This is a genomic window from Streptomyces sp. NPDC005195 (genome assembly GCF_040608315.1).
Taxonomy (GTDB): domain Bacteria; phylum Actinomycetota; class Actinomycetes; order Streptomycetales; family Streptomycetaceae; genus Streptomyces; species Streptomyces kaempferi.
Genome location: NZ_JBEXHZ010000020.1, coordinates 1 through 115,343 on the forward strand (window position 1 = coordinate 1; position 115,343 = coordinate 115,343).

General features: G+C 71.3%; 92 protein-coding genes, 1 pseudogene and 1 riboswitch (1 of these 94 running past the window's edge). Of the genes and pseudogenes, 58 read left to right on the top strand and 35 right to left on the bottom strand.

From position 1 onward, the window contains the following. Positions 1-325: 325 nt before the first annotated feature. Positions 326-988 carry a M23 family metallopeptidase gene (locus tag ABZV34_RS21140; RefSeq protein ID WP_356278650.1) on the bottom strand — a complete coding sequence of 221 codons (663 nt, stop codon included), beginning with the start codon at positions 986-988 and terminating at the stop codon, positions 326-328. A 270-nt stretch (positions 989-1,258) separates the two neighbouring features. Between ABZV34_RS21140 and rpsB the strand changes: the two genes are divergently transcribed. The 6 genes from rpsB (at position 1,259) to ABZV34_RS21170 (ending at position 8,804) form a co-directional block, all read left to right on the top strand. Further along, positions 1,259-2,206, top strand: coding sequence for a 30S ribosomal protein S2 (gene rpsB, locus ABZV34_RS21145; RefSeq protein ID WP_356278653.1), 948 nt, complete (start codon positions 1,259-1,261; stop codon positions 2,204-2,206). Between the two features lie 95 nt (positions 2,207-2,301). Continuing rightward, a complete protein-coding gene (gene tsf / locus ABZV34_RS21150; RefSeq protein ID WP_356278656.1) occupies positions 2,302-3,138 on the top strand; it encodes a translation elongation factor Ts in 837 nt (278 codons plus the stop codon). A 179-nt stretch (positions 3,139-3,317) separates the two neighbouring features. Further along, a complete protein-coding gene (pyrH, locus tag ABZV34_RS21155; RefSeq protein ID WP_356278659.1) occupies positions 3,318-4,088 on the top strand; it encodes a UMP kinase in 771 nt (256 codons plus the stop codon). Positions 4,089-4,225: 137 nt separating this feature from the next. Next, positions 4,226-4,783 carry a ribosome recycling factor gene (frr, locus tag ABZV34_RS21160; protein ID WP_356278662.1) on the top strand — a complete coding sequence of 186 codons (558 nt, stop codon included), beginning with the start codon at positions 4,226-4,228 and terminating at the stop codon, positions 4,781-4,783. Further along, positions 4,783-5,910, top strand: coding sequence for a phosphatidate cytidylyltransferase (locus ABZV34_RS21165; protein WP_356278665.1), 1,128 nt, complete (start codon positions 4,783-4,785; stop codon positions 5,908-5,910). The genes frr and ABZV34_RS21165 overlap by 1 nt, the downstream gene beginning before the upstream one ends. A 464-nt stretch (positions 5,911-6,374) precedes the next feature. Continuing rightward, a complete protein-coding gene (locus ABZV34_RS21170; RefSeq protein ID WP_356278666.1) occupies positions 6,375-8,804 on the top strand; it encodes a SpoIIE family protein phosphatase in 2,430 nt (809 codons plus the stop codon). Positions 8,805-9,065: 261 nt separating this feature from the next. Here ABZV34_RS21170 and ABZV34_RS21175 read toward each other — a convergent pair whose 3' ends face one another. Continuing rightward, entirely contained in the window at positions 9,066-9,590 is a 525-nt protein-coding gene (locus ABZV34_RS21175) for an SMI1/KNR4 family protein (RefSeq protein WP_356278668.1), read from the bottom strand. Positions 9,591-9,940: 350 nt separating this feature from the next. Here ABZV34_RS21175 and ABZV34_RS21180 point away from each other — a divergent pair, with 350 nt between their 5' ends. Together ABZV34_RS21180 and ABZV34_RS21185 are read left to right on the top strand one after the other, a co-directional pair. Then, positions 9,941-10,519 (top strand): TetR/AcrR family transcriptional regulator, encoded by a 579-nt coding sequence (locus tag ABZV34_RS21180; protein ID WP_356278671.1) that lies wholly within the window; start codon positions 9,941-9,943, stop codon positions 10,517-10,519. A gap of 109 nt (positions 10,520-10,628) precedes the next feature. Further along, on the top strand, positions 10,629-11,909 hold the full coding sequence (locus tag ABZV34_RS21185; protein ID WP_356278674.1) for an MFS transporter: 1,281 nt from the start codon (positions 10,629-10,631) through the stop codon (positions 11,907-11,909). Positions 11,910-13,160: 1,251 nt separating this feature from the next. Here ABZV34_RS21185 and ABZV34_RS21190 read toward each other — a convergent pair. Together ABZV34_RS21190 and ABZV34_RS21195 are read right to left on the bottom strand one after the other, a co-directional pair. Beyond that, positions 13,161-13,841 (bottom strand): PP2C family protein-serine/threonine phosphatase, encoded by a 681-nt coding sequence (locus ABZV34_RS21190; protein ID WP_356278677.1) that lies wholly within the window; start codon positions 13,839-13,841, stop codon positions 13,161-13,163. Next, on the bottom strand, positions 13,733-15,130 hold the full coding sequence (locus ABZV34_RS21195; RefSeq protein WP_356278680.1) for a PAS domain-containing protein: 1,398 nt from the start codon (positions 15,128-15,130) through the stop codon (positions 13,733-13,735). The genes ABZV34_RS21190 and ABZV34_RS21195 overlap by 109 nt, the downstream gene beginning before the upstream one ends. Before the next feature lie 374 nt (positions 15,131-15,504). On the opposite strand from ABZV34_RS21195, the gene rlmN reads away from it, so the two are divergent. From rlmN to ABZV34_RS21215, 4 genes are all read left to right on the top strand, one after another. Continuing rightward, positions 15,505-16,611 (top strand): 23S rRNA (adenine(2503)-C(2))-methyltransferase RlmN, encoded by a 1,107-nt coding sequence (rlmN, locus tag ABZV34_RS21200; RefSeq protein WP_356278683.1) that lies wholly within the window; start codon positions 15,505-15,507, stop codon positions 16,609-16,611. A gap of 39 nt (positions 16,612-16,650) precedes the next feature. Next, positions 16,651-16,769: riboswitch (TPP riboswitch) on the top strand. Positions 16,770-16,846: 77 nt separating this feature from the next. After that, a complete protein-coding gene (locus ABZV34_RS21205) occupies positions 16,847-17,929 on the top strand; it encodes a thiamine ABC transporter substrate-binding protein (protein ID WP_356278686.1) in 1,083 nt (360 codons plus the stop codon). Further along, positions 17,905-19,584: an iron ABC transporter permease gene (locus ABZV34_RS21210; RefSeq protein ID WP_356278899.1), complete on the top strand. Its 1,680-nt coding sequence runs from the start codon at positions 17,905-17,907 to the stop codon at positions 19,582-19,584. The genes ABZV34_RS21205 and ABZV34_RS21210 overlap by 25 nt, the downstream gene beginning before the upstream one ends. Positions 19,585-19,664: 80 nt before the next feature. Beyond that, positions 19,665-20,699 carry an ABC transporter ATP-binding protein gene (locus ABZV34_RS21215; protein WP_356278902.1) on the top strand — a complete coding sequence of 345 codons (1,035 nt, stop codon included), beginning with the start codon at positions 19,665-19,667 and terminating at the stop codon, positions 20,697-20,699. Positions 20,700-20,943: 244 nt separating this feature from the next. Here ABZV34_RS21215 and ABZV34_RS21220 read toward each other — a convergent pair whose 3' ends face one another. The 7 genes from ABZV34_RS21220 to ABZV34_RS21250 all read right to left on the bottom strand — a co-directional run bounded on the left by ABZV34_RS21220 (position 20,944) and on the right by ABZV34_RS21250 (position 27,595). Beyond that, positions 20,944-21,627, bottom strand: coding sequence for an LAETG motif-containing sortase-dependent surface protein (locus ABZV34_RS21220; protein WP_356278688.1), 684 nt, complete (start codon positions 21,625-21,627; stop codon positions 20,944-20,946). Between the two features lie 149 nt (positions 21,628-21,776). After that, a complete protein-coding gene (locus ABZV34_RS21225) occupies positions 21,777-22,892 on the bottom strand; it encodes a Rossmann fold nucleotide-binding protein (RefSeq protein ID WP_356278691.1) in 1,116 nt (371 codons plus the stop codon). Positions 22,893-22,994: 102 nt separating this feature from the next. Next, a complete protein-coding gene (locus tag ABZV34_RS21230; RefSeq protein ID WP_356278694.1) occupies positions 22,995-23,402 on the bottom strand; it encodes a VOC family protein in 408 nt (135 codons plus the stop codon). A gap of 105 nt (positions 23,403-23,507) precedes the next feature. Further along, complete coding sequence (locus tag ABZV34_RS21235; RefSeq protein ID WP_356278697.1) at positions 23,508-24,806, bottom strand: hypothetical protein; 1,299 nt, start codon at positions 24,804-24,806, stop codon at positions 23,508-23,510. Continuing rightward, positions 24,788-25,525, bottom strand: a complete 738-nt coding sequence (locus ABZV34_RS21240; RefSeq protein WP_356278700.1) for an ATP-binding cassette domain-containing protein — start codon at positions 25,523-25,525, stop codon at positions 24,788-24,790. The genes ABZV34_RS21235 and ABZV34_RS21240 overlap by 19 nt, the downstream gene beginning before the upstream one ends. Positions 25,526-25,712: 187 nt before the next feature. Continuing rightward, positions 25,713-27,092, bottom strand: coding sequence for an aspartate aminotransferase family protein (locus ABZV34_RS21245; protein ID WP_356278703.1), 1,380 nt, complete (start codon positions 27,090-27,092; stop codon positions 25,713-25,715). Next, positions 27,077-27,595, bottom strand: coding sequence for an Lrp/AsnC family transcriptional regulator (locus ABZV34_RS21250; RefSeq protein ID WP_356278706.1), 519 nt, complete (start codon positions 27,593-27,595; stop codon positions 27,077-27,079). The genes ABZV34_RS21245 and ABZV34_RS21250 overlap by 16 nt, the downstream gene beginning before the upstream one ends. Positions 27,596-27,760: 165 nt before the next feature. Between ABZV34_RS21250 and ABZV34_RS21255 the strand changes: the two genes are divergently transcribed. Then, complete coding sequence (locus tag ABZV34_RS21255) at positions 27,761-29,200, top strand: gamma-aminobutyraldehyde dehydrogenase (protein ID WP_356278709.1); 1,440 nt, start codon at positions 27,761-27,763, stop codon at positions 29,198-29,200. Positions 29,201-29,778: 578 nt separating this feature from the next. Then, positions 29,779-30,960: a spermidine/putrescine ABC transporter substrate-binding protein gene (locus ABZV34_RS21260; RefSeq protein ID WP_356278904.1), complete on the top strand. Its 1,182-nt coding sequence runs from the start codon at positions 29,779-29,781 to the stop codon at positions 30,958-30,960. A 20-nt stretch (positions 30,961-30,980) separates the two neighbouring features. Here ABZV34_RS21260 and ABZV34_RS21265 read toward each other — a convergent pair whose 3' ends face one another. Both ABZV34_RS21265 and ABZV34_RS21270 read right to left on the bottom strand, forming a co-directional pair. Further along, a complete protein-coding gene (locus ABZV34_RS21265; protein ID WP_356278712.1) occupies positions 30,981-32,114 on the bottom strand; it encodes a hypothetical protein in 1,134 nt (377 codons plus the stop codon). A 477-nt stretch (positions 32,115-32,591) separates the two neighbouring features. Next, positions 32,592-33,545 (bottom strand): 5'-nucleotidase, encoded by a 954-nt coding sequence (locus ABZV34_RS21270; protein ID WP_356278906.1) that lies wholly within the window; start codon positions 33,543-33,545, stop codon positions 32,592-32,594. A gap of 364 nt (positions 33,546-33,909) precedes the next feature. On the opposite strand from ABZV34_RS21270, the gene ABZV34_RS21275 reads away from it, so the two are divergent. The 7 genes from ABZV34_RS21275 to sigJ all read left to right on the top strand — a co-directional run bounded on the left by ABZV34_RS21275 (position 33,910) and on the right by sigJ (position 38,442). Beyond that, positions 33,910-34,278, top strand: a complete 369-nt coding sequence (locus ABZV34_RS21275; RefSeq protein WP_356278715.1) for an LPXTG cell wall anchor domain-containing protein — start codon at positions 33,910-33,912, stop codon at positions 34,276-34,278. Beyond that, positions 34,275-34,913, top strand: a complete 639-nt coding sequence (locus ABZV34_RS21280; RefSeq protein WP_356278718.1) for a class F sortase — start codon at positions 34,275-34,277, stop codon at positions 34,911-34,913. Before ABZV34_RS21275 ends, ABZV34_RS21280 begins: the two co-directional genes overlap by 4 nt. Positions 34,914-35,094: 181 nt before the next feature. Then, the gene (locus tag ABZV34_RS21285; protein WP_356278721.1) at positions 35,095-35,586 is read left to right on the top strand and encodes an RNA polymerase sigma factor; all 492 of its coding nucleotides are present in this window, start codon (positions 35,095-35,097) and stop codon (positions 35,584-35,586) included. Next, entirely contained in the window at positions 35,570-36,073 is a 504-nt protein-coding gene (locus tag ABZV34_RS21290; RefSeq protein ID WP_356278723.1) for a hypothetical protein, read from the top strand. The genes ABZV34_RS21285 and ABZV34_RS21290 overlap by 17 nt, the downstream gene beginning before the upstream one ends. Positions 36,074-36,175: 102 nt before the next feature. Beyond that, positions 36,176-36,625, top strand: a complete 450-nt coding sequence (locus ABZV34_RS21295) for a hypothetical protein (protein ID WP_356278726.1) — start codon at positions 36,176-36,178, stop codon at positions 36,623-36,625. 67 nt (positions 36,626-36,692) lie between these two features. Beyond that, positions 36,693-37,457 carry an NAD(P)H-binding protein gene (locus ABZV34_RS21300; RefSeq protein ID WP_356278728.1) on the top strand — a complete coding sequence of 255 codons (765 nt, stop codon included), beginning with the start codon at positions 36,693-36,695 and terminating at the stop codon, positions 37,455-37,457. 61 nt (positions 37,458-37,518) lie between these two features. After that, positions 37,519-38,442: an RNA polymerase sigma factor SigJ gene (gene sigJ, locus ABZV34_RS21305; RefSeq protein WP_356278908.1), complete on the top strand. Its 924-nt coding sequence runs from the start codon at positions 37,519-37,521 to the stop codon at positions 38,440-38,442. 24 nt (positions 38,443-38,466) lie between these two features. On the opposite strand, the gene ABZV34_RS21310 is transcribed toward sigJ, so the two are convergent. Both ABZV34_RS21310 and ABZV34_RS21315 read right to left on the bottom strand, forming a co-directional pair. Then, entirely contained in the window at positions 38,467-39,165 is a 699-nt protein-coding gene (locus tag ABZV34_RS21310; RefSeq protein ID WP_356278730.1) for a glycerophosphodiester phosphodiesterase, read from the bottom strand. An 87-nt stretch (positions 39,166-39,252) separates the two neighbouring features. Further along, positions 39,253-40,426 (bottom strand): annotated as a pseudogene (locus ABZV34_RS21315) (adenosine deaminase). Between the two features lie 27 nt (positions 40,427-40,453). On the opposite strand from ABZV34_RS21315, the gene ABZV34_RS21320 reads away from it, so the two are divergent. Continuing rightward, positions 40,454-41,434: a DUF4190 domain-containing protein gene (locus ABZV34_RS21320; protein WP_356278733.1), complete on the top strand. Its 981-nt coding sequence runs from the start codon at positions 40,454-40,456 to the stop codon at positions 41,432-41,434. A gap of 52 nt (positions 41,435-41,486) precedes the next feature. On the opposite strand, the gene ABZV34_RS21325 is transcribed toward ABZV34_RS21320, so the two are convergent. After that, positions 41,487-42,050: an NADAR family protein gene (locus tag ABZV34_RS21325; protein ID WP_356278736.1), complete on the bottom strand. Its 564-nt coding sequence runs from the start codon at positions 42,048-42,050 to the stop codon at positions 41,487-41,489. A gap of 207 nt (positions 42,051-42,257) precedes the next feature. Between ABZV34_RS21325 and ABZV34_RS21330 the strand changes: the two genes are divergently transcribed. The 8 genes from ABZV34_RS21330 to ABZV34_RS21365 all read left to right on the top strand — a co-directional run bounded on the left by ABZV34_RS21330 (position 42,258) and on the right by ABZV34_RS21365 (position 52,052). After that, entirely contained in the window at positions 42,258-43,778 is a 1,521-nt protein-coding gene (locus tag ABZV34_RS21330) for a gamma-aminobutyraldehyde dehydrogenase (protein WP_356278739.1), read from the top strand. Between the two features lie 53 nt (positions 43,779-43,831). Continuing rightward, positions 43,832-45,079 carry a spermidine/putrescine ABC transporter substrate-binding protein gene (locus ABZV34_RS21335; RefSeq protein ID WP_356278741.1) on the top strand — a complete coding sequence of 416 codons (1,248 nt, stop codon included), beginning with the start codon at positions 43,832-43,834 and terminating at the stop codon, positions 45,077-45,079. Continuing rightward, positions 45,076-46,239, top strand: coding sequence for an ABC transporter ATP-binding protein (locus ABZV34_RS21340; protein WP_356278744.1), 1,164 nt, complete (start codon positions 45,076-45,078; stop codon positions 46,237-46,239). Before ABZV34_RS21335 ends, ABZV34_RS21340 begins: the two co-directional genes overlap by 4 nt. Continuing rightward, a complete protein-coding gene (locus ABZV34_RS21345; protein WP_356278747.1) occupies positions 46,239-47,162 on the top strand; it encodes an ABC transporter permease in 924 nt (307 codons plus the stop codon). Before ABZV34_RS21340 ends, ABZV34_RS21345 begins: the two co-directional genes overlap by 1 nt. Continuing rightward, entirely contained in the window at positions 47,163-47,963 is an 801-nt protein-coding gene (locus ABZV34_RS21350; RefSeq protein ID WP_153288298.1) for an ABC transporter permease, read from the top strand. It abuts the gene before it with no gap. Positions 47,964-47,992: 29 nt separating this feature from the next. Further along, the gene (locus ABZV34_RS21355; RefSeq protein WP_356278750.1) at positions 47,993-49,411 is read left to right on the top strand and encodes an FAD-dependent oxidoreductase; all 1,419 of its coding nucleotides are present in this window, start codon (positions 47,993-47,995) and stop codon (positions 49,409-49,411) included. A 199-nt stretch (positions 49,412-49,610) separates the two neighbouring features. Next, complete coding sequence (locus ABZV34_RS21360; RefSeq protein ID WP_356278753.1) at positions 49,611-50,063, top strand: hypothetical protein; 453 nt, start codon at positions 49,611-49,613, stop codon at positions 50,061-50,063. A 156-nt stretch (positions 50,064-50,219) separates the two neighbouring features. Then, on the top strand, positions 50,220-52,052 hold the full coding sequence (locus tag ABZV34_RS21365; protein WP_356278756.1) for a glycoside hydrolase family 18 protein: 1,833 nt from the start codon (positions 50,220-50,222) through the stop codon (positions 52,050-52,052). Here ABZV34_RS21365 and ABZV34_RS21370 read toward each other — a convergent pair. Then, on the bottom strand, positions 51,991-52,863 hold the full coding sequence (locus ABZV34_RS21370; protein WP_356278759.1) for a phosphatase PAP2 family protein: 873 nt from the start codon (positions 52,861-52,863) through the stop codon (positions 51,991-51,993). The genes ABZV34_RS21365 and ABZV34_RS21370 overlap by 62 nt on opposite strands. A gap of 200 nt (positions 52,864-53,063) precedes the next feature. Then, on the bottom strand, positions 53,064-54,398 hold the full coding sequence (gabT, locus tag ABZV34_RS21375; protein ID WP_356278762.1) for a 4-aminobutyrate--2-oxoglutarate transaminase: 1,335 nt from the start codon (positions 54,396-54,398) through the stop codon (positions 53,064-53,066). Between the two features lie 328 nt (positions 54,399-54,726). Between gabT and ABZV34_RS21380 the strand changes: the two genes are divergently transcribed. The 3 genes from ABZV34_RS21380 (at position 54,727) to ABZV34_RS21390 (ending at position 60,960) form a co-directional block, all read left to right on the top strand. Beyond that, positions 54,727-57,147 carry an ATP/GTP-binding protein gene (locus ABZV34_RS21380; RefSeq protein WP_356278765.1) on the top strand — a complete coding sequence of 807 codons (2,421 nt, stop codon included), beginning with the start codon at positions 54,727-54,729 and terminating at the stop codon, positions 57,145-57,147. A 177-nt stretch (positions 57,148-57,324) separates the two neighbouring features. Then, entirely contained in the window at positions 57,325-58,983 is a 1,659-nt protein-coding gene (locus ABZV34_RS21385) for a PucR family transcriptional regulator (RefSeq protein WP_356278767.1), read from the top strand. Positions 58,984-59,514: 531 nt separating this feature from the next. After that, on the top strand, positions 59,515-60,960 hold the full coding sequence (locus tag ABZV34_RS21390; RefSeq protein WP_356278770.1) for an aldehyde dehydrogenase family protein: 1,446 nt from the start codon (positions 59,515-59,517) through the stop codon (positions 60,958-60,960). A gap of 103 nt (positions 60,961-61,063) precedes the next feature. Here ABZV34_RS21390 and ABZV34_RS21395 read toward each other — a convergent pair whose 3' ends face one another. Further along, complete coding sequence (locus tag ABZV34_RS21395; RefSeq protein ID WP_356278773.1) at positions 61,064-61,237, bottom strand: hypothetical protein; 174 nt, start codon at positions 61,235-61,237, stop codon at positions 61,064-61,066. 129 nt (positions 61,238-61,366) lie between these two features. After that, a complete protein-coding gene (locus ABZV34_RS21400; RefSeq protein ID WP_356278776.1) occupies positions 61,367-61,816 on the bottom strand; it encodes a hypothetical protein in 450 nt (149 codons plus the stop codon). A 170-nt stretch (positions 61,817-61,986) separates the two neighbouring features. On the opposite strand from ABZV34_RS21400, the gene ABZV34_RS21405 reads away from it, so the two are divergent. After that, on the top strand, positions 61,987-62,211 hold the full coding sequence (locus tag ABZV34_RS21405; protein ID WP_356278779.1) for a hypothetical protein: 225 nt from the start codon (positions 61,987-61,989) through the stop codon (positions 62,209-62,211). A gap of 52 nt (positions 62,212-62,263) precedes the next feature. On the opposite strand, the gene ABZV34_RS21410 is transcribed toward ABZV34_RS21405, so the two are convergent. Continuing rightward, positions 62,264-62,746 carry a hypothetical protein gene (locus ABZV34_RS21410; RefSeq protein WP_356278782.1) on the bottom strand — a complete coding sequence of 161 codons (483 nt, stop codon included), beginning with the start codon at positions 62,744-62,746 and terminating at the stop codon, positions 62,264-62,266. Positions 62,747-62,900: 154 nt separating this feature from the next. Further along, entirely contained in the window at positions 62,901-63,914 is a 1,014-nt protein-coding gene (locus ABZV34_RS21415; protein WP_356278785.1) for a LacI family DNA-binding transcriptional regulator, read from the bottom strand. A gap of 470 nt (positions 63,915-64,384) precedes the next feature. On the opposite strand from ABZV34_RS21415, the gene ABZV34_RS21420 reads away from it, so the two are divergent. Beyond that, complete coding sequence (locus ABZV34_RS21420) at positions 64,385-66,316, top strand: acyl-CoA dehydrogenase family protein (RefSeq protein ID WP_356278788.1); 1,932 nt, start codon at positions 64,385-64,387, stop codon at positions 66,314-66,316. A 106-nt stretch (positions 66,317-66,422) separates the two neighbouring features. On the opposite strand, the gene ABZV34_RS21425 is transcribed toward ABZV34_RS21420, so the two are convergent. Beyond that, positions 66,423-66,875, bottom strand: a complete 453-nt coding sequence (locus ABZV34_RS21425) for a lamin tail domain-containing protein (protein WP_356278791.1) — start codon at positions 66,873-66,875, stop codon at positions 66,423-66,425. A 192-nt stretch (positions 66,876-67,067) separates the two neighbouring features. Between ABZV34_RS21425 and dxr the strand changes: the two genes are divergently transcribed. The 6 genes from dxr to ABZV34_RS21455 all read left to right on the top strand — a co-directional run bounded on the left by dxr (position 67,068) and on the right by ABZV34_RS21455 (position 74,574). After that, on the top strand, positions 67,068-68,324 hold the full coding sequence (gene dxr / locus ABZV34_RS21430; RefSeq protein WP_356278794.1) for a 1-deoxy-D-xylulose-5-phosphate reductoisomerase: 1,257 nt from the start codon (positions 67,068-67,070) through the stop codon (positions 68,322-68,324). Beyond that, positions 68,321-69,625 carry a site-2 protease family protein gene (locus ABZV34_RS21435; protein WP_356278797.1) on the top strand — a complete coding sequence of 435 codons (1,305 nt, stop codon included), beginning with the start codon at positions 68,321-68,323 and terminating at the stop codon, positions 69,623-69,625. Before dxr ends, ABZV34_RS21435 begins: the two co-directional genes overlap by 4 nt. A 163-nt stretch (positions 69,626-69,788) precedes the next feature. Continuing rightward, on the top strand, positions 69,789-70,946 hold the full coding sequence (gene ispG / locus ABZV34_RS21440) for a flavodoxin-dependent (E)-4-hydroxy-3-methylbut-2-enyl-diphosphate synthase (RefSeq protein WP_168530480.1): 1,158 nt from the start codon (positions 69,789-69,791) through the stop codon (positions 70,944-70,946). 346 nt (positions 70,947-71,292) lie between these two features. Next, entirely contained in the window at positions 71,293-72,141 is an 849-nt protein-coding gene (locus tag ABZV34_RS21445; RefSeq protein ID WP_356278800.1) for a GNAT family N-acetyltransferase, read from the top strand. Positions 72,142-72,220: 79 nt separating this feature from the next. Continuing rightward, positions 72,221-72,790 carry a GNAT family N-acetyltransferase gene (locus ABZV34_RS21450; protein ID WP_356278803.1) on the top strand — a complete coding sequence of 190 codons (570 nt, stop codon included), beginning with the start codon at positions 72,221-72,223 and terminating at the stop codon, positions 72,788-72,790. A gap of 92 nt (positions 72,791-72,882) precedes the next feature. Then, on the top strand, positions 72,883-74,574 hold the full coding sequence (locus ABZV34_RS21455) for a proline--tRNA ligase (protein WP_356278806.1): 1,692 nt from the start codon (positions 72,883-72,885) through the stop codon (positions 74,572-74,574). Between the two features lie 157 nt (positions 74,575-74,731). Here ABZV34_RS21455 and ABZV34_RS21460 read toward each other — a convergent pair whose 3' ends face one another. The 3 genes from ABZV34_RS21460 to ABZV34_RS21470 all read right to left on the bottom strand — a co-directional run bounded on the left by ABZV34_RS21460 (position 74,732) and on the right by ABZV34_RS21470 (position 76,888). Further along, on the bottom strand, positions 74,732-75,679 hold the full coding sequence (locus ABZV34_RS21460) for an aminoglycoside phosphotransferase family protein (RefSeq protein ID WP_356278809.1): 948 nt from the start codon (positions 75,677-75,679) through the stop codon (positions 74,732-74,734). A gap of 40 nt (positions 75,680-75,719) precedes the next feature. Then, positions 75,720-76,160 carry a ferritin-like domain-containing protein gene (locus tag ABZV34_RS21465; protein WP_356278911.1) on the bottom strand — a complete coding sequence of 147 codons (441 nt, stop codon included), beginning with the start codon at positions 76,158-76,160 and terminating at the stop codon, positions 75,720-75,722. Positions 76,161-76,255: 95 nt separating this feature from the next. Further along, positions 76,256-76,888 carry a hypothetical protein gene (locus ABZV34_RS21470; RefSeq protein ID WP_356278812.1) on the bottom strand — a complete coding sequence of 211 codons (633 nt, stop codon included), beginning with the start codon at positions 76,886-76,888 and terminating at the stop codon, positions 76,256-76,258. Positions 76,889-77,129: 241 nt separating this feature from the next. Between ABZV34_RS21470 and rimP the strand changes: the two genes are divergently transcribed. From rimP to ABZV34_RS21515, 9 genes are all read left to right on the top strand, one after another. Further along, complete coding sequence (rimP, locus tag ABZV34_RS21475) at positions 77,130-77,672, top strand: ribosome maturation factor RimP (protein ID WP_356278814.1); 543 nt, start codon at positions 77,130-77,132, stop codon at positions 77,670-77,672. A gap of 2 nt (positions 77,673-77,674) precedes the next feature. Then, positions 77,675-78,721 (top strand): transcription termination factor NusA, encoded by a 1,047-nt coding sequence (gene nusA / locus ABZV34_RS21480; protein ID WP_356278816.1) that lies wholly within the window; start codon positions 77,675-77,677, stop codon positions 78,719-78,721. Between the two features lie 102 nt (positions 78,722-78,823). After that, a complete protein-coding gene (locus ABZV34_RS21485; protein WP_356278818.1) occupies positions 78,824-79,102 on the top strand; it encodes a YlxR family protein in 279 nt (92 codons plus the stop codon). A gap of 147 nt (positions 79,103-79,249) precedes the next feature. Further along, complete coding sequence (infB, locus tag ABZV34_RS21490) at positions 79,250-82,432, top strand: translation initiation factor IF-2 (RefSeq protein ID WP_356278820.1); 3,183 nt, start codon at positions 79,250-79,252, stop codon at positions 82,430-82,432. Positions 82,433-82,719: 287 nt separating this feature from the next. Then, positions 82,720-83,013: a DUF503 domain-containing protein gene (locus tag ABZV34_RS21495; RefSeq protein ID WP_356278822.1), complete on the top strand. Its 294-nt coding sequence runs from the start codon at positions 82,720-82,722 to the stop codon at positions 83,011-83,013. Positions 83,014-83,046: 33 nt separating this feature from the next. Beyond that, the gene (rbfA, locus tag ABZV34_RS21500) at positions 83,047-83,496 is read left to right on the top strand and encodes a 30S ribosome-binding factor RbfA (RefSeq protein WP_356278825.1); all 450 of its coding nucleotides are present in this window, start codon (positions 83,047-83,049) and stop codon (positions 83,494-83,496) included. Next, positions 83,493-84,398, top strand: coding sequence for a tRNA pseudouridine(55) synthase TruB (truB, locus tag ABZV34_RS21505; RefSeq protein WP_356278828.1), 906 nt, complete (start codon positions 83,493-83,495; stop codon positions 84,396-84,398). The genes rbfA and truB overlap by 4 nt, the downstream gene beginning before the upstream one ends. A gap of 317 nt (positions 84,399-84,715) precedes the next feature. Next, positions 84,716-88,699 carry a trypsin-like peptidase domain-containing protein gene (locus ABZV34_RS21510; protein WP_356278830.1) on the top strand — a complete coding sequence of 1,328 codons (3,984 nt, stop codon included), beginning with the start codon at positions 84,716-84,718 and terminating at the stop codon, positions 88,697-88,699. Between the two features lie 133 nt (positions 88,700-88,832). Further along, positions 88,833-89,786 (top strand): bifunctional riboflavin kinase/FAD synthetase, encoded by a 954-nt coding sequence (locus ABZV34_RS21515; RefSeq protein WP_356278833.1) that lies wholly within the window; start codon positions 88,833-88,835, stop codon positions 89,784-89,786. Positions 89,787-90,048: 262 nt separating this feature from the next. On the opposite strand, the gene ABZV34_RS21520 is transcribed toward ABZV34_RS21515, so the two are convergent. The 8 genes from ABZV34_RS21520 to eccE all read right to left on the bottom strand — a co-directional run bounded on the left by ABZV34_RS21520 (position 90,049) and on the right by eccE (position 102,381). Continuing rightward, positions 90,049-91,089: an ABC transporter ATP-binding protein gene (locus ABZV34_RS21520; protein ID WP_356278836.1), complete on the bottom strand. Its 1,041-nt coding sequence runs from the start codon at positions 91,087-91,089 to the stop codon at positions 90,049-90,051. Next, on the bottom strand, positions 91,086-92,102 hold the full coding sequence (locus ABZV34_RS21525; protein WP_356278839.1) for an ABC transporter ATP-binding protein: 1,017 nt from the start codon (positions 92,100-92,102) through the stop codon (positions 91,086-91,088). The genes ABZV34_RS21520 and ABZV34_RS21525 overlap by 4 nt, the downstream gene beginning before the upstream one ends. Beyond that, positions 92,099-93,037, bottom strand: coding sequence for an ABC transporter permease (locus tag ABZV34_RS21530; protein WP_356278914.1), 939 nt, complete (start codon positions 93,035-93,037; stop codon positions 92,099-92,101). Before ABZV34_RS21530 ends, ABZV34_RS21525 begins: the two co-directional genes overlap by 4 nt. A gap of 23 nt (positions 93,038-93,060) precedes the next feature. Further along, a complete protein-coding gene (locus ABZV34_RS21535) occupies positions 93,061-94,128 on the bottom strand; it encodes an ABC transporter permease (RefSeq protein WP_211118083.1) in 1,068 nt (355 codons plus the stop codon). Between the two features lie 53 nt (positions 94,129-94,181). After that, the gene (locus ABZV34_RS21540) at positions 94,182-96,026 is read right to left on the bottom strand and encodes an ABC transporter substrate-binding protein (RefSeq protein ID WP_356278842.1); all 1,845 of its coding nucleotides are present in this window, start codon (positions 96,024-96,026) and stop codon (positions 94,182-94,184) included. Positions 96,027-96,356: 330 nt separating this feature from the next. Beyond that, positions 96,357-99,806 (bottom strand): SCO5717 family growth-regulating ATPase, encoded by a 3,450-nt coding sequence (locus ABZV34_RS21545; protein WP_356278845.1) that lies wholly within the window; start codon positions 99,804-99,806, stop codon positions 96,357-96,359. A gap of 413 nt (positions 99,807-100,219) precedes the next feature. Further along, on the bottom strand, positions 100,220-101,038 hold the full coding sequence (locus ABZV34_RS21550) for a hypothetical protein (RefSeq protein ID WP_356278848.1): 819 nt from the start codon (positions 101,036-101,038) through the stop codon (positions 100,220-100,222). Between the two features lie 5 nt (positions 101,039-101,043). Next, positions 101,044-102,381, bottom strand: coding sequence for a type VII secretion protein EccE (gene eccE / locus ABZV34_RS21555; RefSeq protein WP_356278851.1), 1,338 nt, complete (start codon positions 102,379-102,381; stop codon positions 101,044-101,046). 195 nt (positions 102,382-102,576) lie between these two features. Here eccE and eccB point away from each other — a divergent pair, with 195 nt between their 5' ends. The 7 genes from eccB to ABZV34_RS21590 all read left to right on the top strand — a co-directional run bounded on the left by eccB (position 102,577) and on the right by ABZV34_RS21590 (position 109,900). Beyond that, positions 102,577-104,103, top strand: coding sequence for a type VII secretion protein EccB (eccB, locus tag ABZV34_RS21560; protein WP_356278854.1), 1,527 nt, complete (start codon positions 102,577-102,579; stop codon positions 104,101-104,103). 18 nt (positions 104,104-104,121) lie between these two features. Then, positions 104,122-105,381: a type VII secretion-associated serine protease mycosin gene (gene mycP / locus ABZV34_RS21565; protein ID WP_356278857.1), complete on the top strand. Its 1,260-nt coding sequence runs from the start codon at positions 104,122-104,124 to the stop codon at positions 105,379-105,381. Positions 105,382-105,615: 234 nt separating this feature from the next. Next, the gene (locus tag ABZV34_RS21570; protein WP_356278860.1) at positions 105,616-106,089 is read left to right on the top strand and encodes a hypothetical protein; all 474 of its coding nucleotides are present in this window, start codon (positions 105,616-105,618) and stop codon (positions 106,087-106,089) included. Then, entirely contained in the window at positions 106,089-107,819 is a 1,731-nt protein-coding gene (locus tag ABZV34_RS21575) for a WXG100 family type VII secretion target (RefSeq protein ID WP_356278863.1), read from the top strand. Before ABZV34_RS21570 ends, ABZV34_RS21575 begins: the two co-directional genes overlap by 1 nt. A 206-nt stretch (positions 107,820-108,025) precedes the next feature. Next, positions 108,026-109,114, top strand: a complete 1,089-nt coding sequence (locus ABZV34_RS21580) for a S8 family serine peptidase (RefSeq protein WP_356278917.1) — start codon at positions 108,026-108,028, stop codon at positions 109,112-109,114. 77 nt (positions 109,115-109,191) lie between these two features. Then, positions 109,192-109,530, top strand: coding sequence for a WXG100 family type VII secretion target (locus tag ABZV34_RS21585; RefSeq protein WP_153288260.1), 339 nt, complete (start codon positions 109,192-109,194; stop codon positions 109,528-109,530). Positions 109,531-109,597: 67 nt separating this feature from the next. Next, positions 109,598-109,900, top strand: coding sequence for a WXG100 family type VII secretion target (locus tag ABZV34_RS21590; protein WP_148010778.1), 303 nt, complete (start codon positions 109,598-109,600; stop codon positions 109,898-109,900). A 157-nt stretch (positions 109,901-110,057) separates the two neighbouring features. Here ABZV34_RS21590 and eccCa read toward each other — a convergent pair whose 3' ends face one another. Next, on the bottom strand, positions 110,058-114,023 hold the full coding sequence (eccCa, locus tag ABZV34_RS21595) for a type VII secretion protein EccCa (RefSeq protein WP_356278866.1): 3,966 nt from the start codon (positions 114,021-114,023) through the stop codon (positions 110,058-110,060). A 434-nt stretch (positions 114,024-114,457) separates the two neighbouring features. Between eccCa and eccD the strand changes: the two genes are divergently transcribed. Further along, positions 114,458-115,343, top strand: the 5' portion of a protein-coding gene (gene eccD, locus ABZV34_RS21600) for a type VII secretion integral membrane protein EccD (RefSeq protein ID WP_356278869.1). Its footprint extends 629 nt past the window's final position; the window shows 886 of its 1,515 coding nt (coding positions 1-886); the start codon lies at positions 114,458-114,460; its stop codon lies off the right edge, out of view.

Sequence of the window (115,343 nt, forward strand, 5' to 3'; positions counted from 1 at the left end):
GTTTTGGGGGGCGGCGGTCACGATGGCCCTTGGTGGCTTGCGAGGCTGAACCCCCTCGCCCCTGCTCCGTCTCCCCCCCGCACTCCCCCTACCCATCCCGCCCCCCTCCCCTCGGCCCCCGCCCCTCCGTGCGCGCACCCGCCCTCTGGCACCCCCGTCGCGTCCCACGGCCTCGCCCACCCCCACCGCGCGCCCCACGCCCTGCTACGCCTCCGCGCGCCTGCCGGGTTTCACGAGCCCACCGGTGCCGTCCTGACGGCAAGCGTGCCTGTGCCCGTGCCGCCCCCGCGCCCACCCCCGTGCCCGGTAGCGGAGGCGGAGGCGGTCATGGCTGTCTCAGTGCTGTCGGTACCGGCAGCAGCCGGGACGGCGCGGGGTGCAGCAGCCATGCGGGGAGCAGGGAGAGCGGGTCAAGGTAGGTCCGGTCTCTGAGAAGGCCCCAGTGGAGGCAGCTCGTGGGGCAGTGGGAGCCGTCCGTTTCGAGCGTTCCCAGGACCTCGCCCGCGGCCACCTCGTCGCCCTTCTTCACCGTGGCCCGTACTGGGGTGAAGGTGGTGCGCAGGGGTGGGTCGCCGGTGTCCGCCAACTCGACGGCGACCGCTCCGCGGCCCGCGACGCGGCCGGCGAAGGAGACCCGGCCCGGGGCGACGGACCGGACCGGGTCGCCCGGGGCCGCCGCGAGGTCCACGCCCCGGTGGCCGCGACCATAGGGCGTCGCCGGGGGCTGCCAGGCCCGCAGGACCGAGGGGCGCGTGCCCACCGGCCAGAGGCGGGCGACCGCCCGGACCTTCGCGTCGGCGTCCGGCGGCTCCACGGGGACCGGAGGCGCGGGACCGTTCGTCCGGGACAAGGGCGTCCGGACGGCCAGGGCGACCGGCGACGGCCCCGGCGCGGGGGGCATGGCCGACACCGCCGGCACGGCGAGTGCGGCCGCCGTGATTCCCGGCAGCAACTCCAGCCACGTACGCACACATCGTTTCGCTCGCATGCGAGAACGGTCCCGCATCGGGCGGATCCTGGCGGGGGCCTGTGGACCACCGGCCGGTTGTGGACAGCGGCGTCACCCCGCACCTCGCGGGTCCCGTACACTTCTCGTGGCGATCCGGGTCACCGGGTCGACTTCGCACGCCCCGACACGCGGTCATCAAAAGCCGGTGTCAGCGCCCCTCGGTCCCTCGTGGCAAGGCGCAATGCGGGCGTCAGGCGCGAGTGCCGCCCGGCACACGCGGCACAACCGAGAACACCAAGGAGAACGGCCATGGCCGTCGTCACGATGCGGGAGCTGCTGGAAAGCGGCGTCCACTTCGGTCACCAGACCCGTCGTTGGAACCCGAAGATGAAGCGCTTCATCTTCACGGAGCGCAACGGCATCTACATCATCGACCTGCTCCAGTCGCTGTCGTACATCGACCGCGCCTACGAGTTCGTCAAGGAGACCGTCGCCCACGGCGGCACGGTCATGTTCGTCGGCACGAAGAAGCAGGCGCAGGAGGCCATCGCCGAGCAGGCCACCCGCGTCGGCATGCCCTACGTCAACCAGCGCTGGCTGGGCGGCATGCTCACCAACTTCTCGACCGTCTACAAGCGTCTGCAGCGCCTCAAGGAGCTCGAGCAGATCGACTTCGAGGACGTCGCGGCCTCGGGTCTCACCAAGAAGGAGCTTCTCGTGCTCTCGCGCGAGAAGGCCAAGCTGGAGAAGACCCTCGGTGGTATCCGCGAGATGCAGAAGGTGCCCAGCGCCGTCTGGATCGTGGACACCAAGAAGGAGCACATCGCGGTCGGCGAGGCCCGGAAGCTCAACATCCCGGTCGTCGCCATCCTCGACACCAACTGTGACCCCGACGAGGTCGACTACAAGATCCCGGGCAACGACGACGCGATCCGCTCCGTCACCCTGCTCACCCGAGTGATCGCCGACGCCGTCGCCGAGGGCCTCATCTCCCGCTCCGGTGCCGGCAAGGCCGAGGGTGACAAGGCCGCGGGCGAGCCGCTCGCCGCCTGGGAGCGTGACCTCCTCGAGGGCGAGAAGAAGGCCGACGACGCCGAGGTCCAGACCTCCGCCGAGACGGAGAAGGTCGCCGACGCCGAGCAGGCCGAGGCTCCCGCCGCCGAGGCCGAGGCCGTCGAGGCTGCTGCCGAGACCCCCGTCGAGGCCCCCGTCGAGGCTGCTGCCGAGACCCCCGCCGCGGACGCCGAGCAGGCCTGACCCCTCACCCCTTCGGGTCACGGACGGCGGGGGCACACCAAGCCCCCGCCGTCCGGCCCGTAGATCTTCAGACTTCGAGAGAGATTCCGGGAATCATGGCGAACTACACCGCCGCCGACGTCAAGAAGCTCCGTGAGCTCACCGGCGCAGGCATGATGGACTGCAAGAAGGCACTGGACGAGGCCGACGGCAACGTCGACAAGGCCGTCGAGGAACTGCGCATCAAGGGCCAGAAGGGCGTCGCCAAGCGCGAGGGCCGCTCCGCCGAGAACGGCGCCGTGGTCTCCGTCATCGCCGACGACAACACCTCCGGTGTCCTGGTCGAGCTGAAGTGCGAGACGGACTTCGTCGCCAAGGGCGAGAAGTTCCAGGCCGTCGCCGCCCAGATCGCCGACCACGTCACCAAGACCTCCCCGGCCGACCTCGCGGCCCTCCTGGGCTCCGAGATCGAGTCCGGCAAGACGGTTCAGGCGTTCGTCGACGAGGCCAACGCCAACCTGGGCGAGAAGATCGTCCTGGACCGCTTCGCCCAGTTCTCCGGTGCCTACGTGACCGCGTACATGCACCGCACCATGCCTGACCTGCCCCCGCAGATCGGTGTCCTGGTCGAGCTGGACAAGGCCGACGCCGTGCTCGCCAAGGGCATCGCGCAGCACATCGCCGCCTTCGCCCCGAAGTACCTCTCCCGTGAGGACGTCCCGGCCGAGATCGTCGAGTCCGAGCGCCGCGTGGCGGAGGAGACGACCCGCGCCGAGGGCAAGCCCGAGGCCGCCCTCCCGAAGATCGTCGAGGGTCGCGTCAACGCCTTCTTCAAGGAGGCCACCCTGCTGGGCCAGCCCTACGCGCTGGACCAGAAGAAGTCCGTCCAGCAGGTGCTGGACGACGCCGGTGTCGCCCTGAAGCGCTTCGCGCGCATCAAGGTCGGCATCTGAGTCCGTACAGCGATCGACGCGCGGTCCCTATAGGGTCGACAGCAGTCGTCCGCGTACGTCGGCACGCGCGTGTGCGTGCCGGACGACAGCAGATCTGACGAGGAGGCCATTGCCGAGCATGGGAGCCAACACCCCACCGGCAATGGCCTTCTTCGTATGTGCACCATGAGGAGATCTCCATGACCAGCACCCAGGCCGACAAGGGCGAGAAGACCGACGACGGCAAAGGCACCGGACGCTTCATGCTGAAGCTTTCCGGTGAGGCGTTCGCCGGTGGCGGCGGACTGGGCGTCGATCCCGACGTGGTGCACAAGATCGCCCGCGAGATCGCGGCCGTCGTGCGCGGGGGCGCCCAGATCGCCGTCGTCATCGGCGGCGGCAACTTCTTCCGCGGCGCCGAACTCCAGCAGCGCGGCATGGACCGGGCACGCTCCGACTACATGGGCATGCTCGGCACGGTGATGAACTGCCTCGCCCTCCAGGACTTCCTGGAGAAGGAGGGCATCGACAGCCGTGTACAGACCGCCATCACCATGGGACAGGTCGCCGAGCCGTACATCCCGCTGCGCGCCGTACGGCACCTGGAGAAGGGCCGTGTGGTCATTTTCGGCGCCGGTATGGGCATGCCCTACTTCTCCACCGACACCACGGCCGCCCAGCGTGCCCTGGAGATCGACGCCGAGGCCCTGCTGATGGGCAAGAACGGGGTGGACGGGGTCTACGACTCCGACCCCAAGACCAACCCCGAGGCCGTCAAGTTCGACTCGCTCGGCTACGGCGAGGTCATCACCCGCGACCTCAAGGTCGCCGACATGACCGCCATCACGCTGTGCCGTGACAACAAGCTGCCGATCCTGGTCTTCGAACTCTTGGCGGAGGGCAATATCGCGCGGGCCGTCAAGGGTGAGAAGATCGGCACACTCGTGGGTGACCCAGGCGGCCGGGCCTGACCCGGGACGGACCCTGACCGGGGGATGGACAATGTCCTGCCGGTCCGGAACCGTGCAGGAACAAGACGCGACGCAGCCGGCTGCCGCCCCGACGAGGAACAGCTGCCGGGCCTACTCAAGACACGCAGGAGCAAGTGGTGATCGAAGAGACCCTCCTCGAGGCCGAGGAGAAGATGGAGAAGGCCGTCGTGGTCGCCAAGGAGGACTTCGGCGCGATCCGTACCGGCCGTGCGCACCCGGCGATGTTCAACAAGATCGTGGCCGACTACTACGGCGCGCTGACGCCGATCAACCAGCTGGCCTCGTTCGCGGTCCCCGAACCGCGCATGGCCGTGGTCACCCCGTTCGACAAGACCGCGCTGCGCAACATCGAACAGGCGATCCGGGACTCCGACCTGGGCGTCAACCCGAGCAATGACGGCAGCATCATCCGCGTGGTGTTCCCGGAGCTGACCCAGGAGCGCCGCAAGGAGTTCATCAAGGTCGCCAAGACCAAGGGTGAGGACGCCAAGATCTCGATCCGCTCCGTGCGCCGCAAGGCGAAGGAGACCATCGACAAGCTGGTCAAGGACGGCGAGGTCGGCGAGGACGAGGGCCGCCGTGCGGAGAAGGAGCTCGACGACACCACCGCGAAGTACGTCGCGCAGGTGGACGAGCTCCTGAAGCACAAGGAAGCGGAGCTGCTCGAGGTCTGATGAACGACTCTTCCTGGGGGGCGCCGCCGCAAGCCGGGTACTGGGGGCCCTCCGACCAGGGGTCTGCCCAGGGGGCAGGCCCGGCGGGTCCCGCGTACGATGCGCATGACGCGCAGCACACTCGCCCCATGCCCATCGTGCCCGAGGGACCCGCTCACGGCGGTGACCAGGATGACGACCGGGGGGCCGCTCGGCTGAGCGGCCCCCCCGTTCGCGACGACACACCGGCGGCGCGGTCCTACGGGAACCCGTCGCAGAAGCCGCAGGAGTCCATGCCCAGCGCCGCCCCGCAGCCCGCCCCCGCACCCAAGAAGAGTGCAGGTCGCGACCTCGGTGCTGCGATAGGGGTGGGCGTCGGGCTCGGTGCGGTGATCGTCGCGTCGTTGTTCGTCGTCAAGGCCGTCTTCGTCGGTGTGGTCGCCGTCGCCGTGGTGGTGGGGCTGTGGGAGCTCACCTCGCGGCTCGAGGAACGCAAGGGCATCAAGGCGCCGCTCGTGCCACTGGCGGTCGGCGGTGCGGCCATGGTCGTCGCCGGCTACGTACGAGGTGCCGAGGGCGCGTGGGTGGCGATGGCACTCACGGCGCTGGCGGTACTGGTCTGGCGGATGACGGAACCGCCCGAGGGATACCTCAAGGACGTCACGGCGGGGGTCTTCGCGGCCTTCTACGTACCGTTCCTGGCGACCTTCGTGGCGATGATGCTGACCGCGGACGACGGCCCGCGCCGCGTTCTGACGTTCCTGCTCCTGACGGTCGTCAGCGACACCGGCGCGTACGCGATCGGCTGGCGCTTCGGCAAGCACAAGCTCGCGCCCCGCATCAGCCCCGGCAAGACCCGCGAGGGCCTGGTCGGAGCGGTCGTCTTCGCCATGGTCGGGGGCGCGCTGTGCCTGCAGTTCCTGATCGAGGACGGCACGTGGTGGCAGGGCCTGATCATCGGCCTCGCGGTCGCGGCCACCGCCACGCTCGGCGACCTCGGCGAGTCCATGATCAAGCGGGACCTGGGCATCAAGGACATGGGCACACTGCTGCCGGGGCACGGCGGCATCATGGACCGCCTGGACTCGCTCCTGCCGACGGCACCCGTGGTCTGGCTCCTGTTGGTGATCTTCGTGGGGTCGGGCTGACCTGCGCTCTCGTCCCTTGTCGGTGAGGGGTCCGTCGTCCACAGGGGCGGCGGGCCCCTCTTCGCGTGCGAGGCCGGCCGAAGCCGACGGATGCCGCCCACAGGTGACCACCCCCACCCCGCTCCACCCCGCTTCGGGCCGGGCCGGTAGAGCTGATCGGCGACCCTGGAAGGGTTGTGCCGAAGCCCGGAACTGATGTGGCCCGGTCTGTTGCCTGATCCCTGGGCGCCGTTCCCAGGCTGTCGCACGGCTGTCGTCCACTTGCTGCGCCCGCCTCCCGGCCCCTCGGCGGGCTTGCGCGACCGAAGTGGTATCAGCCGCGGCTGCCACGTTGTCACACGGTGGAGCACTGTCCTGTCATTGCACCGTGCGAGGCAAATTTACTTCTATGTCTCATATGACTCATTCTCAAGCCATTCGAGGACGACAGGTCGATGACCAGGACCGCGATCAGCACCGATCACGTGAGACACGCGTCTGACATATCCGACACGGCGTTTGCGCTGCTCGACGAGCAGGGGACGGTGGTCGCGTGGACGCAGGCCGCCGAGCACCTTGTCGGATACTCCGCCGGCGAGGTGGTCGGCCGGTCCGCCGCACTCGTCCTGCCGCGCTTCGAGGCAGCGCCGACGATGTCGGCGTACGTCGGGCAGTGCCGTGCCCAGAACGGCTGGTCGGGCGCGACGACGGTACGCCACCGGGACGGCCGCATGCTCGCCGTCGGCATGCGGATCTCGATGCTGGGGGGGCAGGACGGAGCAGTGCGGTGGCTCGCGTCCGCGACCGACATCGGCGCACCGTCCGGGGACGTGGTGAACGTATGGGTGCAGGGGTCGATTCTTGACCACGCGCCGATCGGCGTCTGTGTTCGTGACCTCGAGCTGTGTTGCACCTGGGTCAACGACGTGATGGAGAGCCACGACGGTATCTCCCGTGACCGGCGGCTTGGATTCGGGATCACCGACGCGTGGCCCAGTGTCGAGACCGACGCCGCGGAGGCGATGATGCGGCGGGTGCTGAGGAGCGGGAGCACCAAGGTCCACGAATACCGGACGTGGCTGCCGACACCTCTGATCGACGAGTGCCCGATGGCGGTTTCGTTCTCCTGTCTCCTGGGCGCCGACGGCAAGCCGCTGGGGGGGTGCACCATCAGTGTCGATGTCGCCGAGAGCCGGCGGGAGCGCGAGCGCCTCACCGTCCTCAGCCAGGCCGGCACGCGCCTCGGCAGCACCCTGGATGTGATGCAGACCGGTCAAGAACTGGCCGATCTCGCCGTGCCCCTGTTCGCCGACGGCGTCGCCGTGGATCTGGAGCAGTCGGTCCCGTTCGGCGAGGGGACGCCGGTCCGCATCGGCTCGATCGGCGAGCGCCTCCCCGTCCTCCGACGTGTCGGCGTGACCTCGATCCACCAAGGGGCGCCGGAGTCCCCGTGGGTGCGCGGTGAGCGGACACTCATTCCGCCCGTCTCGCCCGTCGCCATGGTCCTGCGCACCGGCAAGTCCTACCTGGAACCGACGGTGGACACCACCCCGGGCGGGTGGATCGACGCGTCGCCGGCACTGGCGCAGAGGATTCGTGACCATGGCATGCACTCCGTGATGGTCGTACCCATCCGCGCACGGCGTGTCCTGCTGGGCATGGCGGTGTTCATCCGCACCGAGAATCCGCTGCCTTTCCAGGAGACCGATCTGCTGCTGGCCGAAGAGCTCGTCAGCCGCGCCGCGGTGTCGTTGGACAAGGCCCGCCAGTACCGCCGCGAGCACACCGCGGCCCTCGCGCTTCAACGCAATCTGCGCCCTCACCGTCTGCGTGGCGGTGCGGCCGTCGAGGCCGCCTCCCGCTACCTGCCCGCCGACATCGACCGCGGTGTCGGGGGCGACTGGTTCGATGTGATCCCGCTGTCCGGCGCCCGGGTGGCCCTCGTCGTCGGCGATGTGGTCGGACACGGCATCAACGCCGCCGCGACCATGGGCAGGCTCCGCACCGCCGTCCACACGCTCGCCGACATGGAGGTACCCCCCGACGAACTGCTGGCCGGCCTGGATGACACGGTCCTGCGGCTGGCGGAAGCGGACGCCGACGCCGACGCTCAGGACTGGAATCCCGCGGTGGTGGGCGCCACCTGTCTGTATGCCGTCTACGACCCGGCCACCCGCCGGTGCACCATGGCAGCGGCCGGGCACCCACCGCCCGCGATCATCGACCCGCGGGGCAAGGTGACCTTCCCCGATCTCCCCACCGGCACCCCGCTCGGCATCGGGTTGGGAGCCGTCTTCGAGACCATGGAGCTGGAGCTGCCCGAGGGAACCCTCCTCGCCCTGTACACCGACGGCATGATCGAGACCCGCGAGGGCGACATCGACGAGGGAATGCACCGCCTGGGCGCCGCCCTCTCCCCACCGGAACTGTCCCTGGAAGAGCTCTGCACCCGCGCGATGGCACCCGTCGAGGATCAGGTGGCGTGCGACGACGCCAGCCTGCTCCTGGTCCGCACCCGCACGCTCAGCCCGGACCAGGTCGCCTCCTGGACGTTGCCCCGCGACAGCACCGTCGTCCAACGCGCCCTGAACCTGACAGCCGGTCAGCTGGCCGCGTGGGGACTGGAAGGGCTCCAGGGCTCCATGAAGCTGATCGTCAGCCACCTGGTGACCAACGCCGTCCGCCACAGCGCCGGTCCGATCGGTCTGCGTCTGATCCGACACGATGTCCTGACCGTCGAGGTGTCCGGTGCCGACTTCTCCTCCCCGGGCATGCGCAGCACGCGCAACGTCGACGAGCACGGCCGCGGCCTCGCCATGATCGCCCAGCTGTCCCGCAGATGGGGCACCCGTCCGGCTCGGGGCGGCAAGGTCCTCTGGGCCGAAGTGGACCTCGCCCACATATCCCGCCGCTGATCGATCGCCCGCCGGGACGCCGACGTCACACACGCGAGGTGACCGATCCCGGCACCGCCGGACACCGGGGCGGCCGTCTCATCGCGCAGGACCGTGTCAATCCCTGAGCCCGCGTGCCGGATTCGGGCCGGATTGGTGCCAGATCCGGCGGTCAGCCCCGGTCAGCCCCGGTCAGCCCCGGTCAGTCGAGGGCGGCCAAGGGGCCCATTCGCTCGCCACGGCAGTCCGGCGTGGCCCACTGGATGACGGTATGCGAGCGAGTCAGCGGCAGAGCTCCATGATGGTGTCATCGAAGTCGGGGAATTCCCGGGTCGCCTGTTCAATGACGGCAGCTGGCGGCTGTTGCCGGTCGGCCGCGAATTGTTCCGCGACGGCCACCAGTTCGTGATCGAGGGACGGGGTCCAGTCGGGTTCGTACGAGGTGGCTGCTTCCCAAGGGCCGAAACCGCCGGCCAGCAGCCACAAGAAGGCACCCAGATCACGCGCTACGACACCGGTCTCGCCCTCGGAACCGAGGAAGACCACAGGCTGATCGACGAGTGGGCGGCTCGGGCGGATCAGCCAGAACCCCGCGTATCCGCCCGAGCCGTCCTGGCCGAACACGCGGAAGCTGTCGCCGCTCAGCTCCGCGTTGCCAGTCCAGGCCCGGAACCAGTCGGTGGTCTCCTCCGCAGACAGGAAGGCTTGGAAGGGTTCGAAGTCGACCCCCTCGCCGTCGTTGTAGTCGAACGGAGTCGCCAACGCGGCGGCGAGGGCAGCAGGGAACTGCCGATCGGTAGGAATCACGCGGACAGGCTAGCGACCACTGATGTCTCAGGATCACTGCTGCCCATGGACAGCCGCGCGCTTTGCTCGCCAACCGTCCGGCGCCAAGCATCAACTGAGACATGACCGGCGGCTCCTCATCCCAGCGGGATGGAACGTTCCCAACTTCATCAAGGCCCGCGCACGGCGCGGGCGCGCGCCGCCTCAACGGCGCGGCCTGCCTCCTGTCTGCGCCCCGGCTGGCCGCGCCCGGCGGCGCGCTGCCTGTGGTTGCGGCGTCCGCTGGTTCAGTCGCATCAGAGAATCAGGCACCCGTCACGTGCGGATTCTTTTTTGACCTAGAGGTCCAATTGCATGTTAGGGTCACCCGTATGACAAGGCCCAAGCAGTTCGACCCGGACGTCGCGGTGGAACAGGCCATGGAGGTGTTCTGGCGGAAGGGGTATGCGTCCACCACGCCCCAGGACCTGGTGGACGCCCTCGGGATCGGAAAAGGCAGCCTCTACAACGCCTTCGGCAGCAAGCGCCGGCTGTTCGAGCAGGCGCTCCGGCGCTATCGCGACCGGCAGGCGAGCGTGATGCTGCAGGCGCTCGAGGAATCCGGACCGGCGAAGGTGCGCCTGCGTAACGCTCTTGAGGCCCTCGTACGGACGGATCTCGCCGACCCGGACCGCCGCGGCTGCATGGCGGTGAACGCGGCGGCGGAGGTGGTGCGGACCGACGAGGTGGCGACCGATCTCGTCCGCCGCGCCTTCGGCCGCATCGAGAGCGCCTTCCGTGCCGTGATCGAGGAGGGGCAGCGTTCGGGGGAGATCTCGCCCGGACGCGACTCCGCCGGCCTGGCCGCCATGCTGCAGAACACCGCCGTGGGGCTGCGGCTCGCGGTGCGCGTCGCCGAGGGGCCGGAGCGGCCGGCCCGCATCATCGACGCGGTGATGGAATCCCTCTGACCGTCAGCCCCCTTCCGGGCTTTTGACCCCTGGCGGTCCCCTGGCGTCCCCGCGCCTCGGGGCCCCGTCTGCCCTTATTTTGTACCTTCAGTTCAAGAAAGGTGATTTCGTGCAACCCTTCCTCCATACCCGTGCAGCCTTCTGGACCGCAGGCGCCGTCGTCGCCCTCGCGCTCTGGACCAGCGCGTGCCCCACGATGACCTATCCGCTCTACCAGTCCGACTGGCACGTCTCGACGACCACGGTGACCTGGATCTTCGCCGCCTATCCGATCGCGCTGATCCCCGTTCTGATCGTGTTCAGTGACCTGTCCGACCACATCGGGCGGCGGTCCGCCATGCTGCTCGGCCTGCTGGCCGAGCTCGTCGGGGTGCTCCTCTTCGCGTTCGCCGACGGCGTCCCCTGGCTCCTGGCCGGACGGGCGTTCATGGGCCTCGGAGTCGGCCTGTCCCTGAGCCCGGCGAGCGTGGCCATGGCGGAGTTGAGCGCCCCGGGCAAGGGAGGGCGCGCCGGATCCATCGGCACGGCCATCTCCTCGTCCGGTATCGCCCTGGCCATGCTGGTCGGCGGCGCCCTGACCCAGTACGCCCCCTTTCCGCTGCACCTGAACTTCTTCGTCCTCGCCGCCGTGATCGCGGTCGTCATCTGCTTCGTCGCCGGCATGCCGCACCACACCGCGAACGAGACGCGCACCCGGTGGCGGGTCCGTGCGATCGTCATCCCCCGTGGCAACCGCGGGGTCTTCGCCGCCGGCGCGGTCGCGTTCGCGTCGTCCTTCCTGCTCGGCGCCATCGTGCTGCCGCTCGGCGCGAAGATCGCCCACCAGTTGGCGGGATCGACCAACGCCCTGGTCACCGGCGCGCTGCTGTCGGTGTTCGCGGCGTTCATCGCAGTCAGCGCCCTGCTGGCACGGCGTCTGGGACCGTGGACCCTGGTGACGGTCGGCGCGATCGGATCGGTCGCCGCGGTGTGGCTTCTCGTGGTCACCAGCGCCACCCACTCGATGGCGGTCTTCCTCCTCGCCTCGGCGTGCGCGGGCGCGGCCTACGCCTTCGACTTCGCCGGCGGGCTGACCGTCCTCAACTCCTACGCCGCGCCGCACCACCGCGCGAGCATGGTGTCCGGCGGCTACCTCGCGGGATACCTCGCCCAGGGTATCGGGGCGCCCGTGCTCGGCTGGGTCGTCACCGCGCACGGACTGCCGGCGGGTCTGCTCACCGGCGCCGTGTCCTTCAGCGTCTTCTTCGGCGCGGCGCTCGTCATGGGTCTGCTCATGTTGTCGCGCACGCGGCGTCCCGGATTCCTCACGGCAGACGGCGCCGCCGCCCCCTCGGCCCCGGCTACGCAGCCTGTCGCGGACGGCATCCCGGAAACCGTTGACCAGACCTGAGCGTTTTGCACGATCGGAATCGCCCCGGACCGGTGTCCAAGACGTCCCGAAGTCGCGAACGTGAACGGCAACGGTCTCGGGAACACACCATCCCGTTCCGCCCCGACTTCCCCAAGTCGTTTGCCCAGCTCCTCGGCGAGCACGTCCAGCTCGCCTCGGCGAGCCGTGATCCGCTCCAGCCCGGACAACCCCGCTCCCTCCCCGCGATCCGGTGGCGCTATCCGCAGGGCGACGGATCGTAGGCGGACGCTCGCGGCGGACGCAGCAGAACCCCAGAAACCGCCCCGACCGCCCAGTCGGACGATCTTCACCGTAGCCACCGGCCACCGGCCACCGGCCGCCGACCAGCCCAGTATCCCGAAGCCCGCGCACACCAGCCCCATGACCTGCAACTTCACGATGCACACCACTCAGTGCTGCTGCCCCTGCGTGACACGCCCGGGAAGTGCCAAGAATCCTCTGGTCACGCCCCTGGACGCCCTACCTCACTCCTCGAGCGGTGGCTGTTCGCCTGCTACTCCTGGACGGGAAGATCGGGATGGTTGGCCAGAAAGATCATGTAGGTGATCGCCGCTGCTGCCCCCAGGAGAGACAGCACGGCACCCACTACAGCTCGCGTCCTACTCGCTCGACCCGACTTCGACGCGTGGTACTCCACGCAGGCCCGCACGAGCCCGACGAGTGCCATGGGGAGCGAGACGAAGCTGACCAGTATCCAGAACGGGCAGCAGAACAAGCATGCCAAGGAGGCCCCGCCGAACCAGACCGCGAGCTCTGCTCTCTCTCGTGTCTCGTCCGGTGTGCCAGCTGAAATCATCGACTGATCCAAGCAGAACCCTTCCTGCCGCACAGCAGGGAGGTACAGCAACCGTCGCGACCGGAATCGATCGCCGGCAGTCGCGCGCGACTGTCTCACCAGCCAAGCGACCCTCGGCAACCGTGCCGCCCATAGTTCGCTTTGAGGGGGCAGTGAGTACGTAGGACCTTCGGTCGCGGCGGACCAGGCATTGCGGCTCAGCGGCGGAGTCGTTCACCGTGCTGCAGCGCCGTACACCAGCATGGCCAGTCCGACAGCGATCACACCAAGGCCCTGCACCACCAGGCCCCCTCGAACGGACCGTCGGCCCTTCTTCAAGAGCACCTTCCACCCCGCACGATGCGGTAAAGAACGCGTAGACGAGCAAAGTATGAGCACCAGGTCTTGCAGTGGGGCCCGCATAAAGGGGTGGCAGGACGCGGACGCGGGCGTCGTCATGCGCGTCGTATGACCAGCACGGCCACGTCGTCGAGGTGGTCGACCGCGATCGCGGCGTCGAGGACGCGGTCGGCGGTCTCCTCGGCGTTCAGTCCGTCGTGGACGGCTTGGGCGGCCAGTGTTCCGGCTCGTTCCAGTCCGGCTTCCAGCGTCAGGCCTGGTCCTTCGACCGCGCCGTCGGTGACCATGATCAGCGTGCTGTCGTCGTCCAGGGTGAAGGTCCCCTCGCGGTATTCGGTGCCGGGCAGGACGCCCAGGACCGGCCCGCCCGGCAGCTCGCGGACCTCGTGGCTGCCGTCTCTGCGTGCGCACAGCAGCGGCACATGGCCGGCGCTGGTGCCGGTGACCTGTCCATCGTGCGGGTCGATGTGCAGCAGGGTGCAGCTGGCGAATCGTGCGGGAGCGGTCGTGAGGAGTAGGTCGTTGGTGCGGGTCAGCACGGTTCCAGGATCCGGTTCCTGGGCAGCGATCGCGCGCAGGGACAAGCGGACCTGTCCCATGAAGGCGGCGGCGTCCACGTCGTGCCCCTGGACGTCGCCGATCTCCAGGGCGATCGCACCGTCGGGCATCACGAAGGCGTCGTACCAGTCCCCGCCGATGTCCAGCCCGTCCCGGCTGGGTCGGTAGCGGGCGGCGACCTCCAGGCCCGGGAGGTGCTCGGGCAGCGTGGGGAGCATGGTCTGCTGCAGCGCCGTGGCCAGCTCGACGTGTGCCTGTTGCAACCTGATCCGCTTGAGTGCCTGGCCGGCCAGACGGGCCAGCGTGCCCACGAGGGTCTGCTCATCCAGGGACGACAGGTATCCGCGCGGGTAGAGCATCGACCAGGCGCCGAGTGGCTGATCGCCGGGCTCGCCGAGGGGGGTGATATCGAGATGGCGTAGTCGGAGCCGAGCTGGAGGAACCGCAGAAGCGGGGCGTGCGGCCAGCGGCGGGTGAAGTCCTTCCGGTCGGTGATGAACTGCGGCTTGCCGGTACGGATGACCTCTGACAGCGGGATCGGCTGGTCCAGCCGCAGGCCGTGCAGGGCCTCGACCTCGCGCATGTCTCTCCTGGCATCGGTGGAGATGCACAGGCGGTTGTCGTCGACGAGTGCGAGCACGGTGCCGAAGGCGTCGAAGGTCGCGGCGAGCCGGGTCAGGACGACCTGCTGCAGTTCCTGCTCCGTGGCTGCGGTGATCAAAGCGGAGGAGAAGTCGGCGGTGTCCTTGGCGCGCTGTCGCTCGGCAGTCAGCGCGGCCTGCGCCTTCTGCTTGCGCTTCTCCTGCTTGGTGTCGTCGCGGATCACCACGAAGACCCGTTCGGGGCCGTCGAAGCCCAGCTGGAGCCGACTGACCTGAACGGCCAGTCGGTGCCAGCCGTCATGCGCGGTGTGGTAGCGCTGCCTCACCCAGGGGGACCGCTGGATGGAGGCCGAGCGCAGGAGCTGCTGGAAGGCCTCCCTGTCGTCGGGGTGTATTGCCGAGATTATTTTGGACATCGGCGCAGTTGGATCCGGGACGAGCCCGACCAGGCTGGGTAGGCCACCGAGCCACTCCAGCTGGTCTCTCTCGGGTGAGTACATCCACAGGCCGAGGCCGGCGGCCGCGGTGGCCAGCCGGAACGGGATCAGCAGGCTGGCCAGGTCGTTTCGTGCATCCAGGACGCGCACCCGTATCAGCCGCTTGTCACCGGCGGGATCCTTCACCGGTCGCGCCTCGAACAAACAGGTAACGGGTATTCCGTGTTGCCCGGGAAAGTGCAGCTCCCGCATGGCGACCGCATCCGCCCTGGCGGCGTGGGCCACCAGACTTTCGGCCGACATCCGCTGGCTGGCAGGCCACAGGTCCACGAAGTCACGTCCCAGGCACTGCTCCGCCGGCCTGCCCAGCGCCGTGGCCATGGCAGCGTTGAGGTCGCGCAGGGCACCGTCCAGCGTCAGAAGAGCCGACGGGCAAGCCCTTCGATGAAGTTCGTCCGAGGCGTCCATCCGTGGCTCCCTGGTGCATACCAAAACAGCCTCTTCAGCCATGTTCGCGCATTTTGCTGTGATGTCTCAATGAAGGGGGTGTCCGACCGCCTGCGTCGAAGGGCGACGGCAGGAACTTGGTTCGGTGACACGGTCGCTGAGTGCCAGTGCCAGTGCCAGTGCCAGTGCCAGTGCCCGTAGCGGCGACCTCGCTCTCGCGGTGACGGCCCTGGGCGGACGCGATCTGGATCATGTCGGCGACGCGCGGGCAGTCTTCTGGGCCGTCCCTGGGCCGTGCGAGGCCGACCCACGCTGACAGCCGACGCCCACGGGTGACCACCCCCACCCCGCTCCGGCCTGGGCCAGTCGAGTTGATCTGCGACACTGGAAGGGTTATGCCGAAGCCCGGAGAACTCACATTCGTCGCCCCCCGCGGAGCCAAGAAGCCGCCGCGGCACCTCGCCGATCTCACGCCCGCCGAGCGTAAAGAGGCGGTTGCCGAGATCGGGGAGAAGCCGTTTCGCGCCAAGCAGCTCTCGCAGCACTACTTCGCGCGGTACGCGCACGACCCCGCGGAGTGGACGGACATCCCGGCCGCCGCGCGCGGCAAGCTCCAGGAAGCGCTGCTTCCCGAGCTGATGACCGTCGTACGGCATCTGTCGACCGACCAGGACACCACGCGCAAGACCCTGTGGCGGCTCTTCGACGGCACGCTCGTCGAGTCCGTGCTGATGCGCTACCCGGACCGGGTGACCATGTGCATCAGCTCCCAGGCGGGCTGCGGGATGAACTGCCCGTTCTGTGCCACGGGCCAGGCCGGACTCGACCGGAACCTGTCGACCGGCGAGATCGTGCACCAGATCGTGGACGGCATGCGGGCGCTGCGGGACGGGGAGATCCCCGGCGGCCCGGCGCGGCTGAGCAACATCGTCTTCATGGGGATGGGCGAGCCGCTCGCCAACTACAAGCGGGTCGTGGGCGCCATCCGCGCGCTCACCGACCCCGAGCCGGACGGCGTGGGACTCTCCCAGCGCGGCATCACCGTGTCGACGGTCGGACTGGTCCCGGCCATCCACCGGTTCTCCGACGAGGGCTTCAAGTGCCGCCTCGCCATCTCCCTGCACGCACCGGACGACGAGCTGCGCGACACCCTCGTCCCCGTGAACACGCGGTGGAAGGTGCGGGAGGTGCTCGACGCGGGCTGGGAGTACGCGGCCAGGTCGGGGCGCCGGCTCTCCATCGAGTACGCCCTCATCCGGGACATCAACGACCAGGCCTGGCGCGGTGACCGGCTCGGCCGGCTGCTCAGGGGCAAGCCCGTGCACGTCAACCTCATCCCCCTGAACCCCACCCCGGGCTCCAAGTGGACCGCCTCGCGGCCCGAGGACGAGAAGGCGTTCGTCGAGGCCATCGCGGCCCACGGCGTACCCGTCACCGTCCGGGACACCCGGGGCCAGGAGATCGACGGGGCGTGCGGCCAGCTCGCGGCGACCGAGCGATAGTCTGACCTGGCACGTACATTTTCATATTCCGACATCTTCATATTCCGACAGGGGAGCGCCACAGCGCTGAGAGTGCGGCAGCCGGGACACCGGTGGGCCGCAGACCCTCTGAACCTCGCCCAGGTCATTCTGGGTAGGAAGTTCGGGCATCACTCAAGCTGTTGCGCCCTGCCCGGGAACCGCCGAGTTCCCGGGCAGGGCCGCGTCTCTTCCTGGTCACCCCAGGAGGAATTCAGTGAGCACCAAGAAGAGGACGACCGCGGCCGTGTTCGCCGCACTGGGCCTCGTCACGCTGTCCGCGTGCGGCTCGTCCGGCTCCGGCGACAAGGCCGCCGACGCCGGGACCGTGACCCTCGTCAGCCACGACTCCTTCGCCTACTCCAAGAGCGTGCTGCACGCCTTCGAGCAGGAGTCGGGCTACAAGGTCAGGGTCCTCGAGGACGGCGACGCCGGCCAGGCCGTCAACAAGGCCATCCTGACCAAGGACAACCCGCAGGGCGACGTCTTCTTCGGCGTCGACAACACCCTGCTCTCCCGCGCGCTCGACAACGGGCTGTTCCAGCCGTACGAGCCCAAGGGCTCCGGCCAGATCGCCCAGGAGTACCGGGTCGACGAGGAGAAGCACCGGGTCACGCCCATCGACTCCGGCGACATCTGCGTCAACTACGACAAGGCCTACTTCAGCAAGCGCGAACTGGCCCCGCCCACTTCCTTCGACGACCTCGTCAAGCCCGCGTACAAAAACCTGCTCGTCACCGAGAACGCGTCCACGTCCTCGCCCGGCCTCGGTTTCCTGCTCGGGACCGCCGCGAAGTACGGGGACGCCGGGTGGCAGGGCTACTGGAAGAAGCTCAAGGCCAACGGCGTGAAGGTGGTCGACGGCTGGGAGCAGGCCTACAACGACGAGTTCTCGGGGTCCGCGGGCGGCAAGAAGGCGAAGGCCGACCGGCCGCTGGTCGTCTCGTACGCCTCCTCCCCGCCGGCCGAGGTGATCTACGCCGACCCGAAGCCGAAGACCGCGCCGACCGGGGTCGCGAGCGGCACCTGCTTCCGCCAGGTCGAGTACGCGGGGCTGCTGAGCAACGCGAGGAACACGAAGGGCGGCAAGGCGCTCCTCGACTTCCTGATCAGCTTCAGGTTCCAGGAGGACATGCCGCTGAACATGTTCGTGTACCCGGTCCGTGAGACCGCCAAGGTGCCCGAGGTGTTCGTGAAGTTCGGCCCGCAGGCCGAGCACCCCGAGACCCTGGCTCCGGCCGAGATCGCCAAGAACCGTGACCAGTGGGTCAAGTCGTGGACCTCGCTCGTACTGAAGTAGCCGAGGCGGCGCCCAGGAGGCGGGGGAGCGCGACGCGGCTGTGGCTCATGGCCCTGCCGGTCGTGTTCTTCGGCGTCTTCTTCGCCTACCCCGTCGCGGCGATCGTGGCCCGCGGTCTCAGGATCGACGGGGTCTGGCGGCTCGGGCGGATCGGGGAGGTGCTCGGCCGGTCCGACATCCGGCACGTGCTCTGGTTCACCACCTGGCAGGCGCTCGCCTCGACAGCGCTCACGCTGCTGATCGCGCTCCCCGGCGCGTATGTCTTCGCGCGCTTCGACTTCCGGGGCAAGCAGGTGCTGCGCGCGGTGGTGACCGTTCCCTTCGTGCTGCCCACCGTCGTCGTCGGTACGGCCTTCCTGGCGCTGATCGGCCGCGGCGGACTCCTGGACGGTCTGTGGGGCGTACGGCTCGACACCACGGTCTGGGCGATCCTGCTCGCGCACGTCTTCTTCAACTACGCGGTGGTCGTCCGCACGGTCGGCGGGCTCTGGTCGCAGCTCGACCCGCGTCAGGAGGAGGCCGCGCGCATGCTCGGCGCCTCCCGGTTCGCGGCCTGGCGCAGGGTGACGCTCCCTGCCCTGAGCCCGGCCGTCGCCGCCGCGGCGCTCATGGTCTTCCTCTTCACCTTCACCTCGTTCGGGGTGGTCCAGATCCTCGGTGGGCCGACCTTCTCCACCCTCGAGGTCGAGATCTACCGGCAGACCTCGGAGATCTTCGACCTCGCGACGGCGGCGGTGCTGACGATCATCCAGTTCGTGGCCGTCGGCGCGATCCTCGCCGTCCACGCGGGGACCGTACGCCGCCGGGAGACCGCCCTGCGTCTGGTGGCCCCGGAGACGACAGCCCGCCGGCCGCGCGGGGCCGGGCAGTGGGCGCTGCTCACGGGAGTGCTCGCGAGCATCGCGGTCCTGCTCGTGCTGCCGCTCGGAGTCCTGGTCCAGCGGTCCCTGGACACCCCGGGCGGCTTCGGATTCGGCTACTACAGGGCGCTGGCCTCCGATGACGGCGGCATCTTCCTGGTGGCCCCGATCGAGGCGATCGGCAACTCCCTGGAGTACGCGTTCGCCGCCACCGCGATCGCCGTGGTCATCGGAGGTCTGGCGGCCGCCGCTCTGACCGGCCGCGCCGGTCGTCTCGTGCGGGGGTTCGACGCACTGCTGATGCTGCCGCTCGGTGTGTCCGCCGTGACCGTCGGTTTCGGGTTCCTGATCGCGCTGGACGAGCCGCCGCTCGATCTCAGGAGCAGCTGGATCCTGGTGCCGCTCGCGCAGGCGCTGGTGGGTGTCCCCTTCGTCGTACGGACGATGCTGCCCGTGCTGCGGGCGGTGGACGGACGGCTGCGGGAGGCGGCGTCGGTGCTCGGTGCCTCGCCGTGGCGGGTGTGGCGGGAGGTCGACCTGCCGATGGTGCGGCGGGCGCTGCTGATCGCGGCGGGGTTCGCCTTCGCCGTGTCGCTCGGGGAGTTCGGAGCGACGGTCTTCATCGCGCGCCCCGACAACCCGACGCTGCCGGTCGCGGTCGCGCGGCTGCTCGGGCGCGCCGGTGACCTCAACTACGGGCAGGCGATGGCACTTTCGACGATCTTGATGGTGGTGTGCGCGGTGGCGCTGCTGCTGTTGGAGCGTATGCGGACCGACCGGACAGGGGAGTTCTGATGGCGAGGCTCGTCATGAAGGCGACGTCTGGGACGACGGGTGCGGGTACGGCTACGGGTACGGGTACGGGGGCACCGGAGATCCTGCTCGGTGTCGAGGCGGCGACCGTGCGCTTCGGTGGCCGGCCCGTGCTGGACGCCGTCGATCTGGAGGTCGCCGAGCGCGAGATCGTGTGCGTGCTCGGACCGAGCGGCAGCGGCAAGTCCACGCTGCTGCGGGCGGTGGCCGGACTGCAGCCGCTCGACGCGGGACGTGTGCTCCTGACCGGCCACGACCAGGCGGGGGTGCCCGCGCACCGCCGGGGCGTCGGGCTGATGTTCCAGGACCACCAGCTCTTCCCGCAGCGCGACGTGGGCGGCAATGTCGCCTTCGGGCTCCGGATGCACGGCGTGCCGAAGGAACAACAGGCGCTGCGGGTCGGCGAGTTGCTGGACCTCGTCGGGCTGCCCGGCGCCGCCTCCCGGGCCGTCGCGGCCCTGTCCGGAGGCGAGCAGCAGCGGGTCGCGCTGGCCCGCGCCCTCGCTCCCCGGCCCCGGCTGCTGATGCTCGACGAACCGCTCGGCCAGCTCGACCGCTCGCTGCGCGAACGGCTGGTCGTCGAACTCCGTGCACTCTTCGGACAGTTGGGTACGACCGTGCTCGCGGTCACGCACGACCAGGGTGAGGCCTTCGCGCTGGCCGACCGGGTCGTGGTGATGCGCGAGGGGCGGATCGCCCAGTCGGGTACGCCACTTGAGGTCTGGCAGCATCCGGCGGACGAGTTCGTGGCCCGCTTCCTCGGCTTCGACAACGTGGCCGACGCGACGGTGACCGGCCGGATCGCGGACACGCCGTGGGGGAAGCTTCCGGTACCCGAGAACACGCCACAGGGTCCCGGCACGCTGCTCGTGCGACCCGCGGGCGTACGGCTGGTCGCCCGCGCCGACGGGCTGCCCTGCACGGTGACCGCACGCACCTTCCGGGGCACCCACGTAGCCGTCCATCTCCAGCCGGAGGGCGCGCCGCGGCTGGAGGCGGCATGCGCGCTGCGGGAGGCGCCCGCGCCCGGCGACCAGGTCGCGGTGGCGTTCGACGAGGCCGAGGTCGTCGTACTCGGGGAGTCCTCGGCCGGATAGACCTCCGACCACCGCCACCGGGGCACCCGCGCGTCCCGGTGACCGCGTGCCACGCCATCGGGACGCGAGGGGGGCGGCCGAGGCCTGTAACGGACCCGCGGAGCCACCGTCGCGAAGCAGCCCCCGCCGTCCTCACCGGCTGCCTTCGGATGGCGGACGGCCTTCGGGCAGCGCCCCGCACAGACGTGTGGCCCGCCCCCTCCGGGAGGGGGCGGGCCACACGGTCCTACAGGCGTGGTGCGGTTCAGCCGGTCTTCGAGGCGCCGCGGCGGCGCATACCGAAGTAGACCGCTCCGCCGCCGACGACCACGAAGGCACCGGCGATGCCGGCGATCATCGGGGTGTTGGAGTTCGCACCGGTCTCGGCGAGGTTGGAGTCACCGACCGCGGGGGACGGGGCGTTGTCTCCCGGCGTCGCGGGCGCGGCGCTGCTCTCCGACTCCGACGGGGTCGCGGAAGCCGACTCCGAGGGGGCGGGGGAGGAGGAGCTCTCCGACGGCTTCGGCGTCGGAGAAGGCGACTCGTCGGACTTGCACGCCTTGGACGGCGTGGTCAGCTGGGGCGAGACGTCCTCGTTGACGATCTTCCCGGCCGTGACGTGGACGCGGTACGTGGCGTTGGGAGCCCAGTCCTCGGAGAAGGTGACAGTGGCGCCCTCGCGGGTGCCCTTGACCGTCTCGGAGCCGACCTGGCGGGAGTCCGCGCCGTTGGCCTCGAGGAAGACGGAGACCGTGGCCTCGACGCCGGAGGCGTCGGTGTCGGTCACGGTGATGATGCCCTTCCCGTTGTCGTCGCACGAGGCGACGGCCGAGAAGTCACGGATATTGCAAGCAAGTGCGTTGCCGGCGACACCGAGCGCGAGCGCGGCCGTGGCGGAGGCAACACCGAGGATGCGCACGGAATGTGCGGTACGGCGAGATATGGACACGATTGCCCTTCACAGATTGCGCAACTGCGGGGGGTTTGAGGGGGGTTCTGCTGTGGCAACAGGACTCCCTTAGGCCACACAGGTCTATAAGGGCCAGCTAAGTGCTGTCAATGCATATGCCCTGCCGTGCCGTCGGCTTTGCCATGTCGTTAACCACCGAGGCGTTTGAGAGCCTCCGGCGCGTCCTCGATCCGGTCGACCAGAGCGATCCGGTCCTCCATGGCCCGCTCACGGGCCAGGGATTGGAGGAGCGGCCAGGTGGGGTGCCGCTCCGTCCAGTGCGCGCGGTCCACGAGGACCATCGGTGTGGGCTCTCCACGCGACTCGTAGTAGTTCGGGGTCGCGTTGTCGAAGATCTCCTGTACGGTCCCGGCGGCGCCCGGCAGAAAGACGACGCCCGCGTTCGAGCGCGCCAACAGCCCGTCCTCACGGGTCGCGTTGGCGAAGTACTTGGCGATGTGCGCGGCGAACGGGTTCGGCGGCTCGTGACCGTAGAACCAGGTCGGGATGCCGACCGAGGGGCCACCCGCGGGCCAGCTTTCCCGCACCGTGAACGCGGCGCGCGCCCAGTCGGTGATCGAGGGGCGGAACGACGGTGCCCCGGCGAGGAGTCGCAGTGCCTCGGTGAGCATCACGTCGTCGAACGGGGCCGCGTACGCGCCGAGGTTCGCGGCCTCCATCGCGCCCGGCCCGCCGCCGGTGGCGACCATGAGGCCGGAGCGCGCCAGTTCGCGTCCCAGGAGTGCCGCGCCCTCGTACGCCTGTGTGCCGCGCGCCATGGCGTGGCCGCCCATCACGCCCACCACCCGTGCGCCGGCGAGGAGTTCGTCGAGGGCGTCCGACACCGCGTCGTCGTGGATCGAGCGCAGCATCGACGCGAAGACGTCGCCGTCGGCCTTGGTCTGCTGGAACCAGGTGTACGTACGGGCGTCCGGTGTCGCCTCGTACCCGGCGTCGAGGGACGCGAAGAGCTCGTCGGGGGAGTGGAGCAGTCCCCGGTACGGATCGAAGGGCAGCCCCGGTATGGGCGGGAAGACCAGCGCGCCCGTGGCTCTCACCCGGGCCGCCGCCCGGGGATCCATCGGGCAGCCGAGGAAGACGGCGCCCGAGGTGTCCACGGAGAGCAGGGCGTCCGTACGGTCCGTCAGATCCACGGACTGGACGCGGAACCGGGTGAGTGAGCCGTGCTCGGAGACGACCTCGTCGAACTCGGCGAGGGACTCGATCTCACGGTCGCGACCGGCGTGGAGGGGAGTTGGCTGCACGCGGCCATGCTAGTGCCGGAAGGGGAACCGGGGCGGGGTGTTGGCGGCCCCTGGCGGTGGCGCCGGGCCGCGACGGCCGCCGGGTCCGGGCGGCCGGGGCACTCAGCCCTGGACGGCCGCCGGGTCCATCCACATGACCTCCCAGGTGTGGCCGTCCGGGTCGTCGAAGGTGCGGCCGTACATGTAGCCGTGGTCCTGGGCCTCCCGGGTGCCCGAGCCGCCCGCCGAGAGGGCCTTGTCGCACAGCTCGTCCACCTTCTCGCGGCTCTCGGCGCTCAGACACAGCAGCACCTCGCTGGTCCGGGCCGGATCCGCGATCTCCTTCTTCGTGAAGTCCGCGTAGCGCTGCTTGCTCAGCAGCATCGCGACGATCGTGTCGCTGATGACCACACAGGCGCACTCGTCCGTCGAGAACTGCGGGTTGATCGTGTAGCCGAGCTCGGTGAAGAACTTCTTCGAGGCGTCGACGTCGTTCACGGCGAGGTTCACGAAGATCATCTGCTGGTACATGAGCGGTCTCTCCCGGTGGAGGTGAGGTCGTGTGCCGTACGGAGAGGTAGACCGCCCGTCCTCGCGGAACTCATCGGCCGTGGCGAAGACGGTTCGTACCTCTGTTCAGGGGGCCAGCGGCATCGCGGCCAGTTCCGCGACCAGCCAGGTCAGCGGTCCGAAGACGGCGAGCAGTACGCCCGCGCGCAGCAGTGCCGCGCTGCGCAGCACCGAGGCGGGCGCCCCCAGCCGCAGCAGCGCCGCCGTGGTGTCGGCGCGGGCCTGCTTGGTCTCCAGCGCCGCCGTGAACAGGGTCGCGACGGCGCATCCGGCGACGAGCAGCGCTCCGAGCGTGCTGAGCGGCCCGATCGAGGGCCGCGCTCCCGCGTACACGGTCGCCATGGCGTACGCGCCCGACGCGACCGCGCACACCACTCCCAGCGGCCGCCCGATGCGCCGGGCCTCTCCCTGGAGCCCGCGCCCGGCGAGCAGGCGCAGCGCGCCGGGACGCACGGCCTGGAGCAGCCATCCGCACACGTGGGTGATCGCGGGTCCGGCCAGGGCCAGGCCGACCGCGGTGAGGGCCCAGCCGCCGAGCACCCCGGCGGGGCTGCCCGCGAAACGGCTCGTCAGGTCGGAGCCGGGTGCCGCTCCGGAGCGGCTCGCGTAGGACTCCACGGCGAGCCCCGCCGCGACGACGGCGGTGCCCCAGGGCAGTCCGGCGGGCGCGGGCAGCGGAGGCGGGAGAGGCTGCGGGTCCGGCGGGAGTTCCGGGTGGCCGGCGTTCGGGCCGGCCTCGGCCGTCATGGGAGCGGGGCCACCGGTCGTGCCGGGAGCGGGGTCACCGGTCGTGCCGGGGGCACCGGGTGCTCCCGCGGCGGTGGCGCTCGGCCGGGCCGTCCGGCCGGGGCCGGCGCTCCGCGGGCGCAGCGCGACCGCACTGGCGAGGGACGCGGCGACCGGTACCAGGAGCAGCAGGGTCAGGGCCGCGGGCAGCGGCAGTGGCTGGTCCGCGGCGAGGAAGGCGGTCGCGGCGCCGTCGAAGGGCATGCCCGTCAGATCGCCGCGCAGGTGCAGGAAGACCAGCAGCGCGAGCATCGAGCCCAGCGTGGTCGACAGGGCGGTGGTCACCGCCGAGACGACCATCAGGCGCCCGGGGCCGAGCCCGACCGCCGCGAGCCCGGGGCGGGGCCGGGTCCCCGGGTCCGTACGGGCGACCGCGACCGCCAGGTGGACGCTGGCGGCGACGGGCGCGAGGCACCACAGGAGCCGGAGCACCGAGCCGGTCGAGGCGTCGGGATGCGCCATGGCGTATCCCAGCGCGCTCAGCAGCAGGAAGCCGGTGCCCGCCGAGGCGGCGGCGACCAGCAGCCTGCGCAGCTGGACGAGGGGATGCGCCCCGCGGGCTAGACGGAGAGCGAGCACGCGGCCCGGCCTTCCGTCTCGGTGACCGGGGGCAGGTGGACGGTGTTCACACGCCGTCCGTCGAGCAGTGTGATGGTGCGGTCGGCGAGGGCGGCGGTGTCCGCGTCGTGTGTGGCGAGGACCACCGTGATGCCGTGCGAGCGGGCGGCGGTGGTGAGGGTGCGCAGCACATGGGCGCGGTCGGCCCGGTGCAGCGGAGCGGTCGGCTCGTCGGCGAAGAGCACCTGGGGGGCGGGCACGAGCGCGCGGGCGATGGCGACGCGCTGCCGCTCGGCCTGGAGCAGCGCGTGCGGCCGTTTGCGCGCGCAGTCGCCGATGTCCAGGCGTTCGAGCCATTCCAGGGCGGCGGTCTTCGCGGCCCGGCGGCCGGAACCGCGCAGCATCAGGGGCAGCGCCGCGTTCTCCCAGGAGTTCAGCTCGGGCACGAGGACGGGCACGGGGTCGATCCAGCCGAAGCGGTCGCGGCGCAGGCGTTCGCGGGCCAGCGCGCCCATGGTGTGCACGGGCACGCTGTTGAACCAGACCTCGCCCTGCTGTGGCAGGAGCTGCCCGGACAGGCACTGGAGCAGCGTGGTCTTGCCGCTGCCGCGCGGGCCGCCGACGGAGAGGATCTCTCCGTCGCGGACGCCGAGCGAGACACCGCTGAGCGCGGGCGAGCCGTTGTGGTTGACGTGCAGGGCGCGTGCCCAGAGCACGTCGTTGTCCGGCGGGGCCACCATCGCGTACACCTCGTTCAGGATCTGATTTGCGCTGCCAATCCCCCGGACGGGGGAACGAAGACAGGGCCGATCGGTCACTGGGCACGCTAGGGAGTCGGGGGCGGGAGGCCGGACAGCACGCGGCCCCGGGGCGCCCATTCTCACTCGAACGGGCGCCCCGGGGCCGTTGTGGATCAGCCGGGCGGAATCAGAGCTTCGCCCACGCCTCCGTAAGCACCTGACGGACGATCCCCTCGATCTCGTCGAAGGTGGACTGGTCGGAGATCAGCGGCGGCGACAGCTGGATGACCGGGTCACCGCGGTCGTCGGCGCGGCAGTAGAGGCCGTACTCGAAGAGCTTCTTGGAGACGAAGCCGTAGAGCACGCGCTCCGACTCCTCGTCCGTGAAGGTCTCCTTGGTGGCCTTGTCCTTCACGAGCTCGATGCCGTAGAAGAAGCCGTTGCCGCGGACGTCGCCGACGATCGGCAGGTCGTGCAGCTTCTGCAGGGTCTGCAGGAAGCTGGCCTCGTTGTCGAGCACGTGCTGGTTGAGACCCTCGCGCTCGAACAGGTCGAGGTTGGCGAGGCCCACCGCGGCCGACACGGGGTGGCCGCCGAAGGTGTAGCCGTGCAGGAAGGTGTTGTCGCCCTTGTAGAACGGCTCGGCGATGCGGTCGGAGATGATGCACGCGCCGATCGGGGAGTAGCCCGAGGTCATGCCCTTGGCGCAGGTGATCATGTCCGGTACGTAGCCGAACTTGTCGCAGCCGAACATCGTGCCGAGGCGGCCGAAGGCGCAGATGACCTCGTCCGACACCAGCAGCACGTCGTACTGGTCGCAGATCTCGCGGACCCGCTGGAAGTAGCCGGGCGGCGGCGGGAAGCAGCCGCCGGCGTTCTGCACCGGCTCCAGGAAGACCGCGGCGACGGTCTCCGGGCCCTCGAAGAGGATCTCCTGCTCGATCTGGTCGGCGGCCCAGCGGCCGTAGGCCTCGGGGTCGTCGCCGAAGAGCGGGGCGCGGTAGATGTTGGTGTTCGGGACCTTGTGGGCACCGGGGACCAGCGGCTCGAAGGGTGCCTTCAGAGCCGGCAGGCCGGTGATCGACAGGGCGCCCTGCGGGGTGCCGTGGTAGGCGACCGCGCGCGAGATGACCTTGTACTTGGTCGGCTTGCCCTGGAGCTTGAAGTACTGCTTGGCGAGCTTCCACGCGGTTTCGACGGCCTCGCCGCCGCCGGTGGTGAAGAAGACCTTGTTCAGGTCGCCGGGGGCGTAGTCGGCGAGGCGCTCGGCGAGCTCGATCGCCTTGGGGTGGGCGTAGGACCACACCGGGAAGAAGGCCAGCTCCTGCGCCTGCTTGAACGCCGTCTCCGCGAGTTCGGTGCGGCCGTGGCCCGCCTGGACCACGAACAGACCCGCGAGACCGTCGAGGTAGCGCTTGCCCTTGTCGTCGTAGATGTAGGTGCCCTCACCACGGACGATCGTGGGAACGGGCGCGTTCTCGTACGAGGACATGCGGGTGAAGTGCATCCACAGGTGGTCGTACGCGGTTCGGCTGAGGTCCTTGCTCACGGCTATCGGGTTCCCCACATGTAGGTCTGTTTCTTGAGCTTCAGGTAGACGAAGCTCTCGGTGGAGCGCACGGCGGGCAGCGCCCGGATGCGTTTGTTGATGACGTCCAGCAGGTGGTCGTCGTCCTCGCAGACGACCTCGGCGAGGATGTCGAACGAGCCCGCGGTCATCACCACGTACTCGACCTCCGGCATGGCCGTCAGCGCTTCGGCCACCGGGTCGAGGTCGCCCTCGACGTTGACGCCGACCATCGCCTGCCGGCGGAAGCCCACGGTGAGCGGGTCCGTGACGGCGACGATCTGCATCACGCCCTGGTCGAGCAGCTTCTGTACGCGCTGGCGCACGGCCGCCTCGGACAGGCCCACGGCCTTGCCTATCGCGGCGTACGGACGGCGTCCGTCCTGCTGGAGCTGTTCGATGATGGCGAGGGACACGGAGTCCAGCTGGGGACTGCCGTTCCTGGACTCGCGGGTGGAGTCCCTGGGGTCTGCGCTTCGACTGGCCACGGCCTCACTGTGCACGACGTCTCGACGGTTCCGCAAGGCTATAGCGATGAAATTCGTTGTTTACGGGGACCTAGTTTGCGGATTTCGCAGTCGAGGGGTCGCCGGGGGTGTTGAAAACGTGGAAGCACGGATTAGTGTGGGTGTCTCAGCGATTGGACACCTGAACTTGGAGGGCCGGCAGTGAGCACCGAGCTGCGTCGACTGCGCAATTACATCGACGGTGAGTTCCGGGACGCCGCCGACGGGCGGACCACCGAGGTCGTCAACCCCGCGACCGGCGAGGCGTACGCGACCGCGCCGCTGTCCGGTCAGGCGGATGTGGACGCCGCGATGGCGGCCGCCGCCGCGGCCTTCCCGGCCTGGCGCGACCAGACCCCCGCCGAGCGCCAGAAGGCCCTCCTGAAGATCGCGGACGCGTTCGAGGAGCGGGCCGAGGAGCTCATCGCGGCCGAGGTGGAGAACACCGGCAAGCCGATCGGTCTGACCCGGTCCGAGGAAATCCCGCCCATGGTCGACCAGATCCGCTTCTTCGCGGGCGCGGCGCGGATGCTCGAGGGCCGCTCGGCCGGCGAGTACATGGAGGGCATGACCTCCATCGTCCGCCGTGAGCCGGTCGGCGTCTGCGCGCAGGTCGCCCCGTGGAACTACCCGATGATGATGGCGGTGTGGAAGTTCGCGCCGGCGCTCGCCGCGGGCAACACGGTCGTCCTCAAGCCCTCGGACACCACCCCCGCCTCCACTGTTTTGATCGCCGACATCATCGGCGGCATCCTCCCCACGGGCGTCTTCAACGTCATCTGCGGCGACCGCGACACCGGCCGCGCGATGGTCGAGCACCCGACCCCGGCGATGGCCTCCATCACCGGCTCGGTGCGCGCGGGCATGTCGGTCGCCGAGTCGGCGTCCAAGGACCTCAAGCGGGTCCACCTGGAGCTCGGCGGCAAGGCCCCGGTCGTGGTCTTCGCGGACACCGACATCGCCAAGGCCGTGGAGGACATCTCGGTCGCGGGCTACTTCAACGCCGGTCAGGACTGTACGGCCGCCACCCGTGTCCTCGTCCAGGAGGGCATCCACGACGAGTTCGTGGCCGCGCTCGCCAAGGCCGCGGCCGAGACCAAGACCGGCATGCCGGACGACGAGGACGTGCTCTACGGCCCGCTGAACAACCCCAACCAGCTCCAGCAGGTCACCGGGTTCATCGAGCGGCTGCCCGCCCACGCGAAGGTGGAGGCCGGTGGCCACCGGGTCGGCGACAAGGGCTTCTTCTACGCCCCGACCGTCGTCTCGGGCCTGAAGCAGGACGACGAGATCATCCAGAACGAGGTCTTCGGACCGGTCATCACCGTCCAGTCCTTCACCGACGAGGCCCAGGCCGTCGAGTGGGCGAACGGCGTGGACTTCGCCCTCGCGTCCTCCGTGTGGACGAAGGACCACGGCCGGGCGATGCGGATGTCCAAGGCCCTCGACTTCGGCTGCGTGTGGATCAACACCCACATCCCGCTGGTCGCCGAGATGCCGCACGGCGGCTTCAAGAAGTCCGGCTACGGCAAGGACCTCTCCGGGTACGGCTTCGAGGACTACACGCGGATCAAGCACGTCATGACGTCACTGGACGCGTAGCACCAGGCGTGAACACGGGGCACGGCCCCGGGCGGTGAGCACGCGGCCCCGGACGGTGATGATCCGTCCGGGGCCGCGGCGTTCCCTCGTTCTCCGCGCAGGTCCGCGGCCCGCGGCGCTCGACGCCGGTCGCCGGTATTCGGCGGCGTGAGCGGGTGGGCGGCGTGAGCGGGGGAGCGGACGGGGTGAAAGGCCCGGCCCGGGGGCGACCGGCGCGCGGCATACTGGACGGTATGCGTGTGCTGGTGGTCGAGCGGCACGGAGAGCTCGCCGAGACCGTGGCCGCCGCGCTGTGCCGGGAGCGCAGGGCGGCGCACCCGGCACCGTACGGTCCCACCGCCCCGGAGTCCGCGGAGCGCGACGGCCGTGAAGTCGTCGTACGCGAACCCGGATCCGCCGCGACGGCCGGGGGCCGGCGCCACCGCTCCCGCCCCGGCGGCCGGCGCCGGAACGGCACCGTACGGAGCGACCACCCGGCGCGCCTTGATCGACAGGGTGTCGGTTCGGCGGGCGAGGGCTCGACGCAGCGTCCATTGTCCGGGCGGTCCCGGGAACGGGATGCTGCCCGCGTGCCAGTGATGCGGAAGACCTCGACCCTGTCCCGGCGGTCCCTGCTGCGCGCCCTGGGCGGGGGTGCGGTGTTCGGCGCGCTGGCGGGGTGCGGGGTGCCCGCCGCGTACGTGTCACCCGGTGACCGTGCCGGAGCCGACCTCTCCGCCCGCGACAAACGGCTGACCTGGTCGAACTGGCCGCTCTACATCGACACCGACGACAAGGACCACACGAAGCGGCCCACGCTGGACACCTTCGAGAGGCGCACCGGTATCTCCGTCGACTACATCGAGGAGATCAACGACAACGACGAGTTCTTCGGCAAGATCAGCCCGTCCCTGATGAACCACCAGCGGACGGGCCGCGACCTGATCGTCATCAGCGACTGGATGTGCGCGCGCTTCGTCCGCCTCGGCTGGGTCCAGCGGATGAACCGGGCCGAGCAGCCGAACGTCACCAAGTACCTTGACCCGTTGCTGAGTTCACCGGCCTTCGACCCCGGCCGCAGGTCCACCGTGCCGTGGCAGTCGGGGATCACCGGCATCGCGTACAACCGCCGCAAGACGGGCCGCGAGATCAGGCACGTCTCCGATCTGTGGGCCGGTGACCTGAAGGGCCGGGTCACCCTGCTCTCCGGTCTGGACGAGGCGTTCGCGCTGCTCATGCAGGGCAACGGAGTCGACATCACCCGGTGGACCGCCGACGACTTCCACCGGATCTGCGACCAGGTCGAGAAGCACGTCCACAGCGGCCAGATCCGGCGCTTCACCGGCAACGACTACACCAAGGACCTGGTCAGCGGGGACGTACTGGCCTGTCAGGCGTACTCGGGCGACGTGATCCAGCTCCAGGCCGACAACCCGGACATCCGCTTCGTCGTCCCCGAGGAGGGCGCCGAACTCTGGTCCGACTCGCTGATGATCCCCAACCTGGCGCACCACAAGGCCAACGCGGAGAAGCTCGTCGACTACTACTACGAGCCGGAGGTGGCCGCGGAACTGGCCTCCTGGGTCAACTACGTCTGCCCGGTCCCGGCCGCCCAGGACATCCTCGCCTCCTCCGGGGACAGGGACACCGCCGCCCTCGCCGAGAACCCGCTGATCTTCCCGAACGCCACCATGCGCAAGCGGCTCGCCATCGCCCGCGACATCACGTCCACCGAACGCACGCGGTTCGCGAAGCGCTGGAACGCGATCGCGGGGCTGTGACGCGCTCCGGTGACGGTTTCTCAGCGACCGGCGGTGAGGAACAAGGCTCCGACAAGAACGAACAGGAGGATCTGGGAGCCGAGGGCGACGCAGGCCAGGGCCAGCACTCCCTTCTGCCACGGACGCGGTCCGCGCCAGGGAAGGAGCGGTGTCTGGTCCGAGGGCTGGAGCGCCGTTCCGGCCGGGGTCGTGCCGGTCTCCGCGTGGGCGCGCCACCAGTGATGGAGCGTGTGAACCCTGGCTTCGAACTCCGAGTCCCAGAGCACGCGTCCGACCCGCGGTACCGGCAATGGCGTGCGGCGCCCGCCCGCTTCGAGGACGACCGGCCTGCGCCCGCCGCGGTGGCCCTCGACGGCGATCCCTTGAATCTCGTCCCAGGCAACGGTTCGGGGCCGCAGCCCTTGTACGACCAGGTGGTCGGCAGTGAGGGTGACACCTCTGCCGAAGCTCAGGAAGCCCGCGCCCAGCAGCAGCGAGAGCGCGACGAGTGCGCCGAGCGTGCGGCCGAGGAGCGTCGGGTGATCAGCGCCGGGCCCCCCGGCGAACCCCGCCATCACCGCATCGGCCGCGAGCCAGCCGAGCAGCAGGGCGGTGGGCACCGACCTGCTTGGCGCGGGTCGCATGCCCAGCCGCTCGGGCAGTCGGCCACGGGCATGCCCCCAGGCGCCGAATTCACCAGCTGTGTCCGCGACTCGCGCCGTGCCGCCGTTGGCGAGCCACCAGCTTCGGATCGTCGCGACCTTGTCGTCGAACCGGCGGTCGCGGGACAGGAAACCGGAGCTGGGCATGCGGAGCGGGGTGCGGCGTCCGTCCGTCTCGTAGAGGACCACCCGGCGTCCGCCGGTGACCGGTTCGACCGCGACCTCGGCCACGCCGGTCCACGGGATGGTCCGGCGGCGCAGGTTGTGGACGACGACCCCCTCAGGGGTCAGGGTCACGCCGACGTAGTGGCTCAGCACCCACAGTTCGAGCGTGATCAGGAACGGCGGCACCATGGCCAGGACCCGCGACTCGAACGGCAGGCCGGACAGCCCGGACCGGTGCTGCGCCCACAGCGAGGGGTTCGACACCTGCATCAGCACGACGACCCCGAGGAGCAGGCCCAGTGGCAGGGACTGCTGCCACGAAGCCCGATAGCGGACTCGGCCAGCCATTCCCGACGATTCCGCTTCGCCACCGCGGGCTTCCTTGTTCACAGCTGTTCCACCCCTGCCGCACGGACAACGCGGGGCATGATGCCTGGCCAGGGACGGTTCGCGCAATGGTTGCCCGGCGGCCCCGGTCGGACAGGGCAACCGGCGGTCAGGGCGGGAACATGCCTTCCGCCCGCAGCGCCCACGGCGCTGATCCCGCTCCGGCCTCCCGCTCCGGCCGTCCGCTCGGGAGCGCATCCGTCCGGTGTCGCGATCCGGGCGCACGGCCGGAGCGCGCGGGAACCCCAGGCCGCGGGTGGCCGTGACGCCCGTGGCGGGACGCTGGAGCCGGGCGTACACACGTGATCCTGGACGGCACCTTGAACGACTGTGCCCGGTGGCCGGAGTCCGCGGGAACGGCAACGACCCGTGCTTCAGCCGGAAGCACACCGGTGACGGCCTTCACCGGACAGGCCCCGGCACCTCGGTGCGGGAAACCTATCCGGACGTTTCGGTGTTCTGCCCCTGGTTGACGACTCCGAAGGGAATGTGGACGCTCGGGGTCGTCTGGGACGTTCCCTTGAGGTGGATCTCCTGGTCGTCGAAGAAGATATGGGGCCTCAGTACGTCCATGATCGAACTCTTGTCGATGCCGCCGAGAAAGAAGGCGTCGTTGACGGTCACTCCCCATTTGTTCAGACTCAGCACGGCGCGCTCATGCGCCGGTGCGTTGCGTGCCGTGACGATCGATACATGCACGCGGATCGTGTAGTCCTCTTTCTCCCGGCGGCGTTCCTGCTCTCTTCGCTGCAGCTTGTTGATCTCGCGCAGGAAGTCTCGCAGCGGGCCCGCGTCGTGAGGGGTCGCCACGTTCATGGTCTCGTGAGCGCGGAAACTCTCTATCCCGTCCTGCCGGAAGACGCGCTCCGATTCATCGCCGGCGAGGACGCCGTCGAAGTCGAAGGCGATCCGCAGGTCCCTGTCCTCCGGATCGTCGGCGACGGCGGAGCCCAGGACCCGGCCCGCGGGGAGTCCCGCGGCCACGGCCTCCCGGACGTCGTTCTCGTCCGCGGACAGGAACAACGACATGTGCAGAGCGCGCACGAACTTGTACGGCGCCCGGCCCTGCATGAAAATGGCGCGGGTTATCGGCAGGCCATGCGTTTTTATGGACCGCATGACCCGAAGCCCCGTGTCGGGGTCGTTGCGGGACAGGATGATCACTTCGACCAGAGGGTCGTCCGGCGGGTTCAGGTCGTTCAGCGACAGGATGCGGCGAATGAAAGAGAAGGCGACACCGGGTTGGAGGGTGTTGTCGAGATTGGCTCGCTGGTAGATGCGATATCCCTCCTCACCTTCCTTCCGGAACACACCGTCGGACTCCGCGAGATCGAAGAGCGCGCTCGAGGCTATTCCTATGACCAGCCGGTTTTCGAGGCTATAGGGGGGCATGGTGAATTCCCTTACGTGCCGGACGAATGTGCGGGGGCGTTCTGTCGCGCTCATGCCGCCGGGCGGGGCGCCCGCCGAGGCCGGCCGGACGAAGGGGCGACCGGCCGACTCGCGCACCCGGCCCAGGCGCACCGGCACGGAGACCGAATCCCATGGCCCGCCCCTTTCCCCGGGGCACAGTGTGGCACTGGCGGACGCTTCGGCGGCAGGGGCGGTGGGCCAGGCCCCCGGCCCGGCCGCCACAACCGTCGGCGGCTTTGCCCTTTCTTTACAACCTGGTCGGCCGCTGTCTCGTCTCTCCGCTCGATCCACAACGCAGCCCCCCGGGTGACCGGGCGGGCGGTCCGAGGAAAGAGAGCGATTCATGCGCCGAACAGTCCTGAGCGCCGTGGCCCTCGCGTGCCTGGCCGTGCCGGTGGGCACGGTGTCCGCGTTCGCCGACGGGGCGAGCCCGAGCACCCGCCCCAGCGTCACCACCGCCCCGGCCCCCAGCGCCGAGCCCAGCCGGGCGACGGGCGGCAACACCCGGGCTCCGAGCCCCGTACCGAGCCGGGCGTCGACCCCGGGCCAGGTCGCCGTCGTACCGAACGGCGCACCCGACACCGGCGTGGCGCCGACGTCCACGGGGTCCGGATCGCAGAGCACGCTCCTCGGCGGGGGCGCCGCCGCGGTGCTCGTCGGCGGGGGCGCGGCGGTCTTCCTCGTACGTCGCCGGCGGGCGACCGGGGCATGACCTCACCCTCCAGGCGCGCCTTCGCCACCGCGGCCCTGGCCTCGCTGGTCGTGAGCTGCGGCGGCCATCCGGCGCAGAGGACCACGACGACCACGGGCCGGGGAGCCACGACACCGTCCACGCCAACGACAACGTCATCGCCTGCGCGGCAGTCCGCGAACGCGGCGCGTGCCCTGCGGCGTTCGGTCCCGGTCGGGTTGCGGATTCCGGCCATCGAGGTCGACACCCCGCTCATCCGGCTGGGGCTGACCCAGGGCGGCGGCGTGGAGGTGCCCCCGGTCACCGCACACGACCGGGCGGGCTGGTACCAGTTCTCGCCGACGCCGGGTCAGACCGGTCCGTCGGTGATCCTCGGTCATGTCACGGTCGGCGCCTACGGGGACGGGGTCTTCCGTCACCTCGACCGGCTGCGCCGGGACGACCGTGTCGAGGCGCGCCTGGAGAACGGCACGACGGCGGTGTTCACGGTCGACTCCGTACGCACGGTCGCCAAGGCGGAGTTCCCGGCGGACGCGGTCTACGGTGACGTGGACCGTCCGGAACTGCGGCTCATCACCTGCGGCGGCCCGCGCACCGGCGACGGATACCTCGACAACGTGATCGTCTTCGCGACGCTGAGCTCCGCGGGCCGCTGACCGGGTCCCACGGCCCGCCGCGACCCGCCGGAACCACCGGCCACCTGTCGGGAGCATCTGTCACCACCACGGCGGTCGAGGACACCGCCCCGCCCCTCCGCCGCCAGGATCCCGGGCCGCTGGACCGTAAGCCGACGGCCCGGGATCCTTCCCCACGAGTGACCCACGACCATGGAGAGCGTTGAAACGGTCCCGCGAGAAGGCCGCGTCCGAGCTGTTCGCCGCCCTCTATCCGCGCCTCGCCGGCTGGTGCCGCCGTCTGGTCGACGACGACGAGACGGCCCACGAGATCGCCTCGGAGGCGTTCACCCGGCTCTGGGCCCGCTGGACGTCCGTGGCGGAACCCCGCGGATTCCTCTACGTCACCGCGGCCAACCTCGTCCGGGACCACTGGCGCAAGCTCGAACGCGAACGCAGAGCCGTACACCGTGCCACCGTGGAGGCCGCCGTGCGCCCCCCGGTCGAACAGGCCGATCCCTCGGTACGCCTGCTCGTGGGGTCGCTGCCCGAACGGCTGCGCGTCCCGATTCTGCTGCACTACTACGCTGACATGCCGATCCGAGAGGTGTCCGTGCTGACCGGGCGCAAGGAAGGAACCATCAAGGCCGATCTCCACGCGGCCCGAGAACTGCTCCGCGCCCATCTGAGGAGAAGCCTTGATCACACGCCCTGATGACGGTCCGGACTCCGAACCCGACGACCCCCTCGCGGTCATCCTGCGGCCCTCGTCCGACTATCTCGGCCCGCCCGCCGGCCGGTACGAGGCGATCCGCCGCGGAGCGGCCCGCCGCCGGCTGCTGCGTGCCGCGGCCGGGGCCGGTCTGACCTGTGCCGCCGCCGCCCTCGTCGCGCTGCCCTTCCGCACCGCGGCACCCGACGCACCCGTGTCCCCGACCGTCCCCCTCGCCCCGCCGCCCGCGAGCGGTCCGGCGCCCCGGAGCACCCCGTCGGTCGCGCCCGACCCGTCGGTGTCGCCGCGCTCCGTCCAGCCCCGTCCCGGCGGGAGGACCCGGACCCACCTCCCCAGCGCCCAGACCGGCCGGGCCACCGACGGCCGCGCGCCGTCCACGACACCGCGCCCGACCCTCTCCTCGCCCTCCGCCGTACCGACGCGGGGCTCCGACCGGATCGTGACCACCGAGGGCGCCATCCGGCGGTAGGGCCCGCGACCGCCCGGCCCCTGCGACCCCTCGGTCCGCGACCGCCCGGCCGTGTCCCGCCGGTCCGCCTCACATCGGCGGCCGCTGTCTCGTCATAGGGGCATGAACACGAGAATCCGGTACGCCGGTCTCGGCCTCCTGGCCGTGACCGGGCTGTACACAGGCGTCTGGGCCTACTTCTCCCCGAAGGGCTGGTACGCGCACTTCCCCGGCTTCGGGCTGAGCTGGCTGCCTCAGCTGGGCCCCTACAACGAACACCTCGCCAAGGACACCGGGGCCATGTTCCTCGCGCTGGCCGTGCTGACGGTGGTCACCCTGCGCCACGCGCGCGACGACCGGCTCGGGCGGACGACGGGCGCGGTCTGGCTGGTCTTCGGTGTCCTGCACCTCGGCTATCACGTACAGCATCTCGACATGTACGGGACGCGCGACCAGGTGCTCAACGTCGTGACCCTCTCCGCGCTGCTGCTCGTGCCGGCCCTGCTGGTGGTGCCGGTCGTGCCCCTACGAAGGGACGGCTCACGGCCCGTACGACGGGGCGGCCCGCGGTGACCCGGGGCGGCGCACCAGGACGTGGACGCAGACGTAGGGGACCATCGGGACACGTGGGAGGCACGGCATGCGCGTAGCGGTGGCAGGCGGGACGGGGCTGGTCGGACGGTACGTGGTCGAGGAGTTGGCCGCGGCGGGGCAGGAGCCGGTGGTGCTGGCCAGGTCGCGGGGCGTGGACCTCGTGACGGGCGCCGGACTCGACGCGGTCGTCGCGGGCGCGGACGCGGTCGTCGACGTGAGCAACGTGACCACCATGAGCGGGCGGCGGGCCGTCTCGTTCTTCGACAGCGCCGGCCGCAATCTCCTGGACGCCGGTGAGCGGGCCGGCGTACGGCACCACGTCGTGCTGTCGATCGTCGGCGTCGACCGGGTCGGCCTCGGCTACTACCAGGGGAAGCTGCGTCAGGAGGACGTGGTGAGGAACGGGCGGACCCCGTGGACGGTGCTGCGCGCCACCCAGTTCCACGAGTTCGCGGAGCAGACCCTCGACCTCGTCCCGAAGCCGTTCGCGGTGGTGCCCCGGATGCGGACGCAGCCGGTCGCCGCCCGTGAGGTGGCCCAGCACCTCGTGCGGCTGGTGACGGCACCTGCGCGGGGCATGGCCCCCGAGCTCGCCGGACCGCGGGTCGAGCACCTCGTCGACATGGTGGGCCGGCTGCTGCGGGCCCGGCGTCGGCGTCGGCTGGTGCTGCCGGTGCGGATGCCCGGCGCCACGGGCGCCGCCATGACGGGCGACGGTCTGCTTCCGGCCGGCCCCGGGCCCCGGGGTACCCAGACCTTCGACGCGTGGCTCGCCTCGTACGTCACCCAGCACGTCGCCCAGGGAGGATGACGACGCCGTGTCCACGCCACCCGGACCCCCGCGGGACTCCGACCCCACCGTCGGCTCCCTGATGACCGAACGCCGGCGGCTGCTCAACCTCGGCTATCGCATGCTCGGTTCCGTGCAGGACGCCGAGGACGTCGTGCAGGAGACGTACGCCCGCTGGTACGCCCAGTCCGAGGAGGCGCAGCGGGAGATCGGGACACCGCTGGCGTGGCTGACCCGGGTCGCCTCCCGGATCTGCCTCGACCATCTCGCCTCGGCGCGGGTCCGCCGTGAGCGCTACACCGGCGAGTGGCTGCCCGAGCCGTTGCGGGACGGCACCGTGTGGACCAGCGCGGGGCGGGCGGGCGAGGACGATCCGGCCGACCGGATCACCCTCGACGAATCGGTCGGTATGGGGATGCTCGTGGTCCTGGACACGGTCACCCCCGCGGAACGCGTCGCCTTCGTCCTGCACGACGTCTTCGGCCTGCCGTTCACCGAGATCGCCGGGACGATGGGCCGAACCCCCGCGGCCTGCCGCCAGTTGGCCGCCTCGGCGCGCCGACGCCTCGCCCACCGGCGGTCCGGCAGCCGGCCGGCGCACGAACACCGGCGGATCGTCTCCGCGTTCCGTGCGGCGTGCGAGACCGGTGACCTCGATGCCCTCGTCGCCCTCCTCGACCCCGTGGCCGAGTCGCGCAGCGACGGGGGCGGCAAGGTGCGCGCGGCCCTGCGCCCGGTCGTCGGCCGGGACAAGGTGGCGCGCCTCTTCATCGGGCTCATGCGCAAGGAGCCCGGGATGGAGCTCGTCGAGGAGAACGTGAACGGCCTTCCCGGCGTGACGGTCCGCATCGCCGGCACCACCGTCGCCGTCGTGGCCACCGAGGTGCGCGACGGTCTGGTCACCGATCTGTGGCTGGTGATCAACCCGGACAAGCTCCACGCCTGGACCGATGCCGATGCCGATGCCGATGGTGACGGTGGGGGTGGGGGCGACGCGTCGGGGTGAGCCGGTGCGGGGGCCGACGGCGGCTCAGCCGCGGTCGGCCCGGCCCTCGCGCAGTGCGCACAGCGTGTCGACGCGGTTCGTGGTGATCGAGTCGACGCCGAGGCCGAGCAGCCGTCGCTGGGAGCGCCGGGTGTCCGGGGTCCACACGGACAGCAGATGGCCGCCGTGGTGGACCCGGGCGGCGAGGTCCCGGTCGACCAGCGTGAAGCGGTAGTTGAGCCAGCGCGGCCGCACGGCGTCGAGCAGGGCCGGGCGCGGCGGCGCGAGCGTCGTCCAGGTCAGCGCGATCTCCGCGGCGGGGTCGGCGGCGCGCACCGCCAGCATGGCCGGGGCGCCCGCGCAGTAGTACACCCGCTCCTCGGCGCCGCACGAGCGGACGACGTCGACGATCCGGCGGACGGCCCCGGCGTCGGGGCCGCCCGGCAGGTCGACCATGATCCGGCTGTCGCCGGTCGCCGCGAGGGCCGCCTCGAGCGTCGGCACCCCGCCGGCGGTGAGGCCGTGCGCCTCGTCCGCGGAGAGCGCCCGCAGCGGCCGGTCCACGTCCCACAGCCGCTTCAGCGTCTCGTCGTGCAGCAGCACGGGGACGCCGTCGCGGGTGAGCCGTACGTCGATCTCCACCGCGTCCGCGCCCCGGTGGAGCGCGGAACGCAGTGAGTCGATCGTGTTCTCACGGACGCGATAGGGGTCGCCGCGATGGGCGACGGCGGTCACGGTGTGCATGGGCCCATTGTGCACGGGGCCCATGACGCGGCGGGGCGGATCGGGCAGCGGGGCCCCCGTTGTGCGGGGGTCCCGTGGTGACGTGGGTCAGGGCGCGAGCCACGTCGAGGCGTAGGTGTCGATCTCCTCGGCGAGCCTGGTCTTGCCCGCCGGGTCGAGGAAGGACGCCTCGACGGCGTTCTTGGCGAGCGCGGCGAGACCGAGTTCGTCGAGGTCGAGGAGGCGCGCGGCGACCGCGTACTCGTTGTTGAGGTCGGTGCCGAACATCGGCGGGTCGTCGGAGTTGATGGTGACGAGGACCCCGGCCCTGGTGAACTCCTTGATGGGGTGCTCGTCGAGCGTGCGGACCGCGCGGGTGGCGATGTTGGAGGTCGGGCAGACCTCCAGGGCGATGCGGTGCTCGGCGAGGTGCGCGAGCAGCTTCGGGTCCCGGGCGGAGCTGGTGCCGTGACCGATGCGCTCGGCCCGCAGGTCGTTGAGCGCGTCCCACACGGTTTCCGGCCCGGTCGTCTCACCGGCGTGCGGAACCGACCGCAGTCCGGCGGCGATGGCCCGGTCGAAGTACGGCTTGAACTGCGGCCGCGGTACGCCGATCTCGGGTCCGCCGAGCCCGAAGGAGACGAGCCCCTCGGGCCGCACCCGGTCCTCGGTCGCGAGCCGCACCGTCTCCTCGGCCGCTTCCAGGCCCGCCTCGCCGGGAATGTCGAAGCACCAGCGCAGAACGACCCCGAACTCGGCCTCGGCGGCCTTGCGGGCGTCCTCGATCGCCTCCATGAAGGCGAGTTCGTCGATGCCCCGGCGGGTGGAGGAGTAAGGGGTGATGGTCAGTTCGGCATAGCGGACCTGCTGCCGGGCCATGTCCCGCGCGACCTCGAAGGTCAGCAGCCGGACGTCCTCGGGGGTGCGCACGAGGTCGACGACGGACAGGTACACGTCGATGAAGTGCGCGAAGTCGGTGAACGTGAAGTAGTCCGCGAGCGCCTCCGGGTCGGTCGGCACCCGGGAGTCGGGGTGACGGGCGGCGAGGGCGGAGACGATGCGCGGCGAGGCGGATCCGACGTGGTGCACATGCAGTTCGGCCTTGGGCAGTCCGGCGATGAAGGCGTGCAGATCGCGGGCGTCGCGGTGATCGGTCAAGGGGTCCCTCCCCGGGAACGGCGTCCCCGGAGCGCGGTCGGGGTACGCGGGTGATCGGCTGATCGATGACTCGGGGATCATCGTAGGCGGCGGCCCGCGCGGTGTGGGCCCGGGCCCGTAGCATGACGGGACGCACGACAGAGGGGGACCCATGTCCGACGAGGCGCAGGCGCCACAGGCCGCGCGGGACGCCGCCGGGACGCCGTGGGCGTCCCCGGACCACGGGGCCACGCCGTCTCGGCCGGGCGACGCGGCATCGGCCGCGGACCCTGAGGACGCGATACCCGCGGCGGGCCGCGCGCCCGCGTTCCCCTCCGGGTCCCCGGCCCCGGCGTACGACGGCACGACGGACCCCCGGCCCGGCCAGGCCGCCCTCGCGGACGCGGCCCCCGCCGCCCGCGCGAAGGAGCCGAACCCCTGGGCCCCGCCCGCGGACCCGGCCCCGTCCCGTTTCGGCGGCGCTCCCACGCACTCCGCGTCGCCCGCGTCCTCCGCGTCCCCGGGGTCGCCCTCGGTGCACGACCAGCCGACGATGGCCTCGTTCCCCGGCGCGGGCAGCCCGGAAGGGCCTTCCTCCGCGTCCTGGGACAACCCTTTCGCGCCTCCCGCCGGCCACACGCCCTACCCGCGCGCGAGCGCCGGAGAACCGGTCCCGCCGCCGCCCATCGGTCCCGAGGGCCCCGGCCAGGCCCCGTACGGCTACGGGTACGGCTACCCGCCGTACGGCCCGCCCGGTGCCGGCCACCAGGGCGCACCCGGCTATCCCGGCGTCCCCGGCTATCCCGGCGCGACCGGCTACGGCTGGCCGGCGATGCCCCTCGCGCCCAGCAACGGCATGGGCACCGCGGGCCTGGTGGTCGGCATCATCTCGGCCGTGGTGTTCTGCCTCTGGCCGGTGGCCTTCGTGCTGGGCATCCTCGGTGTGATCTTCGGTGTGGTCGGCCGCCGCAGGGCCGGCCGGGGCGAGGCGACGAATCCGGGGCAGGCCCTGGCCGGGATCATCTGCGGAGCGGTCGGTATCGCCCTGAGCATCGGGATGATCGCGATCTTCTTCTTCCTCCCGGACGACGGCGGCGACGCCCCGTTCTCCGGCGACGACGGGTACTCCACCTCGCTCGTCGTGCCACGCTGAACCGGGCGGCCCGGGCCGTGTCCGTCCCGTCCCGCCGGGTGGGCGGCGCCCGTCAGCCGCCCGTCCCGGCGAGCCGCTCGCGCGCCGCCATCAAGGCGAAGCCCAGCAGATTCGGTCCCCGCCAGCGCTCGGGATCCGACGCCCGTTCGTCGTCCGCCGCGAGGCCGATGCCCCATACGCGGTCCATGGGGCTGGCCTCGACCAGCACCCGCTCACCCGTGCCCAGCAGGAACGCGCGCAGACCGGGATGCGCGGCGAACTTGTGGACGCTGCCCTCGACCACGACGGCGAACCGCTCCCGCTCCCACACGGAGTCGTCGAAGTCCCGCACGAGCCGGCCCGCCTTCTTGGCGAGGGCCGGGTTCGGCGCCTCCAGCGCGCGCCGCTCGGCCGCCGCGTCCCCGAAAAGCCGCGCCTTGCCCGCCATCATCCAGTGCTCGGCGGTCGCGTAGGAGACACCGTCGACGACGAACGGTGAGGGCCACCACTGACTCAGGCAGCTCGCGCCCGTCCGGCCGTCCTGCCGCGGCCGGTGCCCCCAGAAGTGCAGGTACTTGACGCGTGTCCCCGAGTCGACCGCGCTGACCAGCGATTCCCAAGAATCGATCTTCCCCATGCACGCGAGTCTGGCATCCACCACTGACACTCCGTCCTCCCTTTTCCGTGGGGACTCGACACCTGGTCGACAGATTTCGTCGCGTAACCAAAAGGCAACAACGGAATCACTTGTTGGAGTCCCTTTGCTCTGTCAGGATCGGCACTCAAATCGAGCTGGAGCCACGCCGACCCCGCGGAAAGGGGGCGGACGGCGGAGGAGAGCGACATGCACAATCCGAGCCATCGCTTCCAGGCGCAGGACCGTTTCGCCGACGGTGCGCAGTACATCGCGGGCCGGCCGGCCCAGGGCACCTCCGGCCGCACGCACGCGGTCGTCGACCCCGCCACCGGCGACGAGGTGTACACGTACGAGCTGGCCGGCACCGCCGACGTGGACGCGGCCGTGGCCGCCGCCCGCGCGGCGTTCCCCGGCTGGGCCGGCGCCACCCCCGGCGAGCGTTCCGACTCCCTGCACCGGTTCTCCGCCGTACTGGCCGACCGCGCCGAGGAGTTGGCGCGGGCCGAGTCCCTCCAGTGCGGCAAGCCGCTGAAACTCACCCGGGAGTTCGACGTCCCGGGCACCATCGACAACACCGCGTTCTTCGCGGGCGCGGCCCGGCATCTGCAGGGCCAGTCGGCGGGCGAGTACTCCGGCGACCACACCTCCTACGTACGCCGTGAACCCATCGGCGTCGTCGGCTCCATCGCGCCCTGGAACTACCCCCTCCAGATGGCCGCCTGGAAGATCCTCCCGGCCGTCGCCGCCGGCAACACGATCGTCCTCAAGCCGGCCGAACTCACCCCGCTCACCTCGCTCCTGTTCGCCGAGGCGGCCACCGAGGCGGGCATCCCGGACGGGGTGATCAACATCGTCACGGGAGCGGGCCGGGACGCCGGTGAACACCTCGTCGGCCACCCCGACGTCGCCATGACCTCCTTCACCGGCTCCACCGCCGTCGGCAAGCGGGTCGCCGAGATCGCCACCGCGACCGTCAAGCGGCTCCACCTGGAGCTGGGCGGCAAGGCCCCCTTCGTGGTCTTCGACGACGCGGACCTGGAGGCGGCCGTGCACGGCGCGGTCGCCGGATCGCTCATCAACACCGGACAGGACTGCACCGCCGCCACCCGCGCGTACGTGCAAAGGCCCCTCTACGAGGAGTTCGTCCGCCAGGCGGCCGGCCTCATGGCGAGCGTCCGCCTCGGCGACCCGTTCGCCGCCGGCACCGACCTCGGCCCGCTCATCTCGCACGCGCAGCGCGACCGGGTGGCCGGATTCGTCGACCGGGCCCGCGGCTACGCGCGCGTGGTCACCGGCGGAGAGATCCCGCAGGAGCTCAAGGCGGGCGCGTACTACCGCCCCACCCTCGTCGCCGACGCCCCCCAGGACAGCGAGATCGTGCAGTCCGAGATCTTCGGTCCCGTCCTGGTGGTGCTCCCCTTCGACAGCGACGACGAAGGGATCCGGCTCGCCAACGACACCCCGTACGGTCTCGCCGCCTCCGCGTGGAGCCGGGACGTGTACCGGGCCAATCGCGCGACCCGCGAGATCAAGGCGGGCTGCGTCTGGGTCAACGACCACATTCCGATCATCAGCGAGATGCCGCACGGCGGTTACAAGGCGTCCGGCTTCGGCAAAGACATGTCGGCGTACTCGTTCGAGGAGTACACCCAGATCAAGCACGTCATGTTCGACAACACCGCGGTGGCCAGGAAGGACTGGCACCGCACGATCTTCGGGGACCGCTAGCAGAACGGTCCGCCCCGTCCGTGGCCGAGACCTCCCGAAAGGGCAGCACGCGCATGAAGCAGTACGAGCCCGACCGCCTGACACCGGCCGAAGCGGCCGCCGTGCGGCGCAGCTTCCGCAACGGACGGGCCGCCATGACCCGCCGTTCCCTGCTGCGCGCCTCCGCGGGCGGCGCGCTCGCGGTGGGGGGACTCGGGGCGCTCAGCGCCTGCGGGATCCCCGCGGCCGGCAAGACACAGGGCGGTGTGTCCGCCGACGACCACTCGGCCAAGGAGAAGGTCGTCGACTTCTCCAACTGGCCCGAGTACATCGACGTGGACGACAGCGGCAAACACCGTCCCACGCTCGACGCCTTCGCCAAGCGGACCGGAATCCAGGTCAAGTACACCGAGGACATCAACGACAACGACGAGTTCTTCGGCAAGGTCCAGCCGCAGCTCGCCGCGGGCCAGGCCACCGGCCGGGACCTCGTCGTGCTCACCGACTGGCTGGCCGCCCGCATGATCCGGCTCGGCTACGTCCAGAAACTGGACCCGTCCCACCTGCCGCACGCCTTCGCCAATCTGTCGGACCAGTTCCGCGCCCCCGACTGGGACCCCGGGCGCGCCTACTCGTACCCGTGGCAGGGCATCTCGACGGTCATCGCGTACAACAAGAAGGCGCTTGACGGCATCGAGGTCAGGTCGATCTCCGATCTGCTCGACAACCCCGAGCTCAAGGGCCGTGTCGGCTTCCTGACCGAGATGCGCGACAGCGTCGGCATGACCATGCTCGACATGGGCAAGGACCCGGCGAAGTTCACGGACGACGACTACGACGCGGTGATCGCGCGCCTCCAGAAGGCCGTCGACAAGGGGCAGATCCGCCGCTTCACCGGCAACGACTACACGTCCGACCTCAGCAAGGGCGACTTCGCCGCGTGCGTCGCCTGGGCGGGCGACATCGTGCAGCTCCAGGCGGACAGCCCCGACGTCGGCTACGTGATCCCCGACAGCGGATACATGACGTCGACCGACAACATGCTCATCCCGAACAAGGCGCGTCACAAGACGAACGCGGAGCGGCTCATCGACTACTACTACGAGCTGGAGCCGGCCGCCGAACTCGCCGCCTACATCAACTACGTGAGCCCGGTCGCGGGAGTGAAGCCCTATCTCGCCAAGATCGACAAGTCGGCGGCGGACAACCCGCTGATCGTTCCCGACAAGGCCATGCAGGCCAAGTCCCATGCCTTCCGCTCACTGAGCTCGAAGGAAGAGACGGCCTATCAGCAGAAGTTCGCGAAGCTCACAGGGGCGTGACGAGGATGAACACCACGGACAACAGCGGCGACGTCCGCCTCTCCGCTATCAGCAAGACCTACGGCTCCTTCACCGCCGTGCAACCGCTCGACCTCACCGTGCCGCAGGGCTCGTTCTTCGCCCTGCTCGGCGCCTCCGGCTGTGGCAAGACCACCACCCTGCGCATGATCGCGGGACTGGAGGAACCCTCCTCCGGCACCGTGTTCCTCGGTGACCAGGAGGTCACCCACCTGCCGCCCTACAAGCGGCCGGTGAACACCGTCTTCCAGTCCTACGCCCTCTTCCCGCATCTCGACATCTTCGAGAACGTCGCCTTCGGCCTGCGCCGACGCGGCATCAAGTCGGTGAAGAAGCAGGTGGGCGACATGCTCGACCTCGTCCAGCTCGGCGAGCAGGCGCGCAAGAAACCGCACCAGCTCTCCGGCGGCCAGCAGCAGCGCGTCGCGGTGGCCCGCGCACTGATCAACCACCCCAAGGTGCTGCTCCTCGACGAGCCGCTCGGCGCCCTCGACCTCAAGCTGCGCCGTCAGATGCAGCTGGAGCTCAAGCGCATCCAGACCGAGGTCGGCATCACCTTCGTCCACGTCACGCACGACCAGGAGGAGGCCATGACCATGGCCGACACGGTCGCCGTGATGAACGCGGGCCGCGTCGAGCAGCTCGGCGCCCCCGCCGACCTCTACGAGAACCCGAACACCACCTTCGTCGCGAACTTCCTCGGCACCTCGAACCTCATCGAGGCCGAGGTCGACTCCCGCGACGGCGAGGACATCGTGCTGAAGGCGGGCGGCGGGAAGCTCGTGCTGCCCGGGGCCCGCTGTGCGGCGCCCACGACGACCGGCGGCAAGGTCCTGGTCGGCGTGCGCCCCGAGAAGATCTCGCTCACCCACGCGGACGACGCCGGCGAGATCCCGGCCGGCCGCAACCGCATCACCGGCAAGATCGCCGACTCCAGCTTCATCGGCGTCTCCACGCAGTACGTCATCGACAGCGCCGTCTGTCCCGAGTTCGAGGTCTACGCCCAGAACATCGACCGCGACCCCCGGCTCATCCCCGGCGCCGACGTCGTCCTGCACTGGAGCCCGGCGCACACCTTCGGGCTGGACGCGGCGCAGGACATCGACGCGGGTGTGGAGAGCGTCGAGGAGGAGGCCGCCTGATGGCCACCGTCACCGAGGCGCCGCCCCGCGCGCCGCAGCCGGACAGCAAGCCGCCCCGCAGACGCGGCCGCCTCGTCCCGTACTGGCTGCTCCTGCCCGGCATCCTGTGGCTGCTGGTCTTCTTCGCGCTGCCGATGGTCTACCAGGCCTCCACGTCCGTGCAGACGGGCTCCCTGGAGGAGGGCTTCAAGGTCACCTGGCACTTCCAGACGTACTGGAACGCGCTGTCCGACTACTGGCCGCAGTTCCTGCGCTCGGTGCTCTACGCCGGCGCCGCCACGATCCTGTGCCTGCTGCTCGGGTACCCGCTGGCGTACCTGATCGCCTTCCGGGCGGGCCGCTGGCGCAACGTCGTGCTGATCCTGGTCATCGCGCCGTTCTTCACCAGCTTCCTGATCCGCACGCTCGCCTGGAAGACGATCCTCGCGGACGGCGGCCCGGTCGTCGGCGCCCTCAACACGCTGCACGTCCTGGACGTCACCAGCTGGCTCGGCTTCACGGCGGGCGACCGGGTACTGGCCACCCCGCTCGCGGTGGTCTGCGGTCTGACGTACAACTTCCTGCCGTTCATGATCCTGCCGCTCTACACCTCGCTGGAGCGCATCGACGGACGGCTGCACGAGGCGGCGGGCGACCTGTACGCGAAGCCGTTCACCACCTTCCGCAAGGTCACCTTCCCGCTGTCGATGCCCGGAGTCGTCTCCGGCACCCTGCTCACCTTCATCCCCGCCAGCGGCGACTACGTCAACGCGGACCTGCTCGGCTCCACGGACACCCGCATGGTCGGCAACGTCATCCAGACGCAGTTCCTGCGGATCCTCGACTATCCGACGGCCGCGGCGCTCTCCTTCATCCTCATGGCCGCGATCCTCATCATGGTCACGCTCTACATCCGCAAGTCCGGGACGGAGGATCTGGTCTAAATGGCCTTCGTACGCTGGTTCAAGAGGAATCTCGTCGTCATCGCGGGACTGGTCACCCTCGGATATCTGCTGCTGCCGAACGTGATCGTCACGGTGTTCTCCTTCAACAAACCGAAGGGGCGTTTCAACTACGAGTGGCAGCAGTTCTCCACGGACGCCTGGCGCGATCCGTGCGGGGTCGCCGACATGTGCGGCTCGCTCTCCCTCAGCCTCCAGATCGCCGTCTGGGCGACCCTCGGGGCCACCGTCCTCGGCACGATGATCGCCTTCGCGCTGGTCCGCTACCGCTTCCGGGCCCGCGGCGCGGTGAACTCGCTGATCTTCCTGCCGATGGCGATGCCCGAGGTCGTGATGGCCGCCTCGCTGCTGACGCTCTTCCTCAACCTGGGCGCCCAGCTGGGCTTCTGGACGATCCTGATCGCCCACATCATGTTCTGCCTCAGCTTCGTCGTGACCGCCGTCAAGGCGCGCGTGATGTCGATGGATCCGCGCCTGGAGCAGGCGGCCCAGGACCTTTACGCGGGGCCGGTGCAGACCTTCCTGCGCGTCACCCTGCCCATCGCCGCCCCCGGGATCGCCGCGGGCGCGCTGCTCGCCTTCGCGCTCTCCTTCGACGATTTCATCATCACCAATTTCAACGCGGGCTCGACCGTCACCTTCCCCATGTTCGTGTGGGGTTCGGCGCAGCGCGGGACACCCGTTCAGATCAATGTCATCGGTACGGCCATGTTCATCGTCGCCGTACTGTTCGTCCTGGTCGGCATGGTCATAGGAAATCGCCGCAACAGGCAGAAGGCGTAAGCGCAAGTAATCCGTTGGGAGTTGAAATCATGGCCCCGAGCGCCATGACCCGTTGGACCGCATCCCTTTCCGAAGCGCAGCCGGTTCCGTACTGGCTGGACGACCCCGGCAGGCCTCGCCCCGAAGCCGCCCTCACCGGCGCCGAGACCTGCGACCTGCTCGTCGTCGGCGGCGGCTACAGCGGACTGTGGACCGCGCTGCTCGCCAAGGAGCGCGACCCGGGGCGCGAGGTGGTGCTCCTGGAGGGCCGCGAGGCGGGCTGGGCCGCCTCGGGCCGCAACGGCGGATTCTGCGCCGCGTCGCTGACCCACGGCCTGTCCAACGGACTCACCCGCTGGCCGGACGAGATCGGGAAGCTGGAGGAACTGGGCGCACGCAACCTCGACGCGATCGAGGAGGCCGTCACCCGCTACGGCCTCGACTGCGACTTCGAGCGCACCGGCGAGATCGACGTCGCCACCGAGCCGCACCAGGCCGGGGAACTCCGGGAGTGGTACGAGGAGCTGCGCGGCCGGGGTCTCGCGGACGGCGTGGAGTTCCTGGACGCCGCGGCGGTCCGGGACCAGGTCGACTCGCCGACCTTCCTGGCCGGCCTGTACGACCGCCGCGGCGTCGCCATGCTGCATCCCGCGAAGCTCGCCTGGGGCCTCAAGCGCGCCTGCCTCCGGCTCGGCGTGCGGGTGTACGAGCACACCCCCGCGCTCGAACTGAAGGCGTACGGCGCCGGCATGGCCGTACGGACCCCCTACGGCTCCGTCCGGGCCCGCCGGGTGGCCCTCGCCACCAACATCTTCCCGAACCTGGTCAGGAGAGTGCGGTCGTACACCGTCCCGGTCTACGACTACGCGCTGATGACCGAGCCGCTGACCGCCGGCCAACTGGCCGCCGTGGGCTGGAAGAACCGTCAGGGGCTGGGGGACTCGGCCAACCAGTTCCACTACTTCCGGCTCTCGTCCGACAACCGGATCCTGTGGGGCGGCTACGACGCGATCTACCCGTACGGCGGCCGGATGCGCGCCGAGTACGACCACCGCCCGGAGACCTACGCGAAGCTCGCCGGGCACTTCTTCACCTGCTTCCCGCAGTTGGAGGGCGTCCGCTTCACCCACGCGTGGGGCGGTGCCATCGACACCTGCTCGCGCTTCTCGGCCTTCTTCGGCACCGCGCACCGGGGCCGGGTCGCGTACGCGGCCGGGTACACGGGGCTCGGGGTCGGCGCGACCCGGTTCGGCGCGGACGTGATGCTCGACCTGCTGGCGGGGGAGCGCACGGAGCGCACCGAGCTGGAGATGGTCCGCAGGAAGCCGCTGCCGTTCCCGCCCGAGCCGTTCGCCTGGACGGGCATCGCGCTCACCAAGTGGTCGCTGGCGCGGGCGGACGCGCACGGCGGGCACCGCAATCTGTGGCTGAGGGCCATGGACCGGCTGGGGCTGGGCTTCGACAGCTGAGGTCCGGGGCCGGTGACCACCGGACCGTTGATCACCGGGCGCTTCGGAGTGCCGTTGATCCACAGGCGTACGCCCAGCTCACCCACTGTGATCCGGTTCACTACCACGGGATGGCCGAACCCGCGTAATGCCCGGCCCGAACCCCCCTCTCCCTTCTGACGCGACCGGCGTCGACATGAGGAGAGAGGGAGGTACCGCCATGACAGGGGCCAAGACGGCGGTCGAATGGCTGGCATCCGTGGCACCGGATCCCGGGGTCTGCCGCTGGGAGTGGGAGCGCAATCCGGCGGGGGTCGCGCTGCTGCCGGCCGGCCGGCTCTGGGACGTACTGATCCTGCCGGGCCGGCTCGGCTACCCCACGCTCGACGTGCTCACCCGGGTCATCGACCAGCCGGGCCCGGTGCTCGTCGACTTCGGCGACGCCCGGATGGGCTTCTTCGTGCCGCCGGGCACCGCCGCGCGCTGGCTCGGCACGGGAGTGCGCACGGCGGGGCACGGCACCTGGATCGTGGTGCCGTACCCGGGACGGCTGACCGGCGGGGTCCGCTGGCTGGTCCCGCCGGACGGCACCGGAACGCTCACCGATCCGGCGCTGCTGGAACTGGCCATGCACGAGGCCGCCGCGGGTCTCGCCGGAAGCGAGGACCGATAGCGACGACGGGAACGGACCCGGCCGCCCACGGAAGCCGCACGGACCCGGCCGCCCACGGAAGCCGCACCGAGCGGCAGAGGTCTTGACAACCGGATTGGTCTGGACCAGGTTGGGCGCGCTCCACCCTCCTGAATTCCCCCATGCCTGGAGGCAGTTGTGGAACGCACCGAAAACAGGGGCCCCGACAGACCGCTCCCGCTCCGCCGGAGGCTGCTCGCCGTCTGCACGGCCACCGTGCTGGCCCTGCCCGGCCTCGCCGCGCTCTCGCCGGCCGCCCACGCGGCCGACGCGGACCTGGTCAGGAACGGCGGCTTCGAGACCGGCCTCGACGGCTGGACCTGCACGGCGGGCGCCGTCGTGAAAACACCCGTGCGCAGCGGCGGTTCGGCGCTGCAGGCGACCCCGGCCGGCAGCGACAACGCGCAGTGCTCGCAGACGGTGACCGTGAGACCCGACTCCCCGTACACCCTCGCCGGATACGTCCGGGGCAGTTACGTCTACCTCGGCGCGAGCGGCACCGGCACCACCGACGTCTCCGCCTGGACCCCGTCCGCGTCCGACTGGCAGCGGCTCTCCACGACCTTCCGCACCGGCCCGTCCACCACCAAGGTCACGATCTACACCCACGGCTGGTACGGCACCGGTGCCTACTACGCGGACGACCTCTCCCTCGTCGGTCCCGGTGTCGAGGCGGGCCAGCCCCCGGCCGTGCCCACCGGGCTCAAGGCCGGCACGGTCACCTCCTCGACCGTCGCGCTGTCCTGGTCGGCGGTGACCGGCGCGACGGGCTACGCGCTCTACCGCGACGGCGTCCGGGTCCAGACGGTCACCGGGACATCGGCCACGGCGGGCGGACTCACGCCCTCGACGGCGTACGCCTTCCAGGTCGCCGCGACCAACGACGCGGGGGAGTCGGCGAAGTCGGCCGCGGTGACGGCGACGACCTCCGCGGGCTCCGGCGGCCCGGGCGGGAGCCTTCCGACGCACGCCCTGGTCGGCTACCTCCACGCGAGCTTCGCCAACGGCTCCGGCTACACCCGGATGGCCGACGTCCCCGACAGCTGGGACGTCATCGACCTGGCCTTCGGCGAACCGACCTCCACCACGTCCGGCGACATCCGCTTCACCCGCTGCCCGGTCGCCGAATGCCCCACGGTCGAGAGCGACGCCGACTTCAAGGCGGCGATCAAGGCCAAGCAGGCCGCGGGCAAGAAGGTGCTGATATCGATCGGCGGCCAGAACGGCCAGGTCCAGCTGACCACCGCGGCCGCCCGCGACACCTTCGTCTCCTCGGTCTCGAAGATCATCGACACCTACGGTCTCGACGGCCTGGACATCGACTTCGAGGGGCACTCGCTCTCGCTGGACGCGAGCGACACGAACTTCAAGAGTCCGACGACGCCGGTGGTCGTGAACCTGATCTCCGCGCTGAAGACCCTGAAGGCCAAGTACGGCTCCGGGTTCGTCCTCACGATGGCCCCGGAGACCTTCTTCGTCCAGCTCGGCTACCAGTTCTACGGCACGGGCAAGTGGGGCGGCCAGGACCCGCGGGCCGGCGCGTACCTCCCGGTGATCTACGCCCTGCGCGACGACCTCACGCTCCTGCACGTCCAGGACTACAACTCCGGCCCCATCATGGGTCTCGACAACCAGTACCACTCGATGGGCGGCGCCGACTTCCACATCGCCATGACCGACATGCTGCTCACCGGCTTCCCGGTCGCGGGAGACACCAACAACGTCTTCCCGCCGTTGCGCCCCGACCAGGTCGCCATCGGCATGCCGGCCTCGGTGAACGCGGGCAACGGCTATGTGTCCCCGGCGGAGGTGGACAAGGCGCTGGACTGTCTGACCAAGCGGACGAACTGCGGCTCGTACGCGACCCACGGCACCTGGCCCGGACTGCGCGGCCTGATGACGTGGTCCGTCAACTGGGACCGGTTCGCGGGCTGGGAGTTCCAGCGGAACTTCGACGGCTACTTCGGCTGACGCCCCACTCGGAGAACAGGACCGACGCCGTGAGCAGCACCGCGCCCAGGCACCAGCTCGCCAGGACGTCCAGCGGCCAGTGGTACCCGCGGCGGACCAGGCCGAAGGCGACCGCCAGGTTCACGGTGAGGCAGAGCCCCAGCAGCCCGCGGCGGGCGCGGGCCGTACGGAGCCGGGGGAGGAGGAGCAGGGTCGCGCCGCCGTAGGCGACGACAGCCGTGGCGGTGTGACCCGAGGGGTAGAAGCCCGTGCCCGGGCCCATGACCGGTGGGCCCGGGCGGGCGACCAGTTCCTTCAGCGGCACGATCACCGCCGGTACGACCGCCATCAGCCCCGCGGCGACGGCCGGCGGCAGCCACCAGCGTTCCCGCCCGGCGGCGCGGGCGGACAGTGCCACGTACCCGAGGACGACGGTCAGCACCGGTACCGCTACGGGGACGCCGCCCAGGTCGGCGAGGAGCTCGGAGACGCGGTCCGGGTGGACGAGGGAGCGGCTGAGGCGCTCGTCGGCGCGGGCGAGGGGGCCGTGGGCCGCGACCTGCCAGGTGATCAGCGCGAAGAGGGCGGCCGGAAGGCCGAGCAGCCACAGAAGGCCCGCGAGGCCGGGGAGGCCGGGAAGGAAGGTCGGCCGCCCCGGAACAGGGGGGGTGGTTCCGGGGCGGCCGACCGGATCGGATCGTCGCGCGCCCCGGGGGGTTTGGGGCGGGCGACTGTCCGATCGGTGAAGAGATCCGGAGCCGGAAGCTCCGGGTGTGTGCGCGAGGGCACGGCCAGGGTGAAGCTGGGGAGGCCTCGACCCTGTGTCGCCCACAGTCCCCTGTGGGCGGGGTGTTTCTCTCATCTGGGTAGAACCTACGGCAGGGGATGCGGCACCGACAGTCGCAAACGCGTCCTGTCATCCACCTCGCACACGTTCTTCACACGCTCTGCCCCCGGCCGCACCCGCCGCGGAACGAAGCGGAATCCGCCGTCGGCGGCCTGCCGGGTTCCGGTGCGGGCGCGACGGTGACGTCAGACGCGGGAAAAGGCCTGCTCGATGATGTCGAGGCCCTCGTTGAGGAGGTCCTCGCCGATGACCAGCGGGGGCAGGAAGCGGAGGACGTTGCCGTAGGTGCCACAGGTCAGGACCAGCAGGCCCTCCTGGTGGCAGGCCTTGGCGAGCGCGGCGGTCGTCTCCGGGTTCGGCTCCTTGGTCGCGCGGTCCTTCACCAGCTCGATGGCGATCATGGCGCCGCGGCCACGGACGTCGCCGATGACGTCGAACTTCTCGGCCATGGCACCCAGCCGGGCCTTCATGAGCGACTCGATGTTCTTCGCCTTGGCGTTGAGGTCGAGCTCCTTCATGGTCTCGATCGCGCCGAGCGCGCCCGCGCAGGCCACCGGGTTGCCGCCGTAGGTGCCACCCAGGCCGCCCAAGTGCGCGGCGTCCATGATCTCGGCGCGGCCGGTCACGGCGGCGAGCGGCAGGCCGCCCGCGATGCCCTTGGCGGTGGTGATCAGGTCGGGGACGATGCCCTCGTCCTCGCACGCGAACCACTGGCCGGTGCGGCAAAAGCCGGACTGGATCTCGTCCGCGACGAAGACGATGCCGTTGTCCTTGGCGAACTGGCTGATGGCCGGCAGGAAGCCCTTCGCGGGCTCGATGAAGCCGCCCTCGCCCAGCACCGGCTCGATGATGATCGCGGCCACGTTGTCGGCCCCGATCTGCTTGTTGATCATGTCGATGGCCTGCGCGGACGCCTCGGCGCCGGCGTTCTGCGGGCCGGTCAGCCAGCGGTAGCCGTAGGCCACCGGCACCCGGTAGACCTCGGGCGCGAACGGCCCGAAGCCGTGCTTGTACGGCATGTTCTTGGCCGTCAGCGCCATCGTGAGGTTCGTCCGGCCGTGGTAGCCGTGGTCGAAGACGACGACGGCCTGGCGCTTGGTGTAGGCGCGGGCGATCTTGACGGCGTTCTCGACGGCCTCGGCGCCCGAGTTGAACAGCGCGGACTTCTTGGCGTGGTCGCCCGGCGTCAGCTCGGCCAGCGCCTCGGCGACGGCGACGTAGCCCTCGTACGGCGTGACCATGAAACAGGTGTGGGTGAAGTCCTGGAGCTGGGCGGAGGCCCGGCGTACGACAGCCTCGGCACTCGCGCCGACCGACGTCACGGCGATGCCGGAGCCGAAGTCGATCAGGCGGTTGCCGTCGACGTCCTCGATGATGCCGCCGCCGGCGCGCGTGGTGAAGACCGGGAGCACCGAGCCCACGCCGGCCGCGACCGCGGCGGTGCGGCGGGCCTGCAGCTCCTGCGACTTCGGGCCGGGGATGGCGGTGACGACGCGGCGCTCCTGCGGAAGTGCGGTCATGAGGGGCTCCCTGATGATCTTGCGAACCGGACGGTCCCCGGCGGACGGGGCGCCGGGCGGGTGTTTTCGGACGCTTGACTTCTTTCTTCGCAGGCTAGGGCCGGCCCTGGGGGGTGGGCATGCTCCATGTGGGCGTTGTCGGAAGGACCGCTTGTCCGTGGTGGACATGTGGACATGGCGGCGGACGCGGCGGCGGACATGGAGGAGCGCGGGCACGGCGGCCCGCCCTCGCGGCGGACCGGGCCGTGTAAACGGTGAACTCACCTCGTAGGACCACTAGATTGGCCTTGGAGCGACAAGCGGTCTGGCTGGTCAGGGGGCGCACACGATGGACTTCGACGGTACGCGCGACGCACGTGGCACGCATGCCGATCCCGTGCCTCGTCCGGCCGCACCCCCCGGCATTCCCGCCGTTCCCGGAGGTGCTCCGCCCAGGCCCCCGGGACCGCCGCCCGTGCCCGGCCGGCCGCCGGCGCCCCGGCCCGCGGTGCGTGACTGGCTCAACGAGCCGCGCCCGGACGCCGCACTCGGGATCTGGCGGTACGGATACGTCGCCCCCCGGGCGTCGAGGGACCGGAAGCGGCTCTCTTCCGTGACGGTCGTCGGCCTCGCGATCCCCTTGGTGATCGGGCTCGTCGTCTGGTCCTTGTGGCGCCGCGGGAACATTCCCTATCAGCTGGTCGTGCTGAAACTGTTCACACCGGACGACTGGTGGTGGGGCGGGACGACCTCCCCGAAATCATGGCAGGGCGGGGATGCCATCGTCCTCTACAACGGCCTGTTCTTCGGCGCGCTGATCTACGCGATGGGCCGTCTCGGAAGCTGGCGCGAGATCGCCCACCACTTCGTCGTCCGGCGCACGCAGCCCGGCCGGGCCGTCATCGCGGCCGTGGCGGCTCTGGTGACCCTGACCTTCGTCTGGCCGGAAGCCTTTCCCGGCGTCGGGTGGGACCCCCTGCCGATCGTCGATCCGGCGCTGTCCCTCGTGGCGCTGATCGCCGGCGGTCACGAGGTGTTCCGGTCGGTGACGCTCACCTACGGCGTCTACACGGTGATCACCGTGCTGGTCCTGCTGCCCTTCGCCAAGCTGGGCGGATGGTGGCCGCTCGCCAGGGAACGGTTCGGCAACCGGCCGGCTCCAGCAGCGGCACCGGCGCCCTCGACCGAGCCCTCGGGAGCGTCCGGCCCTGCCGCCGAGTGGCCCGAGCTGAGGGCGACCGGACAGCACAAGGCGGCGGACCTCCTCTCCTCCGAGGTACTGACCGAACGAATGAACGACGTGGACTGCGCCAGGATTCTGCGTGCCTGGACCTCGGCGAAGCGGGACGGACGGCTCGCCGTCTTCAGCGACACCGTGCTGCGCCGGGGCGCCGCGGCCTGGACCCACCCGTCCGGAGCCCGCGACCTGCCCTCCCGCGCCGCCCCGCACGACCTGCTCGCGGCCCAGGTGCGGCTCGGCCGGTGGGTCGCCCGGGAGCGCACCCCGCTCGCCTACTCCGGAGCGGGTGCCGCCCTCGACCCGGCGACACTCGGCACCTCGCTCCTCGCGGTCGGACCGGCGGGTTCCGGGAAGACCCGCCACCTCGTACGCCCTGTCGTCGAATCGCTCGGGCTGCAGGCCCTCACCGCGCGGTGCGCCGTCGTCGCGGTGGCGGCCGCCGGGACACCGGTCGGCCCGGACACGTCGTACGACGTCGTCGTGAAGCTCGGCAATCCCGAGTCGGTCCATGACCTGGACCTGTACGCCGACTGCGACGACTCCGACGAGGCGGCGGCGCTTCTCGCCGAAGGCCTGGTCGGGAGCGTCGACGGCGTCGACGTGCGGCGCGCCGCCACCGCCCTCGCCCAACTGCTCGGCCCCTACCGCACCCTGCACGGCACCTTCCCGACGATTCCCGTGCTGCGCGAACTGCTCGAAGGCGTGCCTGCGGTGCTGGAGCCGCTGCGCCAGGGACTGTCGGCCGGGGGGCACCCCGCGATGCTCCGTGAACTGGAGGCGCGGCTGCGGCAGAAGGGCGGCTCGAACGACCCCGGCCCCGTTCTGGCCGACCGTCTGGCGCTTCTGGACCGGCCCGTCTTCGCGGACTTCTTCGGCGCGGGCGGGAGCGCCCGGCCCTTCTCACTCCGGGCGGTCGCCCATCACCCGCTCCGCGTTCGGATCGATCTCCCGGAACGCGGGTACGAAGAGGCGTCCCAGCTGATCACCCGGCTGCTGCTCGCCCAGTTCGCCACCGTCGTCCGCGGCGGCGGCGAGCGCGGGCACTTCGCCTGCCTGGTGCTCGACGACGCGACCGGGGCGCTGACCGCCGGGACGGTACGCCGCATCCAGGGCTTCCGGGCGCAGAACGCGGGAGTGGTGCTCGCCCTGCGGACCATCGGGGACATCCCCGAGGCCCTGCACGGGCCGCTGTACGGAGCGGTCGGCTGCCGTATGGCCTTCTCCGGCGTCACGACGTGGGACGGCGGGCGCTTCGCCGAGTCCTGGGGCACCGAATGGGTGGAAGCACGTGATGTGGCCCAGCACACCGTCTTCGCCGATCAGCCCATGACCCGGGCCATCCACGCCCTGCGCAAGCTGGTGACCGGCAAGGCCGTGACCACGGACGCCGTCACCGTGCGTCAGGTCGAGCGGGAGCACTGGTCGGCGTCCGAACTGGCCCACACGGTGCCGCCCGGACACGCGGTGCTGTCGTTGACCAGCGTGAAGGGCGAACACGCCCCGCCACTGCTGGTGGACCTGGGCGGCTGACCCGCACCACCGGGCGTGACGTATGGATGGAGCCGTATGGACCTACACATACGGACCCGCTGGCCAGGACGTAGGGACAGGAACTCACGCGACGACCGTACGGTGAGGCAGAATCGACACAGGCCGTTCATACACCGCGGCCAAAAGATCACAGAGATCACACCGACTGAAGGCCTCATGCCCCCCACGCTCGCCTCGCTCGTCCACCACTCCGCGCTCAAGCTGACCGTGCGGGCCGGCGAGGACCGACTGGACGTGCCCGTCCGCTGGGCCCATGTCAGCGAGCTCGCGGACCCCGTGCCGTACATGGAGGGCGGGGAACTGCTGCTCATCACCGCGCTCACGCTGGACGCGGAGGACCCGGACGCCATGCGGCGTTACGTGAAGCGGCTCGCCGGAGCGGGGGTCGTCGGCCTGGGCTTCGCCGTCGGCGTCAACTACGAGGAGACCCCGAAGGCACTCGTCGACGCGGCCGAGGAGGAAGGCCTCCCGCTGCTGGAGGTACCCCGGCGTACGCCGTTCCTGGCGATCAGCAAGGCCGTGTCGGCCGCGATCGCCGCGGACCAGTACCGAGCCGTGACCGCGGGCTTCGCCGCCCAGCGCGAGCTGACCAAACAGGCGCTGAGCGACGGCCCCCAGGGACTGCTCGCCGCGCTCGCCGGACAGGTGGACGGCTGGGCCGCGCTGTACGACGCCTCGGGCGCCGTCGTCGCCGCCGCGCCCGAGTGGGCCGTACGGCGGGCCGGGCGGCTCACCCCGGACGTGGAGCGGCTGCGCGAACGGCCCGCGCCCGCGAGTTCGGTGGTGGGCGGCGAGGACCGCGTCGAACTGCACTCCCTCGGGACCGGACGCAGGCCCCGCGCCGCGCTCGCCGTCGGCACGGCCGCCGCCCTCGGCACCGCCGAGCGGTACGCCGTGCACTCGGCGATCGCGCTGCTGACCCTCACCACCGAGCGGTCACGGCCACTGCACGCGGCCGAGCAGCGGATCGGCGCGGCGGTGCTGCGCATGCTGCTCGCGGGCCAGCCGGAGCACGCCCGGACCGTGGCGGGGGACCTGTACGGGGAACTGCTCGACGCGCCGTTCCGGCTCATCCTCGCCGAGTCGGCGTCCGCCTCGGCGGCCCGGGCGCACGCCGACGGGCACGCCAGGGTCGCCGCGCCGAAGCCGTCCACGGCCCAGGTCGCGGTACCGGACACGAACGGCGACCCGCTCGGCGGCCTCGCCGAGATCGTGGAGTCGGCCGCCGCCCGCTCCGGCGAGTCCGTGCTCGTGGTGCCCGACGGCGAGCGGCTGGTCGTGCTCGCCGTGGACGGAGGCGCGGCGGTGGCCGCGTGCGGGGAGTACGCCCTCGCCCTGGACGCCGTGCGGGCCGGGGCCTGGGAGCAGCCGGCGGGCGAGGAGGACGAGCTGGTCGTCGGCCTGTCCGCCCCGGCCGGGCCGATCGCCGCGGCCGCCGCCTACAAGCAGGCCGAACAGGCGCTGTCCGTCGCCCGGCGGCGGGGCCGGTCCCTGGTCGAGCACGAGGAACTGGCCGCGGGGTCGGTGCTGCCGCTCCTCGCGGACGACGCGGTACGGGCGTTCGCCGACGGTCTGCTGCGGGCGCTGTACGAGCACGACGCGACCGGGCGCGGCGACCTGGTGGCCTCACTGCGGGCCTGGCTGTCCCGGCACGGGCAGTGGGACGCGGCGGCCGCGGATCTCGGGGTGCACCGGCATACGCTGCGTTACCGGATGCGGAGGGTCGAGGAGATCCTCGGGAGGTCCCTCGACGATCCCGATGTACGGATGGAACTCTGGCTGGCCTTGAAGACGACGGCTGCCGCCGCGGAATAGAGGGTTTCGCCCCCGCCGCCCTAACCCGACCCCTCCGTTTCCTGGGGGCTGCCGCCCCCGGAACCCCTCTCCGGCCTTGAGGGCCTTGTCCTCAAGCGCCGGACGGGCTGGAGGTGTGGGCCTGCGCTGGAGGTGTGGGGCGCGGCCTGCATGGAGGTGCGGGCTGCGCTGGAGGACCGAGGGTGCGCTGGTGGTGCGGGCCCGCACTGAAGTTGCGGGGGCTCGCTGTCAGGACCGGCGCCCGGGGTCATGTCCTCAGCCCGTCCGGCGTTTGAGGACGAGCCCTTCGGGCGAGGCGGGGGTCCAGGGGGCCGCAGCCCCTTGGCGGGGGTCTGGGGGGCGGAGTCCCCAGGTACGGGATGGGTCGGGTAGGGGCGGCGGGGGCGGAACACCCCTCGGCGACCGGGACAAAGCGGCGTACCCCGCCAGGTGACTGCTACGCCCCGGACAAACACCTCTCCGCCACCCCGGCCCTACCGTGGACCACGAAAGCCAAGGACTCCTCAACCTCGGAAGGGCCCGGGACTCGACATGACTTCCACCACCGCCTTCTGGCTCGCCGGCCGCCAGGCCACCGGCGAGACCGCCTTCGACGTGACCTCACCGTGGGACGGCCGGCTCGTCGCCCAGGTCAGCGTCCCGACCGAGGCCCAGGTCGAGGAGGCCGTCGCCGCCGCACACGCCGTGCGCGACGAGTTCGCCGCCACCCCCGCCCACGTCCGCGCCGCGGCCCTCGACCACGTGAGCCGCCGCCTCGTCGAGCGCACCGAGGAGATCGCGCGGCTCATCTCCGCCGAGAACGGCAAGCCGATCAAGTGGGCCCGCGGCGAGGTGGGCCGCGCGGTCTCCGTGTTCCGTTTCGCGGCGGAGGAAGCCCGCAGGTTCAACGGCGGCGAGGCCCAGCGCCTGGACACCGACCTCGGTGGTCAGGGCCGCCTCGCTCTGACCCGCCGCTTCCCGAAGGGCGTCGTCCTCGGCATCGCGCCGTTCAACTTCCCCCTCAACCTGTGCGCCCACAAGATCGCCCCGGCCATCGCGGCCGGCGCGCCGATCATCCTGAAGCCGGCTCCCGCGACGCCGCTGTCGGGCCTGATCATCGGTGACCTGCTCGCCGAGACGGACCTGCCCGCCGGTTCGTGGAGCATCCTGCCGGTCTCGAACGACCGCATGCCCGCCCTCGTCCAGGACGAGCGCCTGCCCGTGATCTCCTTCACCGGTTCCGAGAGGGTCGGTTACGCGATCATGGACTCGGTGCCGCGCAAGCACTGCACCCTGGAACTGGGCGGCAACGGCGCGGCCGTCGTGCTCGCCGACTGGGCGAGCGACGAGGACCTGGACTGGGCCGCCACCCGGATCGCCACCTTCTCGAACTACCAGGGCGGCCAGTCCTGCATCTCCGTGCAGCGGGTGATCGCGGACGCGTCCGTGTACGACCGGCTGCTGCCGCGCATCGTCGCCGCCGTCGAGGCGCAGGTGACCGGCGACCCGTCGGACGACAAGACCGACGTCGGCCCGCTGGTCAGCGAGGACGCGGCCAAGCGTGTCGAGTCGTGGGTCGACGAGGCGGTCCGCGCGGGTGCCTCGCTGCTCGCCGGCGGCAAGCGCGACGGCGCCTCCTACGCGCCGACGGTTCTCGCCGACGTGCCGGACGATGTCACCGTTTCCTGCGAGGAGGTCTTCGGACCGGTCCTCACCGTGCGCAGGGTGGACGGCGAGACAGCCGCCTTCGCCGCCGCCAACGACTCCAAGTACGGTCTGCAGGCGGGTGTGTTCACCCATGACCTGCAGAGTGCCTTCCGCGCGCACCGGGCGCTGGAGGTCGGCGGTGTCGTGGTCGGCGACGTGCCGTCCTACCGCGCCGACCAGATGCCGTACGGCGGTGTGAAGCAGTCCGGTGTCGGGCGTGAGGGCGTGAAGTTCGCGATGGACGACTACACCTACGAGCGCGTCCTCGTGCTGACGGGCCTCGCGCTCTGAGCACTGCCTGAACGATCGCCGACGGCCGGAGCCCCCGCACCAGGGGCTCCGGCCGTCGGCGTGTCCGGAGGTCCGGGTCACCGGCGCCCGGTACGGATCCTGGTCAGGCCGCCTTCGTCACGTCGTCGCGCGAGAGGGCCGACCACAGTGAGAGCAGCTCCTGGTACTCCTCGGCGCGCGCGGAGCTCGCCGGCTCCGTCATCAGGTGGCGGATACGGTCGTTGACCTGGTCAAGGGCGTGCGGCACCTGGCCGTCAGGCCCGGGGGAGTACGACATACCCACACCGTACGGCGAGGGTCTGACAATGGGGGGCGTGCCTGTTCGTGTACGAGGCGATGATCGTCCGTCGCCTCGCCCGCCGGGCACCGGCGCGTCGAGACGAGGTGTCGCCTCCACGCGGTGAACCTACGCGGTCACGGCACGGGCGGAGCCGGCAGTCACCCGGGCGGCCTCCCGCACGCCGCCCGCGACCACCGCGCACGTGAAGGCGATCACAGGGGCCTTCCAGCCCCAGGAGGCGAACGCGATCACCGGTATGACGAACATCGAGTGGACGACGGAGACGGCGAACGCCCCCCGCGCCCAACCTCCGCCCGTCACCGGCCGACGTACGGTCGCCCAGTGGCACCACCACAGTCCGGCAGCGACCGCCGCGATGCCGGCCATCACGACGGCGCCCAGCCGGGCCATATCGGCATCGGTCACACTGTCAGGGCCCAGTGCGGTCGAGCCGGTCGTGTGCACGCTCAGTGCGAGCGCGGTCCAGCCGAGGGCCGCCGCACTCAGCAGGGAAGCCAGAACCGCCGCGAGCCGCCGGTCCCAACTCGTCCCGGACCGCATGAAGTTCGATTTCATGACTCATTCTAGCCATGGCCTCGAACAGGGATACGGGATCTCCGTCGCCTTAGGGGCCCATGGCGAACGGGACATGACCCACGTCGCCGGTCCGACAGTCGAACGTTCTGCTTGCGCCCCGAGTCGGCGAAGACGCCCGTTCCGCCCCGCCCGGAGACGCGCTACTGCCCTTGATCAGCGGCCTGTTCTACGGTGCGATCTTCGGTGCGCTCTTCGGCTTCGCCGGCCACGCGTTCACCGGAGGCCGCCGCGACTTCGCGTCCCGCAGCCAGATCGTCGCCGCCCGCTACGACGTGGTCGCTCAGGCGGAGGTCGCGGAAGAGGCGAAGAACCTGCTCGTCAAACTCGGCTGGCGCGAAGGCTGGGGCGACTGGGGCGACCGAGGCGACCGATAGGGCTGAGAAGGCTGAGAAGTGCGACAGGTGCGGGACGGCCGGGCGCCGCGCGTCACACGGCCGGCCTCCTCCTGGCCCGGCGCTCCGTGTCGAGCGCGGCGGTGCCGGCCAGTGCCACGGCGGCCACCGCGAGGCAGAAGAAGGCCGGGTTGACGTACCTGGGGACGTGGCCGGTGGCGTACCGGCCGCCGTCCCCCGTCTCGCAGACGAAGCGCACGGGCAGATAGCTCACCGTGTAACCGGTGATGCCGGGGTCCCGCGCCCACTCCTGCCAGCCCGGCGTACGGCACGGCCGGATCGGCGCCGAGTCGGTGCCGCCGTCCTCCGCCGCCAGGACCGCCCCGGCGACATGGAGCAGACCCCACACATACACGGCCACCGCGGCCGCACCCACGAGGGCGGCGGGCCCGCGCAGCCGTCCTGCGCCGCCGGCGCGCTCCGCGTCCGGGCGTCCGAGCCTGCGTAAGCCGTACGCGGCGAGGGCGACGCAGGCGACCAGTCCGCCCGCGAGCGACAACAGGAGCAGAGGAATCATCCGCCGACTTCAGCAGGGCAGGATCGGCCCCGCTGTGGTGGAGGCCACAGTTCCGGGCAACGGAAACGTCACGTGTCGTGCGCGGCCGCACCGCCGCCGGCCGGGGCACGTCCCGCAGGGGCTCACGGGGAGTTGGCGGGTGGCGAGTGGAGCGTCAGGCGGCCGCCGGTGCCGGGCCCGTGCTCGCGCGGATCGTCAACTCGGGTGCGATGAGCGCCACTTCGACGGCCCCACGCCCCTCCAGCTTGGCGATCACCATCTCGACGGCCTGCCGCCCCATCTCCTGTGCGGGGATGGCGACCGACGTCAGTCGCACGGAGGCCTGCGTGGCGACCTGGTCCGGGCAGATCGCGATCACCGACACGTCCTCGGGGACGGCCCGGCGCCGGCGGCGGAGCAGGGCGAGCAGCGGCTCGACCGCGGACTCGTTCTGCACGACGAAGCCCGTGGTGCCGGGGCGCTCGTCGAAGACCCGGGCGAGCGTCAGGGACATCGCGTCGAAGCCGCCCTCGCAGGGACGGTGCAGCACCCGCAGGCCCAACTCGCGGGCCCGGGAGCGGAGTCCGTCGAGGGTGCGCTCGGCGAAGCCCGTGTGCCGTTCGTAGACGGCGGGTGCCTCGCCGATGACGGCGATGTCCCGGTGGCCCAGCACCGCCAGGTGCTCGGCGCACAGTGCGCCCGTCGCTCCGAAGTCGAGATCGACGCAGGTCAGTCCTGAGGTGTCGGCAGGCAGCCCGATCAGCACGGACGGCTGGTCCGTCCGGCGCAGCAACGGCAGCCGCTCGTCGTCGAGTTCGACGTCCATCAGGATCATCGCGTCGGCGAGTCCGCTGCCCGTTACCCGGCGCACGGCGTCGGGTCCCTCCTCGCCGGTGAGCAGCAGCACGTCGTACCCGAAGGTGCGGGCGTGGGTCGCCACCGCGATGGCGATCTCCATCATCACGGGTACGTACATGTCGGTGCGGAGCGGAACCATCAGCGCGATGATGTTGGACCGGCTGCTCGCCAGGGCCCGGGCGCCCGCGTTCGGGTGGTAGCCGAGTTCCCGGATGCTCAGCTCGACCCGCTGCCGGGTCTCCGCGGAGATGGACCGCTTACCGCTGAGGACATAGCTCACTGTGCTCGCCGAGACTCCGGCGTGCTGGGCGACCTCGGCGAGGGTGACCATCCGGCTCTCCAGGTGGTGTGAAGCGCTTCGACAGTGCGTGTACCGCGGATGGAGCAAGTGGGGGCGGCTCGACATTAGTCCGGGGGAGAGAGTGTGTCCATAGGTGCTCAACATCAGTCGAAGCGCTTCGACGGCGACCTCGCCGGACTCGTCGCGGGGCGCCCGTCCCTCCCGTCGTCGCGTCCTCCCGGGGAGACGGTGACCGGGGAGGATTGTCACGCGAACGGTCCCCTGATGCGACACCCGGCGCGGCGGCGCCGGTCGGGATGACGCAATGTGGAACATGTCAGGCGACACCGGATGGAAAGCCGCGTACGTGGCGGATGCCGGCCGCCCCCGGACGTTCGGGGGACGGTCCGAACGCTGCGCGAGGACTGGTGGGGTCGCCCGCAATCAGGTACATACGATCGAGTAGCACCGGTCAGTAACGAAGACCCCCAGTGATCCCTATTCGCGGCGAGGTGAGCTTCTTGTCCGCAACACCCCACCGGCCCACAGTCACCGAACGTGAGGCCCGTCAGGTCGCCGAGGCGGCGCGGGAGCAGGACTGGCGCAAGCCCAGCTTCGCCAAGGAACTGTTCCTCGGTCGCTTCCGGCTCGACCTGATCCACCCGCACCCCCTGCCGCCCGACGAGGCGGTCCAGCGGGGCGAGGAGTTCCTCGCCAAGCTGCGCGACTTCTGCGAGACGAAGATCGACTCCGCCCGCATCGAGCGCGAGGCGCGGATCCCCGACGAGGTCGTCGACGGGCTCAAGGAGCTCGGCGCCCTCGGCATGAAGATCGACACCAAGTACGGCGGCCTCGGCCTCACCCAGGTGTACTACAACAAGGCACTCGCCCTGGTCGGCTCCGCGAGCCCGGCGATCGGCGCGCTGCTCTCCGCGCATCAGTCGATCGGCGTACCCCAGCCGCTGAAGATCTTCGGCACCAAGGAGCAGAAGGACACCTTCCTGCCCCGCTGTGCCCGTACCGACATCTCGGCCTTCCTGCTCACCGAGCCGGACGTCGGCTCCGACCCGGCGCGGCTGGCCACGTCCGCCGTGCCGGACGGCGACGACTACGTCCTCGACGGCGTGAAGCTCTGGACGACCAACGGTGTCGTCGCCGATCTGCTCGTCGTCATGGCGCGGGTGCCGAAGTCCGAGGGCCACAAGGGCGGCATCACGGCGTTCGTGGTGGAGGCCGGTTCCGACGGCATCACCGTCGAGCACCGCAACGCCTTCATGGGCCTGCGCGGTCTGGAGAACGGTGTCACCCGCTTCCACCAGGTACGCGTCCCCGCCGCGAACCGGATCGGCCCGGAGGGCGCGGGTCTGAAGATCGCGCTGACCACGCTCAACACGGGCCGGCTCTCGCTCCCCGCCATGTGCGTGGGCGCGGGGAAGTGGTGTCTCAAGATCGCCCGCGAGTGGTCCGCCGCGCGCGAGCAGTGGGGCAAGCCGGTCGCCTTCCACGAGGCGGTCGGAGCGAAGATCTCCTTCATCGCGGCGACGACGTTCGCGCTGGAGGCGGTCGTCGACCTGTCCTCGCAGATGGCCGACGAGGACCGCAACGACATCCGTATCGAGGCCGCCCTCGCCAAGCTGTACGGCTCCGAGATGGCCTGTCTGATGGCCGACGAACTGGTCCAGATCCGCGGCGGCCGGGGCTTCGAGACCGCCGCGTCCCTCAAGGCCCGCGGCGAACGGGCGGTCCCGGCCGAGCAGATCCTGCGGGACCTGCGCATCAACCGCATCTTCGAGGGCTCGACGGAGATCATGCACCTGCTGATCGCCCGTGAGGCCGTGGACGCCCACCTCTCGGTGGCCGGTGACCTCATCGACCCCGACAAGTCCCTCTCGGACAAGGCGAAGGCGGGCGCCAACGCCGGCGTCTTCTACGCCAAGTGGCTCCCGAAGCTGGTGACGGGCCCCGGTCAGCTCCCGCGCTCGTACGGCGAGTTCCAGCACGGCGTCGACCTCTCGCCGCACCTGCGCTACGTCGAACGCAGCTCCCGCAAGCTGGCCCGCTCCACCTTCTACGCCATGTCCCGCTGGCAGGGGCGGATGGAGACCAAGCAGGGCTTCCTGGGACGGATCGTCGACATCGGCGCCGAGCTCTTCGCGATGAGCGCCGCCTGTGTGCGGGCCGAACTCCTGCGCACGGGCGGGGAGCACGGCCGTGAGGCGTACCAGCTCGCCGACGCCTTCTGCAGGCAGTCCCGGGTCCGTGTCGACGAACTCTTCGGGCGGCTGTGGACCAACACCGACGAGCTCGACCGCAGGGTCGTCAAGGGCGTGATGGCGGGCACCTACACCTGGCTGGAGGAGGGGGTCGTCGACCCGTCCGGCGACGGCCCGTGGATCGCCGACGCGACGCCCGGTCCCGCCCAGCGGGAGAACGTGCGCCGGCCCATCCGCTGACCCCCCGGGTCCCGCGGGTGCGGGCGGTGGCCGACGCCGTCGGGCGCGTCGGCCACGCCCTCCGCCCCGCCGCCCGGATGTCCCCGGGCGGCGGACCGCCCGGGGATCAGCAGTACTTGTCGCTGGGGTCCCGCGTCGTCCACGAGCACGAGTCGGCCTTGGAGCCGCTCGCCTTCGTGAGCGTGGCCGTGTCACCGGTGTTGTTCCAGACGTACGCGCGGCGGTGCTGGTACTTGTCCGCCGTGGTGTCCGTACCGCTTCCGGTGTGCACCTTCATGGTCCTGCCCGCCCCGATCTTCACGTTGGGGAAGGTGTACCGGTGGTTCGACACGTCCTTCAGGACCCAGCCCTTGAGCGAGACCGCCGCGGAACCGGTGTTCCTGAGCTGCACCCACTCGCCGTTGAGGCTCGCGTTGGAGCGGTTGTCGGAGCCGGGGCTGTCGAACCAGACGTGATGGATGGTCACACCGCCGGCCGCCTGCGCCGGAGTGCTGAGAAGAAACGTGCCTGTCAGTGCCACGGCGCCGGCGAGCGCGGGCAGGGCGGCGTGTATCCGCATTGAGAACCCCCCAGGGTGTCGTTCCCCGGCCGGTCGTCCACCGGCCAGTGGTGAAGTGCTATCACGTGATCTTCACGTGAGATTCACAAAAGGTGATTCCGCGTCCTCCGGTACGCCGGGGTGCTAATGAGGGCGGAAGCGGAAGAGGGGAGCCCTGTCCTGCGCGGTCCGCGGTACGGCCACAATGGGGGGATGAGCGACAGTCCAGCCCCCCTCGCTGATCCGCATCTTGTCTTCGACCCCGTGGACGGAGTCCGGGATGTCGTGATCCTCGGCTCCACCGGGTCGATCGGGACCCAGGCCATCGACCTCGTGCTGCGCAACCCCGACCGCTTCCGCGTCACCGGGCTCTCCGCCGCCGGCGGCAGGGTCGGACTGCTCGCCGAGCAGGCCCACCGACTGCGGGTGCGCACGGTCGCCGTCGCGCGCGAGAACGCCGTACCCGCGCTGCGGGAGGCACTGGCCGCCCAGTACGCCGCCGGTGAGCCGCTCCCCGAGATCCTCGCCGGAGCCGACGCCGCCACCCACCTCGCCGGATCCGACGGTCACACCGTCCTCAACGGCATCACCGGCTCCATCGGCCTCGCCCCGACCCTCGCCGCCCTGGAGGCGGGCCGCACCCTCGCGCTCGCCAACAAGGAGTCGCTCATCGTCGGCGGCCCGCTGGTGAAGGCGCTGGCCGAACCGGGACAGATCATTCCCGTCGACTCCGAGCACGCGGCCCTGTTCCAGGCCCTGGCGGCCGGCACCCGCGCGGACGTCCGCAAACTCGTCGTGACCGCCTCCGGAGGACCCTTCCGGGGCCGTACGAAGGCGGAGCTGGCGAACGTCACACCCGCCGAGGCCCTGGCCCACCCGACCTGGGCCATGGGACCGGTCATCACGATCAACTCCGCGACCCTGGTCAACAAGGGGCTGGAAGTCATCGAGGCGCACCTCCTCTACGACATTCCCTTCGATCGCATTGAGGTGGTCGTGCACCCGCAGTCGTATGTCCACTCGATGGTTGAGTACACGGACGGATCGACACTGGCCCAGGCGACGCCCCCCGACATGCGGGGGCCGATCGCCATCGGACTCGGCTGGCCGGAGCGCGTCCCCGACGCCGCCCCCGCCTGCGACTGGACCAAGGCGTCGAGCTGGGAGTTCTTCCCGCTCGACAACGAGGCGTTCCCCTCGGTCGGACTCGCCCGGCAGGTGGGCCGGCTCGCGGGCACGGCCCCGGCGGTGTTCAATGCCGCCAACGAGGAGTGCGTGGACGCCTTCCTGAACGGCACACTGCCGTTCAATGGGATCATGGAGACCGTCACACGGGTGGTCGAGGAACACGGAACACCCCGATCGGGAACTTCCCTGACGGTGGCGGACGTCCTCGAAGCGGAGACCTGGGCGCGTGCCCGGGCCCGTGAACTGACGACACAGACGACAACCGCGGAGGCTCGTGCATGACGACCCTGATGATGATCCTCGGCATAGTCGTCTTCGCGGTCGGCCTGCTCATCTCGATCGCCTGGCACGAGCTGGGACATCTGTCGACGGCCAAGCTCTTCGGTATCCGGGTGCCGCAGTACATGGTCGGCTTCGGGCCGACCATCTGGTCGCGGAAGAAGGGCGACACCGAGTACGGGGTGAAGGCGGTCCCGCTCGGTGGCTACATCCGCATGATCGGGATGTTCCCGCCGGGTCCCGACGGCCGGATCGAGGCACGCTCGACCTCCCCCTTCCGGGGCATGATCGAGGACGCCAGGTCGGCGGCCTTCGAAGAGCTCAAGCCCGGTGACGAGACCCGCCTCTTCTACACGCGCAAGCCGTGGAAGCGCGTGATCGTGATGTTCGCGGGCCCGTTCATGAACCTGATCCTGGCCGTCGCGATCTTCCTCGGCGTGATGATGACGTTCGGCGTGCAGACCCAGACCAACACCGTCGGCAAGGTCTCGGACTGTGTCATCCAGCAGAGCGAGAACCGCTCCAAGTGCGCGGCGAGCGACGAGGCCGCGCCCGCCAGGGCGGCCGGGCTCAGGGGCGGCGACAAGATCGTCGCGTTCGACGGCAGGGCGGTCGGCGACTGGTCGGCCCTGCAGTCCGACATCCGCTCCAACCCCGGCAAGGACGTCACCCTCACGGTCGACCGCAAGGGACAGCGGCTCGACCTCAAGGCCCACCTGATCAAGAACCAGGTCAGCAAGACCGACGGCAACGGCGGCTACGTCGAGGGCAAGTACGTGTACGCCGGCTTCCTCGGCTTCACGCCCGCCTCCGGCATCGTCCAGCAGTCGTTCGGACAGTCCGTGAACCGCATGGGCGACATGATGCAGAACGGCGTCGAGTCGCTGGTCTCGCTGCCGGGCAAGATCCCCGACCTGTGGGACGCGGCCTTCGGCGACGGCCCGCGCAAGGCGGACTCCCCGATGGGCGTGGTCGGAGCGGCCCGGATCGGCGGGGACGTCTTCACGCTCGACATCCCGGCCTCCCAGCAGGTCGCGATGATGCTTCTGCTGGTCGCGGGCTTCAACCTGTCCCTCTTCCTGTTCAACATGCTCCCGCTGCTCCCGCTCGACGGCGGGCACATCGCGGGCGCGCTCTGGGAGTCGCTGCGGCGGAACGCGGCGAAGGTGCTCAAGCGGCCCGACCCGGGTCCGTTCGACGTCGCGAAGCTGATGCCGGTGGCCTACGTGGTGGCCGGGATCTTCGTCTGCTTCACGCTCCTCGTGCTGGTCGCGGACGTGGTCAACCCGGTGAAAATCTCCTAGTAGGGCTCCGTTCACGATGGCCGGGCACCCTGGGGTGCCCGGCCACCATTCGTTGGGTGGGTTTAGGGGCGTGATGTGCTCGTGCGCGCGCCGGTGCCGTAATCTCGGAGCCTGGAGCCCACGATTCCGGGACCTTGATCCACAACTTGGGGTTGCACAGCAGATGACTGCGATTTCTCTCGGCATGCCGTCCGTTCCGACCAAGCTCGCCGAGCGCCGGAAGAGCCGGCAGATCCAGGTCGGAACCGTGGCCGTGGGTGGAGACGCGCCCGTCTCGGTGCAGTCGATGACGACCACGCGTACGTCGGACATCGGCGCCACGCTGCAGCAGATCGCCGAGCTGACGGCGTCCGGCTGCCAGATCGTCCGGGTCGCCTGCCCGACCCAGGACGACGCGGACGCCCTCGCGACCATCGCCCGCAAGTCGCAGATCCCGGTGATCGCGGACATCCACTTCCAGCCGAAGTACGTCTTCGCGGCGATCAACGCGGGCTGTGCCGCGGTGCGCGTCAACCCCGGCAACATCAAGCAGTTCGACGACCAGGTCAAGGAGATCGCGCGGGCCGCGAAGGACACCGGCACCCCGATCCGGATCGGCGTCAACGCGGGCTCGCTCGACCGGCGCCTGCTCCAGAAGTACGGCAAGGCGACGCCGGAGGCACTCGTCGAGTCGGCGCTGTGGGAGGCGTCCCTCTTCGAGGAGCACGACTTCCGGGACATCAAGATCTCGGTCAAGCACAACGACCCGGTCGTCATGGTCAACGCCTACCGGCAGCTGGCCGCCGCCTGCGACTACCCCCTCCACCTGGGTGTGACGGAGGCGGGCCCCGCCTTCCAGGGCACGATCAAGTCGGCGGTCGCCTTCGGCGCACTGCTGTCCGAGGGCATCGGCGACACGATCCGGGTCTCCCTCTCGGCCCCGCCCGTCGAGGAGATCAAGGTCGGCCTCCAGATCCTGGAGTCCCTCAACCTCAAGCAGCGCGGCCTGGAGATCGTCTCCTGCCCGTCCTGCGGCCGCGCCCAGGTCGACGTGTACAAGCTGGCCGAGGAGGTCACCGCCGGTCTGACCGGCATGGAGGTCCCCCTGCGTGTCGCCGTCATGGGCTGCGTGGTGAACGGACCGGGCGAGGCCCGCGAGGCCGACCTCGGCGTCGCCTCCGGCAACGGCAAGGGGCAGATCTTCGTCAAGGGCGAGGTCATCAAGACCGTGCCCGAGTCGAAGATCGTCGAGACGCTCATCGAAGAAGCGATGAAGCTCGCCGAGCAGATGGAGGCCGACGGGGTCGCCTCCGGCGAGCCTTCGGTGGCCGTGGCGGGCTGACGCCCGCCGTCCCCGGGGGCTCCGCCCCGCTCCTGTCCGAGGCGTCCCTTCGACCACGGGCAGGAGGCCGGTCCCGCAGTTCCCCGCGCCTCTCGACGGGGCACGTCCGGCCCGCAAGGCCGGAACGGAGCCCGGGGTCGTTCACCCCACTCCCGACATCACCACCCCGCCGCCCCCTCAGGGGCGCGGGGAACCACGCGACCGGCCCCCACCCACCCGCAGCCGAGCGCTCCCGGAAGCCGCGACCCCCGCGGCCGAAGTCCCACCCCCGTACAAGGGGCGGCGCCCCACAACCTCGCCAGGTACAGTGCGGAGATCAGTAGACCCCAGGGTGAGGCCCCCGTACGTGTTGACCCAGACCACCACCAGGGTCCTCGAACCGAGTGACCTGGACGCCGCGCTCGCCGTGCTCGGCCGTGAGCCGGTCGCCAACGCCTTCGTCGCATCCCGGGTGCAGATCGCCGGCCTGGACCCCTGGCGGCTCGGCGGCGAGATGTGGGGCTGGTACGAGGACGGCATGCTGCAGTCCCTCTGCTACGCCGGCGCCAACCTGGTCCCGATCTGCGCGACCCCCCGAGCCGTCCGCGGCTTCGCCGACCGCGCCCGCCGGGCCGGCCGCCGCTGCTCCTCGATCGTCGGCCCCGTCGAGGCCACCGCCCTGCTGTGGCGGCTGCTCGAACCGAGCTGGGGCCCCGCCCGCGAGGTCCGCCGCCACCAGCCCCTCATGGTCACCGACCGCCTCCCCGCCGACATCGCCCCGGACCCGTATCTCCGTCGCATCCGCAAGGACGAGATAGAGACGATCATGCCGGCGTGCGTGGCCATGTTCACCGAGGAGGTCGGCGTCTCGCCGCTCGCCGGCGACGGCGGCCTCCTCTACCAGGCACGGGTGGCCGAACTCGTCGGCAACGGACGCTCGTTCGCCCGCCTCGACCAGAACGGCAAGGTCGTCTTCAAGGCCGAGGTCGGCGCCGCCACCACCCAGGCCTGCCAGATCCAGGGCGTCTGGGTCGCCCCCGAGTACCGGGGCCAGGGATTCGCGGCCCCCGGCATGGCGGCCGTCCTGCGCTACGCCCTCGCGGACGTCGCCCCCCTCGTCAGCCTCTACGTCAACGACTTCAACACGGCCGCCCGCGCGACCTACCGACGCGTGGGCTTCCAGGAGGTCGGGGCGTTCATGAGCGTCCTGTTCTAGCCACACCGCCGACCACTCCCGCCGCCACCGCGCCGGAGAGCCGCTCTGAGCCTCGTACCTGCCCTGTAGTCTCCCCGGCATGCTGCGCTTTCCCGGTCAGGGGCCCCGCACCCCCGACGACGTGGTCATCGGCCCGCTGGATCTCGCCGCGCGCGTCGACGAGGCGCTCGCCGTCCAGGCGCTCGCCTTCGGGCTCGGCCCCGACGAGATCGCCGTCCGCCGGCAGATCGTGCTGCGCCACCTCACCAGTCCGGGAGCCCGCGCCCTCGGGGCCACCACCGTCGACGGTCGGCTCGTCGGATTCGTCTACGGCATGCCCAACGACCGTGGGCACTGGTGGTCGACCGTCGTCGAGCCCTATCTGCGGGCGCGGGGCAACGACACCTGGCTCGACGACTCCTTCGTCATCACCGAGCTCCACGTCCACCCGCGCTACCAGAACCGCGGCGCGGGCCGCGCCCTGATCACCGGCATCACGGACGGCGCGGCGCAGCCCCGCTCGATCCTCTCGGCCATCGACACGGACAGTCCCGCCCGCGGCCTGTACCACTCGCTGGGCTACGAGGACCTGGCACGGCAGGTCCTCTTCCCGAGCGCGCCGAAACCGTACGCCGTGATGGGCGCGCCACTGCCGCTGCGGCGCCCCTGACGGGCGCCCCCGGGGCGAAACGGATTTCCGGGGACGGCGGCCCCCCGGCTAACCTCCTTGCCATCACCCTTACGCAGCAGGAGTCGAGAACCATGGCCCAGGTCCAGCGCATGTCCCGTTTGATGGTCAAGACACTGCGTGACGACCCGGCCGACGCCGAGACGCTCAGCCACAAGCTGCTCGTCCGCGCCGGCTACGTGCGCCGCAACGCCGCCGGCATCTGGTCCTGGCTGCCGCTCGGCAAGAAGGTCCTCGACAACATCTCCCGGGTCGTGCGCGAGGAGATGGACGCCATCGGCGCCCAGGAGGTCCTGCTGCCTGCCCTCCTCCCCAAGGAGCCCTACGAGGCCTCGGCCCGCTGGGAGGAGTACGGCGACCTGCTGTTCCGCCTCAAGGACCGCAAGGGCGGCGAGTACCTGCTCGGCCCCACCCACGAGGAGATCTTCACCCTGGTGGTGAAGGACCAGGTCGCGTCGTACAAGGACCTGCCGGTCATGCTCTACCAGATCCAGACCAAGTACCGGGACGAGGCCCGCCCGCGCTCCGGCGTGCTGCGCGGCCGCGAGTTCCAGATGAAGGACTCGTACTCCTTCGACACCACTGACGAGGGTCTGGCCGAGTCCTACGCGCTGCACCGCGCCGCCTACCAGAAGATCTTCGCCAGGCTGGGTCTCGACTACCGCATCGTGTCGGCGGTCTCGGGCGCCATGGGCGGCTCCGCCTCCGAGGAGTTCCTCGCCCCCGCCGTGGCCGGCGAGGACACCTTCGCGGACTGCCCGGCCTGCGACTACGCCGCCAACACGGAGGCCGTGACCTTCGAGCTCAAGCCCGTCTCCGAGGAGCACGGCCCGGTCGAGGAGCTGGACACCCCCGACACCCCGACCATCGAGACGCTCGCCCGCCACCTCGGCGTCCCCGCCTCCGCCACCCTCAAGAACCTGCTGGTCAAGGTCGACGGCGAGATCGTCGCCGTCGGCGTCCCGGGCGACCGCGAGGTCGACCTCGGCAAGCTGGGCGAGCACCTCGCGCCCGCCGTCGTGGAACTGGTGACGGCCGAGGACTTCGAGGGCCGCGGCGACCTCGTACGGGGTTACGTGGGCCCGCAGGGTCTGGAGAAGGTCCGCTACCTCGCCGACCCGCGGGTGGCGCCGGGCACGGCGTGGGTCACGGGCGCCAACAAGGCCGACACGCACGCGAAGAACGTCGTCGCGGGCCGTGACTTCGAGGTCGACGAGTACCTCGACGTCGTCGTGGTCGAGGAGGGCGACCCCTGCCCGTCCTGCGGCGCCGGCCTCAAGCTGGACCGCGCCATCGAGATCGGCCACATCTTCCAGCTCGGCCGCAAGTACGCCGACACCTTCCAGCTCGACGTCCTCGGCCAGCAGGGCAAGCCGGTCCGCGTGACCATGGGCTCGTACGGCATCGGCGTCTCGCGCGCGGTGGCGGCGCTCGCCGAGCAGTCGGCGGACGAGCAGGGTCTGTGCTGGCCCAAGGAGATCGCCCCCGCCGACGTCCACGTCGTCGCCGCGGGCAAGGCGCTCCAGACCGAGCTGGCCCTCGACGTCTCCGAGAAGCTGGGCGCGGCGGGCGTGCGGGTCCTGGTGGACGAACGTGCCGGTGTCTCCCCGGGCGTGAAGTTCACGGACGCCGAACTCATCGGCGTACCGCAGATCCTCGTCGCCGGGCGCCGCTCGGCCGAGGGCGTCCTGGAACTCAAGGACCGCCGCACCGGCGAGCGCGAGGAACTGACCGTCGACGAGGCGATCGCGCGCCTGACGGCCTGACGGCCACACCGAGGCAGGCCGACAGACGTCGGCAGGACGGACGGCCCGGCCGGGGTGGCAACGCCCCGGCCGGTGCCGGAAGCCGGTGCCAGACGTCCGGGAAGACTGTCCGGGACAGGCTGTGAGGCCCGCCGGGACAGGCCGTGAGGCCGCCGGATCAGAGCCAGCCGGCGAACTCCAGCAGCAGCTCGGCGTCCTGTTCACGCCCCACCCGCCGCGCCCGCACGCCGGACTCGACCGCCCGGAACAGGGTCCAGCCGCGCAGCCGCTCCTGGTCCACCTCCAGCGACTCGGCGAGCCGCTTCACCCGCCGCCGGGTGATCGAGGCCCCCGAGGGCGAGGCGATCAGGTCCTCCACCCGGTCACGGACCAGCCGGGCCAGATCGAAGGCGCACTCACCGATCACCGGGTCCGGGCCCACGGCCAGCCAGGGCATGCGCTCACCCGCGAGCACCTTGCTCTGCCGGAAGGTGCCGTGCAGCAGCCGCTCCTCGGGCGGGCCGGCGATCAGCTCCGCACGGGCCGCGAGCGCCGCGTCGACCAGCTCCACGACCTCGGTGTCGGTGTCCGCCGCGGCCCGCATCGCCTCGGCCTGCCGCCCGGTCCGTTCGGCCACCGTCTCGAAGACGTGCACCCGCGCGGCGGGCGGTTCGACCCACAGCCGCCGCAGCGTGCCGGCCGCCTCCAGCAACGCCTTCGCCTCCGGCAGCGAACGCACCGACAGATCGGGCCGCAGCCGCTCCAGCAGCAGCACTCCGTGGACGTCGCCCACCGCGCCGAGGGGAGGCAGGAGCTGCACCGCGCCCCGGCCGCCCCAGTGGGCGAGCGCGGCCCGCTCGCTCTCCGGACGCGCCCGTTCCGGCGCCAGCTTCAGTACCGCGGGCGTCCCGTCGGCCTGCCGCACCAGCACGACCAGACTGCTGCGCCCGCCCGGCGCCTGCACCCGCTCCACGGTCAACTCACGTAGGCCGACCGCCTGTTGAAGCGCCTCGGTCAGCTGGTCCAGCCACTTGCCCGACCCGTCGTCCCCCTTGGCCTCCTCGGACCCGCCCCGCAGCGCCTCGCCGAGCGCCCGCACCAGGCGCTGCGGCGGTTCGAAAGCCATGCGGGAGTCCATGCGGGAGGGGTTCCTTCCGAGAGTCGCGTCAGGTGTGCGAGGGCGCCGCCGCGAACGAGGCGGCCGTCCGCTCGGCGAGACCAGGGAAGGCTACGCTCTCCCCGCGCCAGCGAACTCCCCGCACCGCCGCCTCCCGCAGCGCCTCGGCCGCCGAGCGCCGCCGGTCGCCCGAGGAGGCGCGCACCAGGTCGGAGTAGATCCCGGCCACACGTTCCTCCAGCTCGGCGGCGAACCGTACGGCCGTGCCGGCGTCCTTGACGGCGAAGGGCAGCGCGTACGCCGCCGCCGCGGGTGCGGGCTGTCCGCCCAGGTCCCTTATGGCGCGCGCCAGTTCGTCGCGGCGCGCACGGTGCGCGTCGTACGCCGCGCGTGCCTCGTCCCGGCGTGCCCCGCCGATCCTGCCGCCGACAACCCCGTACCCGTACACCACGGCGTGCTCGGCGGCCAGCGCCGCCTGCAGGGCCGTCAGCTCCGCCGTCGGGGTCTTCCGCCCGGCGTCTCCGGCCGTCCCGGCTTCGTGGGTCCTCCCGGCCTTCCCGGCCGGTTCCGTCGCGTCCGTAGAGCTCACTTCGCCTCCTTCGTCAGCAAAAACGCGTGGGCCGCCCCGGCCGCCGCCACCGAGGCCAGCAGCCTGGCCAACTCTCCCGGAACGTCCAGCAGGGCTCTCGTACGCCGGTCCACCAGGGCGAGTTCGGCGGCCGCGAGGTCGGCGAGGGCGTCCTTCTCGCGGGCAGGCACGGCGGGCGAGGAACTCGCGGAAGCCGGAGCCGAGGGTGACGCGGAGGCCGAGCCCGAAGGTGACGCGGACGAAGAGGCGGACGAAGAGGAAGAGGCAGAGGCAGAGGAAGAGGCGGATGGTGAGGCGGAGGAAGAGGCGGACGGTGAGGCCGAGGGCCGGCTCGCGGTGCCGCCGAACGCCTGGGCGTGCCGTACGACCTCGGATCGCAGCGGGTCCAGCCGCTTCGCCAGCGGGGGATGGGCGGCGATCACGGCGGCGTAGCGCGCCGCGAGCGTCTCGCTGTCGCGGGCCGCACGCGCGCGTGCGGCGTCCGCGGCCGAGGGGGTCCGGCTCGCGGTACGGGGGGACGACGACTCGGGAGCGGAACAGCCCACCAGTACGGCGGCGCCCACGGCCGACGTGAGCAGGCTCCTTCGGCGCGGACCCGACGGGGTGCGGGGCGGCGGGGTGAACGACACGGCAGACGTCCTCGGAAGGCTCGTTCGAACAGGAGGGCGGCGCGCCCGTGATCACGGTACCCGCGCCGGGACCCGGTGCCCGCCAGCGGCTCTCCCGTGCCTCCGCCGGCCGGTTCCCGGGCAGCCGCCGGACCTTCCCGTGCCCGCCCCCGGTGGACGGCAACACCCCCTGCGACCGGATACCCTTTGACCAGACACGCGACCAACCCACAACAGCACACGCGGCCGAGGAGTCACCCGGATGAGCACCACCCAGAGCGAGAGGCTGCGAGAACTTCTGGAACCGCTCGTCAGCTCCCAGGGACTCGACCTGGAGGAGATCGAGGTGGACTCGGTCGGACGCAAGCGCGTGCTGCGTGTGGTCGTCGACTCGGACGCCGGTGCGGACCTGGACCAGGTCGCCGATGTGAGCCGCGCGCTCTCGGCGAAGCTCGACGAGAGCGACGCGATGGGCGAGGGGGAGTACACCCTCGAGGTCGGAACCCCCGGTGCGGAGCGCGAGCTCAAGGAGCACCGTCACTACGTACGCGCCACGGACCGGCTGGTGAAGTTCCAGCTCGGAGACGGCGCCGAGCTGGTCGCCCGCATCCTGAACGCCGACGACGACGGCCTCGACGTGGAGGTGCCGGGTGTGAAGGGGCGCAAGCCCACCACCAGGCGGCTCGCCCTCGCGGACATCGCCAAGGCGCGCGTCCAGGTCGAGTTCAACCGTAAGAACGCGAACGACAAGACCGAAGAGACCGAAGAGACCGAAGAGACCGAAGAGAACGCAGAGGAGGCGTAGCCGTGGACATCGACATGAGTGCCCTGCGGGGTTTGGTGCGGGAGAAGGAGATCTCCTTCGACCTGCTGGTCGAGGCGATCGAGTCGGCCCTCCTCATCGCCTACCACCGCACCGAGGGAAGCCGCCGCCACGCGCGCGTGAAGCTCGACCGGGAGACCGGTCATGTGACCGTGTGGGCGAAGGAGGACCCCGAGGACCTGGAGGAGGGGCAGGAGGTACGCGAGTTCGACGACACCCCGTCGGGGTTCGGCCGGATCGCCGCGACCACCGCCAAACAGGTGATCCTGCAGCGCCTGCGGGACGCGGAGGACGACGCGACGCTCGGCGAGTACGCCGGTCGTGAGGGCGACATCGTGACGGGCGTGGTCCAGCAGGGGCGCGACCCGAAGAACGTGCTCGTCGACATCGGCAAGCTGGAGGCCATCCTGCCCGTGCAGGAGCAGGTCCCCGGCGAGGCGTACCAGCACGGTCTGCGACTGCGCTCGTACGTCGTCCGGGTGGCGAAGGGCGTGCGCGGTCCGTCCGTGACGCTGTCGCGCACGCACCCCAATCTGGTGAAGAAGCTCTTCGCGCTGGAGGTGCCGGAGATCGCCGACGGTTCGGTCGAGATCTCCGCCATCGCCCGCGAGGCCGGCCACCGCACGAAGATCGCCGTCCGCTCGACCCGGTCGGGCCTGAACGCCAAGGGCGCCTGTATCGGCCCCATGGGCGGCCGGGTGCGCAATGTCATGGCGGAGCTGAACGGCGAGAAGATCGATATCGTCGACTGGTCGGACGATCCGGCCGAGATGGTGGCGAACGCGCTGTCCCCGGCCCGTGTCTCCAAGGTGGAGGTCGTCGACCTCGCGGCCCGCTCCGCGCGGGTGACGGTCCCCGACTACCAGCTGTCACTGGCGATCGGCAAGGAGGGCCAGAACGCCCGCCTCGCGGCCCGTCTCACCGGCTGGCGGATCGACATCCGCCCGGACACCGAGCAGCCCTCCGACGAGCCCGCCGAGCGGCGCGGGGACCAGCGTGGGGACCGGCGTGGGGACCGGAGCGGGGAATAGATCCAAGCCGCGAGTGGCTTGGATCACGACAGTTATCTGAGCGGCAACTGTTCGATTCTTGCCCCAAAGGGGTGAGGTCGGTGCGGAGAGGTAGACTTAACAGTGTCTGGCCGGACGCGAGCCCGCGCATGCCCTGAACGCACCTGTGTGGGGTGCCGGGAGCGAGCGGCCAGGACTGATCTGCTGCGGGTCGTGGCGATCGAGGGTAAATGCGTCCCCGATCATCGCGGTACGCTGCCCGGCCGGGGTGCGTACGTACACCCCGCCCCGGTCTGTCTGGACCTGGCGGTACGCCGCCGGGCGTTCCCACGGGCGCTGCGTGCCCAGGGAGTACTCGATACAGCGGCGTTGCGCCTCTGCGTCGAGCAGGCAACACCGTAAGACGTGTCGTGCGGAACCCCCGTACGGCCCTGGTACCCCGCGAGTTGGAAGTAGGTCGAGATTGCGATGAGCACTCGATGAGCACGCGATGAGTACGCCCATGAAGTAGCGACGGTCCGGACGCAACCCGGACCTAAAAGGAGCGAAGTGGCTAAGGTCCGGGTATACGAACTCGCCAAGGAGTTCGGGGTTGAGAGCAAGGTCGTCATGGCCAAGCTCCAGGAGCTCGGTGAATTCGTCCGTTCGGCGTCGTCGACGATCGAGGCGCCCGTAGTACGCAAGCTGACCGACGCCCTCCAGCAGGGCAACGGTGGCGGCAAGCCCGCCGCACGCAAGGCTGCCCCGGCGAGGCCGGCAGCCCCCTCTCCCGCGCAGGCCGCCCGTCCGGCTGCCCCGCGGCCGCCGGCCCCGAAGCCGGCTGTTTCCGAGCGGCCCGCCGCCGCGCCGGTCACCCCGGCCGCGTCGGGTCCGCGTCCGGGTCCCAAGCCCGCCCCGAAGCCCGCTCCCGCGGCTCCGGCGCCGGCCGTTCCCGAGTTCACCGCGCCCCCGTCGGCCCCGTCGGCTCCCGCGGCACCCTCGGCTCCGGCCGCGGGTTCCCGTCCGGGTTCCGCCCCGCGTCCCGGTGGTCAGTCGCCGCGTCCCGGTGCCCGTCCCGCCGGTGGTCCCGGCCAGGGTGGCCAGGGCCGCAGTGACCGTCCCGAGCGCAGTGACCGTCCCGAGCGCGGCGACCGTCCCGAGCGCGGCGACCGTCCGGGCGCCCCGCGTCCGGGCGGCCAGTCCGCACGTCCCGGTGCCCGTCCGGCCGGTCCTCGTCCGGGCAACAACCCCTTCACCTCGGGTGGCTCCACCGGCATGGCGCGCCCGCAGGCGCCCCGTCCGGGTGGTGCGCCCCGACCCGGTGGCGCAGGTGCTCCCGGTGGTCCGCGTCCGCAGGGCGCGGGCGGCCAGGACCGTGGTCCCCGTCCCCAGGGCGGTCCCGGCGGCGCTCCGCGTCCGCAGGGCGGTCCGGGCGGTGCCCGTCCGACCCCGGGCGGCATGCCCCGTCCGCAGGGTGGCGCTCCGCGTCCCGGCGGTGGCCCCGGTGGCAACCGTCCGAACCCCGGCATGATGCCGCAGCGTCCTGCCGCGGGCAGCCCGCGTCCCGGCGGCGGCCCCGGTGGCCGTGGTCCCGGTGGCGGCGGCGGTCGTCCCGGTGGTCCCGGTGGCGGCGGCGGCGGTCGTCCGGGTGGCGGCGGCGGCTTCGCCGGTCGTCCGGGTGGCGGCGGTGGCGGTTTCGCCGGTCGTCCGGCGGGTCCCGGTGGCGGTGGCGGCGGTTTCGCCGGCCGTCCGGGTGGTCCCGGTGGTGGCGGCGGTGGCCGTCCCGGCTTCGGCGGTCGTCCGGGTGGTCCCGGTGGCCGTGGTGGCACACAGGGCGCCTTCGGTCGTCCCGGTGGTCCCGCGCGTCGTGGTCGCAAGTCGAAGCGGCAGAGGCGCCAGGAGTACGAGGCCATGCAGGCCCCGTCGGTCGGCGGCGTGATGCTGCCTCGCGGCAACGGACAGTCCGTCCGCCTGTCGCGCGGTGCGTCCCTCACCGACTTCGCGGAGAAGATCGGCGCGAACCCGGCGTCGCTCGTCGGCGTGATGATGAACCTCGGCGAGATGGTCACTGCCACGCAGTCCGTCTCCGACGAGACGCTGAAGCTCCTCGCGGACGAGATGAACTTCGTCCTCGAGATCGTCAGCCCCGAGGAGGAGGACCGCGAGCTGCTCGAGTCCTTCGACATCGAGTTCGGCGAGGACGAGGGCGACGAGGACGACCTCGTGGTCCGTCCGCCGGTCGTGACCGTCATGGGTCACGTCGACCACGGTAAGACCCGCCTTCTCGACACCATCCGCAAGACGAACGTCGTCGCGGGCGAGGCCGGCGGTATCACGCAGCACATCGGCGCGTACCAGGTCGCGACCGAGGTCAACGGTGAAGAGCGCAGGATCACCTTCATCGACACCCCCGGTCACGAGGCGTTCACCGCCATGCGTGCCCGTGGTGCCAAGTCGACCGACATCGCGATCCTCGTGGTGGCGGCCAACGACGGTGTGATGCCCCAGACGATCGAGGCGCTGAACCACGCCAAGGCGGCCGACGTGCCGATCGTGGTCGCGGTCAACAAGATCGACGTCGAGGGCGCCGACCCGACGAAGGTGCGCGGTCAGCTCACCGAGTTCGGTCTGGTGGCCGAGGAGTACGGCGGCGACACGATGTTCGTCGACATCTCCGCGAAGCAGGGTCTGAACATCGACTCCCTGCTGGAGGCCGTGGTCCTGACCGCGGACGCCTCGCTCGACCTGCGGGCCAACCCGGAGCAGGACGCGCAGGGTATTGCGATCGAGTCCCACCTCGACCGCGGCCGCGGTGCCGTTTCGACGGTCCTGGTCCAGCGCGGCACGCTGCGCATCGGCGACACCATGGTGGTCGGCGACGCGTACGGCCGTGTCCGGGCGATGCTCGACGACAACGGCAACAACGTCGAGGAAGCGGGTCCGTCGACCCCCGTCCTGGTCCTGGGTCTCACCAACGTCCCGGGCGCCGGCGACAACTTCCTGGTCGTCGACGAGGACCGCACGGCGCGTCAGATCGCCGAGAAGCGCGCGGCGCGTGAGCGCAACGCCAACTTCGCCCGCCGGGGTGTCCGGTTCTCCCTGGAGAACCTGGACGAGGCCCTCAAGGCCGGTCTGGTGCAGGAACTCAACCTCATCATCAAGGGCGACGCGTCCGGTTCGGTGGAGGCTCTCGAGTCCTCGCTGCTCCAGCTCGACGTCGGCGACGAGGTCGACATCCGTGTCCTGCACCGCGGTGTGGGTGCGGTCACCGAGTCCGACATCAACCTGGCGACCGGCTCCGACGCCATCGTCATCGGCTTCAACGTCCGCGCAGCGGGCCGCGCGGCGCAGATGGCGGAGCGCGAGGGCGTCGACGTCCGGTACTACTCGGTGATCTACCAGGCCATCGAGGAGATCGAGGCGGCCCTGAAGGGCATGCTCAAGCCGGAGTACGAGGAGGTCGAGCTCGGCACGGCGGAGATCCGCGAGGTCTTCAAGTCGTCCAAGCTGGGCAACATCGCCGGTGTCCTGGTCCGCTCGGGCGAGGTCAAGCGCAACACCAAGGCGCGCCTCATCCGCGACGGCAAGGTCATCGCGGAGAGCCTCAACATCTCCGGGCTGCGTCGCTTCAAGGACGACGTCACCGAGATCCGCGAAGGCTTCGAGGGTGGTATCAACCTCGGAAACTTCAACGACATCAAGGTCGACGACGTCATCGCGACGTACGAGATGCGCGAGAAGCCGCGGTCGTAAGGCAGTGGCTCGAGCCGGCCGGCGGTGAGAGATCACCGTCGGCCGGCTCGCCGTTTGAACGATCGCGCAGTTCCCCGCGCCCCCGGACGGGGGCGCGGGGAACTGCGCGAGAGGCTTTCACCGGCCCGCGGTCGAAGATCGGCCCACGGGGTCCGCGGCGAAGCCCCGGCGGACGCGGGGGCGAAAAACCCCGGCGAGCATCCCACCCGTTCGTTGTACGGTTCTGATGTCCCTGCCAAGTGACTGGCAGGCCGTCTAGCCCGTACCGGCGGGACATCCGGTTACACATGTATGTGGGGACGCTGTCCTTCGATCTGCTCCTCGGCGATGTCCACTCGCTCAAGGAGAAGCGCTCTCTCGTCCGCCCGATCGTCGCCGAACTCCGGCGGAAGTACGCGGTCAGCGTGGCGGAGACGGGCAACCAGGACCTGCACCGCAGGGCCGAGATCGGCGTCGCGGTGGTCTCCGGAGACACCGAGCACCTCACCGACGTACTGGACCGGTGCGAACGGTTCGTCGCCGCACGGCCGGAGGTGGAACTGCTCTCGGTACGGCGCAGGCTCCACACAGACGAAGACTGACGAAACAAGCAAGGCGAAGAAGGAGACGGACCAGTGGCCGACAACGCGCGTGCCAAGAGGCTGGCGGACCTCATCCGAGAGGTCGTGGCCAAGAAGCTGCAGCGCGGGATCAAGGACCCGCGGCTCGGCACCCACGTCACCATCACGGACACCCGGGTCACCGGGGACCTCCGGGAGGCGACCGTCTTCTACACGGTGTACGGGGACGACGAGGAGCGCGCGGCCGCGGCCGCGGGCCTGGAGAGCGCCAAGGGCGTGCTCCGCTCCGCGGTCGGCGCGGCGGCGGGCGTGAAGTTCACCCCGACCCTGACCTTCGTCGCGGACGCCCTGCCGGACACCGCCAAGACCATCGAGGACCTGCTCGACAAGGCACGGGCCTCCGACGCCAAGGTGCGTGAGGTCTCGGCGGGAGCCGCCTTCGCCGGTGACGCGGACCCGTACAAGAAGCCGGACGACGAGGACGAGGACGACGCCGCCGAATGACCGAGAAGCTCCGGACGCCCGACGGACTTGTCATCGTCGACAAGCCGTCGGGCTTCACCTCGCACGACGTGGTCGCCAAGATGCGAGGCATCGCGAAGACCCGCCGCGTCGGCCACGCCGGCACCCTCGACCCCATGGCGACGGGCGTACTCGTCCTCGGCGTCGAGAAGGCGACCAAGCTCCTCGGGCACCTCGCGCTCACCGAGAAGGAGTACCTCGGTACGATCCGGCTCGGCCAGAACACGCTGACGGACGACGCCGAGGGCGACCTCACCTCCTCCATCGACGCCTCCCGGGTGACCCGGGAAGCCGTCGACGCCGGGATCGCCAAGCTCAGCGGCGCCATCATGCAGGTGCCGTCCAAGGTCAGCGCCATCAAGATCGACGGCGTGCGCTCCTACAAGCGGGCACGTGAGGGCGAGGACTTCGAGATCCCGGCCCGCCCGGTGACGATCTCGTCGTTCACCGTGTACGACGTCCGGGACGCCGTGGCCGAGGACGGCACGCCCGTCCTGGACCTGGTCGTCTCCGTGGTCTGCTCGTCCGGGACGTACATCCGGGCGCTCGCCCGCGACCTCGGCGCGGACCTGGGCGTCGGCGGCCATCTCACCGCCCTGCGCCGCACCCGCGTCGGCCCGTACAAGCTGGAGTGCGCACGCACGCTCGGCCAGCTCCAGGAGGAGCTGACCGTGATGCCGATCGCGGAGGCCGCCACGGCCGCGTTCCCGCGCTGGGACGTGGACGACAGGCGGGCGCGACTGCTGCTCAACGGTGTGCGCCTGGAGATCCCCGAGGAGTACGCCGGGGCGGGCGCCGTGGGCGTCTTCGATCCCGCGGGGCAGTTCCTGGCGCTGGTGGAGGAGCAGAAGGGGAAGGCCAAGAGCCTCGCCGTGTTCGGCTGAGGCCCGCGGCACCCTTCGAAGCCCGCGAGATCCCCACGGCCCGCGAGATCCCGCGGGCCGCTCAGGGCGCGTGGTTCCGGCAGGACCCACTCGCCCGTGGAGCGGCGGTCACGGGGCTTCGCGCCCGCCGCTCCATGGTCCCCCCTCGGTTCCCCCACCCAGAGGTGTATCCATCCGTCCTGCCCTATTCACCCCATCGGGCAGGCGCTCGGAGTGAACCGAGGGAGCGGAAGGGGGCGCGTTCACCACGCGGTCTGTCCCGCTGATCACCTCGCGCCTACGGTCGGAGGAACGGAGCGCGGCGGGGAGGTTCGAACATGGCGGGACGGGGCCCGCGGACGGGGGACGAGCGGCCACCGGACGCCATCGACCACGCGCGGGACGAAGGCCTCGTGCGCATCTGCGACCTGGCCGGACGCCCGCGTGGCACGGGCTTCGTCGCCGACCACCACGGCACGGTGATCACCAGCCACGAGGCCGTGGACGGTCTGGCCCGCCTCGTCCTGCACGGCCCCGGCGGCCGCAGCTGTGTGGTGGGCGCCGATGCCGTGACCCCGCTGCCCGCCGCCGATCTGGCACTCGTCCGCACCGAGGGTCTCGGCCTCGACCCGCTCCCCGTCACCGTGCGGGACCGGATCGGCACCGGTACGTACGTCCGGATCGCCGCGGGCGGCTGGCGCGAGGCGCGGGTGCTCGGCACCACCGCCGTGACGTACACGGCCACCGACCGTTTCCATCCGCTCGGCGAGGCGCTGGAGCTGGCGATCGGCACGGGGGGCGCGGACGCCCTCCGGCTCGGCGGCGGGGCGGCCGGAGGCCCGGTCCTCGACATGTCGACCGGGGCGGTGATCGGCGTCGTGGGCACCGCGCTGCACGGGGAGCACCCGACCGCGCGGTTCGCGGTGCCCCTGCGCACGCCTGGTGCGCGGGGCCCGCTCGCCGCGCTGCTGGCCCGCAACGCCGCGACCGTGCCCGCGTACGGCGCCGATCTCAATCCGGCCGGCGTGCTGGAGCTCACGGCGACCTCGGTCGGCTCCGACGGACCGGACGTGGGGCCCTCGCCCGGCACCGGTGAGGACTCGTCCACCACCGTCGAACGGACCGCTGTCGTCAGGGAGTTCGAGAGCTTCGTGCGCGGCCCGGCCGCCGTGCTCGGGCTGGTCGGCCCACCCGGCAGCGGCCGTACGACGGAGCTGGCGGCCCTCGCCGCCCGCCGCACCGGCGGCGCCGAACCGGCCCCCACCCTCTGGTTGCGGGGAGCCGACCTGCTCGTCACGGACACCTCCGTCGCCGACGCTGCGGCACGGGCACTGGAGCGGGCGGGACGGATCGTGGCGGCCTCGCGGGAGGGGACGCCCGGGGACTCGGAGGTGCTGCCCCCCGGCGGGTACGGCGGTGAGCTGGGCGACATCGGCCCGGAGCGCCTCGCCTCGCTGTCCCGGGACGCCGGACGTCCGCTGCTGCTTCTTCTCGACGGCCCCGAGGAGATGCCGTCGGCCCTCGCCCACCGGCTGCCCGACTGGACGGCGGGTACGGCCGAGTGGCTGTGGGAGACCGGGGCGCGGCTCGTCGTCGCCTGCCGGCCGGAGCACTGGGAGCAGGCGGGGGCGCACTTCCCGGCGAGGCTCCTGCACCGGGCCGCCGGGGCCGGGCCGGAGCCGCCGCTGCCGCCGTGCGTCCGGCTGGGCGATCTCACGGAGGAGGAGGCGCGGCGGATCCGGGCGCGGGCCGGTATCCCCGAGGGCACGCTGGGGGCCACCGACGCACGGCACCCGCTGACCCTTCGCCTGCTGGCCGAGGTGCGCGCCGTGCTGGCGGACGCCCCCGCCGGGCGGCTCGACCGGCACGACGTCCTCGGTGCCCATCTGGACCTGATGTGCCTGCGCGTCGCGGTTCGGCTCGCGGCGGCGAACGGGGTGCGCGGCAGCGCCGTACGACGGCTCGCCGCGCAGGTCTCCGGCCGGGTGCACGAAGCCGCGAGGCGCTGTCTCGGTCCGGGGCAGGGCCAGTTGGACCGCGAGTCCTTCGAAGCCGTCTTCCCTTGGGGGCCCGCTTCGGGGCGCCGTTCCGGCCGGACCACCGGCTGGGCCTCCGCCGTCCTCACCGAGCGTCTCCTGGTCCCCGCGGGCAACGGCTACCGCTTCGCCCACGAAGAACTCGCCGACTGGATCCAGGGCACCCATCTGGACCTGGACGCGGCCCTGCACGCACTGGTCCACCGGAGCCGTGACACGGCCCAGGCCGCCGGGGTCCGGGTGCCGTCCCCGTCCGGGACGGAAGCCGAGCGGGTACCCGCCCGGCGGACAGCTCCGTCGGCCGAGGCGGGACCGGGGGGAGCGCCGGGACCGGAGACCGGGACGGGCGCGCCGCGCCGCCGCCGGTCCCGTGGCTCCCGGCCCGCCGTCCGCACCGGCCCGCGCATCCTTCCCGTCCCCCGACACCGCATCGGGCCGGTCGTCGAGGCCCTGCTCCTCCTGGCCCGTCAACAGGACGCGGCGGCGCTGACCCCTCGACTCGAAGAACTGGTCCACGCCCTGGACGCCCTCCTGCCGGACGCGCCCGCGCCGCCGGAGGACCCCGTCTGGTGGGCCACACGACTCTTCGCCGACGTCGTGCTGCGGCTGCCGGACGCCACCCCGTACACGGGGGTCCTGGAGCTGCTCGCCGAGCGGATCGTGCGGTGGAGGGCGGAGGGCCGGGGAGTTCCGGCCGAGTTCGGGCCGTCCTTCTGGGAGGCGCTGCCGCTGCCGCGGACGGGGCGGCTCGACCTGCTCAGGAGCCTGGTCGTCGCGGACGAGGCGCCGCGGCAGGCGGGCCCGGACGACACGACCACGGACGACGGCGCCTCGGCCGACATGGCTCGGGCCGACATGGGTCTGATCGACATGGCCCCGGCCGACATCGCCTCGGCCGGCTTGGTGCGGCTCGGCACGGGTCTGGCCCCTGCGACCCCCGTGGTCGGAGTGCCGGACGACAGGGCCGCCACTCTCCTCCAGACGCCGGTAGGCACCCGTACGCCGGTAGGCACCCGCGCGTCGGGAAACACCGTCCCTCCGGAAGCCACCCGCACGCCGGAAGACACCCGTACCCCCCGCTACCTGGACGCCGTGGCCCGGCTCCTCGCCGCCGACCCCACCGGCGTGGCACCCCACCTCATCACCTGGTTCCACGACGACCGCCCCCTGCCCGCGACGCCCCACGCGACGGTGGCCACCGCGGCGCAGGCACTGCTCTACGCCCACCGGCGGCGCGCCCTGGACGACCTGGCGGAGGCCCTGGTGGACAGCGCGCACCGCCGGGCCGACGAGCTGCTCGCCGCGCTCGCCGAGGAGGAGCCGTCGGCGGTCTGCCGCGCCGTCGACCGGTGGGCGCACGACGCACGCCCGGCCCGGCGGGTGGCGGCGGTGGCGTACGGACTGCGCGCCGCGCCGCACGTACGCACCGAGGCCGACCGCGCCCTGCTGCGTTACGCGGCGCTCGCCCTGCTGTCGCGCCCCGCCGACTGCACCCTGCACGGCGGAGCGCTCGGCCTGCTCGTACGGGATCCGCGGAGCCGGGCCGCGTATCTGCCGCAGGCGCTGGAGCGGTTCGCGGCGGGTGACGCGCAGCTGCCCGCCCGCGCCCTGGTCCCCGCCCTCGCCTCACACCCCGACCCGGTGTTCGCCGCGTTCCGGGCCCGGCTGCGGCAGCCCGGCGCGGACCCGGCCGAGGCACTGCGCACGCTCGCCGACGTCACCACCCCCGCGCTCGCCCACCGCGTCGCCGCGCTCGTACGGGAGATGGTGGAGCTGCGCCCGGAGGCCGCCACGCACATGGCCGCCTACGTCGACCGTCGTCTCGCCCACGGGTCCGTCGCGCGCACGGCGCTCTTCCCGCTGGTCACGGGACTGCTGATCGGCTGCCCGGCCCCGGTGCGGTCGGCCCTCGCGACCGTGCTGGCCGCGCCGGGCACTCGTGCCTCCCGGGAGCTGCGGCGTGAGCTGCTGGATCTGCTGCTCGCGCACGAGCGCGACCCGGCCGTCCTCGGCACCCTGCTGCGGGCCGCCGCGGAGGGCATGGCCCGCCGGGGCGAGGAACCCACCCGGGAACTGGTGCACCGCACGGGCCGGCTGCTGGTGCGCACCCCGGCCGGGGCCACCTGCTTCGACCGCGGCCTCGTCGAGCTGGCCCGCCAGGCGCCGGGATTCGCCGCGATGGTGGCCCGCTGGCTGGCCGGCGCCCCCGAGGAGTGGGCCGGAGTGGTCGGCCCGAGCACCCGCCGCATGATCGAGAATCTGGCCGGCCTGCGGGTCCCCGCTTGAGTCAGGCCTTGGTCAGGTTCTCGTGCTCCGCGTCACAGCTCGATGCCGATGCGAACCGGGAGCACGCGGCATGGCACCCTTAGAGCTGCGAATGAGGCAATCACGGACACGGGTTCGACAAGGAGCGGTCACAGTGCAGCGCTGGCGTGGCTTGGAGGACATCCCCCAGGACTGGGGGCGCAGCGTCGTCACCATCGGTTCCTATGACGGGGTGCACCGCGGACACCAGCTGATCATCAGCCATGCGGTGGACCGGGCCCGGGAGCTGGGTGTTCCCTCCGTCGTGGTCACCTTCGACCCGCACCCGAGCGAGGTCGTCCGGCCGGGCAGCCACCCGCCGCTGCTCGCCCCGCACCACCGCCGCGCCGAGCTGATGGCCGGGCTGGGCGTCGACGCGCTGCTGATCCTCCCCTTCACGACCGAGTTCTCGAAGCTGTCGCCCGCCGAGTTCGTGGCGAAGGTGCTGGTCGACAAGTTGCACGCCAAGGCCGTCGTGGAGGGCCCGAACTTCCGCTTCGGTCACAAGGCCGCCGGCAATGTCGACTTCCTGCGCGAGCAGGGCGAGACGTACGACTTCGAGGTCGAGGTGGTGGAGCTCTCCGTGAGCGGTGCGGCCGGCGGCGGTGAGCCCTTCTCCTCGACCATGACGCGGCGGCTGGTCGCCGAGGGCGATGTGGAGGGCGCGCGCGAGATCCTGGGCCGCCCGCACCGCGTCGAGGGCATCGTCGTCCGCGGCGCCCAGCGCGGCCGCGAGCTCGGCTTCCCGACGGCCAACGTCGAGACCCTCCCGCACACCGCCATCCCCGCCGACGGTGTCTACGCCGGCTGGCTGCATGTCGGGGACGAAGCGATGCCCGCGGCGATCTCCGTCGGCACGAACCCGCAGTTCGACGGGACCGAGCGGACGGTGGAGGCCTACGCCATCGACCGTGTCGGCCTCGACCTGTACGGCCTGCATGTCGCCGTCGACTTCCTCGCCTTCGTCCGCGGCCAGGCCCGGTTCGAGTCCATCGAGGCACTGCTCGAAGCCATCGCCGACGACGTGAAGCGGTCCATGGAACTGATCGAGGCGTACGGCGCCCTGTAGCCGTCCGGCACACAGCCGCGTGGCCGGCGCCCTCACCGGGCACCGGCCACTCCTGTTTCCTCAGACGTCGGCGGCCCCGTGAGGCAGGGCGGACCATGCCGGTCTCACCGGAGCCGGAGCCGGAGCCGGAGCCGGAGCCGGAGCCGGAGCCGGAGCCGGAGCCGGACTCGGAACCGGAACCGGCCACTCCCGTTCGACCTGGCAGGCGCGCCCACCCGAGCCACCGCCCCCGGTCACCCCGGTTCACGTACCGGCCCGCACCTCACGTACCGACCGTCGCCGCCCAGTAGTGGCACGCCACCTGCGCCTCCCCGCCGCCGCCCAGCACCGGCAGGTCCTGCCCGCGGCACGCGTCCGCGACGCCCGCCCGTTCGGCCTCCCCGCCCGCCAGGATCTGGCAGCGCGCGTGGAAGCGGCAGCCCGAGGGGATGCGGGACGGGTCCGGGGGTTCACCGGTGAGCACGACCGGAGCGCCCGGTGCCTCCGGGAGAACCGACAACAGGGCCTGGGTGTACGGGTGTCGGGGCGCTGTCAGGACCTCGGCGACCTCGCCCGTCTCCACGATCCGGCCCAGGTACATCACCGCGACCCGGTCGGCGATGTTCCACGCCAGGCCCAGGTCGTGGGTGACCACCAGGGCGGACAGGCCGAGTTCGGCGCGCAGCCGCAGGAGCAGGGCGAGGATCTCGCCCCGTACCGACGCGTCGAGGGAGGCCACCGGCTCGTCGGCGACGATGAGTTCGGGCTCCAGGACGAGCGCGCCCGCGATGACGACGCGCTGACGCTGGCCCCCGGACAGTTCGTGCGGGTAACGCAGGAAGAAACGCTCGGGCGGACGCAGACCGGCCCGGGAGAGGGCCTCCGCGACGGCCGCCTGTTCGTCGCCCCCGTACCCGTGGATGCGCAGCCCCTCGGCCACCGCGTCGTACACCGTGTGCCGGGGGTTGAGCGAGCCGCTCGGATCCTGGAGGACCAGTTGGACGCGCTTGCGGTAGGCCTTCAGGGCGCGCGAGGAGTAGTCGAGCGGCCCGCCGTCGAAGGTCACACGACCGCCGGTGGGCGGGACGAGACCGAGCAGGGAACGGGCGAGCGTCGTCTTGCCGCAGCCGGACTCGCCGACCAGCGCGACGATCTCGCCGCGGCGGATGTCGAGGTCGACCCCGTCGACGGCACGGGCGCGGGCGGCACCGCGCCGTCCGGGGAAGGAGACGTGCAGTCCCTCGGCGCTGAGCAGCGGCGGTGCGAGCGCGGGCGCCGGTGTCGCCGCCGGTACGGGGGACGACGGCGCGGGCGGGTTCGTCATGGCGTGCTCCTGACTGGTTCTGCCGCTCCGGCGGCCGTGTCCACGTGCACGCAGGCCGCCCACCGTCCCGCGCCCGCGTCCCGCAGTCCCTGGTCCTGCCCGGCGCACGAGTCCAGCGCCACCGGGCACCGGGGGTGGAACGTACAGCCGGAGGGGAGTGCGGAGGGGTCCGGGGGATCGCCGGGCAGGCCGCGCGGCGCGAACCGCGAGGCGCTGTCCCCGATGCGCGGAAAGGCCGCGGACAGGGCCTTGCCGTAGGGGTGCCGGGCGTCGTCGTACACCTGCCGGGCGGGCCCCTCCTCGACGATGCGGCCCGCGTACATCACGGCGAGCCGGTCGCAGGTGTCAGCCAGGACCGCGAGGTCGTGGCTGATCATGAGGAGGCCCAGCTCCTGCTCGCTCACGAGCTGTTCGATCAGGCGGAGGATCTGCGCCTGGATCATCACGTCGAGCGCCGTGGTCGGTTCGTCGGCGATGACGAGCCGGGGGTCGCAGGCCAGCGCCATGGCGATCATGACGCGCTGGCGCTGTCCGCCGGAGAGCTCGTGCGGGTAGGCGTCCGCGCGGGCGGCGGGCAGACCCACGTGTTCCAGCAGTTCGCCGGTCTTCCTCCGGGCGGCCGCCGGGGTCGCCTTCTTGTGCAGCAGGATCGGCTCGGCGATCTGGTCGCCGACGCGGTGCACGGCGTTCAGGGAGTGCATCGCTCCCTGGAAGACGATCGAGGCGCCCGCCCAGCGGACCGCCCGTACCCGGCCCCACTTCATCGTCAGCACGTCCTCGCCGTCGAGCAGGATCTCCCCGCTCGTGCGGGTGCCCGCGGGCAGCAGCCGCAGCAGCGCGAGGGCCAGCGTGGACTTTCCGCAGCCGGACTCGCCCGCGATGCCGAGTTTCTGTCCCGCGTCGAGCGAGAGGTCCACGCCGCGTACGGCGGCCGCCCCGCCCGCGTACGTCACTTCGAGGTTTCTGACCGCCAGCAGGGGCTGCCTCGCGGGAGTGTCCACCGGAGTGCTCAACGGGTCACCCCCAGCTTCGGGTTGAGAACCGACTCGACCGCACGCCCGCACAGGGTGAACGCGAGCGCGACGACCGCGATCGCGATCCCTGGCGGAACCAGGTACCACCACTTCCCGGCGCTGACCGCGCCCGCCTCCCGCGCGTCCTGGAGCAGCCCGCCCCAGGACACGATCGTGGGATCGCCCAGCCCGAGGAACGCGAGCGTCGCCTCGGCGAGGATCGCCGAGGAGATGATCAGGGTCGTCTGGGCGAGTACCAGGGGCATCACATTGGGCAGCACGTGCCGCGTCATGATGTGCCAGTGGCCGCCGCCGAGGGCCTTGGCCCGTTCGATGTAGGGCCGCGATTCGACGGCGAGGGTCTGCGCGCGGACCAGCCGGGCCGTCGTCGGCCAGGTGGTGACGCCGATCGCCAGGATGATCGTGCCGAGCGAACGGGTCATCACGGTCGCCAGCGCGATCGCGAGGACCAGCGTCGGCATCACCAGGAACCAGTCCGTGATCCGCATCAGCACGGTCGCGTACCAGCCGCGGAAGTGGCCCGCGGTGATCCCGATGAGGGCGCCGATCGCGACCGAGAGCACGGCGGCGAGCAGCCCGACGAGCAGGGAGACCCGGGCGCCCCACACCACGAGTCCGAGCAGGTTGCGCCCGAACTGGTCGGTGCCCAGCGGGAATCGGGCACTGGGACTCTCCATCGGCCGGCCCGGCGCGTCGGTCACGCTCTGCACGTGGGAGCCGACGGTCAGCGGCGCCGTCACGGCGATGAGGGCGAAGAGTGTGAGCGCGGCGAGGCCGAGGACGCCGGCCCGGTGGGTGCGGTACTGCCGCCAGAAGCGGACGGCGGAGTCGCGGCGGCGTTGCCTGGCGAGGGTGCGGGAGCTCTTCGCGTCCGCGGTGACGGCCTGTTCGGCCGCGGTGGATTCGGTTGTCATCGGCCCGTCCGACTCGGTGGTGGTCATCGGCCCACCCGTGGGTCCAGCAGCGGATAGATCAGGTCGGCCAGCGTGTTCATCACGACCACCGCCGCCGCGAAGACGAAGAACAGCCCCTGGACCAGGGGCAGATCGGGCACGCTCAGCGCCTGGTAGAACAGGCCGCCGAGGCCCGGCCAGGAGAAGACGGTCTCGACGAGGATCACGCCCGCGACCGTCCGGCCGAGGTTGATGAAGATCAGCGTGACGGTCGGCAGCAGTGCGTTGGGCACGGCGTGGCGGCGCCGTACGAGATCGTCGCGCAGGCCCTTGGCCCGTGCCGTGGTCAGGTAGTCGCTGCCCATCTCGTCCAGCAGCGCCGAGCGGGTGACCAGCAGTGTCTGCCCGTACTCGACGGCGACCAGCGTCACGACGGGCAGGACCAGGTGGTGGGCGACATCGAGGACGTACGCGAAGCCCTCCTTGCCCCCCGACTCCATGCCGCCGGTCGGGAACAGGCCCGGGACCGGACCCACGCCCACCGAGAAGACGATGATGAGCAGCAGCCCGAGCCAGAAGGACGGGATCGAGTACAGCGTCAGCGCCAGCCCGGTGTTGAGGCGGTCGCTCAGCCCGCCGTTGCGCCAGGCGGAGCGGGTGCCGAGGAAGATGCCGAGCGCCGTGTAAAGGACGAACGCCGTGACGGTCAGGAGCAGGGTGTTCGGCAGCGCTTCGGTGATCTTGTCGATGACGGGAGCACGGAACTGGTACGAAGTGCCCAGGTCACCGGTGAGCGCCTTGCCGCAGTAGTCGGTGAACTGCTCCCAGAGCGGCAGGTCGAGCCCGAACTCCGTCCGGTAGTGGGCCAGTTGCTCGGCGGACACCTGCCGGCCGCCGGTCATGTACTTGACCGGATCGCCGGGGATGAGCCGGAAGAGGAAGAAACTGGTGACGAGGACGGCGAGCAGCGAGACGGCCGCGCCGCCCAACTTGCCCGCCACATAGCGCAGATACGCGGTCGTGGTGCGCGCCCGTGGCCCGCGGACCGACGGTCCGGCGTCGGCCGGACCGTCGGTCGCCTCGACCAGCGAGGGTGTTGCCTCAGCGGTCATGAACTACTCATTCGCTCGTACGTCCATGGAGTGCCCGGGGGGTGTGGGGCGCGCTATTCGCGGTCCTCGGCCGTGGCCCGGCGACGCGTCGCGAAGAACGCCCCGGCGCCCACGAGGACGACCACGCCCGCGACGATGCCGATGATGACGCCCGTCGAGCCCGAACCGTCGGAGGACGCACCGGAGGAGCCCGCCGGAACCGCCGACCACCAGCTCCAGTAGCCGTCCTGGCCGTAGATGTTCCCGGCCGCCCTCGGCATCGTCTCGATCGACTTGATCTGGTCGGTGCGGTAGGCCTCCACCGCGTTCGGGTACGCCATGACGTTCATGTACCCGGTGTCGTACAGCCGCGACTCCATCTGCTTGACGGTCTCCGCCCGCTTGGCGGTGTCGTACTCGGCGAGCTGCCGGCCGTACAGCTCGTCGTACTTCTTGTCGCAGATGAAGTTGTCCGTCGCGCCCGTGTCCTTGGGCGTGGCGGGCAGCGCCGCGCAGGTGTGGATCGACAGCACGAAGTCGGGGTCGGGGTTGACGGACCAGCCGTCGAAGGCCAGGTCGTACTTGCCCGCGAGCCACGGGTCCGTCACGTTGTCCAGGCAGTCGAGGGTGACGCCGATGCCCAGCTTGCCGAACCACTCCTTCAGGTACTGCCCGACCGCCTTGTCGTTCGGGTCGGTGGCGTGGCACAGCAGCCGGTAGTTGATCGGCTTGCCGTTCTTCTCGACGCGCTTGCCGTCGCCGTTCTTCTTGTATCCGGCCTGGTCCAGGAGCTGGGCCGCCTTCGCCGGGTCGTATCCGAGGCTCTGACCCGCCGACGGCTTCCAGTAGTACGTGGAGAACCGCGGCGGGATGTATCCCTCGCCCTCGACGGCGTGGCCCTGGAAGACCTTGTCGACGAGGGTGCTCCGGTCGACCGCCATGAACAGCGCCTGGCGCACCTTCTGGTCGAGCAGGGACCCGGCTCCGTCGCCGAACCGGTCCCCGTTCGCGGCCTGGGCGCCGGGATTGGTGGCGAGGGCGTAGAAACGGCGGCCGGGGGCGTCGTTGACCTTGATGTCCGACTGGCCCTTGAGCGCGGCGGACTGAGCGGGCGTCAGATTGGAGACGAACGACACCTCGCCCTTCCGCAGGGCGGCGACGGCCGCGTCACCGTCCTTGTAGTACTTGAACACCAGCTCGTCGAACTTGGGTGCTCCCCGCCAGAAGGTCTTGTTGGGCTTCAGCCGCACATAGCTGTCGGGCTTGTAGTCCGTCAGGATGAACGGCCCGTTGCCGACGATCGGGAAGCTCTTGTCGTTGTTGAACTTGGAGAAGTCCCCGACCTTCTCCCAGATGTGCCGGGGCACGATCGGGACGTCGAGGGCGGCCATGGTGGCCTGCGGCTTCTTCAGCTCGATGACCAGCTTGGTGGGGCTCGGGGCGGTGACTTTCCTGAAGTTGCCGACGAAGCTGCCGTTCGCGGTGGCCGCGTTCGGGTCGGTCATCATCTTGGTGAAGGTCCACGCCGCGTCCTCGGCGGTGGCCTGCTTGCCGTCCGACCACTTGGAGTTCGAGCGGATCGTGTAGGTCCAGGTGAGCTTGTCGGCGGACGGCGCCCACTTGGTGGCGAGGCCGGGGATCGCGTGGTTGTCCGCCGGGTCGTAGTTGGTCAGGTACTCGTACATGAGCCGGTGGATGCTCGTGCTGACCAGGCGCGACGCCAGGAAGGGGCTGAGCGAGTCGACGCTCTGCGCGACCGCGACGGTGAGGACGTTCTTGCCCTCCGCGGCCCGGGCCTGCTGCGGGGCCGGATCGAGCGGCGTCGCGAGAGCGGCGGTGAGAGTGAGGGCGGCGGCGCCCGCGGCGGCGAGGAGCCTGAGACGCGGGCGTCCTCCGGTGAGCTGATCTTGTCTGTTCATGGGTCGGTGACCTCGCGTCATCGCTCGCACGGGGATGGCTGGTTGAACTAATGGATCAGGGGTGAACGGGGGGCGCCGGCGGGGTTGATGTGTGTGTCTATCAGCGGCGGTCTCCGCGAGTCAACGGCAGGTGGACCCCATGTGGCCTGCGGAAATAACGAGTTGGCGCGGAATATTCGCTCATTGGTTCAGACCGGTGAAGCCCTCCTGGCCAGGGGGTGACGCTTCCTTTCGCCCCTGGACACGCGAAGGCCCGCACCGTGGAAGGACGGTGCGGGCCCTGGCGGGAACCGGCCCCTCGGAAGGGGCCGTTCGGGTGATGGTCTCCGGCTACTGCTGAGGGGACGCGGGGGGCGGCGGGGGCGGCGTGTGGCCCTGGTGGGGCGGATAGGGCTGACCGTCCTCGAAAGGACGGCCCGCGGCGGACTGACCCGGCTGCGGGGGCGGGGGGTACGCCTGTCCCGGCTGCGGCGGAGGGAGGGGCGGGCCGGGCTGCTGGGGGTAGGGGCCGCCCTGCTGGTACGGGTGGGGCCCGCCGGGAACCGGCTGTCCGGACGGCGGCGGGCCGGCCATCGGCGGGCCGGGGACGCCCTGACCGCCCGGTACGGGTACGTCCTGCGGGTACGCGTACTGCGGCTGCCGCGGCATCGGCGGGGCGGCCACCGGCGGCGGGTTGCCGTCGTTCGTCCACAGGCCGTGCGACTGCTGGTGACGCACGATGTCCTCGGCGACCATGGCGGAGAGGTTGAAGTACGCCTCCCGCACCTTGGGCCGCATCATGTCGAGGTCGACCTCGGCGCCCGCGGCCAGGTGCTCGTCGAACGGCACCACCACGACACCGCGGCAGCGCGTCTCGAAGTGGCTGACAATGTCCTCCACCTTGATCATCTTGCCGGTCTCGCGCACCCCGGAGATGACGGTGAGGGAGCGCGAGACGAGATCCGCGTACCCGTGCGCCGACAGCCAGTCCAGCGTCGTACTCGCGCTGCTCGCACCGTCGACCGAGGGCGTGGAGATGATGATGAGCTGGTCGGCGAGGTCGAGCACCCCGCGCATGGCGCTGTAGAGCAGGCCCGTGCCGGAGTCGGTCAGGATGATCGGGTACTGCTTGCCCAGCACGTCTATCGCGCGCCGGTAGTCCTCGTCGTTGAAGGCCGTGGAGACGGCCGGGTCGACGTCGTTGGCGATGATCTCGAGCCCGGACGACGCCTGGGACGTGAACCGCCGGATGTCCATGTACGAGTTGAGGTACGGGATCGCCTGCACGAGGTCGCGGATGGTGGCCCCGGTCTCCCGCCGTACCCGGCGCCCGAGCGTTCCCGCGTCCGGGTTGGCGTCGATGGCGAGGATCTTGTCCTGCCGCTCGGTGGCGAGCGTGGAGCCGAGGGCGGTGGTGGTGGTCGTCTTACCGACACCGCCCTTGAGGCTGATGACCGCGATCCGGTAGCACGACAGCACCGGCGTCCGGATCAGCTCCAGCTTCCGCTGCCGCTCGGCCTCCTCCTTCTTGCCGCCCAGCTTGAACCGGGAGGAACTGCCGCCGGGGCGACCGCTCTTGGCCTTCTGCTTCTTGTTGTTGAGCAGACGGTCGGAGGACAGCTCCACCGCGGCGGTGTACCCGAGAGGCGCGGCGGAGGGGTTGGTGGGCTGCCGCTGGTCGTGCTGGACGGGCTGCGGCCAGGCGGTCCCGCTGCGGGGATCCACGGGGGGCTGCTGGGGAGGCTGCGGCTGGTGCTGCTGCTGCGGCTGCACGTGCTGCGTGGGGTGCGGCGCCTCGGGCGGCAGGCCCGGGTGCGGCTGGTACTGCGCGGGGATGTGCGGCTGGGCGTGCGCGGGCGGCTGGGCGTGGGGAGGGAAGCCGTAGGCCGGCTGCGGGCCCGGGGCCTGCGACGCGGGGGCATCCGGGCCGGGCACCTGGGGTACGGGCGGCTGGGGAGCCGGGGCACCCTGCTGCGGGAATCCGTAACCGGTGGGCGGAGCCGGGGGGTTGGGCACGGCGGGAGCCGGAACTCCGGGTTGCGGGAAGCCGTAGCCGTCCTGCGGCGCGGGCGGGACCGGCGGGCCCTGCTGCGGGAATCCGTAACCGGTGGGCGGGGCCGGGGGGTTGGGTGCGGCAGGGGTCGGGACTCCGGGTTGCGGGAAGCCGTAGCCGTCCTGCGGCGCGGGATGCTGGGGGGCCGGGGCGCCCGGCTGGGGGAAGCCGTACGCCGCCTGCGGCACGGGAGCGGGCACGGGCGGGACGGGGGGTCCCTGCCGCGGGAAGCCGTAGCCGTCCTGCTGCGGGGCCGGGGCTGCCGGGGCGGGCGTCGGGGGTACCGGTCGCGGCACGGGCGGTGCGGCCTGCGGGTCCCAGGCCGGGGGCGCGGGCTGCGCGGTCGGCGGCTGGAACGGCGGTTGCGGCTGGGCCGGCGGCTGGTGCGGCTGGACCTGGGCTTGCTGGGGCTGGAAATCGGGCTGCCGGGGCGGCACGGGCGGCTGCGCCCCGGTGTCGGCGGGCCGCGGCGGTACAGGAGGCTGCACGGGGGCCTGCGCAGCCGAGGGGTGCGGATGCTGCGGGGTCTCGGGCGCGGGCGGTGCCACCGGCCCGGGTGAGGGCCACTGCGCGGCCGGCGCCGGGGCGGCGGGCTGGTAGGCGGGCGGCAGCGGCGGCAGCGCGCCCCGCGCCATCGGCGGGGGAGTCCAGGCGGGCGCCGCTTCGGGCGCGTCCACGGGTACGTCCGCTCCGGCGTCCGGCGCCGCGCTCCCGTGCGGGGTGTCCGACGGGTCGGCACCCGCGACCACGCCGTCCCGCGGTCCGGTGTCCTGGCCTCCGGGGTGCTGCGACGGAACTTCCGGGGAGGCGACGGCATCGGGCCGCCCGGCCTCCGAGCCGTCGTCGTCGCCGTCAGCGCCACCGACATTGCCGCAGTCGTCGCCGACATCGGTGGCGGTGGCGGCGTTCGTGGCGCCCTCCGCGTCCGGGCCGTCCGTGTCGACAGCTCGGTCCGTCACGTCGGCCCCGGAGTCCGCGGACTCCTGCTCCCGCTCATCGACGGGCTCCACGGCATCGGGCTCGGCACCGGTGTCGGCGCCCATGGAGCCGACGCTCCCGGCGCTGTCCGGCCCGCTCACGTCGGTGTCCGCGCTCTCCGGATGCGAGGACGCGTCCTCGCCCACCGCGGACGCGCCGGAAGCCTCGGGCGACCCCGACCCCGAGCCCGGCTCCGCACCCGGCACCGCGCCCTGCGGCACCGGAGCGCTCAACTCGAAGTCACCGCCGGCCGCGTCACCGCCGGCCGGCCCGGCACCGGCCGGCTCCTCCCCGGAGACGGCGGCGGCGTCACCGCCCGCCCCGCCCGCGACCGGACCGCCGGCCTCGGCGGCGTGCTCTCCCGCGGACCGCTCCGCGAACTCACGCTTGAGCGCGGCGGCGGAGATCCGCATGGTCGCGCCGCTCTCGATGTCACCGGCCGCGGCACCCTCCTGGCCGGCCGGTACGACCGGCTGCGACCAGGCGGCGTGCGGCATCGGCGCGGGCGGCACCGGGGGAACCTGGGTCACCGGCGGTCCCGGTGGCAGCGACGGTCCCTGAGGGCCCGGTGGAGCCGGAGCGGCGGGCACCCCGGGAACCGGGGCCTGCGACGCCGGTGCCGAACCGGCCGACGCGTTCTGCGTGTACCAGGCGGGCGGTGCGTAGTCGATGGTGAACTCGCCCGTCGCCTCGACGGCGGACTCCGCGTCGGACTGGTCATCGCCGGGTGCGGCCCAGCCCCCGCGGATCCCGTCCCGATCGCTGTTCACAGTTCCTCCTGGTGTGGTCAAGCACCCTCGATACCGAGCCGGGGCGACCGTTCTCTTCATCTGAATCTCTTGGCCGGACGGCGTCCGACGCCGTCCGACGCGCCCGACCGGCCCCGCGGGACGCGGGCGGTCTGCCGGCGGGTCGGCCGACGGTGTGGTGTCGCGTCCGGTCCCAGCCTAATCACCACAGGCGTCACGACGGCAGGCCCGTCCACCCCTCCGCACAGGCCCACTTCGTCACACCCTGCCCAGAAGCGGCGTACGCACGCGTCATAGGACGAAACAAATCGGGCAATCCTGGTGAACAAGTCGGTAGCGAGAGGGGGTAATCGGCCTGAAACGCCCGACTCCTGTCCGGAAGTGCCGCAGCACGGACTGGGATTGGGCCGGACCCGCACCGGCGTCGCGCCCGCTCAGTCCATCCTTCGCGGCGTACCGAACAGTCCGGTCTCGGCATCCGTGGGCTGCGTCATCACGTACTGCCGGTCGCGGTCGGCGCACCACAGCGTGACACCGTCGGTGAGTGTCGGCAGCGAGTCCACGTCGTCCCGGGGAAGCGCCAGTGCCCGCCCGATCTCCGCGGCCTCGTCCGGCGAGACCCGCTGCACACCCACGAGCCGCGCCTGTCGCAGCAGCCGCGGGGCCACCGGGCTGAGGTACGGCAACAGCGTCAGGATCGACTGCCAGGGGCCGGCCACCACCCGCCCGCGCGGCGGGCGCATTCCGCAGTCGCGCACCACCAGCACCGGGTTGCCCGCGGAGGCGCCCTGCGGCGGAACCCGCCCCACGTCGTGCACACTCATGCCGTTCTGCCCGCCGCCCATGGCGTGCACCATCTGCATCCAGGCCTGCGCCCGCCCCGTCTCGACGGCGACGCGCGCCCCGGTGGCCGCCGCGCGCAGTGCGAGCACCTGCGCGGTCCACAGCCCGCCGATCAGGACGACGTCGTACGGCGTCGGACGGTTGAGCCCGAGCACGGCGGGCTGCCCCCCGGCGTCCACGCCGATGACGACCCCGTCGTCCCCGATGGGCAGCGCCAGCGAGTCCACCTGATCCACGGACAGCACATGCCGCCCGTGCCGGGGGCCGATCAGACCGAAGCCGCTGCGCAGCAGGCCACGCGGACGCTGCGCGGCCGGGGTCCCCTGCACGTCGGGAGAACCCGACGGACCGGCCCCGGGAATCCCCGACGTCCCGAAGGACCCCGACGCGGTGGTTCCGGATGAGGTCATGGACATCAGCGAACACCCCCGAGCGGCAGCGTGGCGAGCACACCCGGAAGCTGCTCGCGGTCGAGCCGGGTCAGTCCCGTGCCGGCCCGTCGCGCGGCGTCCTCCAGCGCGCGGCGCGCGGCGACCAGTTCGTCGTCGCCGCGCCCGGTCACCCGCAGGTGTCCGCACAGCGACACGTTCTGACGCTCCCCGCGTCGCAGGGTGAGACTGAAGGTGGTCGCCAGCGCGGGCACGGCCGTGAGCAGCGCGACGAGTTGGGGCAGCGACGGGCCGCCGGAACCGCCCAACTGGGGCCAGCGCCGCACCCAGTACGTCGTGTGTCTGCGGTTGTCGCAGCGCCAACTGCGGCTGGACTCCTCGGTCCGGCGTGCCGGCAGGTCCGTTCGTCCGGCCTCCGCCGTCACCAGGGGGTTCGCGCACGCCGAGGTGGCCACCGCCGCGGTCAGCTCCTCCTCGTTCAGCAGCGTCGTACGGAAGCCCGCCCCCGTGAGCCGGCTCGCGAGGTGGTCCGCGGCGCGTACGACGCACTTCTGCGCGCCGACGAGTCCGCCTCCGCGCGCGGCCACCGCCTCCGGGCACAGCTCCGGATCGAGCTTCAGCGCGATCCAGGTGATGCGCACGGCGGGTGCCCCGGTCTGCTCCTGCAACGGCGCGTAGTTGCTGACGGCCACGGACTGCTGGGGCAGGTGCAGGGCGGGCGCGGGCTGCGTGTGCAGCACGATCTGCGCCGACTCCAGGTGGATGCCGTCCACTTCCAGCGCGTCCCGCACCAGTCCCAGGGGCAGCGGCCGGCGGCTCCGCTCGGCGCGCAGCGCGGTCGCGTCGGACTCCACCTGGAGGACGGCCGTCAGGAACGTGCCGTCCCCGATGACACCGACCGGGCGCCGGTCGCGGGCGTTGTAGGCGGAGGTGCGCAGGCTGGGGTCGCACTCCACGGCCGGGGCGAGGCCGGGCTCCGTACCGGGCCGGATCGGCGTACCGGCCGCGCGGCGCCGACGGACACGCAACGCCCTTGCCGTCGCGAGCCATTCGGGAAGCGAGCGGCCTCGGCGCCGCACGAGGGCGAGCAGGACCAGCACGACCGCGAGCACGGCCGCGGGGACCAGGGCGAAGGGGGAGACGACCCATCCGACGAGCAGCGCGGCGGCGGCGATCTCCAGCAGGACGACTCGTTGCAAGCGGAACGATCCTGACTGCCCGGCGCGCACCTTGAGGTGCAACGCACCGGTACGCGGCCCGGGTTGCCCGGACCGGTCGGGTGTCCCGGGCGGCTGCGGCCGGGACGCGGAGGAGTCCCGCTCCCGCGACCGGTCACGCGACCGGAACCGCGCTCCGGAAGCCATCACTTCATCCCCCCGTTTTCCTCACAACTCACTGGAACAACGCCACCACACAGGGCCCTTGAGGCGCCGATACCCTACCCGCACCACCAAGCCGCCCCCTTACCAGGCATAGTAGGGGGCCGGTCCGACAGCGGAGGGCGGGGGACGGGACCCCCGGGCGCGGGCAGGGCGAGACACGGGGAGACACAGGCACACATGGCATCTCGGCGGGACCAGCTCAACGCCTACACCTTCGCGAAGCGCCGCATGCTCGCGTCCTTCGTCCAGTCGTCCCCGGACGGCTCGGAGGAGGGGGCGCCGCGCCCGTTGCGGGCCGTGCTGCCGGGCACCGTCGTCGGGGTCGTCATCCTGGCAGCCTTCGGGGCGTGGGGGATGTTCAAACCGACGGCCCCGCAGGGCTGGGACACCGTCGGCGAGAAGGTGATCATCGCCAGCGACTCCACCACCCGCTACGTGGTACTCAGGACGGACGGCAAGGTGCAGCTGCACCCGGTCCTCAACATGGCGTCCGCGAAGCTCCTCCTCAAGACGGGCAAGGGCGAGGTCGTCACCGTCGACGAGTCGATCCTCGACAAGGGCACCATCCCGCGCGGCGTCACGATCGGCATCCCCTACGCGCCCGACCGCCTGCCCGCGGCCTCGGAGGCGGGCTCCACGAAGCGCTGGGCCGTCTGCGAACGCCCGAGCGCGGGCGGCGGGTCCATCCAGAAGGCCGCCTTCGTCCTCGCCTCCCGCGACACGGACAGGACCGAGGGCGGCGGGCAGAAGCTGCACGGCGGAGATCTGCTGTACGTCGTAGGACCGGACAAGACCCGCTACATCGTGGACGCGCACGGCAAGTCGTACGAGGTGGACAAGGACAACGAGTTCCTGCTGCGCACCCTCGTGGGCTCCGGCCGCGCACCCCAGCGGGTCACCCAGGAGTGGCTGGAGACCCTGCACCGCGGCGACCGCATCACCTTCCCGGAGGTCCAGGGGAAGGTCGGAGACGACGCCGGTGTCGGCGGCGGTCTGCCCGCGGCGGCGGACAAGGTCGGCATGCTGCTCAAGGCTCCGAACGGCGACCGGGACCAGTACTACGTCGTCGAACCGGGCAAGGTGGTGCCCGTCTCGGACTTCACCGAGAAGCTGCTGCTCAGCAGCCCCACCCTCGGAAGGCTCTCCCAGACCGACGCGCTCGACGTCAGGATCTCCGACTTCACCCCGGAATCGGGGGCGTTCTACGCGGACCACGACTGGCCGGCCGACTCACCTGCGACCGTCAACGAGGCGGGCACCGGCAAGGGCGGCCGCAACACCGTCTGCAACGTCCTGCGGAGCGTCGACAAGGACCACGGCACGACCACGCTCAGCACCTGGGCGGGCGCCGACTTCCCGGCCCTCCTTCCGACCGGCTCCACCAGCGCGTACGTCACCCCCGGCTCCGGTCAGCTCTACCGCCAGTTCCAGGGCGAGGAGACCAGGGCGGGCGGCGTCTTCCTGGTGACCGACACCGGCCTGCGCTACGCGATGCAGTCCAACGACGACAGCGCCACGGACGACGCGGGCATCGGCACCACGGCCAAGGACCGCAAGCAGCTGGAGCAGGAGGCCGAGCTGGCCCAGATCAGCCTGGGTTACTCCGGTGTGGATCCGGCGCCGATCCCCGTCGCGTGGTCCTCGTTCCTGTCGACCGGCCCCCGTCTGTCGACGTCGGCGGCCCGCCAGCCGCAGGGCTCCTAGGGACGGGGGGGTCGGTCCATGCCGTACGCGCCCACCGCGACATTCCCGCGTGCCGCGGCCCTCGCCGCCGCGACGCTGATCACCTGCACCGCCGTGGCCGCCCTCGGGCCCGCCGCGACCGCGGACTCCTCGACCGACCAGTGCGCCTTCCCGAACAAGATGTACGCGAGCCGCCCCTGGTCCCTGCAACGCGTCCTCCTGGACGAACTGTGGAGCCAGTCCAAGGGCAAGGGGGTACGCGTGGCCGTCATCGACACGGGCGTGGACGTGCAGAACCCCCAGCTCACCCACGCGGTGGACACGGCCGCCGGACACAACTTCCTGCCCGGGAACCTGAAGGACGACAACGGGGATCCGATCCCCCGCGGCAAGGGGAACGGCACGACGGACACCGTCGGCCACGGCACACGGGTCGCGGGCATCATCGCGGCCCGGCCCGCCCCGAAGACCGGATTCGTGGGCCTGGCACCCGAGGCGACGATCATCCCGCTCGAACAGAACGACGCCGAGGGCCACGGCACGACGGAGGGACTCGCGGCCGCCATCCGTCGCGCGGTCAAGGTCGGGGCCGGCGTCATCAACATCTCCCAGGACACCTCCAACGCCGAGGCGCCCGACCTGCGGCTGAAGCGGGCGGTCGACGAGGCGCTGCGCCAGAACGTCGTGGTCGTCGCCTCCGCGGGCAACGACGGCCTCGGGGGCAACGTCAAGAAGACCTACCCGGCGTCCTACGCGGGCGTCCTGGCCGTCGCCGCCTCGGACCGCAACAACGAACGCGCCCCCTTCTCCCAGTCCGGCGACTTCGTCGGCGTCGCGGCACCGGGTGTGGACATGATCTCCACCGTCCCCAAGGGCGGCCACTGCTCCGACAACGGCACCAGTTTCTCGGCCCCGTACGTGGCCGGGGTCGCGGCCCTGATCAAGGCCAAGCACCCGGACTGGACCCCGCGCGAGATCGTGGCGCAGATCGAACAGACCGCGGAACGCTCCGTGCCCGGCCGCGACCGTCTGGTCGGCTGGGGCGTCGTCGACCCGGTCCGCGCCCTGACCGAGGACGATCACCCCTTGCAGTCCCCCGATCCCCGGGAGGGTCTTTCCAAGGCGGAGGCCCCCGCCCCGGCCGCCCTGCAACTGGGCGAGACCCCGGACGAACGCAACGCCCGCCTGGCGACGTACGTGGCGGTGGGCGCGGTGGTGCTGGTCGCGGGGCTGGCCGGGGGCGCGGTGGCGATACGGGACGCGCGCAGGCGCGGGCACCGGATCCCGGGGACTGAGTAGAAGTACTCATGACCCGGCGCCCGTTGCACAACTAGCCTCGCGTTGCGGGAGTGATCATCGAGGTGCGCCGGGCATGGTGAAGGAGGAGTGAAGCCTCGCACAGTAGTAGCAGAGCTGCTGCATAAGGCAGTTGGGGCTGTCACATGAATTGACTAGAGTGGTTGCGTTGCAGACAGGAACGCTCGGGGGCGCGTTATTCCCGGGCAGGCGACGACAACGGGGAGGGAATGCATCGTGCTTCCTGCGGACATGGGTGGCAGTGGGAGCGCCGACCTGAGGCGTGGCATGGAGGCGCTGACGACCTTCAAGAAGCGTGTGGACGGCGTGCTTTCGAGCTTCGAGGGCTCACCGGGCAGCGCGACGAAGGTCGGGGCCCACACGATCTCGCAGGCGTCGTTCTGCGGTAAGGGTGACTTCGGGGAGGCCAAGGGCCTGCACACGCAGTACGAGCGTGTCCACGAACGTCTCACCACGCTCTCCAAGTCCCTCGGGTCGCAGATCGAGGCGCTCCGGATCGCCGTGCACGGCGCGGACGTCGGCTTCGACAACCTGGAGGAGGATCTCCGGCACCGCTTCTGGGAGATCCAGACGCAGGTCCGCCACGAGCAGGAGCAGGCGCAGCGCGAGAAGGCCGCGGCCGAGGCCGCGAAGCACGGCAAGCCCGAGGAGAAGCGCTCCGACGACACCAAGTCCGAGGCCGGGTACTGATGGGTGACGAGAAGAACAAGCCGGACCACAAGGTCGACCTGGAGCACGTGAACCAGCAGGTCGGCGTCATCGACGCGACCACCGCCGTGTCCGAGATGCTGAACCACACCTTCCTCGGTGGCGGTGTCCGGTTCTTCGGCAAGACCGACTTCGAGGGCCACGAACTCAACGCCATGGTCGACATGGTGGAGTCCGCGAACCCGGAGCACCTGGAGACCGCGGGCAAGGCCCTGTGGGACGCCCGCGACGCCATCAACGACGCGGCCGAGGAACTGAGCGGCCACATCGGCCGGGTCGACTGGGACGGCGAGGCGGGCAGCGCGTTCCGTACGTGGGGCGGCAACCTCGTCACCCACGCGCGTGACCTCGCCACCTTCGCGGAGGTCGCGGGCACGCAGATCACCGCGGCGGCGACGGGACTGGCGTCCGTACGCAAGTCGATGCCGCCGCGCGACGCCCGGCTGTCCCCCAAGACGGTCGCCGAGATCCCGGCACCCAAGCGGATCGAGGGCAATCACGAGTACGCGGCGGCGGTGAAGGCCGAGGGCCACCGCCAAGAGGCGATCAACCAGATGAACCGGCTGTCGTCGTTCTACGCGGTGTCGGAGGAGACGCTGGCGGCCCAACAGCCGCCGACGTTCGAGCCGATGCCGAGGGTGGGGGTGCCGAAGCCGAGCCCGCGGGCGGGCGACGACATCGAGCCGTACACGGGAGCGGGCAGGGAGCATGTCTCCCGGTCGGTCACGAACGAGCCGGGGACGGCGAAGCATCACTCGGCGGACAGCGTGGTGGGCCATCCGGCCGTTCACGAGACGCCCGCCACCGCCTCTCAGGCGGACGACTCCGTCACACCTCCGGACGACCGGAAGAACGTCGGTACGGAGATCGACACCGTCGGGACGCTGCCCCAGGAGACCGTGAAACCCGTGCTCGGCACGCCGTCGTCGCCCGCGGGGGCGGGTGGCAGCCCGGCAGCGGCCTTCCCTCCCTTCGCGGGTGGTCCTGTGCCCCCTCCTTCCGCAAGACCCGCGGCTCGTGCCACGGGACTCGGCGGAGCCCCCCTGAGTAGGACGCCGACCTCGGCGCAGGGGCGCGGGAGTGCTTCCGGCGGCGCCTCCGGAGGACGCACGGCGCGCGGTCCGGTGGGACCTGTGGAACGTGCGGCCGCGACCGGGCAGGCGGGCGCTCGTGGGAACACGCCGACCGCCAAGTCGCCGCTGGGGCGCAGCGTCACGGGCGGGATGCCGAGGTCCGGTGGCACACCGGGACGTGCAGGTGGTCCCGGGCCCGCGGGCGCGGCACGGACCGGCGGAGTCGTCGGCGGGAGGCCCACCACGGGCGGTACACCGGGCAAGACGGGTTCCCGAGTGCCGCGCGGCACGGTCATCGGCGGCGAGGGCACGACCGGAGCCCGTACGACGGGCGAAAGGCCCGGCCAGCGCGGAGTGATCGGGGCACCGAGCTCGTCGACGGGTACCGGCGCACGGCAGGCGCCCCGCCGATCCACCGGCAACCCGGACGGAGTGGTCGGTGCGCCCAAGGGCCGTGTCCCGGGCACCAGGAACAACGGATTCACGTCCGGTGGCACCGGCCTGGCACGCGGCGCCGCGGAAAGGCCTGGTTCCGACCGGGGAGGCCGCAAGAACGGCGCGCGCCGTGACGGATCGACCGAGGACGAGAAGCGTCCGTCCACCGAAGAGCGGCGCGATCTGCCGCCGGCGACAGAGTGACCGACCGGATACGAGCGAGGGCGTACAAAGCCATGTTGTCAGGGATCAGCCGACGCGGTGCGTGGACAGGGCCCTTCGCCGGGCGAAACGGCAGAAGGGCGTCCACCGTGGGCTCGACGCTCGGTGCTTTGGCCGTCCTGTCGGCCGGACTGGCGCCGGGCGCGACGGCCGACGACGTCCAGTCCCAGCAGTGGTACCTGACGGCGATGAAGGCCGACGAGATGTGGAAGGTGAGCACGGGCAAGGGCGTGAAGGTGGCCGTCGTCGACTCGGGCGTCAACGCCGGGACCTCCTCCCTGAAGGGACAGGTGCTCGCCGACGAGGTACCGAAATCGGTTTCCTACCACGTGACCCAGGACTTCGACGGTCACGGGACCACGATGGCGGAACTCATCGCCGGTACGGGCGCGGGGGGCGGGTTGAAGGGCCTGGCACCGGGGGCGAAGATCGTTCCGTACCGGGTCGCCTACGACGACCTGAAAGACGCCACCGAGAGGAAGAACACCCCGAGCGTGGCCAAGGTGATCCGGGCCGCCGCCGACACCGACGCGAAGATCATCAGTATGTCGTTCGGCGGTCCTTACATCGACCCGGACGAAGAGGCGGCGATCAAGTACGCGCAGTCGAAGGGCAAGTTGATGTTCTCCAGCGTCGGCAACGAGGCGGAGACGAAGAACTTCATCGGCTATCCGGCGGCCTATCCCTTCGTCGTGGGAGTCGCCGCCTCGGACAAGACCGGGAAGGTCGGGAAGTTCTCGGAGCACGGCAACTACGTCGATCTGGCGGCGCCGGGCCTCGACCTCCCCATCTGGTGCGACAAGTCGTTCCGCGCGTACTGCACCGGAGCCGGAACCAGCGCGGCCACCGCCATCACCTCCGCCTCCGCCGCCCTCATCTGGTCCGCCCACCCCGACTGGACGGCCAACCAGGTCCTCGGGAGTCTCATGGACACCGCGGGACGCGACTGGCCGAAGGACAAGCCGAGCAACTACCTCGGATACGGCCTCGTCCGACCCCGCAAGGTGCTGGAGAACTCCGGCATCGACCCCGGCCCGGCCAAGACCGACCCTCTCAGCTACGAGAACGGCGTGGGCGTCATCGACGCCTCCCCGTCCGCGACCGCGTCCACCGCCTCGCATCCCCCCAAATCCAACTCCGGCGAACGGACTTCGGCGGCGGGATCGAAGGCGGAGTCGTCCGGCGGCACCCCCTGGGGGGCTCTCGCGGGCGCCGCGGCCGTACTGGTGATCGGCGGCGCCACCTTCGCGGTGGTCCGGTCACGACGCCGCGCATGACCACCCCGCACGTCCGGACCACTCGGTGACGTGTGCGCAAGGAAGACGAACCACAACCCACGAAAGGGAGTGCGGACATGGCCGACGGCCGCAAGTTCGACGACGACCGGGTACAGAAGCTCCAGACGAACGTCCTGGACCGGTACGAGTCCATCAAGAAGCAGCTCGCAGCCCTCCAGGGGACCATCGACATGATCGAGGCCAACTGGACGGGCGTCGGTGCCAACGCCTTCAACAAGAAGCAGACCGAGATCAACGACAACATGGCCCAGATCGGCCGGATGCTCGACCGGTTCCTCGAGAACCTGCACCTCACCAAGTCGGACAAGATCAAGCTCGAGGACGAACTCCACTCGACGATCTCCAACATCCAGGTGGACCTCGGCGGCAAGACCTCGGCGCTCAACAGCTACTGACGGCGCCGGGCCGCACCGTTCCCCGGACCGAGAGGTCCGTCCGAAATCGTCAAGGAGATGAGGAAACATGTCCGGCGTCCACTACCAGGACCTTGCCGTCAAGTACGGCACCCTGGACGCGCTCACCACGGAACTCGGCAACCAGGCCAAGAAGCTCGAGGAAGACCTCGGAGCGCTCAAGCAGGCCGTTCTCGACGCGGCGGAAGGCTGGGGCGGCGAGGCCTACGACGCGTTTCAGGCGCAGTCGAAGGAGTGGGACAACCACGCCACCGCCGTCCACCAGGCGCTGCTGTCGATCTCGCAGAAGGTCCACCAGGCCGGCGGTGACTACCGGGGCGGCGACCTCAAGGGAGCCAGCTACTTCCAGTAGGACCCGACGGCACGGACGACCGGGGTGGGCACGCGCGGGAGGTGCCCACCCTCTTCCGTACCCCGGCGGGCGGCGGCAGGAGCGGAACCCCCGCCCCCTCGCCGCCGTCCGTGAACCCCGTCCGGTCAGGTCACCCCGTTCGGGTCCGCGCCGCAGGTCAGTACGTGCTCTCCGGCACCAGCCCCGTCTGCACCAACGGCTTCCCCCGCCGGCGTGACACGAAGACGCCCCGCCCCGCGGGCATCGGCCGGGGCCGCACCCCGCCGAGGATGTCGCCCTCGCCCGGATCACCGGCGAGCACCACACCCTGCGCGCCCAGCTCCTTCATCCGCTGCATGAAGGGCTCGTACGAGGCACGTCCCGCGCCCGCCGTGGAGCGGGCGATGATGAACCGCACGCCCACGTCCCGCGCGAACGGGAGCAGTTCCGTCAGAGCGCCCAGCGGGTTGCCGCCGGACGTGGAGACGAGATCGTAGTCGTCGATGACGACGTACACCGTCGGTCCCTGCCACCAGCTCCGCTCCCGCAACTGCTGCGCCGTGACCTCCGCCGTGGGGGTGCGGCGCTGCATCAGGTCCACCAGCGCCGCCATGTGATGGTCCATGGCGTTGGACATCGGGATGTACTCGGCGAGGTGGGTGGCCGGGGTGACGTCCAGCAGCGAGCGCCGGTTGTCGACGACGAACAGCTTGCAGTCGTCGCCCGGGTAGCGCTCGGTGAGCTGCTTGATCAGCAGCCGCAGCAGGTTCGACTTGCCGGACTCGCTCTCGCCGTAGACGAGGAAGAACGGGTCCTGTTCGAAGTCGACGTAGACGGGTTCGAGGTTGTCCTCGTCGAGCGCGAAGGCGACGCCCCGGCGCGGGAAGCTGTCGCCGGGCGGCAGCTGCTCCGCCGGGAACTCGCGCGGCAGCAGCCGGACTTCGGGGGCGCCGGGCACCTGCCAGTGCCGGGAGACCTCCGCCGCCAGCGCGGCCGTCGCGTCCGCGAGGTCCGTGTCGGAGGTCAGGCCGTCGATACGCGGGACGGCCCCCATGAAGTGCAGCTTCTGCGGCGACTGGCCGCGTCCGGGCACCCCGGTCGGGACGTTCGCGGCCACCTTGCGGTCCAGCTCGGAGTCCATGGTGTCGCCGAGGCGCAACTCCAGGCGGTTCATCAGGTGGTCCTTGAGGTTCGCCCGGACCTCCATCGACCGGGACGCGGTCAGCACCAGGTGGATGCCGTAGCCGAGACCGCGCGCGGCGATGTCCAGGACGACGCCCTCCGCCGCCTCGTAGTCGCCACGGAAGTTGCCCCAGCCGTCGATGACGAGGAAGACGTCTCCCCACGGCTGGTCGCTCACGGAGATCTCGCCGCGCGCCCGCTTCGTACGGAACTCGGCGATCGAGGAGATCCCGGAGGAGCGGAAGTACTCCTCGCGCCGGGTCATGACGCCGTACACCTCGGCGACCGTGCGCCGCACCTTCTCCGGGTCCAGGCGCGAGGCGACCCCGCCGACGTGCGGGAGCCCCGCGACGGCCGACAGACCGCCGCCGCCGAAGTCGAGGCCGTAGAACTGCACCTCGTGCGGGGTGTGGGTGAGGGCGAAGGAGGCGATCAGCGAGCGCAGCAGCGTCGACTTGCCCGACTGCGGGCCGCCGATGATCTGCATGTGGCCCGCAGCGCCCGAGAAGTCGGCCCACAGCGGATCGCGGCGCTGCTCGTACGGCTTGTCGACGAGACCGACCGGTACGACGAGCCGCCCCGCCCCCTCGTAGCCGGGCTGGGTGAGCCCGCGCCCGGGTACGGCGGCCAGCCCCGGCAGCAGTCCGTCCAGCGACGGCGGGCTGTCCAGCGGCGGCAGCCACACCTGGTGGGCGGCCGGGCCCTGCGCCTCAAGGCGGCGCACGATCACGTCGAGCACGGTGTCGGCGAGGGCGTCGTCCGTCTCCGGCGTCGCCGCCGGGCGCTGCTGGGGCACGGCCGCGTACCGCACCGGCACCTCCGCCGCCGTGAACAGCACCGGCCGCCGGTCCAGCGGCAGCGCTCCGCCGAGCGCGGCCTGCGCCGGACCCGTGCGGTACACCCCGGAGACGTACGCCGCCTTGAAGCGCACCATCTCGTCGGTGCCGAACTTCAGGAAGCCGGAACCGGGCACGTTCGGCAGTTCGTAGGCGTCGGGAACGCCCAGCGCCGCGCGGGACTCGGCGGCCGAGAACGTCCGCAGACCGACGCGGTACGAGAGATACGTCTCCAGGCCGCGCAGCCGGCCCTCCTCCAGGCGCTGCGAGGCCAGCAGCAGGTGCACGCCGAGCGAGCGGCCGATGCGGCCGATCTGCACGAACATCTCGATGAAGTCGGGCTTGGCGGTCAGCAGTTCGCTGAACTCGTCGATCACCAGGACGAGTGAGGGGATCGGCTGGAGGGCGGCGCCGGCGGCGCGCGCCTTCTCGTAGTCGTGGATGTTCGCGTAGTTGCCCGCGTCGCGCAGCATCTCCTGGCGGCGGTTGAGCTCGCCGCGGATGGAGTCGCCCATGCGGTCGACCAGCGTGAGGTCGTCCGCCAGGTTGGTGATGACGGCCGCGACGTGCGGCATCTGCGCCATGCCCGCGAAGGTGGCACCGCCCTTGAAGTCCGCGAGGACGAAGTTCAGCGTCTCGGAGGAATGCGTCACCGCGAGACCGAGTACCAGGGTGCGCAGCAGCTCCGACTTGCCGGAGCCCGTCGCGCCCACGCACAGCCCGTGCGGACCCATGCCCTCCTGCGCGGCCTCCTTGAGGTCCAGCATCACGGGCCGGCCGTCCTCGCCGACACCGATCGGCACCCGCAGCCGCTCCGCGAGCGAACGCGGCCGCCAGGTGCGCTTGGTGTCCACCGAGGCGGCGTCACCGAGGCTCAGCAGCTCCGTGAACTCCAGGTTGGCGAGCAGCGGTTCGTCGTCGTCCCCGCCCGACGCCACGCGCAGCGGCGCCAGTTGCCGTGCCAGCGCCTCCGCGGACTCCTGCGAGAGGACGTCCGGCGTGCCCTCGTATACGAGGCCGTGCCCCGACTCCAGGTGCAGCGCCTGCGGTTGTACGACGATGGAGAGATCGCCGCGGGCTCCGGAGAGCTCACCGGGCACGACCTCGACGACCGTCACCCCCTGGAGCCCCTCCGGGGTGGCGAGGACGGAGTCCGGCGGCAGCGACAGGCCGTCGAGCACGACGACGACGTGCGGCTCGTCGGGGAGCGGGGTGGCGCCCGGGTGGAAGCGCGGACGTCCGGTCAGCCGGGTGCCCAGCAGGTCCTCCAGCTCCCGGGTGTCGGCGCCGATCAGCCGACGGCTGCCCGCGCCGTCCACCGCACCGGACGCCTGCGCGTGCGGCAGCCACTTCGCCCACTCCCAGTGCGGCAGCTCCGCACGCCCGGCCGCGACCACGATCATCAGGTCCTCGGGGGAGTGCAGCGAGGCCAGCGAGCCGGTCAGGGCGCGCGCCGAGGCGCGCACGGACCGAGGTTCGCCGCTGACCGTGACGTGGTAGAAGGCACGCAGCGAGACGGCCATCGGGAGGGCGTCCAGGACGCTGTGGGTGGCCACAAAACGCTGCATGGCCCCTGCCGTCAGCGGCTCCAGCTGCTCGACCGGCCCGGTGTCGGGGGAGACCAGGGGCGTCGCCAGCGACTGCGGACCGAGGCCGATGCGCACCTGCGCGAAGTCCTCGTCGCCCGGCCGCCGTTCCCACACCCGGCTGCCCTCGGCGACCAGCGCCCACAGCTGCTCGGGGGAGGGGTGCTGGTAGTACTGCGCGTCGCGCTGCGCCCGTGCCGTGTCCAGCGCGGCTCGACGGGTCTGCGACAGATAGCTCAGGTAGTCGCGGCGCATGTCCGCCAACTGCCCCTGGGAGCCCCGGCGGAAGCGGACCACCATCGCGATGGACATGGCCACCGTCGACGCGATCATCACCATGCCCATGATCTTCATGAACGGTTGTCCGTTGGTGAAGAAGAAGACCACCGAGCCGCCCATGCCGAGCGTCGGCAGCAGCTGCATGAGGACGCTGTCCTGGTGCCCGCGCGGAAGTTCCGGCGGTGGCTGCAGGACGACCTCGCCGGTGGGTACGTCGGACGGCAGCGCCCTGGGCGGGCGCTTGACGATGATTTGGCTCACTGCTCACCAATTCCCTTGCCGGCCCCAGGGTCTTCCGCCCGCCGCCCCGTGTCAGGCGGGCGGAGGCCGCCGCGCGATCCTACTGACTTCCCGCTGAGGTCACAGGAGACGGGTGGGCGGTAAGGTGCCGGATGTTCGCGTGAGCACACGCGAACAGGGCTGGAGAATCAGGGCATTTCGCGCGATGTGGAGGTGCGTGAGGTCTTCGGTCCGGTCGCACGGGCCGCTTTCCGCCACCTCGCCGCACAGCCGGCCCGGCGCGCGGAGCAAAGAGGCGCAGGACCTTCACACGACCGACGCGGAACCACCGCGGAAGCGGAACCGCCGCGGAAGCCCGACCACCACGGAAGCGCGACCGCCGAAGACGCGGAACCAACCACCGCAGACCCGGAAACCACCGCAGACGCGGGACCATCACTGAGGGGGAGCAGCAGGTGAGCATGACGGCCTCCGCGACAACCACCGGAGCCGGTGGGCCGGGCCCCGGAGCCTCCCAGGGGGCGGGCACCGGCCTGGGCTTCTGCCGGGTCACCATCGTCGCGCCCGACAGCCGCATCGACGTGGCACTGCCCGACGACATCCCGGTCGCCGACATCTACCCGGAGATCCTGCGGCTCTCCCAGCAGAGCCCCGCCGAGGGTGCCCCGGTCGGCTACCACCTCGTACGCCGCGACGGAACCGTCCTCGACAGCTCGCGCTCCTTCGCCGCCCAGCGGATCCTCGACGGCGAACTGCTCACCCTGCGCCCCTTCTCCGACTCGCTGCCGCCGGCCGTCTTCGACGACGTCTCCGAGGCCGTCGCGTCCGCGGTGACCCGCGAACGCAGCCTGTGGAGCGGCGACCTGACGCGGGCCGCGGGGCTCGTCGGCGGCGCCGTCCTGCCGACGCTGCTCGCCTTCGTGGCCTGGACCGCCGATCCCCGCCACGACATGCACAGCCTGCCCGGCATCCTCGCGGGCGTCACCGGCGTGCTCCTGGTCGTCCTCGCCGCGATCCGCGCCCGGATCTACGACGACCGCGCCTCCGCGGTCGCGCTCGGACTCGGCGCGCTGTCGAACGTGGGCGTCGCGGGCTCCGGACTGCTCGCCGTCGCGCACGGTGAGGGCATCGGCAAGCTGCAGTTCCTGCTGGCCTGCGCCGCGGTGCTGGTCGCCTCGGTGATCCTGACGCTGTGCTCGCCGCGCGGCGACGGCCCGTTCGTCGCCTTCGTGTTCGCCTCCGGCATCGGCCTGGTCACCGTGTTCGTGGCCCTGCTCGCGCACTGGACGCCCACCGAGACCGCCGCGCTCTGCGCACCGGTCGCCGTGGGAGCCCTGGCCT

Excerpts from the sequence above, each read along its gene's own strand:
- ABZV34_RS21140 (WP_356278650.1), bottom strand. The coding sequence starts at position 988 with ATGCGAGCGAAACGATGTGTGCGTACGTGGCTGGAGTTGCTGCCGGGA.
- rpsB (WP_356278653.1), top strand. The coding sequence starts at position 1,259 with ATGGCCGTCGTCACGATGCGGGAGCTGCTGGAAAGCGGCGTCCACTTC.
- tsf (WP_356278656.1), top strand. The coding sequence starts at position 2,302 with ATGGCGAACTACACCGCCGCCGACGTCAAGAAGCTCCGTGAGCTCACC.
- pyrH (WP_356278659.1), top strand. The coding sequence starts at position 3,318 with ATGACCAGCACCCAGGCCGACAAGGGCGAGAAGACCGACGACGGCAAA.
- ABZV34_RS21165 (WP_356278665.1), top strand. The coding sequence starts at position 4,783 with ATGAACGACTCTTCCTGGGGGGCGCCGCCGCAAGCCGGGTACTGGGGG.
- ABZV34_RS21180 (WP_356278671.1), top strand. The coding sequence starts at position 9,941 with ATGACAAGGCCCAAGCAGTTCGACCCGGACGTCGCGGTGGAACAGGCC.
- ABZV34_RS21190 (WP_356278677.1), bottom strand. The coding sequence starts at position 13,841 with ATGCTCCCCACGCTGCCCGAGCACCTCCCGGGCCTGGAGGTCGCCGCC.
- ABZV34_RS21195 (WP_356278680.1), bottom strand. The coding sequence starts at position 15,130 with ATGGACGCCTCGGACGAACTTCATCGAAGGGCTTGCCCGTCGGCTCTT.
- rlmN (WP_356278683.1), top strand. The coding sequence starts at position 15,505 with ATGCCGAAGCCCGGAGAACTCACATTCGTCGCCCCCCGCGGAGCCAAG.
- ABZV34_RS21230 (WP_356278694.1), bottom strand. The coding sequence starts at position 23,402 with ATGTACCAGCAGATGATCTTCGTGAACCTCGCCGTGAACGACGTCGAC.
- ABZV34_RS21240 (WP_356278700.1), bottom strand. The coding sequence starts at position 25,525 with ATGGTGGCCCCGCCGGACAACGACGTGCTCTGGGCACGCGCCCTGCAC.
- ABZV34_RS21260 (WP_356278904.1), top strand. The coding sequence starts at position 29,779 with ATGCGGAAGACCTCGACCCTGTCCCGGCGGTCCCTGCTGCGCGCCCTG.
- ABZV34_RS21265 (WP_356278712.1), bottom strand. The coding sequence starts at position 32,114 with ATGGCTGGCCGAGTCCGCTATCGGGCTTCGTGGCAGCAGTCCCTGCCA.
- ABZV34_RS21270 (WP_356278906.1), bottom strand. The coding sequence starts at position 33,545 with ATGCCCCCCTATAGCCTCGAAAACCGGCTGGTCATAGGAATAGCCTCG.
- ABZV34_RS21275 (WP_356278715.1), top strand. The coding sequence starts at position 33,910 with ATGCGCCGAACAGTCCTGAGCGCCGTGGCCCTCGCGTGCCTGGCCGTG.
- ABZV34_RS21280 (WP_356278718.1), top strand. The coding sequence starts at position 34,275 with ATGACCTCACCCTCCAGGCGCGCCTTCGCCACCGCGGCCCTGGCCTCG.
- ABZV34_RS21295 (WP_356278726.1), top strand. The coding sequence starts at position 36,176 with ATGAACACGAGAATCCGGTACGCCGGTCTCGGCCTCCTGGCCGTGACC.
- ABZV34_RS21300 (WP_356278728.1), top strand. The coding sequence starts at position 36,693 with ATGCGCGTAGCGGTGGCAGGCGGGACGGGGCTGGTCGGACGGTACGTG.
- sigJ (WP_356278908.1), top strand. The coding sequence starts at position 37,519 with ATGACCGAACGCCGGCGGCTGCTCAACCTCGGCTATCGCATGCTCGGT.
- ABZV34_RS21310 (WP_356278730.1), bottom strand. The coding sequence starts at position 39,165 with ATGCACACCGTGACCGCCGTCGCCCATCGCGGCGACCCCTATCGCGTC.
- ABZV34_RS21320 (WP_356278733.1), top strand. The coding sequence starts at position 40,454 with ATGTCCGACGAGGCGCAGGCGCCACAGGCCGCGCGGGACGCCGCCGGG.
- ABZV34_RS21325 (WP_356278736.1), bottom strand. The coding sequence starts at position 42,050 with ATGGGGAAGATCGATTCTTGGGAATCGCTGGTCAGCGCGGTCGACTCG.
- ABZV34_RS21330 (WP_356278739.1), top strand. The coding sequence starts at position 42,258 with ATGCACAATCCGAGCCATCGCTTCCAGGCGCAGGACCGTTTCGCCGAC.
- ABZV34_RS21335 (WP_356278741.1), top strand. The coding sequence starts at position 43,832 with ATGAAGCAGTACGAGCCCGACCGCCTGACACCGGCCGAAGCGGCCGCC.
- ABZV34_RS21345 (WP_356278747.1), top strand. The coding sequence starts at position 46,239 with ATGGCCACCGTCACCGAGGCGCCGCCCCGCGCGCCGCAGCCGGACAGC.
- ABZV34_RS21350 (WP_153288298.1), top strand. The coding sequence starts at position 47,163 with ATGGCCTTCGTACGCTGGTTCAAGAGGAATCTCGTCGTCATCGCGGGA.
- ABZV34_RS21355 (WP_356278750.1), top strand. The coding sequence starts at position 47,993 with ATGGCCCCGAGCGCCATGACCCGTTGGACCGCATCCCTTTCCGAAGCG.
- ABZV34_RS21360 (WP_356278753.1), top strand. The coding sequence starts at position 49,611 with ATGACAGGGGCCAAGACGGCGGTCGAATGGCTGGCATCCGTGGCACCG.
- gabT (WP_356278762.1), bottom strand. The coding sequence starts at position 54,398 with ATGACCGCACTTCCGCAGGAGCGCCGCGTCGTCACCGCCATCCCCGGC.
- ABZV34_RS21380 (WP_356278765.1), top strand. The coding sequence starts at position 54,727 with ATGGACTTCGACGGTACGCGCGACGCACGTGGCACGCATGCCGATCCC.
- ABZV34_RS21385 (WP_356278767.1), top strand. The coding sequence starts at position 57,325 with ATGCCCCCCACGCTCGCCTCGCTCGTCCACCACTCCGCGCTCAAGCTG.
- ABZV34_RS21390 (WP_356278770.1), top strand. The coding sequence starts at position 59,515 with ATGACTTCCACCACCGCCTTCTGGCTCGCCGGCCGCCAGGCCACCGGC.
- ABZV34_RS21395 (WP_356278773.1), bottom strand. The coding sequence starts at position 61,237 with ATGTCGTACTCCCCCGGGCCTGACGGCCAGGTGCCGCACGCCCTTGAC.
- ABZV34_RS21400 (WP_356278776.1), bottom strand. The coding sequence starts at position 61,816 with ATGAAATCGAACTTCATGCGGTCCGGGACGAGTTGGGACCGGCGGCTC.
- ABZV34_RS21410 (WP_356278782.1), bottom strand. The coding sequence starts at position 62,746 with ATGATTCCTCTGCTCCTGTTGTCGCTCGCGGGCGGACTGGTCGCCTGC.
- ABZV34_RS21415 (WP_356278785.1), bottom strand. The coding sequence starts at position 63,914 with ATGGTCACCCTCGCCGAGGTCGCCCAGCACGCCGGAGTCTCGGCGAGC.
- ABZV34_RS21425 (WP_356278791.1), bottom strand. The coding sequence starts at position 66,875 with ATGCGGATACACGCCGCCCTGCCCGCGCTCGCCGGCGCCGTGGCACTG.
- dxr (WP_356278794.1), top strand. The coding sequence starts at position 67,068 with ATGAGCGACAGTCCAGCCCCCCTCGCTGATCCGCATCTTGTCTTCGAC.
- ABZV34_RS21435 (WP_356278797.1), top strand. The coding sequence starts at position 68,321 with ATGACGACCCTGATGATGATCCTCGGCATAGTCGTCTTCGCGGTCGGC.
- ispG (WP_168530480.1), top strand. The coding sequence starts at position 69,789 with ATGACTGCGATTTCTCTCGGCATGCCGTCCGTTCCGACCAAGCTCGCC.
- ABZV34_RS21450 (WP_356278803.1), top strand. The coding sequence starts at position 72,221 with ATGCTGCGCTTTCCCGGTCAGGGGCCCCGCACCCCCGACGACGTGGTC.
- ABZV34_RS21455 (WP_356278806.1), top strand. The coding sequence starts at position 72,883 with ATGGCCCAGGTCCAGCGCATGTCCCGTTTGATGGTCAAGACACTGCGT.
- ABZV34_RS21460 (WP_356278809.1), bottom strand. The coding sequence starts at position 75,679 with ATGGCTTTCGAACCGCCGCAGCGCCTGGTGCGGGCGCTCGGCGAGGCG.
- rimP (WP_356278814.1), top strand. The coding sequence starts at position 77,130 with ATGAGCACCACCCAGAGCGAGAGGCTGCGAGAACTTCTGGAACCGCTC.
- ABZV34_RS21495 (WP_356278822.1), top strand. The coding sequence starts at position 82,720 with ATGTATGTGGGGACGCTGTCCTTCGATCTGCTCCTCGGCGATGTCCAC.
- truB (WP_356278828.1), top strand. The coding sequence starts at position 83,493 with ATGACCGAGAAGCTCCGGACGCCCGACGGACTTGTCATCGTCGACAAG.
- ABZV34_RS21510 (WP_356278830.1), top strand. The coding sequence starts at position 84,716 with ATGGCGGGACGGGGCCCGCGGACGGGGGACGAGCGGCCACCGGACGCC.
- ABZV34_RS21520 (WP_356278836.1), bottom strand. The coding sequence starts at position 91,089 with ATGACGAACCCGCCCGCGCCGTCGTCCCCCGTACCGGCGGCGACACCG.
- ABZV34_RS21530 (WP_356278914.1), bottom strand. The coding sequence starts at position 93,037 with ATGACAACCGAATCCACCGCGGCCGAACAGGCCGTCACCGCGGACGCG.
- ABZV34_RS21535 (WP_211118083.1), bottom strand. The coding sequence starts at position 94,128 with ATGACCGCTGAGGCAACACCCTCGCTGGTCGAGGCGACCGACGGTCCG.
- ABZV34_RS21540 (WP_356278842.1), bottom strand. The coding sequence starts at position 96,026 with ATGAACAGACAAGATCAGCTCACCGGAGGACGCCCGCGTCTCAGGCTC.
- ABZV34_RS21550 (WP_356278848.1), bottom strand. The coding sequence starts at position 101,038 with ATGACCTCATCCGGAACCACCGCGTCGGGGTCCTTCGGGACGTCGGGG.
- eccE (WP_356278851.1), bottom strand. The coding sequence starts at position 102,381 with ATGGCTTCCGGAGCGCGGTTCCGGTCGCGTGACCGGTCGCGGGAGCGG.
- eccB (WP_356278854.1), top strand. The coding sequence starts at position 102,577 with ATGGCATCTCGGCGGGACCAGCTCAACGCCTACACCTTCGCGAAGCGC.
- mycP (WP_356278857.1), top strand. The coding sequence starts at position 104,122 with ATGCCGTACGCGCCCACCGCGACATTCCCGCGTGCCGCGGCCCTCGCC.
- ABZV34_RS21575 (WP_356278863.1), top strand. The coding sequence starts at position 106,089 with ATGGGTGACGAGAAGAACAAGCCGGACCACAAGGTCGACCTGGAGCAC.
- ABZV34_RS21580 (WP_356278917.1), top strand. The coding sequence starts at position 108,026 with ATGAAGGCCGACGAGATGTGGAAGGTGAGCACGGGCAAGGGCGTGAAG.
- ABZV34_RS21585 (WP_153288260.1), top strand. The coding sequence starts at position 109,192 with ATGGCCGACGGCCGCAAGTTCGACGACGACCGGGTACAGAAGCTCCAG.
- ABZV34_RS21590 (WP_148010778.1), top strand. The coding sequence starts at position 109,598 with ATGTCCGGCGTCCACTACCAGGACCTTGCCGTCAAGTACGGCACCCTG.